Here is a 114,028-nt window from a genome sequence, read left to right as displayed (position 1 = left end):
GGACGGTTCAGTTCAGCAGTCCGGCTTGTCGTGCGATCTTCCACAGGCCGCGTTCGGTGGCTTGCGCCGCGATATCGATGCGGGTCAGTCCGTACAGGTTCAGGGCGGTGCGGTAGCGCGCGCACAATTTGTCGTCGCCGATCAGGATGATGTACGGCTCGGCGGTGCCGCCGGCGTCGGCGCGCGTCGCTTTGAGCGCCGCGATTTCATGGCCGATCAGCAGGCCGGAGAGATAGTCCGGCTGACCGGTTGCGCCGAGCTGGCCGACCAGTCCCAGCGTGCGGCTGCTGAAAATGTTCGACAGCATGCCGGCGCGGCCGTCTTCCGAAGACGCAACACGCAGGCCGCGCTCGAAGGCTGCTGGGTCGCTTTGTTCGCGGTGTTCCATGGTGCGGCCGAGGATGGTGTGCTGGCTCAGCGCGGCATAGACTTCGCCGGTCATGAAGGTATCGAAATGGGTGATGGTGCGGTTTTGCACGCGTACCCATTTCGAGTGCGTGCCGGGCAAGCCGATCAGTACATCGTCGCCGCCTTGCCAGGTGTCGAGCGCGCCGACCACTTGCGTTTCCTCGCCGCGGATCACGTTCGGCAACGCTGCGCGCTGCAGCAGTCCGGGCACGATGTGCAGCGTGCGGCCGGCGCCGAGGTCGACGCGGGTCAGTTGCTTGCCGATGTCGGCTACGGCGAGCGGAATCTCGACGTAGCTGGCTTCGCGCCAGCCCTGCGCGCTGCCGACCATGCCGGCGGCGATCAATGGTGTCGCAGGATTGCTTTGCAGCCAGTCGCCGCAGGCTTCGTCGAAGGCCTTGGCGAAACCGGCTGCGCGGCTGAAGTCGCCCTCGACCACCGGCAGGTTCATGATGCCCCACGGCAGGCCGCGCTTGTCCAGCACGGCGCCATCCTCACCGAGACGGTAGGCGCGCAGCGACGTGGTGCCCCAGTCGAGCGCGATGAGCCGGGTTGCAGTGGCGCTCATGACGTTCCCGATTTAACGCGGCACCGGCGTCAGCAACGGCTTGCCGCTGAAATGCGCCTGCAGGTTGTCGAATGCCAGGTCGGCCATGGCGGTGCGGGTGATGACGGTGCCGCTGGCCATGTGCGGCGTCAGCGTGAGGTTCGGCAGCTTGGCCAGCGCTTCCGGCACGTTGGGTTCCGCTTCGAACACGTCGAGGCCGGCGCCGGCGATCTTGCCTTCCTGCAGCGCCTTGATCAGGGCCGTCTCATCGATCACCGAACCGCGCGCGACGTTGATCAGGAAACCCTTGGGGCCGAGCGCGTCGAGCACTTCAGCATTGACCAGCGCACGCGTGCCGGCGCCGCCCGGCATCGACAGCACCAGGAAGTCGACTTCGGCAGCCAGCGTCTTGAGGTCAGCCACGTAGCGGTAGGGCACGTCGCTTTGCGGCGAACGGTTGTGATACGAAATTTCCATGTCGAAGGCGGCGGCACGCTTGGCGATGGCCTTGCCGATGCGGCCCAGGCCGACGATGCCCAGGCGCGAGCCGGTGACCTTGGTGGTCAGCGCGAACGGACCTTTTTTCCATTCGCCGCTGCGGGCGAAACGGTCGGCGTCCACCACGCGGCGTGCAGTCGACAGCAGCAAGGTCATGGCGAAGTCGGCGACGTCGTCGGTCAGCACGTCGGGTGTATTGGTCACTTCGATGCCGCGCTCGCGTGCGGCGACGGCGTCGACGCCGTCATAGCCGACGCCGAAGACGGAGATGATTTCCAGTGCCGGGAAGCGGGCGATGTACTCGCGCGAGACCTTGGTTTCACCCTTGGAGGCGATGCCGCGGATGGACGGCGCGACGGCGGCCAGGGCGGCTTCGCTCAACGTGGTGGCATCGTGGCAGGTGAAATGGTCTTGCAGGCGTCGCATCAGGTGCGGCGGCAGTGCTGCGGCGATGAGGATGTCGGGACGGGCGGAAGTGGAAGTCATGGATTGGGTTTGATCGGTGGAGTGGATGAAGGACGGTTGGGAAGCAGGCGCGCAAGAGAGGGCCTGCGCGCCGGTTCGGAGAATGATTAAAAAACGGGTGAAAAAATGAATAAATCAGGCAGCGCACCAGCCGCCGCCGAGGTCTTGCAGGCCGCTGGTGATCGGCACGCTGTCGCCGGGGGCCAGCGGAGGGAGTTCGCGCGGCTTGCGGTTTTCGTCGGTGGCGACGTAGGTCAGGGTTGCTTCGGTGACTTTAACGACTTCAGCCTGCAGGCGGTTGCGCTCGGCGTAAACCTCGACGTTGACGGTGATCGAGGTTTTGCCGACTTTGACGATATCGGCGTAAAACGACAGCAGATCGCCGACGAAGACAGGATGTTTGAACAGGAACGAGTTGACGGCGATGGTCGCCACGCGGCCGTTGGCGCGCTTGGTGGCGGGCAGCGAACCGGCAATATCGACCTGGGCCATGATCCAGCCGCCGAAGACGTCGCCGTACACATTGGCGTCGGATGGCATGGGCATCACACGCAGATGCGGCATTTTGCCGACGGGCAGCGAAGTATTGTGCTGACTTGTCATTACGTTTCCTTTTGAAAGCGTGAAGTCCTGCGGACTCTTATAATGCGGAAGATCAGGGATAACCTCCTAGTTTATAGGAGTCGCGGGATCTGCGTGGCTCCTCCGCAAAACAAAAGCACAAATTTTTCCGGGCAATTTTTTCATGCGTCGATATCCTCCGTCCGCCGCGCCGCAAGCCGCGCGCACACCGTCCGTTCCCGCTCACAGCGACTGGCAAACGCTGGGCACCTTGCTGCCTTATCTGTGGACCTACAAATGGCGCGTGCTGCTGGCGCTGGCTTTCCTGGTTGGCGCCAAGCTGACCAACATCGGCGTGCCCTTGTTGCTTAAACAACTGGTCGATCGCATGACAATCGGTCCGAACAACCCGCAGGCGCTGCTGGTGCTGCCATTGTCGTTGCTGGTGGCGTATGGCGCGTTGCGGCTGGCGACGACGGTGTTCACCGAACTGCGCGAATTCATCTTCGCCAAAGTGACGCAGCGCGCGGTGCGCACGATTGCGTTGCAAGTGTTCCGCCATTTGCATGCGCTGTCGCTGCGCTTCCACCTGAACCGGCAGACCGGCGGCATGACGCGCGACATCGAGCGCGGCACCCGCGGGGTGTCGTCGCTGGTGTCGTATGCGCTGTTCAGCATCCTGCCGACGCTGATCGAAATCGCCCTGGTGCTGGTCTACCTGGTGTTGCACTACGAGATCTGGTTCACCGTGATCACGGCCGGCGCGCTGGCGCTGTACATCGTGTTCACGATCACCGTGACCGAATGGCGCACGCACTTCCGCCGGACCATGAACGACCTCGATTCGCGCGCCAATTCCAAGGCCATTGATTCGCTGCTCAACTATGAAACCGTGAAGTATTTCAGCAATGAAGACTTCGAAGCGCGCCGTTACGACGAAGGCCTGCAGCGCTACGAGGCGGCGGCGGTCAAGTCGCAATCCTCGCTGTCGCTGCTCAATTCGGGACAGTCGGCCATCATCGCCATCGCGGTCACGCTGATCCTGTGGCGCGCCACGCAAGGCGTGATCAGCGGCAAGATGAGTCTGGGCGACCTGGTGCTGGTCAACGCGTTCATGATCCAGCTGTACATCCCGCTCAATTTCCTCGGCGTGATCTATCGCGAAATCAAGCAGAGCCTGGCCGACATGGAACGCCTGTTTTCGCTGCTGGAACAGAACAAGGAAATCGCCGACGCGCCCGACGCGAAGCCGCTGGCGACGAACGGTGCGGCGCTGCGTTTCTCGCATATCGATTTCAGTTACGAGAGCAAACGCCAGATCCTGTTCGACGTCGATTTTGAAGTCGCCGCAGGCACCACCACGGCGGTGGTCGGCCACAGCGGCTCGGGCAAGTCGACGCTGTCGCGCTTGCTGTATCGCTTCTACGATATCGACGCCGGCGCCATCACCATCGACGGCCAGGATCTGCGCAACGTCACCCAGGCCTCGCTGCGCAAGGCCATCGGCATCGTGCCGCAGGACACCGTGCTGTTCAACGACACCATCGGCTACAACATCGGCTACGGCAAGCCCGGCAGCAGCCAGGAAGAAATCGTTGCCGCCGCCAAGGCGGCCTATGTGCATGACTTCATCGAGTCGCTGCCGGACGGATACGAGACCACCGTCGGTGAGCGCGGCCTGAAGCTGTCCGGCGGCGAAAAGCAGCGCGTGGCGATTGCGCGCACCTTGCTGAAGAACCCGGCCGTGCTGATCTTCGACGAAGCCACTTCAGCGCTCGATTCCAAGGCCGAGCAGGCGATTCAGGAGCAATTGAGCGAGATCGCCGAAAGCCGCACCACGCTGATCATCGCGCATCGCCTGTCGACCATCGTCGATGCGCATCAGATCCTGGTGCTGGAACATGGGCGTATCATCGAGCGCGGCACGCATACGCAATTGCTCGCGGCCGATGGCGCCTACGCGCAGATGTGGGCGCGCCAGCAGGCGCGTGAGGATGATGAGGGTGAGGAAAGCGGTGAAGGCACCGAGCCGCCGTCGCCATCGCTGCAACTGGCGTAAGCGAAGAACCATAATAACGACAACGCGAGCGGCTCCATCGTCGAGCCCTCCGGAGGGATGGAAAGCATGGAAACCAAGTGGCTGGAAGATTTCATTTCCCTGGCTGAAACGCGCAGTTTCAGCCGCTCCGCCGAATTGCGCCACGTGACGCAGCCGGCGTTTTCGCGCCGCATCCAGTCGCTCGAAGCCTGGCTCGGCTCCGACCTGATCGATCGCACGTCCTATCCGACGCGGCTGACGGCGGCGGGGGAGGTGTTCTACGAGCAGGCGGTGGAAATGCTGGGCCAGATCAACAACACGCGTGCGCTGCTGCGCGGTAAGCGGCCGGCGGCGCAGACCACCGTCGACTTCGCGGTGCCGCATACCTTGTCGCTGACTTATTTCCCGAAATGGCTCAGCTCGCTGGAGTCCGGTTTCGGCGCCCTCAATACGCGCCTGATTGCGCTTAACGTGCATGACGCCGTGATGACCATCGTCGAAGGCGGCTGTGATCTGCTGCTGTGTTACCACCACCCGCGCCAGCCGGTGCAGCTCGATTCCAGCCGCTACGACATGCTCAGCATGGGCAAGGAAAGCGTGCGTCCGTATTCGCGCTGCGATCGCACCGGCAAGCCGGATTACGTGTTCCCGGGCAGTTCGAAGGCGCCGTTGCCGTTCCTGTCCTACACGCCCAATGCCTATCTCGGCCGCATGGTGGAGCTGATCATGACCGATGCCAAGAAACCCTTGCACCTCGAAAAGCACTACGAAACCGACATGTCCGAAAGTCTCAAGATGATGGCGCTGGAAGGACACGGCGTGGCCTTCCTGCCGGAATCCTCGGTCACGCGCGAGGTGCGCAACAAGCAGCTCGCCCGTGCCGACGGCGCCCAGGGAGAGTGGGAAGTCGAGATGGAGATCCGTTTGTACCGCGAACGCCCGACCGCGCAGCGCAGCGGCAAGGTCGTGGTGGCGCGCCTGTGGGATTACCTGCTGGAGCTCGAAGAAGGGCGAAACGCTTCGGTCGTGCGAACAAAAAAGGCCTCGAAAGCCGCATAAAACAAGGCTCGACGCATAACTATGCATGGAACGCATAGTTGCATGCGCACAAAGCATTAGCTTTGCTGCATCGCATTGACCTACGATGGCGTCGCTGTCGATGGCGTGCCTGGATGTCAAGTTTGCGCGATGGTTTTGTGCAGGCGCATCCGCACTTCCGGCCGGGTTTTTCACCCGGCGGCGGCTGAAAAATTAAGCAACATTGCGCAACAATGCGGACGCTACCGGAGTAGGATGGCGTTAGCTTGAATTCCGTTGAATTTCCATTGTTTTCCGCGAGTTTGATTAATTTTGCAGCAGCCTCGGCCAGCATGGCTTAAGCGTGGCAACATCAAGGAGCGATTGCATCATGTCGAACGAACCACTCAAGCAGCACGAAGTCCCCTCATACGTAACCCCGCATGGCATCGGCCCATGGGGCGATTATCTCGAACAAATCGACCGCGTCACCCCTCACCTCGGCTCGCTGGCGCGCTGGGTTGAAACCCTGAAGCGTCCCAAGCGCATCCTGATCGTCGACGTGCCCATTGAGCGCGACGACGGCACCATCGCCCACTTCGAAGGCTACCGCGTGCAGCACAATACGTCGCGTGGTCCGGGCAAGGGCGGCGTGCGTTTCCACCAGGACGTCACACTGTCCGAAGTGATGGCGCTGTCGGCCTGGATGACCGTCAAGAATGCTGCAGTCAACGTGCCGTACGGCGGCGCCAAGGGCGGCATCCGCGTTGACCCGAAAACATTGTCGCGTGGTGAACTGCAGCGCATGACGCGCCGCTACACCAGCGAAATCGGCATCATCATCGGTCCGAACAAGGATATTCCTGCACCTGACGTCAACACCGATTCGCAGATCATGGCGTGGATGATGGATACCTATTCCATGAACCAGGGCAGCACTGCATCGGGCGTCGTTACCGGCAAACCGATTTCGCTCGGCGGCAGCCTGGGTCGCCATGAAGCGACCGGCCGCGGCGTGTTTGTGGTCGGCTGCGAAGCCGCTGCAAAACGCGGTCTCGACATCAAGGATGCACGCGTTGCGGTGCAGGGTTTCGGCAACGTCGGCGGCATCGCCGCACGTCTGTTTGCGGAAGCCGGCTCCAAGGTGGTGGCGGTGCAGGATCACATCACGACAGTCGTGCGCGACAGCGGTCTGGATGTGCCCGCATTGCAGGCGTATGTAGCTGAACACGGCAGCGTCCAAGGCTTCCCGGGCGCTGACGAAGTGAAGGATCGCGCCCTGTTTTGGGCGACCGATTGCGACATTCTGGTGCCTGCCGCTCTCGAGCAGCAAATCACCGTAGCCAATGCGTCGATGATCCGCGCCAAGATCATTCTCGAAGGCGCGAACGGTCCGACCACACCGGCGGCCGATGACATTCTGCACGACAAGGGTGTGCTGATCGTGCCTGACGTGATCGCCAATGCCGGCGGTGTGACGGTGAGTTATTTTGAATGGGTGCAGGATTTCTCGAGCTTCTTCTGGACCGAGGACGAGATCAACCTGCGCCTGACCCGCATCATGCGCGAAGCATTCGCGGCGGTGTGGCAGCTGGCGGACGAAAAGAAGATATCGTTGCGCACGGCGGCCTTTATCGTCGCTTGTACCCGCGTGCTGCAGGCGCGCGAGATGCGCGGTCTGTATCCTTGATGGATGCACGACAGCGGATCAACGCAATAAAGCAATGACGCGACAGCACGGCAAACGGAAGAACTACAAGACCAATATCTCCGCTTGCCGTGTGCAGTAAAAAAGATAAATCGGCGGCACGTTTTTGCAGTCGGGAATGGCGAGAAACGCAGCTGCGTTTGATCGCATTTTTTCCGTGGTTGCAAACAAGCGATGCCGCGTGCGAAGGAGGAGACGTCCACGCCAAACACAAGCCATCCACGCCGACATCCGTCATGCCGTTGATGCGCACCTTTCGTGCGCATTCTCGTGCACGGGCGCATGCTTAGCGCGATATGCAGGCAGGCTTTATCTCCTCTTTGATGATTTCGCCGTATGCGCCTGCCGGCGCGGCTTTGGGCTGTACTGCACATGGCCTGCCAGGCGGCCAAATGAGGCAATAAGGGCTTGAATTGCCGCGCTGATCTCGCGATTGGGGACTTGATTTTCTGGCATGATACTTGCTCATTCTAAATCTCCGATGCAGTACGTCGGCAAGAGGGCGCGCGATGATGACTCGATATGCCAGCCAGGCGACGACGCGGTGGATCATCAACGCGATACTCCTTGGTTTATGCATAGCTTTGCCGATGCAGGCGCGATCGGAAGGGACGCTGGAAAAAATCCGGCGCACCAACGCGGTGGTGATCGCCTACCTGAACGGCACGACGCCGTTTGCGTTTCTCGGCGACGACAAGCAGGTAACGGGTTACACGATCGAGCTGTGCAGGAACATCGCGGAAGGCCTGCGCAAAGAATTGAAGTTGCCGCTCATGCAGGTGCAGTTCATGGAAGTCGACACGGTGACGCGCTTCATCGCGCTGGATCAGGGCAAGGCGGATCTGGAGTGCAGCACTTCCACGAACAACGCCGAGCGGCGCAAGATTGCGGCGTTCACGGTGCCGCATTTTTTTGCGGCGGTGCGCATGCTGGTGAAGAAGGATTCCGGCATTCGCAACTGGGAGGATTTGCGCGGCAAGACAGTCGTTGTGCCGCGCAACACGCCGATGGTGAAGCTGCTGGAGCAGCGCAGCAAGATTCGCTCGCTGGATGTCAAGGTGGTGGAAGTCGCCTATAACGAAGATGCTTTCGACAGCGTCGAAAAGGGCAAGGCGGACGCCTTCGTGATGGAAGATGTATTGTTGCGGCGCTACCTGCTGTCGGCGCCGCAGCCGAAAAATTACCTGGTCGTGGGCGACGCGCTGTCACTGGAGCCCTACGGCATCATGATGCGCAAGGGCGATCCGGAGTTCAAGAAATTCGTGGATCTGCAGATGGTGCGGATTGTGCGGTCAGGCGAGATTTTCAGGATTTACGATCGCTGGTTCGTGCAGCCGATCAGTGCGAAAGTGCCGTCGATGGATATGCCGATGGGCTTCATTTTGCGCGATACTTTGCGGTATCCCACGGACAAGGTCGGCGACGACTGAACATTGCGCCGTTTTTGCTGCGATCGCGCATTTTGAGCGGCGAGCGGCGAGCGGGGCGGTTTTTGCAAGCTACGCTGAATTGAGAGCAAAATAGCCTCTTTTCAAGAATGAAGACTATTTTTGAAGAATGGCTTTTGGTACACTACGTAAAAATTTTTCCAGGAGGTCACATGAAGTTATTAAAGTTCGCAGGGGTGTTGGTTGGGGCAAGTGTTTTGATGGGCTCGGTCCATGCTGAAGAGTTCACCGGTCGTCTGAAAAAAATCAAGGAAACCGGCACGCTGACGCTGGGTGTTCGTGATGCATCGATTCCTTTCTCCTACCTGGACGACAAGCAATCGTATCAAGGCTACTCGATCGATCTGTGCCTGAAAGCGGCAACTGCGATCCAGAAGAAGCTGGGCCTGACTTCGCTGAACGTGAAGATGGTTCCTGTGACTTCGGCAACCCGTATTCCACTGATCGCCAACGGCACCACTGATATCTCGTGCGATTCCGCGACCAACAACATGGAACGTCAGAAGCAAGTTGCTTTCGCCGTCACCGAGTTCGTTACCGCGAACCGTTTCCTGACCAAGAAGGCCGCCAACCTGAAGACGCTGGATGACCTGAAGGGCAAGACCGTCGTGTCGACTTCCGGCACATCGAACCTGAAGCAGATCACCACGCTGAATACCGAACGCAACCTGGGCATGAACATCCTGGCTGCCAAGGATCACGCCGAAGCGTTCCTGATGGTTGAAACCGGCCGTGCAGTGGCGTTCGTCATGGACGACATCCTGCTGTCCTCGCTGGCTGCCAACTCCAAGGCGCCTGGCGACTACGTTGTGTCGAGCGAAGCGCTGTCGGTTGAGCCGTACGGCCTGATCCTGCCGCTGGGCGATACCGCCTTCAAGAAGGTTGTGGATGACGCGATGATCAACGTCTACAAGGGCGACGACATCAAGAAGATCTACGCCAAGTGGTTCCAATCGCCGATCCCACCGAAGGGTGTCAACCTGAACGTGCCGATGAGCCCGCAACTGCAAGCCGTGTTCGCCAAGCCAACTGATTCCGGCGAACCATCTGCTTACGCAGCCGTGCCTGAAGCGCAAAAGCAATCTTCGAAGAAGAAGTAAGTCGGAGAGACGCTTGAAAGCGCGGCATTTGCTTGCCGCGCAGCATGAAAAACGAAACGGGGGAGTTGTCCCCCGTTTTGTTTAAGTTGGCGAAGAAAAGCAAGACCTGCTCAGAAGTCGTCTTTCAGCTCAGATGAAAGCCGGCGCAGGCAGCCGAAGAGCGCCATGCAAATGGAGTTCTTGATCGCAAACGAGTCGAGACGAGAAGACGAGGGCATTTATGCATTACAACTGGAACTGGGGCATATTCTGGGAGCAATCTCCCGACGGCATCCCCTACATCGATACATTACTGATCGGCCTGAAATGGACCATCGCCACGGCCGTACTGGCCTGGATCATGGCGCTCATTCTCGGCACGGTCATCGGCACCATCCGCACGACCCAGAAACCCTGGGCCGTCAAGATCGCCAACGGCTACGTTGAACTGTTCCGCAATATTCCATTGCTGGTCCAGATGTTCCTCTGGTACTTCGTGATGCCGGAACTGGTTCCTGCTGCGCTGGGCGACTGGCTCAAGAGCCTGCCGCAGGCATCGTTCGTCACTGCCTTCCTGGCGCTCGGTTTCTTCACGTCCTCGCGCGTCGCCGTGCAGGTCAGTACCGGCATCAACGCCTTGCCGCGCGGTCAACGCATGGCCGGCGCCGCACTCGGTCTGACGCCTGTGCAGACTTACCGCTACGTGCTGCTGCCGATGGCGTTCCGCATCATCATCCCGGCGTTGACCAACGAATTTGCGGCGATCATCAAGAACAGCTCGGTGGCGCTGACTATCGGCCTGGTGGAGCTGACTGCAGCGACTTACTCGATGCGCGAATTCACGTTCCAGACCTTCGAATCGCTCACCGGCGCCACTGTTATCTACATCATCATTTCCGTCATCGCGCTGATGCTGGCACGCTTCCTTGAGCGCGTCACCGCCGTGCCCGGTTACATCACGACCGGCAGCTCCAGCTCGGGAGGACATTAAACTATGTTTTCTAATTTCGATTTCGATATTATCCAGCGTTCGTGGTTCTACCTGATCACGACCGGCCTCAAGTTCACCCTGGTGCTGACGGTGTCGGCCATGGTGGGCGGCGTCATCCTGGGCACCCTGCTGGCGATGATGCGCCTGTCCAGCAACAAGCCGCTGTCGTTCGCCGCCACCACCTACGTCAACCTGATCCGCTCGGTGCCGCTGGTGCTGGTGATTTTCTGGTTCTACTTCCTGGTGCCGTTCATCGGGGCGTGGATCATTGGCGCCAACGAACCGATCCAGGTCGGCGCGTTCCAGTCGGCGCTGATCACCTTCATCCTGTTTGAAGCTGCGTATTACTGCGAAATCATGCGCTCGGGCATTCAGTCGATTCCGCGCGGCCAGGTGTTTGCCGGCTACGCGATCGGCATGAACTACTGGCAGATGATGGGCAACGTGGTGCTGCCGCAAGCTTTCCGCAATGTCACGCCGATCCTGCTGACCCAGACCATCGTGCTGTTCCAGGACGTGTCGCTGGTCTACGTGCTGGGCTCGGTGCCGGATTTCGTCACCAGCGCATCGAAGATCGCTCAGCGTGACGGCCGTCTGGTGGAAATGTACCTGTTTGTCGCCGTGGTCTACTTTGTGCTCAGCTTCGTGCTGTCGCAAACCGTCAAGCGCTTCCAGCACAAGATCGCCATCATTCGCTAACCAATGCTAACGACTCTCGCCGGCGCAGCATGCGCCTGACGCCGGCGGACATACCGTATTCAGGAATTAGGAGAAATAAATGATTGAACTCAACAACGTCAGCAAGTGGTACGGCAGCTTCCAGGTTTTGACCGATTGCACCACCAGCGTGGCCAAGGGCGACGTCGTCGTGGTCTGCGGTCCGTCGGGCTCGGGCAAGTCGACGCTGATCAAGACTGTCAACGGCCTGGAGCCTTTCCAGAAGGGCACAATCACCGTTGACGGCGTGTCCGTCGGCGATCCGAAGACCAACCTGTCGAAACTGCGCGCGCGCATCGGCATGGTGTTCCAGAACTTCGAACTGTTCCCGCATCTGTCGATCCGCGAAAACCTGACCATCGGTCAAGTCAAGGTGCTGGGTCGCAGCGTCACCGAAGCTACCGAAAAGGGTCTGAAGTACCTCGACCGCGTCGGCCTGATCGCGCAAAAAGACAAGTTCCCGGGCCAGCTGTCCGGCGGCCAGCAGCAACGCGTGGCGATTGCCCGTGCACTGTCGATGGACCCGATCGCGATGCTGTTCGATGAGCCGACGTCGGCGCTCGATCCGGAAATGATCAATGAAGTGCTGGACGTGATGGTCGGCCTGGCGCAAGAAGGCATGACCATGATGGTCGTGACCCACGAAATGGGCTTCGCACGCAAGGTCGCCAACCGCGTGATCTTCATGGACAAGGGTTTGATCGTGGAAGACTGCAAGAAGGAAGACTTCTTCGGTTCACCGCGCTCGGATCGCGCCCGCGACTTCCTGGCCAAGATCATTACGCACTGATCGATCGCGCTGGATGTGCGTGCGGACGCTGTCGTGTCCGCCGGCGCAAGCAAAAAACCGCTCCGGCCCCGGCCGCAGCGGTTTTTTGCATTTTGGGCAGGGTGCGGCTTGATGTGGAGCAACCGGCGCGCGCCACCCCTTGCGGTAAAATAGCGGGATTTCGTGCTCGGACAGACAAAGCCATTTCGACGTCCCGGCACGGTGGCTAAACATCAGCAACAGAACAATCAGGGAAGAGAGCAGCGATGAGCGACGTAGTGACCATTACCCGTCCGGATGACTGGCATTTGCATTTGCGCGACGGCGCAACCATGGCAAGCGTGTTGCCGCACACGGTTCATCAGTTCGCGCGCGCGATCGTCATGCCCAACCTGAAACCGCCGGTCACTACCGTGGCGCTGGCTTCGGCCTATCGCGACCGCATCCTGGCGGCGCTGCCGGCCGGTTCGGACTTCGAACCGCTGATGGTGCTGTACCTGACCGACAACACGCCGCCGGAAGAAATCCGCAAGGCCAAGGACAGCGGCTTCGTGCATGCCGTCAAGCTGTATCCGGCCGGCGCGACCACCAACTCCGACGCCGGCGTGACCGACCTGCGCAACTGCTACAAGACGCTGGAAGTGCTGCAGGAAACCGGCATGCCTTTCCTGGTCCACGGTGAAGTGACCGATCCGGCCATCGACATTTTCGACCGCGAGGCGGTCTTCATCGATCGCGTGATGACGCCGCTGCGCCGCGACATGCCCGAACTCAAGGTGGTGTTCGAACACATCACCACCAAGGACGCCGCCGATTACGTGATGTCGTCCGACGGTCCGACCGCCGCGACCATCACCGCGCATCACCTGCTGTACAACCGCAACGAGATATTCAAGGGCGGCATCCGCCCGCATTACTACTGCCTGCCGGTGCTCAAGCGCGAAACCCATCGCCAGGCGCTGGTTGCAGCGGCGATTTCCGGCAGCGACAAGTTCTTCCTCGGCACCGATTCGGCGCCGCACGCCAAGGGTCTGAAAGAGCACGCCTGCGGTTGCGCCGGCTGCTACACCGCGCTGCACGCGCTGGAACTGTACGCCCAGGCATTCGATCAGGCCGGTGCACTGGACAAGCTGGAGGCATTCGCCAGCTTCAACGGCCCGGATTTCTACAACTTGCCGCGCAATCAGGGCAGTGTCACGCTGCGTCGCGAAAACTGGACCATTCCGGCTGAACTGCCGATGGGCGACACCAGTGTGGTGCCGCTCAATGGTGGTGAAACCATCGCCTGGAAGATGGCCTGAAGCACCATTGAGCATCATTGAGCATCGTTGCATCCGATAATTCCTGAATGAGACTGCGCCTATGTTATTTGCCGACAAACTGATACATGACCTGGACAAGGCCTTGCGCGTGGTCAGTGGCGTGGTGGCGTCATCGCGTCCGAATCCGGCCGCGCAGATCAGCGACGCCGCCATGAGCGATGCTGAAAAGCGGCATAGCGCCGGCCTCATGCGCGTCAACCATGTCGGTGAAGTGTGCGCGCAGGCGCTGTACGATGCGCAGGGGCGGTTTTCCCGGACACAGGCGCTCAAGCAGCAATTTGCGCATGCGGGAATAGAGGAGGAGGATCACCTGGCGTGGACCGCCGAGCGCCTGCGCGAACTCGGTTCGCACACCAGCCTGCTCAATCCCCTTTGGTACGCCGGTTCTTACGTGCTGGGTTCGATCGCGGCGCGTTTGGGCGATGCGCGCAATCTCGGTTTCGTCGCCGAAACGGAGCGCCAGGTCGAATTGCACCTGATCAGCCATCTGGAAGAATTGCCGGCGCAGGACGCCAAGTCGCGCGCCATCGTCGACCAGATGCGCAAGGATGAAGTCGAGCACGGCGAGGCCGCCAAGGCCCTCGGCGCGGCAGAGATGCCGGCGGCCATTCGCGGCGCAATGAAGATGATGTCGAAGGTCATGACCACGGTCGCATACCGCGTCTGAACGCAAGGTTCAGGGGCCCGGCCGTCGCGGCCGGGCGTGCGCGGTCAAGCGGCCAGCAGTTTTATTGCTGCTGCAGTTGCTGCGGCGGATCGGTGAGGTCGTCGATGATCTCAAACGAGTGCGTTATTTCCGCCGTCTTTTCCAGCATGATCGAGGCCGAGCAATACTTGTCGTGCGACAGCTTGATCGCGCGCTCCACCACGTTCGGCTTGAGGTTGCGGCCGCGTACGGTGAAATGGAAGTGGATCTTGGTAAACACTTTCGGATCCTGTTCGGCGCGCTCCGACTTGAGCGTCACTTCGCAGCCGCGGATGTCCTGGCCGCTTTTGCGCAAAATCACCACCACATCGTAGGCCGTGCAACCGCCCGTGCCGAGCAGCACCACTTCCATCGGGCGCGGCGCCAGGTTGCGGCCGCCGCCGTCGGGTGCGCCATCCATGGCGACGACGTGGCCGGAGCCGGTTTCAGCGAGGAAGGTCATGCCTGAGGAGAGACCGGTCCAGCGTACTGTGCATTCCATATGCGTTCTCATTCGATAAATAAGGGGAGGCGGCTATTGTAGCTTTTCCCGCAAACCGGGTCTGGCCGTGATCACGCGGTGGCAGCGAAAATAGGCAAAAAAATGCATATTGCAGGGCAGCAAAAATCATTGCTTTCGGGTTATTTCAAATTGCGCCACATAGTACAAATTAAATCTTGCAGCGCACAATTTCGTTTGCTATATTGAATTCACTGATTGAGGTTTTCGACGCAATCAACCCTGTCTCCTCCACCCTCCTCCTTTGGTGTGGATTTAAACCCGGAACCCTCGTTTCGGGTTTTTTTTGTCCCCGCCGCCCGGCGTGGCTTCATAGACAAATGTGCCGGAAAGGCCACTGCGCGCGGCCCGGGGAATAAAGGGTTTGACGCTAAGTCCTTGAAAAGGCTATAATTCTCGGCTTTCCGTTCGCTCTGGGAAAGATAACAAGGAAGAGTCTGCGTTTGGTATCACGAGGCAGCAATTGCAGCACGCCGCTTCGATAGTCGCAGAACCGCCAAATTGAGCGTTTATTTTTAATATTAGGAAGTCATCATGAAAACCTTTTCCGCTAAAGCCCATGAGGTAAAGCGCGAGTGGTTGGTGATTGACGCGACGGACAAAGTCCTCGGACGTGTTGCCAGCGAAGTGGCACTCCGACTGCGCGGCAAACACAAGCCAGAATTTACTCCTCACGTCGACACCGGCGATTTCATCGTCGTGATCAACGCAGGCAAGCTGCGTGTCACTGGCACCAAAGCAACTGAAAAGACGTACTACCGTCACAGCGGCTATCCAGGCGGCATCTACGAAACGAATTTCCTGAAAATGCAACAGCGTTTTCCAGGTCGCGCGCTGGAAAAAGCGGTCAAGGGCATGCTGCCTAAGGGCCCGCTCGGCTACGCGATGATCAAGAAGCTGAAGGTTTATGCAGATGGCAACCATCCGCACGCTGCTCAGCAACCCAAAGCACTCGAACTCTAAGGAATAGACATGATCGGTAACTACAATTACGGAACCGGCCGTCGCAAGAGTGCAGTGGCGCGTGTTTTCATCAAGTCCGGCTCGGGCAAGATCGTCGTCAACGGCAAGCCAGCGAATGAATACTTTTCGCGCGAAACCGGTCTGATGGTGATTCGTCAACCTCTGGAACTGACCAGCAATGTCGAGCGTTTCGACATCATGGTCAACGTCCACGGCGGCGGTGAATCCGGCCAGGCTGGTGCTGTTCGTCACGGCATCACCCGCGCTCTGATCGACTACGATGCAACACTGAAGCCGGAACTGTCCAAGGCAGGTTTCGTTACACGTGATGCACGTGAAGTCGAACGTAAGAAGGTTGGTCTGCGCAAAGCTCGTCGCGCAAAGCAATTCTCGAAGCGTTAATATCGACGCGTGCTTTTCAGCACAACGAAAAGCCGCCGGCGCAAGCCTGGCGGCTTTTTGCATTCTGGGGCGGATTTTTCGCCCTTATTTGCGCTTTGAATCGGTGCGGCCTAGGGTAATGTGACAGAAATATTCTCCTGTTAAAATCAAAGGCTCCCGGGAAAGCCCGTTCAGCAAGGAAAAAACATGATCAAGGTTGGTATCGTCGGCGGCACAGGTTACACGGGCGTGGAGTTGCTGCGCCTGTTCGCCGCGCATCCGGAAGTGCGGTTGCAGGCAGTGACATCGCGCAAGGAAGATGGCATGCCGGTGGCGGAAATGTATCCGTCGCTGCGCGGCCGCGTGGATATCGCCTTCTCCTCGCCCGACAAAGCCAAACTGACCGACTGCGATGTTGTCTTCTTCGCCACGCCGCATGGCGTCGCCATGGCGCAAGCGCCGGAATTGCTGGCCGCCGGCGTCAAGGTGATCGATCTGGCGGCGGATTTCCGCCTGCAGGATATCGCCGCGTTCGAGAAGTGGTACAAGATGCCGCACAGCTGCCCTGAACTGCTCAAGGAAGCCGCCTACGGTCTGGTCGAGCTGAACCGCGACGCCATCCGCAAGGCGCGCCTGGTCGGCAATCCGGGCTGCTATCCGACCACCATGCAGTTGGGCTTTGCACCGCTGCTCAAGGCCGGCGTTATCGATGCGTCGCACCTGATCGCCGACTGCAAGTCGGGCGTCTCCGGCGCCGGTCGCAAGGCCGAGATCGCCACGCTGTTTTCGGAAGCCTCCGACAATTTCAAGGCCTACGGCGTGTCCGGTCACCGCCACTCGCCGGAAACCGTCGAGCGTCTCAGCACATTGACCGGCGACAAGGTCGGCCTGCTGTTCACGCCGCATCTGGTGCCGATGATCCGTGGCATGCATTCGACGCTGTACGCGCGCCTGACCAAGGACATCGACAACGCCGCGTTGCAGGCGTTGTTTGAAGACGCCTACAAGGGCGAACCGTTCATTGACGTGATGCCGTTCGGCGCTCATCCGGAAACCCGCACCACGCGCGCGTCCAACATGCTGCGCATTGCGTTGCATCGTCCGGACAACGGCGACACCGTGGTGGTGCTGGTGGTGCAGGACAATCTGGTCAAGGGCGCGTCCGGCCAAGCCGTGCAATGCATGAACCTGATGTTCGGCCTGGAGGAAACCACCGGCCTGCTGCACGTGCCGGTCCTGCCGTGAAATATAAGCTATGGGTCCGGCGCATGTCGATTTCGGCGCCGAAGATGACCATCAAGCGCCACATGCCCTGGCCGCTGCGCGCGGTGTTTCTGGCAGTGGTGGTTGGTCTCGGCGGCGCGATGGCGATGTGGGCCTACGACCTCGGGCGCAATAACTTTGCCGGCCTGAATCCGGACGGCATGCGCGACCAGGTGGTCGAACTGAAAGAGCAGGTCAAGAAGCTCAGCGCCGAGCGCGAGCAATTGTCGACCAGCGCCAACGCAGCTGAAAGTCAGCTCAATATCGAGCGTTCGGCGCAGGCGCAACTGGCAGGGCAGATCAAGACGCTGGTGACGGAGAACAACAAGCTCAAGGAAGATCTGTCGTTTTTTGAAAGCTTGCTGCCGACCAACGTCGGCGTCGACGGCATTACCATCCAGCGCCTGAAGGCGGAAGTGGTGGTGCCGAATCAGGTGCGTTATCAATTGCTCGCAATTCAGGGCGAAAAAGGGCGTCAGTTTGTGGGTAACCTGCAACTCGCGGTGACAGTGTTGCAGGGCGGCAAAAGTGTTACTATCAACTTCCCCGAACAAAACGCTGCAGATCCGGCGCGCTACAAGCTCGCATTCAAGTACTATCAGCGGGTGGAAGGCGTATTGACCCTGCCCGAGGGTGCAACCATCAAGGCGATTCAGGCTCGCGTACTCGAAAGAGGCCAGATGCGCGCCCAGCAATCCGTGAATTTGTGAGGTGAATCATGTTGGGACGTAAATCCAAAAGCACGATCGACAGTCTGATCGGCATTTCCACAAGCATCCATGGCGACGTCCATTTCAAGGGCGGTTTGCGCATTGACGGCCATATCAAGGGCAACATCAACGCCGAGGACGGCCAGCCGAGCGTGCTGGTGATCTCAGAGCATGCCAAGATCGTCGGCGAAATCCGCGCGGTGCACCTGATCGTCAATGGCGAAATCATCGGCGACGTTCATTCGGTCGAGCTACTTGAATTACAGCCGAAAGCCCGCATAACTGGAGATGTGTATTACAAAGCTCTGGAAATGCACGGCGGCGCGCTGGTATCCGGCAAGCTCAGCCATGGCCAGACCGAAGAGGCGCCGGTACTCAAGCTGGCGGCTTCGGCCGGCGGCGATGCATGATTCTTCCAGACGCCTTATAATGTCCTCATTGTCCGCAGACGCAGGAGCCTGATATGAATGCCGTAGCCGAAATCCCCGAAACATCGATGCCAGCCCCGATGGTCTTTTCCGACAGCGCCGCCGCCAAGGTTGCACAACTGATCGAAGAAGAAGGCAACCCAGACCTGAAGTTGCGCGTGTTCGTGCAGGGTGGCGGTTGCTCCGGCTTCCAGTACGGTTTCACGTTCGATGAAATCGTCAACGAAGACGACACAACCATGACCAAGAACGGCGTCCAGCTGTTGATCGACTCGATGAGCTACCAATATCTGGTCGGCGCAGAGATCGACTACAAGGATGACCTGGAAGGCGCGCAGTTCGTGATCAAGAATCCGAACGCCACCACCACTTGCGGTTGCGGTTCGTCGTTCTCGGCTTAAGTTGTGAGATAAATCGCCGGATCGGTCTTCCAAGACGTAAAAAAGGACGCGCAAGCGTCCTTTTTTGTTTTGTGCCGCTGATCTGCTGGTGTTTGCAATCGACGGAAGATTGCAAGCATCAGCGACTCATCTGCCAATCAACGCCAATCAAGGCTGATTCAGCTGGCGAGCTCAGCGAAAGCTGTGCGTGCCGCCACCAGGGTTTCCGCAATCAAGGCGTCATCATGCTGCGCCGACACGAAGCCGGCTTCGAACGCCGACGGCGCCAGGTACACGCCCTGGTCAAGCATGGCGTGGAAGAACACGTTGAAGCGTTCCTTGTTGCCTTGCATGACTTCGGCATAGCTGGTCGGCACCGCGGCCGAAAAGTACAGGCCGAACATGCCGCCCAGCGTATCGGCGGAGAACGTCACGCCCGCATCGCGCGCAGCTTCGCTGAGGCCGTCGGTCAGCTTGCGCGTCTGCGCCGACAGTTGTTCGTAGAAACCGGCTTCCTGAATGATCTTCAGCGTGGTCAGGCCTGCCGCTACCGCCACAGGATTGCCCGACAGCGTGCCGGCCTGGTACACGCCGCCCAGCGGCGCCAGGTGCTTCATGATGTCGGCGCGGCCGCCGAACGCGGCGACCGGCAAGCCGCCGCCGATGACCTTGCCCAAGGCGGTGAGGTCGGGCGTAATGCCGTACAGCGACTGCGCTCCGCCCAATGCCACGCGGAAACCCGACATCACTTCATCGAAAATCAGGATGGCGCCGTATTCGGTGCACAGGCGGCGCATGGTCTGCAGGAATTCGGCCGTGGCCGGCACCAGGTTCATGTTGCCCGCGACCGGCTCGACGATCACGCAGGCGATCTCGTTGCCGGCAGCCTTGAACGCTTCTTCCAGCTGTTGCGTGTTGTTGTAGTCGAGCACCAGCGTGTGCTTTACGAAATCTTCCGGCACGCCCGACGAGGTCGGGTTGCCGAATGTCAGCAAGCCGCTGCCGGCCTTGACCAGCAAGGAGTCGGCGTGGCCATGGTAGCAGCCTTCGAATTTGACGATCTTGTCGCGCTTGGTAGCGCCGCGCGCCAGTCGCAAGGCGCTCATGGTCGCTTCCGTGCCGCTCGAGACCAGGCGCACCTGCTCGATGGAAGGCACCAGCTTGCAGATCTCTTCGGCCATGTCGATCTCGCCTTCGGTTGGCGCGCCGAAGCTCAGGCCGCGCGCGGCCGCTTCCTGCACTGCCTGCACTACCTTCGGGTGGGCGTGGCCGACGATGGCCGGGCCCCAGGAGCCGATGTAGTCGATGTAGCGGCGCTCTTCGGCATCCCAGAAATACGGGCCTTGCGCCCGGGTGATGAAGCGCGGCGTGCCGCCGACCGAGCGGAAGGCGCGCACCGGCGAGTTGACGCCGCCGGGCGTGGTCTTCTGGGCGCGGGCGAACAGGGATTCGTTGGTATTGCGTGGGCTGTGTGCGTTCATACGGAATGGAAAAGGATTAATTGGGTGCGTCGTTTTCACGCGCCCAGAAATAGCGGTCGGGGATCAGCTTGCCCATGCCCAGACGCTGTGCGTGGGCCAGGGCGGCCAAGGTGAATTCCTGTGCTTCGGACACGGCTTCGGGAATTTCCAGGCCATTGGCCAGCATGGCGCAGATGGCCGCCGACAAGGTCGAGCCGGCGCCGGTAAACGAGCCCGGCAGGCGCTGCCAGCTGTCGCGGCGGATCACGCCGGATTCATCGAACAGCGCATTGACGACTTCATGCGAGTCGCCGCCCGGCATGCCGGTGACGAACAGGTATTCGCAACCCATCTCGACGATGCGCATGGCATCCAGCTGCAGCGCGTCGCTGGGCACCGGTTCGCGCCAGGTTTCAGCGAGGCGGTTCAGTTCGACGGCGGAAGCCAGCATCAGCGTGGTCTGTGGGATCAGCAATTCACGGATCGCGATCAGGTTGTCATCGTCGTCGCCTTCCTGGCTGGGCATGGCGGTGATGAAGGGATCGAGGATCAGCGGGATATCCGGGTAGTCGGAAACAATTTCGGCGATCGCCGAAATATTTTCGATGCTGCCTACGGCGCCGACCTTGAAAGCCGCTACCGGCATGTCTTCCAGAATGACACGGGCCTGGTCGGCCATCCAGTCGACGTCAATGACCTGGATGTCTTCGATACGCGCGGTATCGCCTACCAGGATCGAGGTGATGATGGACAAGCCATGGCAGCCCATGGCGGCAAAGGTGGCCAGATCGGCCTGGATGCCGGTCGCGCCGACCGGGTCGGCTGCGCCAAAGGTTAATATCAGTGGAGATGTTTGGTTTTGCACGACGAGTAGATTAAGATATCTGGTTTACCATTTTACTTTAGATTGAATTGAGGGAAGTCAGCCGTGAGCGATAGCAAAACAGAATACAAGACCTGGATGTGCCTGATCTGTGGTTGGGTCTACGATGAAGAAGCCGGCCTGCCGGACGAAGACATTGCTCCCGGCACGCGCTGGGAAGACGTCCCCATCAACTGGACCTGTCCGGAATGCGGCGCCCGCAAGGAAGATTTTGAAATGGTCGCGCTCTGATCCGCTGATCGGGAGGGTCTCGCGCCCGCGAAGTTTCCGCCAGGAACTGCCCGCAAGCCTGTCTTTGCTCCCAAATGAGGGGGCAAAGCGGGCTTGTTCCGTTTATGCGCGCGCAGCCGCTTTGCTATAGTCGGCTAAAGGGCCCGGCGGCGTTGAACAATACAGGCGAAGCCAGAGCCTTTTCACCGCCCGCCGCAACGATTCCCGGGAGTACCGATGACTGATGCGCAAGTCCGCCACAGCTTCACTATCCTCGTTGTAGACGATAGCGCCACCATCCGGCGCTCCGCTGCGTTGTTTCTGGGGCAGGCCGGTCATCAGGTCGTCTTGGCCGAAGACGGCTTTCACGCACTCTCCCAACTTGTCGATTGCACCCCCGATCTGATTTTCTGCGACGTCCTGATGCCTAGGCTGGACGGCTACCAGACTTGTGCAATAGTTAAAAAAAATACAAGATTTCATGCAACTCCCGTAGTCATGTTGTCGTCCAAGGACGGGTTGTTCGACCGGGCGCGCGGCGCCATCGTCGGCGCCGCAGCGTTCATGACCAAGCCATTCACGGAAGACGGCATGTTGCAGGCCGTCAGGACATACGCCGGGGGGCAGGCCGCAGCCGCGCATTTATAGCAAAAAGCACTTCTCAGGTACGGAGCAACAGTGCAATGGGGATCAAGAAAATTCTCGTCGTCGATGATTCGCCGACTGACCGCTATCTCCTGACCGAGATCCTGAGCAAGCACGGATTTGAAGTCGATACCGCCGACGACGGCGAAGAGGCGCTGGGGAAGATTCAGCGCAACCGGCCGGAACTGGTGTTGATGGACGTCGTCATGCCCGGCAAGAACGGTTTCCAGATCACGCGCCAGATGACGCGTGATCCAGGCCTGAAGGACATCCCGATCATGATGTGTAGCATCAAGGATCAGGAAACTGATCGCATCTGGGCCCTGAGCCAGGGTGCGTGCGACTATGTCGTCAAACCGGTGGACGCGCAGGAATTGTTGTCCAAGATCGCGGCGCTCGGCTGAGTGCGCACCGGCGCATGTCCGGGATGTGTTTGGCCAAAACAGAAGAGGTGAGGGTGGATACAGTTCCCGACCAATGGAGATACGGCCGGCTGCATGAATTCCAGGCACGCCTGCTGGAACGCATGGAAGCCGCGCGCGACGGCTCCGGCATGCGCGACAGCCGCCTCGGCGTCATGATCGGCGACAGGCGCTGCCTGGTCGATCTGCGCGAAGCAGGCGAAATCGTCAATCTGATCGCCGTCACCAAAGTGCCGTTGGCGCGGGACTGGTATCTCGGACTGTCCAATGTCCGTGGCAGCCTGATCGGCGTGGTCGATCTCGATCGCTTCCTGGGCGGACCGTCGCAGACGATCGGCAAGGAAAGCCGCGTGCTGGTGGTTTCCGGCGCTTTGTCGGGCAATACCGGTTTCCTGCTGTCGCGCGTTCTGGGATTGCGGCACATCCAGGAAATGACCGAGCAGCAGAGCGGTGACTGCGGACGCAGATGTTATCTCGACGGCGACCTGAACGAATGGGTGGAAATCAGCCTCGCCGAGATTGTGGAAGATCCACGGTTCTTGCAAGTCGGAATATAAAAGCTGTCGCACTGAGTGCCGCGGTTGAAAGCAAATTTCACCGCAACCGCGCAACGACCTCGTAACAAGGAGCCTTAGCCATGGCATTCAAGCTGCCGCATCTCATAAAAAATAAAATCGCCGCTTCCGCGGGAGCACAGGCAAGCCAGCCATCGGCCATCAGTGCCAAAGCCGACAAGTACATGCAACGTTACCAGCACACGCGTCTGCCGTTCATTGGCCGCCAGTCGCTGCGCGCACAGACGCGCATCCTTCTGTTGCTGCTGATCCTGGCGTTGCTGTCGATGTTCTTCTTCCTGTGGCTCGGTTCCAAACACTACATTCACGCCAGCCTGCAAGCGCACATCACCAGCGACCTGGTCATGCACTCGCAGCGCATCGGCAAGGCTGTGCCCAATGCCATCCAGGGCAATCGCGAAGCCTTCAGCCAGCTCACCGAAAGCCGCAAGGAATTCAATCAGGGACTCAACGTCCTGATGCTGGGGGGCGAATATCAAGGCTACGCCATCCGCAAGCCGGAACCCGAAATGCGCACCGTGCTGACAGACGTGCAAAAGATCTGGGACCACACCGACAAGGCCGCTTCCACCATCCTCAAGCTGCAGCCGGAACTGACTGGCTTCGGCGTCACTTTGGCGCGATTGCGGCTGCTGTCGCCCAATTTGCTGGACCTGAGCGAACAGATTTCGATGCTGCAATCGCAGGGCGGCAATTCTCCGCGCGAAGTCGCCGCCGCCGCGCAACTGGTTTTGCTGACCTTGCGTCTGGGCCGCAGCGCCAATGAATTTCTCACCTCCGAAGGCGTCAATCCGGAAACCGCCTTCCTGCTCGGCAAGGACGTCAACACCTTCCGCGACATCATCGACGGCTTCCTCAACGGCAGCGAAATCCTCGGCATCAACGCAGTGCGCGACAAGGACGTGCGCGACAAGCTCAACGAGCTGGAAAAAGTCTTCGGCGAGTACCAGCCGCTGGTCGCCAACATCCTCGGCAACCTGCAAAACTTCATCGCCGCCAAGCAATCCGAGCAACTGGTGTTCCTCGAGAACGAAACGCTCAAGCAGCATCTGACCGTGCTGCAAAACGACTACCGGCAGGCGCAGGAAACCCGTTCCTGGACCTTCTGGATCATGTTGCTGTCGATGGCGCTTGCGTTGGTCTGCGGCGTCGGCATCTCCTGGGTGCAATTGCAAAGCAGTCGCCGCAACGCCGAAGAAGCCGAGCTGCGCCGCCAGGAAGCCGAGGCGCAACGGCTGCACGCGCAACAGCAGGAAGAGCGCGCGATGCGCACCAACGCCATCAACCAGGCGGCGATTTTACGGCTCATGAACGAGTTGCAGAAAGTAGCGGACGGCGACCTCACGGTGCACACCACGGTCTCCGAAGACATCACCGGCGCCATCGCCGACTCGGTCAATTACACGGTCGAGGCATTGCGCGGATTGGTCGGCCAGGTCACGCATACCGCCTCGCAAGTCGCCGCTGCCTCCAACCAGGTGCGCGACAATGCGCAGGAGCTGACCAGCGCCGGTCAGATCCAGGCACGTCGCATCCATGACACCGGGCAGTCGATGCTCGAGATGTCGATACAGATTACCGACGTGTCGATCTCCGCCAACAAGTCGGCCGACGTTGCGCGCCATTCGGTGGTGGTGGCCGAGCGCGGCGCCAAGGCGGTGGAAGACGCCGTCAAGGGCATGAACGAGATTCGCGAGCAGATCCAGGAAACCTCCAAGCGCATCAAGCGACTGGGCGAGTCGTCGCAGGAGATCGGCGAAATCACCGAGCTGATTTCCGACATCACCGAACAGACCAACGTGCTGGCGCTCAACGCCGCCATCCAGGCCGCGTCGGCCGGTGAAGCGGGACGCGGCTTCTCGGTCGTGGCGGAGGAAGTGCAACGTCTGGCGGAACGTTCCAGCGCGGCGACACGGCAGATTGGCGCATTGGTGCGCATGATTCAGGCCGACACGCACGACGCCGTGGCGGCGATGGAAAAATCCACCGCCGGCGTGGTCGACGGCGCCAAGCTGTCCGATGCCGCCGGCGCGTCGTTGTCGGACATACGCCGCGTGTCGAACCAGCTGGCCGAACTGATCCAGGACATCTCTTCCTCCACCGGGCATCAGGCGACCTCCGCCAACAGCGTGGCGCACGACATCCAGAACATCCTCAGCGAAAACGAAATCATCGAGCAGCGCCGTGAACAGGTGTTGTCCCTGTTTAACGAACTGCATGATCTTGCCGAATTGCTCAAGAACTCGGTGTCGCGCTTCCGCGTCACGATTTCATGATGATTGCGATACACGTGATACGCGTGATGCGTCCGGGTCCGTCCAACCTGCAGAGCGCCCATGGCTTCCGATCTCACGCCTGAGCCAATGTCGGCGGATCCGTCCGCGTTGGCGGCGCTGGCGCCTGGATTGATCACGACCGTCGATCAGGCCGTGCGACTGCTCGACGACGGCGGTGCGCAAGCGGTGCAACAGGCTCATGTGCTGCTGCGCCAGGGCGCCGATACGCTGGCATTCATCGGCGCTGCCTCGCTGGAACGGAGCGTGGCCCGGCTGGCCGCGTTGCTCGACTCAGCTGAAGCAGGACAAGACGTTGCCGGCGATGTTGCCGGATCCGTGCAGCATGCCTGTACGGATTTGCGCGCCTGCCTTGTCGGGATTGAGGCAGGCATGGAGTCGCAGCCGGCGGCTGTGCAGAATGAGGCCGCGCGTCAACGTCCGGCGCTGAAAGCCGCCATCGCGCAACTGACGACCGACCTCGGTCGCCTGGAAAATTTGCTCGACGCTTACCTGCAAGGCCGCACCACTCCCGACGCATTGGATGAGGCAAAGCTGTTGGCGCAGCAACTGGCGACGGTGGGGCAAGCGCTGGAGTTGACGGCCGCTTGCGAAGTTTTGCAATTGTGCGTGGTCGATATCGGCCGTCTTCCGTCTTCGCTTCCACTTGCCGCCACGGAGAACATGACTGCGGCCGAAGCCGCAAGCCTGGCGCGCCTGGTGCACAACGTGGCGGCGCTGAGCCTGTCGATGCCGCTGATGCACAACGCGCCGCAATCGATGACTTATCCCGGCAAGTTCGACGCGGAAACCGTCGCCGCTGCACCGGAGTCGGCGTCGATGACGGCAGAGAAGATGGTTCAGCCTGCGTCGCAACAGCCAGATGAAATCGACGCCGAGCTGCGGGAAGTCTTCCTGCTCGAAGCGAATGAGGTGCTGGGCAGCATACGCAGCGCGCTGGCGGCATCCCGTGCGACGCCGCAAGACATGGCGCCGGTGGTCGTGTTGCGGCGGGGTTTTCATACGCTCAAGGGCAGTGGTCGGATGGTCGGTCTCAACGCGCTGGGCCGGGGCGCGATGGCGCTGGAGGAGTTCGCCACCGCGTGGTCCGCCGCAGGCCGGCCCGGCACGGCGGGCGACTACACTTTGTTGGACTATGCCGTGCTGGAGCTGGGCGCCTGGATAGACGAGATCAGCGTCAACGGCAACTCGCTGCGCAGCCCTGACGGCTTGCTGGCCGCCGTCGCCCGTCGTGCCCGCGACGAATTGTCGCCGACGCAAAAAGAAACCGCCGATCATATTGAGACAGTCGATCACAACGAAACCTGCCAGGTCGGCGACCTCATCTTGCCGGTCAGGCTGCATCAGATCTACAGCGAGGAGTCGGCCAACCTGCTCGACATTCTCGCCAGGCAGATCGCACAATGGCAAACCACGACACCCGATGTGATCGCGGCGGAAGCCCTGCGCGCGACCCATTCGCTCAAGAGCAGCGCGGCGTCGGTGCGGTTCGTGCCACTGCTGGCGCTGGCGCGCCCGCTCGATGACCTCATGCAGTTCCTGGAAAACTATCCGGGTTTGCTCGACGCCGCCATTTGCGCCGAGCTGATGCAGGTGGTGCACGACCTGCAAGCCATGCAGCAGCAATTTGCCGCGCGCGTCATGCCGTCGGCGCATCCCGCCGTGCAACAACAGTTGCGCACCTTGCTGACGACGCTGGAAGCGCGCCGGCGTCAGAGCCATGATGGCGGCAAGACCACCGTCACCCTGGCGGAAAACGTGCAAGCGGTAGGCGCCAAGTCGCCCGAGCCGGGCGGCGACGTCATTGATCCGGAGTTGCTGGACATCTTCTTGGAAGAGGGGCGCGATCTGCTGCCGCAGGTCGGCGAGAGTCTGTACAAACTGCAAAAGGCGCCGGGCGACACGGCGTTGATCCAGTACCTGCTGCGACCGCTGCACACCATCAAGGGCAGCGCGCGCATGGCCGGCGCCATGCGTCTCGGCCAGCACATGCACGATCTGGAGAGCCGCATCGGCGAAATGATGCGCGACGGCGAACCGTCGGCGGCGATGATCGATGACTTGCTGGCGCGCTACGACCAGGGTTTGCAATTGTTCGATGCCTTGCAATTGCCGGTTGCCGCCGCGCCGGTTCCCGATGTCATTCCGGTGGTCGCGCCGCAAGCCGAGGTCGCTGCGACCGTGGTTGCACCGGCTACCGCTGCAGCGGCGCCGACCTCGACCCCACCCGCTACGACTGCGCCGCTGGTACGCATCCGCGCCGGCATTCTGGACAGCGTGCTCAACCAGGCGGGAGAAATTTCGATCTCGCGTTCCGGACTGGAATCCGAAGTCAACATCCTGCGCCAGCATCTGACCGATCTCGGCAGCAATGTGGCGCGACTGAGTACGCAGTTGCGCGAGGTAGAGATCCAGGCCGAAATCCAGATCGCCGCATCGAACCAGAAGCAGCCGCAAAACCAGCATTTCGACCCGCTTGAGTTCGATCGATTCACGCACTTGCAGGAGCTGACCCGCATGCTGGCCGAAAGCGTCAACGACGTCGCTTCGCTGCAGAAGAATCTGCTCGACACGGTAGAGCGCACGCAAAACGGTCTGGTGCACCAGGCCCGGTTGACGCGCGACATGCAGCGTGAGCTGATGCACGCGCGCATGGTGCAGTTCAAAGGCATCGAAGAACGCCTGCACCGGCTGGTGCGGCAAATGGCGAAGGAAACCGGCAAGGAACTTGCGCTCGACATCGTCGGCGGTGCGGTCGAGCTCGATCGCAGCATCCTGGAAAAAATGGTCGGCCCCTTCGAGCATCTGCTGCGCAATGCCGCTGCGCATGGCATCGAAGGCGCAGCACAACGACTGGCGGCCGGCAAGGACGCGGTGGGCCAACTGCTGCTGGAAATCCGGCAAGAGGGCAACGAGGCGATGATCCGGCTATCCGATGACGGCCAGGGGCTGGATCTTGCGCGCATTCATGAAAAGGCTCTGCATCTGGGGCTGATCGATCCGCACCATCGCCTCTCGGACGCCGAGCTCACCAGCATCATTTTCCATCCCGGATTTTCGACCAGCAGCAACGTCACGGCAATTGCCGGGCGCGGCGTCGGCATGGACGTGGTGCGTTCGGAAGTGGCCTCGCTGGGCGGACGCATCAGCATCGCCACGGTGGCCGGCAAAGGCGCGCAATTCATCATTCACCTGCCGCTGTCGCTGGCGGTGGCGCAAGTGGTGTTGCTTGAACTGGATCAGCAAAGCTACGCGATACCTTCGCTGCTGGTGGAGCAGGTGCTGCAACTCAAGCGCGCCGACCAGGAGCGCGTGTTCCGTGAAGGCTTGCTGGAATGGCAGGGACGCAGCTTGCCCTTGCACTATCTTTCGGCGCTGCTGGGCGACGAGCGCAATATCCCGCAGCAGCAGGCCTTGCCGGTGCTGGTGATCAAGAGCGGCCATGATTTCCTGGCGATTCTGGTGGATCGCATCGTCGGCAATCGTGAAGTCGTCACCAAGAGCATTGGTCCGCAGCTGGCCGGCATGACCGGCGTGGTCGGCGCCACGGTGCTGGGCAGCGGCAGTATCGTGCTGATCCTCAATCCGATCCAGCTGGCGCAGCGTCAGGGCTATCAGCGCATTTTGCGGCGCGAGCAGCCACAAGGCGCCGATGGCGACGGCGGTCGCAAGATGGTGCTGGTGGTCGACGATTCGCTGACGGTGCGCCGTGTCATGCATCGCCTGCTTACACGCGAGGGCTATCAGGTGGTGCTGGCCACCGACGGCGTCGACGCCTTGCATCAGATGCAGGCCGTGCGTCCCGACATCGTGCTGCTGGACATCGAAATGCCGCGCATGGACGGCTTCGACCTGACCCGCAACATCCGCGACATGGCCGCCACCGCAACCTTGCCGATCATCATGATCACCTCGCGCACCGCCGCCAAACACCGCGAACGCGCCATGGAACTGGGCGTCAATGCCTATCTCGGCAAGCCTTATCAGGACGATGTGCTGCTCAACCTGGTCCACGGACTGATCGAAAACAATGGCGTGCGGCCTGAGTTCCGGGTCGATGAAGTGCTGTTTTGGCATGAGCCTGAGCAGGCGAACGGGAACGAAGGCGGCGAAAACGCGCCTTTGTAGACCTTATTTGCCGAAAAAAACCAGCTATGGTCTAATCTGCCACTTCCTGAGACTGTTCCTGACGATTGGGGCTCGACATTAATTCCACTCTGCTTTCCATCCTGCTGGCCACGACGATCGCCGGCGTGTTCAGTATCACCGCGGCCGCGATCTTCTCATTCGCGCTGCTGTCGAAGATGGTCGAGCGCCTGGTCAGCCTGTCGGTCGGCATCATGCTGTCGACCTCGCTGCTGCACGCCTTGCCGGAAGCCTTCGAATCCTCGGCCGAGCCGCACAAGCTGTTTGCCGTGCTGCTGGGCGGACTGCTGGCGTTTTTCCTGCTGGAAAAGTTGTCCATCCTGCGCCATTCCCATCATCATGAAGACGACGGTCACGGCCATCACCACGGCCACGACAAGCACGAGGCGGGCAAGGCCGGCTGGATGATCCTGGTCGGCGACGGCATGCACAACTTCACCGACGGCATCCTGATCGCCGCCGCCTTCCTGGCCGACCCGCATCTGGGACTGGTGACCGGTCTGGCCATCATCGCGCACGAGATCCCGCAGGAAATCGGCGACTTCATCATCCTGCTCAACGCCGGCTTTTCGCGCACGCGCGCCTACGTCTACAACCTGATCTGCAGCCTGATGGCGGTGCTGGGCGGTGTGCTCGGCTACTTCATGCTGGAGCGCGGCATGGAATGGATTCCCTACGTATTGGTGTTCGCCTCGTCAGGCTTCATCTACATCGCCGTCAGCGACCTGATGCCGCAAATGCAACGCCGCGCCACGCTGCGCGAGACGATCCCGCAAGTGATCCTGATCGGCCTGGGTGTGGTCATCGTGCTGGTGCTGACCAGCCATGCGCACGCGCATTGAGCGCATCGTCGCATTGATGCATTGAAATTCAGTCGCCCCTGCGGCGGTCACGGGCGGAGGACTTGCCCGGCAGGCACATCAGCTTGATCACGACGCTGAGCAGCAGCCCGGCGAAGCCGAGCAGGACAAGGAATGTTTCCGACACGATAAGCCCCTTCGCATTGCCGATGATGCACGGACTGTAGCGCCATAACCGGTGCGGCCGCCAATATCAAATGCGCCGTCCGATTATCGCAAAACGGCATGGCGGCGGCAGCGCGATGGCGGCACAATACAGCGACACAACAGGCGCTCATGATTTCCATCAAACAGCTCAAATACTTTGTCGAGATCGTCGCCGCCGGCAGCTACACGCGCGCATCCGAGCGCCTGTACATTGCCCAGTCGGCGCTGAGCCGCCAGATCAAGGAGCTGGAAAACGACATTGATGTCGTTTTGCTAAGACGTGACGCCAAGCAGGTCGAACTGACGCTGGCGGGCAAGGATTTCTACGACCGCGCGCGCAAGATCCTCGACGACATGGACCAGGCCATCGTGCAGGCGCGCCACATCGACAAGGGCGAACGCGGCGCCATCCGCCTGCTGCATTCGAGCTCGGTGCCGCTGTCGCTGCCGCTGGGGCCCTGTCTCAACGCGGTGCTGCAGGCGTTCCCCGGCGTCACACTCGAAATTTCCCAGGCCTCCTCCGAGCATCAGGCGCTCGACGTCGAAGAAGGGCGCGCCGACCTCGGCCTGGCGCGTACGCCGATCCTGCGCAAGCATCCCCATCTGGAAACCATCACGCTGTATCAGGAGAAGCTGGTGGTCGCGGTATCGCTGCAGCATCCGCTGGCGCAGCGCGAGGTGGTCGACATCGCCGAGCTGCGCGACGAGCTGTTCGTGTCCATGCCGCATCGCGAGCGCGGCGGCCTCAGCTACCTGGTGGCCGAGCGTTGCATCGCGCACGGCTTCTTTCCCAAGCCGGCGCGCGCAACCTCGCGCAAGGCCTCTTTGCTGAGTCTGGTCACGGCCAATTTCGGCATCGCCATCGTGCCCGACAGCATGCGTGCAATCGCCGTTGCGGGCGTGCATTTCATCGACATACGGGAGTCCGACTTCCAGTCGGCGGTGGTGCTGATGATGCGGCGCGATGCGCCGGTGATGGTGGGACAGTTCGTGCAGGCCTTCATGCAAGCCTTGCAGATGCCGGCGGCCTGAGCGCCGCCGGACTTGTTCTCTGCTTACGGCTGTGCGCCGGTCGCCACCGGACGCGACGAATCCGAACTCCATTCGCTCCATGATCCCGGATACAGGCGTGCGCCCGGCAAGCCGGCCACTTCCAGCGCGAGCAAGTTATGGCAAGCGGTCACGCCCGAACCGCACTGCATGACGGCCGCCTGCGGGCTGTCGATCAGCGCATTCCATTCGGCGCGCAAGGCGTCGGCCGATTTGAAGCGGCCATCGGCGCCGAGATTGTCCTTGAAGAAACGATTCTTCGCGCCCGGGATGTGGCCGCCGACAGCGTCCATCGTTTCGTTCTCGCCGCGATAGCGATCTGCCGCGCGCGCGTCGATGACGGTCAGCGCCTTGCTGTCGAGGTTGGCAACGACATCGCCGACATCGACCGTGGTCACCAGCGGCGCCTGCTCCTGCAAGTCGCCGCGCACCGGCGCCGGCGTCTCGGTCGACAACTGTCCTCCCTGCGCCTGCCATGCCGGCAAGCCGCCGTCGAGTACCGCCACCTGCACATGGCCGACCCAGCGCAGCAGCCACCACAGGCGCGCGGCGAACATGCCGCCGTGGGCGTCGTAGGCGATGACTTGGGTACCCTTGCCGACGCCCAGCTCTTGCATGGCGTCGATGAAGGCCTGGCGCTCCGGCAGCGGATGGCGTCCCTTGAACTTGCCGTCGGCGCCGTTCTTGGTGCCGGACAGTATCTTGTCGAGATGGGCGAAGCGCGCCTGCGGAATATGCCCGGCGGCGTAGGCTTGTGCGCCGGCGTCGGGATTGGCGAGGTCGTGGCGGCAGTCGATCACCAGCCAGTTGGCATCGTCTAGATGGGCTGCCAGGTCGGCTGCGGAAATCAGGGTGGCGTAGGTCATGGTTATTCCTCTTCCTAAACTTCGGTGGCGATCGGATCGCTCGCCGGCAGATTGCTCGATTGTCGGGATTGTTGCTGGGAACGCTGATTGTAAAACGTCGAGACTACACCGCTCATCAGAATGATGCCGATGCCGGCCCAGCCCATCCAGCCCGGCGCGTCGTTCCAGATGAACAGGCCCCACAGGCTGGCGAACACGATGCCGGTGTATTGCAGGTTGGCCGTGACCAGCGTATTGCCGAGCCGGTAGGCGCGCGTCATGGCGATCTGCGCCAGCGTCGCGGTCAGGCCAATGGTGACGAGCAGCGCCAGGCCCTTGGCCGAATGTGCGTGCCAGAACGGGATACGGCCGATCACCACGCTGCCGACCAGGCCTGCCAGCAAGCCTGTGAAGGAGAAGTAGAACACCACGCGGTACTCCGGCTCGCCCAGCAGGCCGAGCTTGCGCACCTGCAGGTAGACCAGCGCCGACAGCACGCCGGAAAACAACGCGATCAGCCCGCCCACCAACTGGTCGGAGTCGATCGACGGCCGCAGCAGCATCGCCACGCCGACGAAGCTCAGCAGCACCGTGCCGGCCAGGCCCCATTCAAAACGCTTCTTGCCCTGCCACCAGGCGACGCCGAACAGCATCGCGGCGATCCAGATCGACGACATGTAGTTGAGCGTGGTGGCGGTCGCTACCGGCAGCAGGCCGAACGAATAGAACCACAGCCACAGCGAAATCACGCCGACGCCGCCGCGAATGATGTGGTCGCGCGGGTAGGGCGTCCTGAGCGTGCCGCCGCGGATCTTGATCAGACCATAGATGAAGATGACGCCGACTATCCCGCGGCACAGCACCACTTCAGCGGTGGAATAGTAGTCGGACGACAGCTTGACGCACACGCCCATGATGGAAAACAGGAAGGAGGCAACAAGCATCCAGAGGGATTGCATGGCGATACTCTATTCGAAAGCGAGGGCAAAAAAACAGGCAGCGCGAGCTGGAGCCGGCGCTGCCTTCGGATCGTACGTTAATCGGAGGTGCTGCAGAATTGGTCTGGCGTTGCAGATGCTGTCGGACTACATCGTGAGCATCGCATCATCGGCGCTTTCTGCATGCTTTCCTCAAAAAAGAAGAGACTGAAATTCAGACTGAAATTCCGTTTTCCTGCACCGCAATCTGCGACCGGTACCATTCATGGAAGTGCTGCATGCCGTCTTCCATCGGCGACTGGTACGGACCGACTTCGCTGGTGCCGCGATCCATGAGTATACGCCGCCCGGCATCCATGCGCAGGGCGATCTCGTCATCCTCGATGCAGGTCTCCATGTACGCGGCGCGTTCGGCCTCGACCATCTCGCGTTCGAACAGGGCGATTTCTTCAGGGTAGTAGAACTCGACCACGTTGGTGGTCTTTTGCGGACCGTTGGGCCACAGCGTCGACACCACCAGCACGTGCGGATACCACTCGACCATGATGTTGGGATACAGCGTCAGCCAGATCGCGCCGTACTTCGGCGGCTGGCCGTTGCCGAAGCGCAGCACCTGCTCCTGCCATTTCTTGTAAGTCGGCGAACCCGATTTGGCCAGGCCGTGATTGACGCCCACGGTCTGCACGCTGTAGTTCTTGCCGAATTCCCATTTCAGGTCGTCGCAGCTGACGAAGCTGCCCAGGCCCGGATGGAAGGGCTCGACGTGATAGTCCTCCAGATAGACCTCGATGAAGGTCTTCCAGTTGTAGTCGCACTCGTGCACTTCGACGTGATCGAACAGGTAGCCGGAAAAATCCAGGTCGCGCGTCACGCCCAGCTGCTTCAATTGCGCAGCGACGTCGTTGCCGTCCTTGCCGTTGTTCTCGAACAGCAGGCCGTTCCAGTTTTGCAAAGGTGTCTTGGACAGGTTCAGGCACGGCGTCTCGCCGAAATGCGGCGCGCCGATCAGGTCGCCCTTGAGATCGTAGGTCCAGCGATGCAACGGGCAGACGATATTGCGCGCGTTGCCGCGGCCGTCGAGCATCTTGGCCTGGCGATGACGGCAGACGTTGGACATCAGTTCGATGCCCTGCGCGTTGCGCACCAGCATGCGACCTTCGTTTTCCCATGGCAGCGTCGCGTAGTCGCCGACATTGGGCACCATCAGTTCATGGCCGGCGTAACGAGGCCCCTGTTGAAATAACTGGTGAATTTCGCGCTTGAAAAGCGCATCGTCAAAATAGACGTCAACTGGTAGTTGCGCGTTTGAGCGCGCCAGTTTGGCAAAAGTAGCAAGATCGGACATCTCCGCCCCCAAATTAATTTGCACCAACCTAAGAGAGAAAGAATCCGCAAAAACCTGGGTTCAAATAATATGAAGAGGAAATTTTGGACAGAACTGCGGATTATGCCATAAATCCCGTTATTCAGGGCGGATTGCGCGGTTGAATCGCCTGAAAATACGCGCTCGGCCGCCTATCTGTGGCGGATTGCACTAAAATGACGGGCTATATCTGAAATCAGCCACTATGCCAAAGAATCCCGTCAAAGCCAGCCAGCCCGCCTCGTTCGAAGAGGCCATGGAAGAGCTCGAACAACTGGTCATCCAGATGGAAGCCGGCGAACTCCCGCTGGAAGCCTCTGTCGCCGCCTACAAGCGCGGCGCTGAACTGGTCAAGTTCTGCTCGGTGCAACTCGACAAGGTCGACAGCCAGGTCAAGGTGCTTGAAGGCGACATGCTCAAGCCACTGGCCGGCACCGGCGCCGGTGAGTCCGAAGAGGACGAGGAATGAACGCGCGGATCGACACAGACAACAACGCCGACGCCTCGTTCATTGACTGGATGCAACAGGTCCAGGCCGGCATGGAAGGCACGCTCGACGCGTATCTGCCGGCGGTTACCGAAATCCCTGCGCGCCTGCACCAGGCCATGCGCTACACCGCGCTGGACGGTGGCAAGCGCGTGCGGCCCTTGCTGGTGTACGCGGCCGGCGAGCTGTTCGATGCGCCGGCGCAATTGCTGGATCGCGCCGCCGCCGCCGTCGAAATGATCCACGTCTATTCGCTGGTGCACGATGACATGCCGTGCATGGACGACGATGCCTTGCGCCGCGGCAAGCCGACCGTGCACGTCAAGTACGACGAGCCGACCGCCTTGCTGGTGGGCGACGCGTTGCAGGCGCAGGCGTTCGCCGTGCTGTCCGACAACGTTGAAGAACAGTACGCCGCGCGCCAGCTGAAGATGCTGAACCTGCTGGCGCAGGCGGCCGGCTCGACCGGCATGTGCGGCGGCCAGGCCATCGATCTGGCCAGCGTCGGCATGACTTTGTCGCTGGCGGAACTGGAACAGATGCACAGGCTCAAAACAGGAGCGCTGCTGCGTGCCGCCATTTTGCTTGGCGCCTGCAGCGGCAAGAACCTGACGGTGGCTGAACAGGCTGCGCTGGAAGCGTATTCGTGCCCGATCAGCCTGGCGTTCCAGGTGGTCGACGACATTCTCGATGCGACGGCGGATTCCGCCACGCTCGGCAAGACCGCCGGCAAGGACGCCGCCGACAACAAACCGACTTACGTCTCCATCCTCGGCCTGAGCGAATCGCAGGCGCTGGCCGAAAAGCTGCGCAACGACGCCCACAAGGCGCTGGAACAGTTTGGCGACAGGGCCCGGCGCCTGCATGAACTGGCCGACCTGATCGTGCAACGCAAGGCATAAGCGATTGCGGCGGTATTTTCCGCACGCTCGCAGAAAACCAATTAACGGTGACAAGACCCAGCATGCTTACTACGATAAACAGCCCCGCCGATTTGCGGCAACTCCCGCGCACTCAGTTGAAGCCACTGGCCGACGAGTTGCGCGCCTTCATCCTCGATTCGGTATCGAAGACCGGCGGGCATCTTTCGTCCAATCTCGGCACGGTCGAACTGACCATCGCGCTGCATTACGTCTTCAACACGCCGGAAGACCGCATCGTCTGGGACGTCGGCCACCAGACTTATCCGCACAAGATCCTCACCGGCCGGCGCGACCAGATGTCGACGCTGCGCCAGCTCGACGGCATTTCCGGCTTCCCGCGCCGCGCTGAAAGCCAGTACGACACCTTCGGCACCGCGCATTCGTCGACCTCGATTTCCGCTGCGCTCGGTATGGCGCTGGCCGCCAAGACCAAGGGCGAAGATCGTCACGCGATCGCCGTCATCGGCGACGGTGCAATGACCGCCGGCATGGCTTTCGAAGCGATGAACAACGCCGGCATCAGTGAAGACGTCAATCTGCTGGTGATCCTCAACGACAACGACATGTCGATTTCGCCGCCTGTCGGTGCACTCAATCGTTACCTGGCGCGCCTGATGTCCGGGCAGTTCTACGCCAAGGCCAAGAACGTCGGCAAGTCGATGCTGCCGGGACCGATGCTGGAACTGGCCAAGCGCTTCGAAGAACATGCCAAGGGCATGATCGTGCCGGCCACCATGTTCGAAGAATTCGGCTTCAACTACATCGGCCCGATCGACGGTCACGACCTCGATTCGCTGATCCCTACACTGCAAAACCTGAAGAACCTCAAGGGACCGCAGTTCCTCCACGTGGTCACCAAGAAAGGCCAGGGCTACAAGCTGGCCGAAGCCGATCCGGTGCTGTACCACGGTCCCGGCAAGTTCAATCCGGCCGAAGGCATCAAGCCGGCCGCCGCCAGCAAGCAGACGTACACGCAAGTCTTCGGCGAATGGCTGTGCGACATGGCTGCGCAAGACAAGACCCTGGTCGGCATCACGCCCGCCATGCGCGAAGGTTCGGGCATGGTCAAGTTCGAGCAGAAATTCCCCGATCGTTACTACGACGTCGGCATCGCCGAGCAGCACGCCGTCACCTTCGCCGCCGGCATGGCCTGCGAAGGACTGAAGCCGGTCGTGGCGATTTACTCGACCTTCATGCAACGCGCCTACGATCAGTTGATCCACGATGTCGCCTTGCAAAACCTCGATGTGACGTTCGCGCTCGATCGCGCCGGACTGGTCGGCGCCGATGGCGCCACGCATGCGGGCAATTACGATCTGGCCTTCCTGCGCTGTATTCCGAACATGGTCGTCATGGCCGCCTCGGATGAAAACGAATGCCGCCAGATGCTGTCGACCGCCTTCGCCTACAAAGGCCCGGCATCGGTGCGTTACCCGCGCGGTTCCGGCAGCGGCGTGGCGGTGGAAAAGACCTTGAGCACGATCCCGCTGGGCAAGGGCGAAGTGCGCCGCGAAGGCAAGGGCATCGCGATCCTGGCGTTCGGCACCATGGTGGCGCCGGCGCTGGCGGCGGGCGACAAGCTCAACGCTACGGTCGCCAACATGCGTTTCATCAAGCCGCTCGACGTCGAACTGGTCAAGCAACTTGCCGCCAGCCATGACGCGCTGGTAACCGTGGAAGAAGGCTGCATCATGGGTGGCGCCGGCGCTGCGGTATCCGAAGCGCTGGCCGAAGCCGGCATCGTCAAACCTATCTTGCACCTGGGTTTGCCGGACCGTTTCATCGACCATGGCGACGCCGGTCAGTTGCTGGCCAAATGCGGCCTCGACAGCGACGGCATCGCGGCCTCCATCGTGCAACGCTTCGGCAAGGACCAGCCGCGTCTGGTGGTCAACAACGGCTGAACTTAACGTAATGACGACGACAATAAAAAAGCGGCTCAGGCCGCTTTTTTATTGTCTTCAGGTTTCCTTGTTCTGATCTTTATTCCTGTCCTTGTGCCACAGCACATCGCCGCCGCCGGCATGCCGATTGAGCACGCGCGCCAGCACGAAGCACAGGTCCGACAGCCGGTTCAGGTATTGGCGCGGCTGCGGATTGACCGCGGCGTCTTCTGATTGCGCCAATGTCACCACGGCGCGTTCGGCGCGGCGGCAGACGGTGCGGCAGACATGCATCTGCGCTGCCGCGCGCGAGCCGCCGGGCAGGATGAATTCCTTGAGCGGGGGCAAATCGGCGTTGTGCTTTTCCAGCAGCGCGTCCAACTGCGCCACCTGCGCATCGGCGATCACGCTGTAACCGGGAATGCACAGCTCGCCGCCCAGGTCGAACAGGTCATGCTGGATCGCCAGCAATTCCTCGCGCACGCCGGCCGGCAGGTCTTCGCACAGCAGCAGGCCGAGCTGCGAATTGAGTTCGTCGACTTCGCCCAGTGCGTGAATGCGCGGCGCGTCCTTGGCGATGCGGCTGCCGTCGCCGAGTCCGGTGCTGCCGTCGTCGCCGGTGCGGGTTGCGATTTTGGAAAGTCGATTGCCCATGTTGTTCCCTGTTCCCTGTTCTCTATTCGTTGTTCGCTGCAAATCAAAAGCCAAGCATAGCTAAAAAATCGGCGCCCAGAGCTGAAGTTGTCAGACAAATATAAAATATGTCTGCGGCAAGAGAGTAAAATCCCACAGAGGTTTTGACGACAGGGCAGGCCGCTGCATGGCAGTTTCCGTGTTTTTCCGGCATGCAGGAATATTCCCTGGCGTCACTATTCCAACAGACAGAGAGACAGACAATGAACCATATCGTTGATGCGCAGAAACTGCGCAAGCCCGTTCCCGAAGCGTTGCTCACAAGCTTGCAGACACTCCTTGGCAATCGCTTTTCGACCACGCAGGCGATGCGCGAGCATCACGGCCGCGATGAGTCGTCCTACGATCCGATGCTGCCCGACGCCGTGGCGTTCGCCCACACCACGGAAGAAGTCGCCGCCATCATCAAGGCCTGCAGCGAACATCGCATTCCCGTCATTCCCTACGGCACCGGTACTTCGCTGGAAGGCCACGTGCTGGCGCTGCAAGGCGGCATCACGATTGACCTGTCGCAGATGAGCCAGGTGCTGGCGGTCAACGGCGAAGACCTCACCGCCACCGTGCAGGCCGGCGTCACGCGCAAGCAGCTCAATCTGGAAATCAAGGACAGCGGCCTGTTCTTCCCGATCGATCCGGGCGCCGACGCCTCCATCGGCGGCATGGCATCGACGCGTGCGTCCGGCACCAACGCCGTGCGTTACGGCACCATGCGCGAAAACACCCTGGCGCTGACCGTGGTCACCGCCGACGGCAACATCATCAAGACCGGCACCCGCGCCAAGAAGTCCTCGGCAGGTTACGACCTCACCCGCGTCTACGTCGGCAGCGAAGGCACGCTGGGCATCATCACCGAGGTCACCGTGCGCCTGTACCCGCAACCGGAAGCCGTGTCCGCCGCGATCTGTTCTTTTCCGAGCGTGGCCGATGCGGTCAACACCGTGATCCAGGCGATCCAGGTCGGCGTGCCGCTGGCGCGCGTCGAGCTGCTCGACGAAAACGGCGTCAAGGCGATCAACGCCCACGACAAGATGACACTGCCCGAAAATCCCTTGTTGCTGTTTGAATTCCACGGCAGCGAAAACGGCGTCAAGGAACAAGCCGAGGTCGTGCAGGAACTGGCCAACGACAACAACGCGCTGGGCTTCGAATGGGCCACGCGTCCTGAAGACCGCACGCGTTTGTGGACCGCGCGTCACAACGCCTATTTCGCACTGCTGCAGATGCGCCCGGGTGGACGCGCGATTTCCACCGATTGCTGCGTGCCGATTTCGCGCCTGGCCGAATGCGTGCTGGAGACCAAGGCCGATTGCGAATCGCAGGGACTGATCCACGCCATCATCGGCCACGTCGGCGACGGCAATTTTCACGTGCAGATGATGGTCGATCCCAACGATCCGGCCGACATCGCCCGCGCCGAAGGGGTCAACGAACGCATGGTCACGCGCGCCCTCGAAATGGACGGCACCTGCACCGGCGAGCACGGTGTCGGTTTGCACAAGATGGATTTCCTGGTGCAGGAACACGGCGCCGGCGCCATTGACGTGATGCGCGCGATCAAACATGCGCTCGATCCGAAGAACATCATGAATCCGGGCAAGATCGTACGCTGGTAATCATCTGATTCCGCATCCAATAGCAAGCAGCACCCCGGGACGCGCCGTGCAACGGCCGTCCCGCAACAACAGCAGGTAGAACAAGACATGGCAACACGCCTTCCTCCCGTCCATGCCCTTTCCGCGTTTGAAGCGGCGGCGCGTCACAATTCATTCGCCGTGGCGGCGGAAGAGCTCTGCATCACGCCCTCGGCGTTGTCGCACCGTATCCGTTTGCTGGAAGAGTTCGTCGGCGAGCGCCTGTTCTTTCGCGACGGTCGCTCGATCGGCCTGTCCGAATTTGGTCGCCGCTATCTCGACGTGGTGCGCTCCGCGCTGCGCACGCTGACCGATTTCCCGATGCCGCATCGCAACGCCACGGTGCAGCCCAAGGTCAAGATCATGCTGCCGCCGACCTTCGCGCGCCACTTGCTGGTGCCGCGCATCGCCGAGTTCACGCAGCGTTATCCCGACATCACCGTCGAGATGTACCTGTCGGTGCCGCTGTACGACCTGAGCCTGTCGGAGAGCGATGTCGAAATCCGTTTCGGCGCCGGCAACTATCCCAATTTTGTCACCGAAAAATTATTCGAAGAGCCGGCCTTCGCCGTCGCCAGCCCGGCCTACCTGAAGACCATCCCGCCGCTCAAGGGGCCGCAAGACCTGCAGCACGCGATCCTGCTGCGCTCGGCGCTGGAGCCGTGGCAGCCTTGGTTTGAAGCGGCCGGCCTCAAGGATTGGCCGGAGCCGTCGACCGGCCTGCGCGTCGACGATCTCGGCCTGCTGCTGGAATCGGTACGCCACGGCTACGGCGTCGGCCTCACGCGCCAGCATTTCGCCGAAGAACTGCTGGCACGCGGCGAAATCGTCGAACTCTTCGACGTGCGCCTGCGCACGCCGCCGCACGCCTATTACGTGGTCTACGAAAAGCAGATCCGCGACCGGCCCGAAGTCGATGCTTTCATCGACTGGCTGCAAAACGCCTTCAAGAACATCTGAGGCGCGAATAAGCCGCCGCTGGCTGCGTTGCAACGCCTTGCCGTGCCAGCGCACTGTCTGCGTCGATGCGCCTTGCCAGCGGCGCCTTCTTCGCGCCTCAAGAGGTTCGAGTCCCTGAAAGTTATTCACAGCGCGTCGTGAATTCTTTTCAGTGCGCCCTGACCACGCTTTTCGCTTTCCCCGGCTGAAATTCGCTACACTTCAGGCATTGCGAAGACAATAGCGAGACAAGCATTCCAAACCGGCGCCATAAGCCGGAAACAATAATTCATCTGTCATCGCCGCGTCCCAGCCCAAAGCCAAACGAGGTCACGCATGAACGCCCCAGTCGCTCCCTTATTTTCTCCCGCCCGCCAGCGCGAGGTGGTTGCCGCATTGAAAGCGGTGGTGCCGCCGCATTGCGTGCTGTTCGACGAAGAAGACACCCGCCCTTACGAGTGCGATGGCCTGGCCGCCTATCGCCAGTTGCCGATGGTCGTGGTTTTGCCCGAGAACGAAGCGCAGGTCATCGCCATCCTCACCACCTGCAACGACCTGAAAGTCCAGATCGTCCCGCGCGGCGCCGGCACCGGTTTGTCGGGCGGCGCCATGCCGATCGCCGACGGCGTGGTGGTGTCGACCGCCAAGTTCAACAAGATCGTCAGCATGGACAAGTATTCGCGTACCGCCGTGGTCCAGCCCGGCGTGCGCAACCTGGCGATCTCCGAAGCAGCGGCGCCTTATGGTCTCTACTACGCACCCGATCCATCGTCGCAGATCGCCTGCACCATCGGCGGCAACGTCGCCGAAAACTCCGGCGGCGTGCACTGCCTCAAATACGGCCTGACTGTGCACAACGTCCTGCGCGTGCGCATGGTCACCATCGAAGGCGACGTCGTCGAGCTCGGCAACGCCGGCCTCGATGCGCCCGGCCTCGATCTGCTGGCGGTCTTCATCGGCTCCGAAGGCATGCTCGGCATCGTCACCGAAGTTACCGTCAAGCTGGTGCCCAAGCCGCAGCAGGCGCGCGTGATCATGGCCTCGTTTGACGACGTGGTGAAGGGCGGCAATGCCGTCGCCAACGTGATCGCCGCCGGCATCATCCCGGCCGGCCTGGAGATGATGGACAAGACCAGCTCGCGCATGGTCGAGCCCTTCGTCAAGGCCGGCTATGACGTCGACGCCGAAGCGATCCTGCTGTGCGAATCCGACGGCACTACTGAAGAAGTCGAAGAAGAAATCGGCCGCATGAGCGAAGTGCTCAACGCCAGCGGCGCCACCGCCATCGCCGTATCGCAGTCCGAAGCCGAGCGCCTGCGCTTCTGGTCCGGCCGCAAGAACGCCTTCCCCGCAGCCGGCCGCATCTCGCCCGATTATTACTGCATGGACGGCACCATCCCGCGCAAGCGACTGGCCGAAGTCCTGCTCGGCATCGCCAAAATGGAAGGCAAGTATGGCCTGCGCTGCGCCAACGTGTTCCATGCCGGCGACGGCAATCTACATCCGCTGATTTTGTTCGACGCCAACCAGGCGGATGAATTTCACCGCGCCGAATTGTTCGGCGCCGAGATCCTCGAGCTGTGCGTCGAAGTCGGCGGCACCATCACCGGCGAGCACGGCGTCGGCATCGAGAAGATCAACTCCATGTGCGTGCAGTATTCGCCGGAAGAGCGCGAAGCCTTCTTCAAGGTCAAGCGCGCCTTCGACACGGCCTTCCTGCTCAACCCCGACAAGGCCATTCCGTCACTGCATCGCTGCGCCGAGTACGGCAAGATGCACGTGCAGCGCGGCGCCATCAAATTTCCCGATTTGCCAAGGTTTTAACGCATGGAACAGACACTGCAAGCATTCAAGGAGCGCATCGTCGCGGCCACGGCCGGCGGCGCGCCGCTGCAACTCCGCGGCGGCGGCACCAAGGACTGGTACGGCCAGGAACCGCGCGGCGAAGTGCTCGACACGCGTACCCACAGCGGCATCATCGATTACGAGCCGACCGAGCTGGTGATCACCGCACGTTGCGGCACGCCATTGTCGGAGATCGATGCCGCGCTGGCAGCCAACAATCAGGTGCTGGCGTTCGAACCGCCGCGCTTTGGCGGCTTCTCCACCGTCGGCGGCATGATCGCGACGGGTTTGTCGGGACCGGGCCGCCAGGCCAGCGGATCGGTGCGCGACTTCGTGCTCGGCGCCGATCTCATGGATGCGCAAGGACAGGTCCTGCATTTCGGCGGGCAGGTCATGAAGAACGTCGCCGGCTATGACGTTTCGCGCCTGCTGACCGGTTCACTCGGCACGCTCGGGCTGATCCTGCAGGCCTCGATCAAGGTATTGCCGCAAGCCTTCGCCACCAGTACGCGCGTGTTTGAAGTGGATCAGGCCAATGCCATCCGCCTGCTCAACGAATGGGGCGGGCAGCCTCTGCCGCTGTCGGCCAGCGCCTGGGTCAACGGCGTGCTGACGATTCGTTTGTCGGGCGCGCAGGCTGCGGTCTCTGCCGCAGAGACCAAGCTTGGCGGGTCGGAGCTGACCAACGGCGAAGATTTCTGGCGCGACCTGCGCGAGCAGAACCATGGGTTCTTCGCTGACGTGGATGCGCCGTTGTGGCGGATTTCCTTGCCGTCGGTGGCGCAGCCGCTGGCGCTCAATGGCGCGCAGCTGATCGAATGGGGTGGCGCCCAGCGCTGGTATCGCGGTGATGACGGCGTGGCCGCGATCCGCGCCGCCGCAACTGCAGCCGGCGGTCACGCCAGCCTGTATCGCGGCGGCGACAAGAGCGTGGGCGTGTTCCAGCCACTCGCGCCCGCGGTCGCCAAGATCCATCGCAACCTGAAAGCCTCCTTCGACCCATCCGGCATCTTCAATCCCGGTCGCATGTACAGCGAGTTTTAATCTATGCAAACCAACCTGGCCGATTTCATCCGCGACACTCCCGAAGGCAAGGAAGCCGACGCCATCCTGCGCTCCTGCGTGCATTGCGGATTCTGCACGGCGACTTGCCCGACCTATCAACTGCTGGGCGACGAACTCGACGGTCCGCGTGGTCGCATCTACCTGATCAAGCAGGTGCTCGAAGGCAAGCAGGCCACCGCCGCCACGCAATCGCACCTGGACCGTTGCCTGACCTGCCGCAACTGCGAATCGACCTGTCCGTCCGGCGTGCAGTACGGCCGCCTGGTCGACATCGGCCGCAAGGTGGTCGAAGATCAGGTGCCACGTCCGCTCGGCCAGCGCATCGTGCGCACCACGCTCAAGACGCTGCTGCCGAACAAGTGGTTGTTCAATCCGGCGATGAAGGCCGGTCAATTGGTGCGTCCGCTGTTGCCGCAAAAATTGCAGAACAAGGTGCCGGTCAAACAAGACGCGGGCCAGTGGCCGACGCGCACGCATGCGCGCAAGATGCTGATGCTCGACGGCTGCGTACAGCCGGCCATGTCGCCCAACATCAACAGTTCCACCGCACGCGTGCTGGATGCGCTGGGTGTCGAATTGATCGTGCCGCCCAAGGCCGGCTGCTGCGGCGCGATTCGTTATCACCTGAATGATCAGGATGGCGGGCTCAATGACATGCGCCGCAACATCGATGCGTGGTGGCCGTATGTGGACGGCTCGGCTGGATTTACCGTCGAGGCGATCGTGATGAATGCTTCCGGCTGCGGCGCCACCGTCAAGGAATACGGGCATCTGCTGCAGCACGACGCTGCCTACGCAGCCAAGGCGCATCGCATTTCGCAACTGACGCGCGACATCAGCGAGATTCTGCCGGACTTTGAAGTGGAGTTGGCGGGCAAGCTCAAGGGAAAAATCGGGAAACGCGTGGCTTATCATCCGCCTTGCACTTTGCAGCATGGGCAGAAGATTCGCGGCAAGGTGGAGCAGATTCTTGGTAGCGCCGGTGTTGACGTCAAGCTGTGCGCTGACAGTCATTTATGCTGTGGTTCTGCGGGGACTTATTCGGTGTTGCAGCCGGAGCTGTCTTATCGTTTGCGCGACAACAAGTTGAATAATTTGCAGGCTACTCAGCCTGACATGATTGTTTCGGGGAATATCGGATGCCTGACGCATTTGCAGTCGGGGACTGATACGCCGGTGAAGCATTGGATTGAGTTGTTGGATGCGGCTTTGGTGGGGGCGTAAGCTGGACGGTTTATTGGTAGCTAATTCTGTTTGCTCTTCGGACGACCGTGGTTGCCGGGGGCGGCCCGGCAGCCGCTCACTTTCTTTGCTTCGCCAAAGAAAGTAAGCAAAGAAAGGGTTGGAGCACTGCTCCAACGCAACGATTCGCCGCCCCTTCGGGGTTCCCGTTGGCGCCGCACTCAAATCGGGAAGGGAAACAAACTCGCTGCGCTCAGACAAGTTTCCCTTCTTTATCCGATTTGAGCACGTCACCAACGGCGACTCATAAGCGGAATTCTTTTTCCGGCTCGCTTCGCATTGCCTTGGGGGGCTCGCCTTCGGCATCGTGATTGCCTTCTCTCATCGCTTTTTAGCGATAGCGGAGAACGAGGACCGTCGCTTCACCTCTGTCCCCTGGCGATGCGAAGCGAGCCAGTCTGGAAGTCCGCTTGCGAGTAGCCGGTGGCGGCAGGTGCAAATCGGATAAAGAGGGGAAACTTGTCTGAGCGCAGCGAGTTTGTTTCCCCTCCCGATTTGTGCCTGCCGACGCCGGGGACCCCGAAGGGGCTACGAACCAGCGGTCGCTTCTTTTGCTTACTTTTCTTGGCGAGACAAGAAAAGTGAGTAGCTGCCGGGCTACCCCCGGCTTGGTCGTCCAAAGAAGGAAAAGAATAAACAACCTGAATAGGCTGCTCGAAGATCCCACGCACAAAACAAAAAAGCGGCCTCAAAAAGAGAGCCGCCTTCATCAATCATGCCAACGTAAGCCGGCAACCAAAAATCAAGCGTGCAAAACCTGCTGCGCCTGCTTCGGAATCCATTCCTGCAAGGTAATCTCAATCGTGATGAACGACAGATTCGCCCCTCGCACAAAGCGCCCCGCAAAAATCTTCCCCTCCACATCCGCCACCACCCCCTGCAAAGGATGGGCATGCGGCTTGCCGCCACCAAAACCGATCTCGCCGAAGACGTTGAGAATCTCAACCCCAGGTCCATTGATCTCCATTTCGCGCGACCCGGTAGGTGTCGCGTACTCCAGATGCGCATCGATCAGGCTGCCGATCGCGCCGCGCACGATGGCGGTCTGCATGCCGTATTGGCGACACAGCGCTTCCACGCTTTCGGTAAGGTCCTGGTTGGGTTTGAGGCGCGCCATCACCAGTTTTCCCAGTGTGCCTTCCTCTACCTGAATGTCGTTGTCGTTGGTGTGTGTCTCTGTGTTTTTTATAAGTGTTGATGTCGTCATCATGATTCCATGGGTGTCGGATGCAATAGACTGAATAGCGTCTCTTCATCGCTGTTGACGACGAAAGCGCCCTGGGAAAACAAGCACAGGCGGATGATGAGCGGATCGTCGCCCACTTCCACCGTGTCGAGCAATAAATGCCCGCCGTGTATCGAACCATCGCCGTCAAGGAAACCGGCGTGGCAATGCAATAATACTTTTCCTTCCTGGTTCTGGCCAACCGTGATTGCGCCGGTGACGAAGGTGATCACGCCTTCCAGCACATGCGGCGGGCCGTAGTCATACGGACGGTTGGCGTCGCGCGTGTTCTCTATGCGGTGGTAGTGCAGCTTGCGCGCGGTGCCGCCGCACATGCGGCCGACGCCGCCGCGCTGGCCGTAGCGTAGCAACACCTCACGCAAGGCGGCGCCGACTTTGGTGCCGGGTTGCAGCGTGATGCGCAGTTCTTCCGCCGGATTGGCTTCCAGGTCCAGCGTGCGCGGGTAGCTCTGCTGGCCGGCGTGAAGAAACTTGCGTACCTCGACAAATCCCGGATGGCCTTCGGCGGATTTGTTGGAAATTTTCATAAGCGATAGTCACCTTTCTCCTCGAGCAGACTTTTGATCTGCTTCTTGACGATCTTTCCATAACCGGATTTCGGCATGGTCTCCCAGAACACGAAGCGGCGCGGCCATTTGTATTTGGCGATGCGACTCTCCAGATGCGACAACAGCGCGTCGCCGTCGGCTTGCTGGCCTGACTTGGCGACGATGACGGCGATGCCGCTTTCGCCCCATTTCGGATCCGGCACGCCGAGCACGGCGACTTCGGACACCGACGGATGCGTCAGCAGCGCTTCTTCGATTTCGCGCGGATAGACGTTGGAGCCGCCCGAGATGTACATGTCGGACGAGCGGCCGGTGATGTAGAGGAAGCCGTCTTCGTCCACGTGGCCGAGGTCGCCGGTGTGGAACCAGTCGCCCTTGAAGGCCTTGGCGTTGGCGTCCGGATTGTTGTGATAGCCCATGAACACGGCGGGGCCGCGCACGCAGATTTCGCCGGTTTCAAATGACTTCAGTTTTTTGCAGCTGTCATCGAGGATGGCGATTTCCATGCCGGTGCGCGGCATGCCGCAGGAGCCGACGCGCGCTTTCGGGTGGGCGTCGTCCGCTTCGTGCATGTACGGCGGCAGGAAGGTGATGTTGCCCGTCACTTCGCCGAGGCCGTAGTACTGCACCAGCACCTTGCCGAGCTTCTTCAATGCGTACACCTGGTCGGCGCGGTACATCGGCGCACCGGCATAGATGACATGCTTGAGTGAGCTGTGGTCGTAGCGATCGACCGATTCGTCTTCGGTCAGGATCTTGACGATGGTCGGCACGGTGAACATGTTGTCGACGCGGTGGCGCTGCACCAGTTGCCAGGCTTCTTCCGGCACCAGGCGTTCGGTTGACAACAGGATGCTGGCGGCGCCGCGCGCCGTATTGACGACCGCGTGGATGCCGGCGCCGTGCGACAGCGGCGCCACCACCAGCGAGCGCGACTGATGCGTCAGGCCCGGCAACAGGTCGGCAAGGTGATTGGTGACGACGAAAGCCATCTGACCGTGCGACAGCATGCCTGCCTTGGGATGGCCGGTGGTGCCGGAAGTGTAGAAGAACCACAGCGGATCTTCGTAGTCGACTTCCACTTCATCGAAGGACTGGTGCGGACCCGTCGCGGTGGCCAGCGTTTCGAAATCGAGTTCGCCGGCGCGCGGGTCTTGCAGCGCGATGACGTGTTTCAGTGCGGGGGAGATTTCCTTGACGGCGTCGACGTAGTTGGCGAAGCCGCGGTCGTACAGCATGACGCTGGCGCCGCTGGACTGGCCGAGATAGGCAGCTTCCGGTGGCGTGATGCGCACGTTGGTCGGCACCCAGACCATGCCAAGCTTGAATGCCGCCCAGGCGCTTTCAAAAATCTGCAGGTTGTTGCGGGAGTGGACCAGCATCTTGTCGCCCTTGCTCACGCCCAGCTTTTGCAGAGAGTGGGCGAGGGTGTCGACGCGGTCGTTGATCTGTTTCCAGGTGGCGATCTTGTCGCCTTTGCCGTCCGCGGTGCCGTCGCCGAAAATCAGGCCGGGCTCGTCGGGGAAGCGGCGGGCGACATCGGACAGCAGGCGCCCCAGGTTCATTACTTTGGTTAACATCGTCTCGCTCGTGTGTATTTTTGTGTGGGTCTTTACTTCAGTTGCTGCTGCCGTGGTCCCGGGCAAGGCCGGGACCACGGAAAAAACTCAATGCACGCGTTCCAGAATACTCACGTAGTTCGCCACCGCAGCGCCACCCATGTTGAACACGCCGGCATAGCGCGCGTTCGGGATCTGCATGTCGCCGGCATCATGGCTGGCTTGCATCGCCGCCATCACGTGCATCGACACGCCGGTGGCGCCGACCGGATGGCCCTTGGACTTCAGGCCGCCGGATGGATTGATCGGCAGGCGGCCGTTCTTGGCGGTAACGCCGTCGAGGATGGCGCGCGCGCCCTGGCCCGGCTCGGCCAGGCCCATCGCTTCATATTCCAGCAACTCGGCGATGGTGAAGCAGTCGTGGGTTTCCACCAGCGACAGGTCGAGCAATTTCAGGTCGGCCTGTTTCAATGCCTGTTGCCATGCCAGCGTGCCGGCTTCGAAGCGGGTCGGGTCGCGGCGCGACAGCGGCAGGAAATCATTGACGTGCACGGCGGCGCGGAAGGTCACGGCGCGTTGCATGGTCTTGGCGACGTCGGCGGCGCTCAGGATCAGCGCGGCGGCGCCGTCGGAGATCAGCGAGCAGTCGGTGCGTTTCAAAGGACCGGCGACGAAGGGATTCTTTTCCGACACGTTGCGGCAGAAGTCAAAACCGAAATCCTTGCGCATATGGGCGTAGGGATTGCTCATGCCGTTCTTGTGATTCTTGGCAGCAATGGCGGCCAGCGCATCCGACTGGTCGCCGTAGCGGTCGAAGTAGGCTTGCGCGATCTTGCCGAACACGCCGGCGAAGCCGCCGGGGATACCGGCTTCTTCCTTGGCATAGCAGCACTTGAGCAGCACTTCGCCGACTTGCGGCGTGGCCAGCTCGGTCATTTTTTCAAAGCCGATCACCAGTGCATGCTTGGCCTGGCCGGACAGGATCGATTGCATGCCCGAGTGGATCGCGGCAGAGCCGGTGGCGCAGGCGTTTTCGACGCGTACGGCCGGTGTGAAGCGCAGCTCCGGCAAGGTATTGAACACCAGCGACGACGGGAAGTCCTGATACAGGAAGCCGCCGTTGAAGGTGCCGATGTGGATCGAGCCGATGTCTTCCGGCGTCAGGCCGGCGTGTTCGATGGCGGCTTTGGCGACCTGGCCGATCAGCGCTTCCGGATCGATGCCGTCGAGCTTGCCGAATTGGGAGTGATTCCAGCCGGTGATGCAGGGGGAGGATGCAGTCATGTGCGCAGTCATGTGTGTTCCTGAAAAGAGTATGTTGGGACAGCAATATGCAAAAACGATGCCACGAATTTTTCAGGCCGGCGCAGCATTGCCGCAGTGCTTGTTGTTATGGCGGCAGCGCCCCTAGGGCTGCGTCGGCGGGCCGTGATGGCGGTAAACATAGCACGTTGCGCGCGACCACGAATTTGCTGCACTGCAGGATAAAACTGGGATGAAAACCGCATACAGGTGTCAATCAAGTGTTCAGGCAATGCGACAGGTGTCGCATCAAAATAAACACCTGATTGGCCCTCACATCGCTTGTCGAAGCAGGCGTTTATCGAAGAGAATGTGCTTGCAATGCCGACTTCAGGGAGGGAAGCCCAGGTCCGTGGAAACACTTTCGCGACTTGGCATCCAAATTGCTCTAGAACGCATAAGCAGTGCTGAATTAGTCGTTACTAGTATCGGCAACATAAATTAACCAAAACTAAAATCAGGAGACAAACAGATGGGTAACCCAACTGCCAGCATCACTCGCCGTCGTTTTTTGAAGACTGTTTCCGTCGCTTCGGCCGCTGCCGCCACCGGCATGATGTCGACCCAGGCATTTGCCGCCGCTGAATTCACGCTGAAGTACGCCAACAACCTGCCGGCTACGCATCCGATGAATGTGCGCGCCAAGGAAATGGCCGCCAAGATCGCGACCGAATCCAAGGGCCGTATCGACTTCCAGGTTTATCCGAACAACCAGCTCGGCAATGACACCGACACGCTGGGCCAGGTGCGCGCGGGCGCGGTCGACTTCTTTACATTGTCGCCGTTGATCCTCGGCACGCTGGTGCCGGCTGCGCAGATCAGCGGCGTCGGTTTCGCGTTCAAGGATTACAACCAGGTGTGGGCAGCGCTGGACGGCGAACTGGGCGCACACGTGCGCAAGCAGATCGAGGCCAAGTCGTCCGTCTTTGCATTTGAAAAGATCTGGGACAACGGCTACCGCCAGATCACCAACAGCACCCGCGCGATCAACAAGCCGGAAGACCTCAAGGGCATGAAGCTGCGCGTGCCGCCGAGCCCGTTGTGGACATCGATGTTCCGCGCCTTCGATGCGGCGCCGGCCAGCATCAACTTCGCCGAAGTGTATTCCGCGTTGCAGACCAAGATCGTCGAAGGCCAGGAAAACCCGATGGCGATCATTTCGACAGCCAAGCTGTACGAAGTGCAAAAGTACTGCTCGATGACCAACCACATGTGGGATGGTTTCTGGTTCCTCGCCAACAAGAAGTCGTTCGAGCGTCTGCCGAAGGACCTGCAGGAAATCGTCACACGCAACGTCAATGAAGCCGGCATCAAGCAACGCGCCGACGTCAAGGCGTTGAACGATTCCCTGGCGACCGAAATGAAGGGCAAGGGCCTGGCCTTCAACGACACCGACAACGAAGCCTTCCGCGCCAAGCTGCGCAGCGCAGGTTTCTACGCCGAGTGGCACAAGAAGTTCGGTGACGAACCTTGGGCGCTGTTGGAGAAATACACCGGGAAGTTGGCGTAAATGGAAGCGGCGATGACCGAAGTGAGACTGCCTTCTGCATCGGCGCCGACCAACCCGCTGGCGCGTTTGCTGGCGGGCGTCAATCGCGGCGTCATGCACGTTGTCGCCGCGGTTGCTGCGGCGCTGGTGGTGGTGGAAACCGGCGTGCTGCTGGCCGGCGTGATCTACCGCTATGCGCTGCACGATCCGCTGATCTGGTCCGATGAACTGGCTTCGACGCTGTTCATCTGGCTGTCGATGCTGGGTGCAGTGCTGGCGCTGGACCGGGGCGAGCACATGCGCCTGACCGCCATCGTCAACAAGCTCTCCGACAAATGGCGCGTCTGGCTGGAAACGGTGGCCGCGCTGATCGTCTGCATCTTCGTGTTGATGATCATCCATCCCGCGGTCGACCATGCGTCGGAGCAGATGGCGATCACTACGCCTGCATTGGAAATCCCCGATGGCCTGCGCGCAGCTGCTTTGCCGGTCGGCGCGATCCTGATGTTCCTGGCGGCGATTGCCCGCATGGCGAGCCGCTCCAGCATCAAGCAGGTGCTGTCCGCTGTTGCTGTCGTGGCAGTAATCGGCGCCGTGCTGTGGATCAGCAAGCCGGCCTTGCTGGCGATGGGCAACTACAACCTGATCGTGTTCTTCGTGGTGCTGATCGGCGCTTGCGTGGCTGGTGGCATTCCGATTGCGTTCGCCTTCGGTACGGCGACCATGGCCTACCTGACGATCGCCACCGGCGCGCCGATGATGATCGTGGTCAGCCGCATGGATGAGGGCATGTCCAGCCTGATCCTGTTGTCGGTGCCATTGTTCGTGTTGCTCGGTTCGCTGCTGGAAATCAGTGGCCTTGCCAGAACGCTCATCGATTTCATGGCGGCCTTGCTGGGTCACGTACGCGGTGGCCTGCAATACGTGCTGCTGGGCGCGATGTTCCTGGTGTCCGGTATCTCCGGTTCCAAAGCAGCCGACATGGCCGCGATTGCGCCGGCGCTGTTCCCGGAAATGAAGAAGCGCGGTTCCAAGCCGGAAGAACTGGTGGCCTTGCTGTCGTCCTCCGGCGCCATGACCGAGACGATTCCGCCTAGCCTGGTGCTGATCACCATCGGTGCAGTCTGCAGCGTGTCGATTACGGCCTTGTTCATCGGTGGCCTGATGCCGGCCGTGATCGCAACAATTGCGATCGGCATCGTCTGCTGGTTCCGCGCTCGCCGCGAACCGATGCCGGATGTGAAGCGCGCCACCATCGGCGTGATCGGCAAGACCCTGATTGCGGCGATTCCTGCGCTGGCCTTGCCGATGCTGATTCGCGTGGCCGTGATCGAAGGCGTCGCCACCGCAACTGAAGTCGCCACCATCGGTGTCGCCTACACCATCGTGGTCGGCCTGGTCATGCATGCCTTCATGAAGCATATCGACTTCAAGCGCATCTATCCGATGCTGGTGGAAGCGGCGACCTTGTCGGGCGCGATCCTGCTGATCATCGGCATGGCCACCTCGATGGCCTGGGCGCTGACGCAGTCGGGCTTCTCGGCCAAGCTGGTGTCGCTGATGCAGGGCGTGCCGGGCGGTGGCTTCGGTTTCCTGCTGATCACGATCGTGATCTTCATCGTGCTGGGCAGCATCCTGGAAGGCATCCCGGCGATCGTGCTGTTCGGACCGCTGCTGTTCCCGGTGGCGCGTTCGCTGGGCATCCATGACGTGCACTACGCCATGGTGGTGATCCTGGCGATGGGCATTGGTCTCTTCGCACCACCGTTCGGCGTCGGCTTCTATGCCGCCTGCGCGATCGGCAAGGTGTCGCCGGACAAGGTCTTCAATCGCGTGTGGGGCTATCTGGCTGCGCTGGTGGTGGCCTTGCTGGTGGTGGCTGCGGTGCCGTGGATTTCGATCGGCTTCCTGGAACACTGATCAACAAAATTAACAAAAACAATATCTGAAAACGGCGGCTTGCATCTTTCCCTCGCAAGCCGCCATCCTCACGGAGACAACATGAACCAAAATGACAGCGGCGCCCGCGTGGCGCTCGTGACGGGCGGAGCCATGGGTATCGGCGCCGCAATCTCCCAGCGTCTGGCGCGCGACGGCTACACCGTACTGGTCTCGGACATCAATCTGGAAGCGGCCAAGGCCACCGCCGACAAGATCAACGCCGACGGCGGTAAAGCTGCGCCGCTGGCGATGGATGTCAGCAAGCCCGAGTCCATCGAAAAGGCCTTTGCCGACGTCGAAAAGGACTACGGCCGCTGCGACGTGCTGGTCAACAACGCCGGCGTCGCCAAGACCTTCCCCTTCCTCGATTACCCGCTCGACAACTGGCTGCTGACGATGAACATCAACGTCACCGGCGTGATGCTGTGCGGCCAGCATGCCGCGCGCATGATGGTGCGTCGCAAGTGGGGCCGCATCGTCAATATTTCGTCCATCTCGGGCATCCGCGCCGGCTCCGGCCGCACCGCCTACGGCACGTCCAAGGCGGCAGTGATCGGCCTGACGCGCCAGATGGCGATCGAGCTGGCCGAACACGGCGTCACCGTCAACAGCGTCGCGCCCGGTCCGGTCGATACGCCGCTGACGCAAGCCGTGCATTCGCCGGAGACCCGCAAGAGCTTCACCGCCGGCGTGCCCATGCACCGCTACGGCAGCACTGATGAAATCGCCGCGGCAGTATCCTTCCTGGCGGCTGACGATTCGTCCTACATCACCGGTCACGTGGTGCCGGTGGATGGCGGCTTTGTTGCTGCCGGCATCCTCGACATCTGATCGGAGGCATTCATGGCACGCGCAATGGAAGACAAGGTCGTCATCGTCAGCGGCGCAGGTTCGGTCGGCGAGGGCTGGGGCAACGGCAAGGCGGCGGCGGTGCTGTATGCGCGCGAAGGTGCGCGCGTGCTGGCGGTCGACCGCAACCTGCAGGCTGCGCAGGAAACCTGCGACCTGATCCGCAGCGAAGGCGGGACCTGTGAGGTGGTTGCCGCCGATGTGTCGAAAACGCCGGACATCGAATCCATGGTGCAGGCCGCGCTCGATCATTTCGGCCGCATCGACGTCCTGCACAACAATGTCGGCATCGCCGAAACCGGCGGCCCGGTCGAGGCCAGCGAAGAGAGCTGGAACCGCGTCATCGCGATCAACCAGACCAGCGTCTTCATGACCTGCAAGCATGTGCTGCCGGTGATGGAAAAGCAGAAGAAGGGCGCCATCGTGAACATCTCGTCGCTGGCGGCGATCCGCTGGGTGGGCTTTCCGTATGTCGCCTATTCTGCGTCCAAGGCGGCGATGCTGGCGCTGACCAAGAACATCGCCATGCAATACGCACCGCTGGGCATCCGCGCCAACTGCGTGCTGCCGGGACTGATGGACACGCCGATGATCCGCGAGCCGCTCAAGGCATCCTATGGCGGCGACATCGAAGAGATGCGCCGCAAACGTCACGAACAATGTCCGATGGGGCACATGGGCGACGCCTGGGATGTGGCGCATGCGGCCTTGTTTCTGGCGTCGGATGCCGCGCGCTATGTCACCGGCGTGGATCTCATCGTGGACGGCGGCCTTAGCCTGAAGTGTGTGTGAAAATTTTGTCACGCCGATATCATCGGCATAGGTGTGACGAAAGGTAAATTGCAGGGCATCGGCAGGGAGAATGGGGTGTAATGTTTTTCATCCCTTTTCCTTCCCGGTGACTGCATGCCAGATCAGCACGTTTTTCGTCGTCCTTTTGTCCATCTTCTCGCGCTGCTGTGCCTGCTCATTGCAGCGCCGTTCGCCTCCTCGCAATCCTTATGGCCGTCGTCGCAACAGTGGGAGCAGCTACGTCGTGATCCCAAGTTCAAACAGGCAATGACCGCCCAGCATCGCATCGCCGACGAGGCGCTTGCGGCCGAGCCGCAACCGATTGCCACGCTGTCCAGCGGCGGTCGCCTGCAGGGAGATGCGGTCAAGGGAAAGACCGCCGCCAGCATCAAGGACATGGACAAGATCCAGGCGCTCGCCGTGACCTACAAAATGACGGGAGATGCTCGCTACGCAGCGCGCGCCGGCGCATTCCTCGACGCCTGGGCCGCACGCAATCAGCCCACCGGTCAGCCCATCGACGAAACCGGACTGGAGCCGGGCATCTTCGGCTATCGCATCGTGCGCACCGATCTGCCGGTCGCCGCGCGTGAACGCATCGACACATGGATGCGCAATATCGCGCAGGCCGAGATCGATTCGCGTGTTCTGAAACGACCGACCGCGACCAATAACTGGCACAGCCATCGCCTGAAAATTGTGGGCCTGATCGGCTATGCGATCGGTGACGCCAAACTGATTATCTATGCGAAGAATGGCTTCCGCGCCCAGATCAATGACAACCTGCGCCCCGGCGGCGAGAGCATCGATTTCATCGAGCGCGATGCCTTGTCGTATCACGTCTACGATTTGCGGCCGCTGGTCACGCTGGCGCTGGCGTTTGCCGAAGATGGCGAGGACCTGTATCACTGGCAGGCGCCAAATGGCGCTTCGGTAGCGCGCAGCGTGACATGGCTGTTGCCGTATGTGCGCGGAGAAAAGACCCACGCCGAGTTCGCCGGCAGCCAGGTGCCGTTCGACAAGGCGCGTTCGGACAATCATGAAAAGGGCCATGAAATCGGCACGCCCTACGATCCCAAAAACGCCCAGCCGCTGATGGACCTGGCTGCAGCGTACGACCCAGCTTGCGCAGAGTTGGCGCGCAGTCTCGGCAGCGGCAACAACGCGCGCCTGCGGCTGGCGCTCAGTTCTTTGAAAAACGGCTGAGCGCGGGTCGCCGGGTCCGGCCCGATGCCGGCGGTGAAGGTAGCGAAGGTAGCGACACTGGCTGGGTATTCTTGAGGCCGCTCCAGACTTCTTCCGCCGTCTGCACAAAGGTCTGGATGCAGGGATTGCGGTTGTCCTTGTTCCAGATCACCGCGACTTCCACCACAGGCGCATCGACCAGCGGTTTGAAGACAGTGGTTTCCAGATGCATGGCCTGCATCGAGTTCGGCACCATCGCCACGCCCAGGCCTTCACCGACCAGGTTGACGATGGTCTGCTGCAGGTTGGCTTCCAGCTTGATGCGCGGACGGAAACCCGCCGCCAGGCAGCAATTGACGATCAGGTCGTAGACCACCGGCGCAATCGCGCGCGGGATGCTGACGAAGGGATCGTCGGCCAGATCCTTGGCTGAAATTTTTTCACGTGTCGCCAGGCGGTGGTTTTTCGGCAGCACCGCCACCAGCGGTTCGGAAAAGATCGTGCGGCTGTCCAGCCCGCTGCAATCCTCGGGGCGATACATCATGCCCACGTCGCGTTTACCCTCCCTGATATCGACCGCCAGCAGGTTCGGCACGTGCTCGGTCAGCCGCATGTCGACCTCGGGATAAGCGGCCGAATAGTGGCGCGTCACCGACGGCAGGATGTTATAGGCGGTCGACATCATGAAGCCCACCAGCAGCGCGCCGCTGTTGCCGGCCCCGGTGCTGACGGCATTGCGGCGGGCACGCTCCAGTGCATGAAAAATTTCAGCAGTGTCCCGGTAGAAATGTTTGCCCGCTTCGGTCAGCTGCACGTTGCGTTTGCTGCGGTCGAACAACTGCACGCCCAGTTCCTTCTCCAGCGCCGCAATCTGGCGCGTGAGCGGCGGTTGCGAGATATGCAACAGCTCGGCCGCGCGGCCGAAATGGAGGGTTTCTGCTACGGTGCGGAAATAAGTCAGGTGGCGCAGTTCAATCATTTGATACCTTTAAGGTATTAATTGTGTGCCTATATTGTATTGGAAGTTATCAAACAAGCTGGCTATTCTTTGCCGCAGAGTCAGCTTACTTGCGACTGACTCCCAGGCAGGACCAGGCAAAACCGGCCACGAGCCGACGACGAGCCGGAACCGCCGCCACATAAAAAAAAGCAGTTCATAGACAGGAGACAAATCATGCCGACATCCACGGTAGACCTCGCTACGGCGCGCAGATATGTCAGCAGCGCACGCTATCGCTCACTCGATGAACTCTGTGGCGGCGATCCGCAGATGCAAGACCTGATCGCGCGCGGCAAGCGCCTGATCGACCGCAACATCCCGATTCTGATCCTCGGCGAAACCGGCACCGGCAAGGAATACCTGTCGCGCGCGCTGCACGCCTACAGCGAACGCCGCGCCGCCAACTGGGTGGCGGTCAACTGCGCGTCGATTCCCGAGAGCCTGGCCGAGAGCGAACTGTTCGGCTATTGCAAGGGCGCGTTTTCCGGCGCGCTGCCGGGCGGCATGAAGGGCAAGGTGCAGCAGGCGGACGGCGGCACGCTGTTCCTCGACGAGATCGGCGACATGCCGTTCGCATTGCAGACGCGCCTGTTGCGCGTGCTGTCCGAACGCGAAGTGATTCCGCTGGGCGCGGCGCATCCGGTGCCGGTCGACGTGCACCTGATCTGCGCCACGCACCAGGATCTGAAAACGCTGGTGGCGCAAGGGCGCTTCCGCGAAGATTTGTATTACCGCATCGCCGGCGGCGTGCTGCGTTTGCCGTCGCTGCGCAGCCGCACCGATCGCCGCGCTTTGATCATGCAAATGATCGCCGACGAAATGCCGGGGCAAGATGGTGGCAACTGCGTCGACGACGGCATCATCGCGCCGGCCGCCTTGCAACAGATGCTGGCCTATGCCTGGCCCGGTAACCTGCGCCAGATGCACGCCGTGATCCGCTATTGCTGTGCCGTCATGAACGGCGACCGCATCGAGGTCGGCGATCTGCCGGAAGAACTGATGGAGACGTTCGCGCCATCAACTCCCCTGTCCATTCACTACGAGGGGCCGGCTATTTCTCCGGCCTCCAACGTCCGCAGCATCGTGCCACAAGCCGGTGCTGCCGATATCCTCCCGCGCCCATCAGGCGGCCCGCTCGGGGACGAGCGCACGCGCGTTATCGATGCGCTGGTCGGCAGTCGCTGGAACATCTCAGCCGCTTCGCGGCAACTGGGAATGTGCCGCGCCTCGCTGTATCGCAAATTGCGCCAGCTGGATATTCCGCACGTGCGCGACCAGGCCATGCCGACGCATTTCGCGTCGTACGCGGCCTGATCGAAAACCATCGCGCCGCTTCACTGCGGTGCCCACACGACAAAACAGAAGAGCTCCGCTCACCTTGAGGAATTTAGGAAGACCATGAAAGTTTTTTACGACAAAGACGCAGACCTGTCCCTGATCAAGAACAAGAACGTGACCATCATCGGTTACGGTTCGCAAGGCCACGCGCACGCGCAAAACCTGAATGACTCCGGCTGTAAGGTCACCGTTGCACTGCGCAAGGATGGCGCTTCGTGGAACAAGGCCAAGAATGCCGGCCTGAACGTTGCCGAAGTCAACGAAGCGGTCAAGGGCGCCGACGTCATCATGATCCTGCTGCCGGATGAAAACATCGGCCAGGTCTATGCAGAAAACGTCGCACCGCACGCCAAGCAAGGGGCGACAGTCGCCTTCGCCCACGGCTTCAACATCCATTACGGTCAAGTCGTGCCGCGCGCCGATCTGGACATCATCATGATCGCGCCGAAGGCGCCAGGCCACACCGTGCGTTCGACCTACACCCAAGGTGGCGGCGTGCCCCACCTGATCGCGGTCTATCAAGACAAGTCCGGCACTGCCCGTGACGTCGCGCTGTCGTACGCTACCGCCAACGGCGGCGGCCGTGCCGGCATCATCGAAACCAACTTCCGCGAAGAAACCGAAACCGACCTGTTCGGCGAACAAGCGGTTCTGTGCGGCGGCGCCGTCGAACTGATCAAGGCTGGTTTCGAAACGCTGGTGGAAGCCGGCTACGCGCCTGAAATGGCGTACTTCGAATGCCTGCACGAACTGAAACTGATCGTCGACCTGATCTACGAAGGCGGCATCGCCAACATGAACTACTCGATCTCGAACAATGCGGAATACGGCGAATACGTCACCGGCCCACGCATCATCAACGAAGAGAGCAAGAAGGTCATGAAGCAAGTGCTGAACGACATCCAGACCGGCGAATACGCCAAGAGCTTCATCCTGGAAAACAAGGCCGGCGCACCGACCTTGCTGTCGCGTCGTCGCATCAACGCTGAACACCAGATCGAAATCGTCGGCGAGAAGCTGCGTGCGATGATGCCTTGGATTAAAGCCAACAAACTGGTGGACCAGTCGAAGAACTAATACGACCACGGACCGCGATCGTGGGCATCATCTCAGGACACGCAAGCATGCGTGCCCTGGGCAGGACGGCGCAAAGCATTGCTTTGCGAAACCCCGTCCAGCCTGCCGTGGATCAAGGCTAACAAACTGGTTGATCAAACCAAAAACTAATCGACTATTTGTCGATGAGAAAAAGGACGCTCCGGCGTCCTTTTTTATTTCGCGGTATGTTTACGTCCCGAGACTTCACACCCGCCATTTCGCCCATCAAGGAGAACCAAGTGCAACTCATCGGCATGCTCGATTCGCCCTATGTCCGCCGCGCCGCCATTTCCCTGCAATTGCTCGGCCTGCCGTTTGAACATCAATCGATTTCGGTGTTCAGCGCCTACGATCGTTTCCGCGAAATCAATCCGCTGGTCAAGGCGCCGTCACTGATCTGCGATGACGGTACGGTGTTGATGGATTCGATCCTGATTACCCAATACGCCGAGGCGTTTCCGCAAAAGAAGCGCAGCCTGCTGCCGACCGACCTGGGCGAGTTGCAGCGCATGTTGCGCATCATCGGGTTGGCGATGACGGCCTGTGAGAAGAGTGTGCAAATCGTCTACGAGCACAAGCTGCGCCCTGCCGAAAAGCTGCATGAACCGTGGCTGGTGCGTGTGACAGGCCAGCTGGAGGAGGCTTACAAGGCCTTGGAGGATGAGTTCGTGAAGCGGCCGCGCGCAGTGACCAGCGCAACCATCGATCAGGCCACGCTGACTACGGCCGTGGCCTGGTACTTCAGCCGGCAACTGGTGGCCGACGTGGTGCCGGCGGATCGTTATCCGGCGTTGGCGGCCTTGTCGGCAGCAGCCGAGAAGTTGCCGGAGTTCGCCGCCGCACCGTATGGCGATGGCATTTGCCAAGCGCACTAAACCTGCTTACTCCGCCAGCAATTTCTCGATGTCGGCCACCATGTCTTCCGGCTTGGTGGCCGGTGCGTAACGCTTGAACACGCTGCCGTTCTTGCGCACCAGGAATTTGGTGAAATTCCATTTGATCGCCTTGCTGCCGAGCAGGCCGGGTGCTTCCGCCTTGATGTAGGTGAACAGCGGATCGGCCTGGTCGCCGTTGACGTCGATCTTGGCGAACAGCGGGAAGCTGACGCCGTAATTCTTTTCGCAGAAGGCGCCGATCTCTTCCGCCGTGCCGGGCTCCTGGCCGCCGAACTGGTTGCAGGGGAAGCCGAGCACTTCCACGCCCTTGTCCTTGAACTCGCGATAAATCTTTTCCAGCCCCTGGTACTGCGGCGTGAAGCCGCATTTGCTGGCGGTGTTGACGATCAGGACGACTTTGCCGCGGTGTTGGTCCAGCGCCGCCGGTGTGTTATCGGGCAGGGTGGGATGGAAGTCGTAGATGCTGGGCATGGGGGCCTCATCGAAGTGAATGGGAATGCTGTCCATGATAGCCCATGGCCCGTGCACCGGCTTCAGGCGAACTGGCCGGGCGTCCGGGAGGCCGCGCGTGCAGTCTCCGGCGTGATCAGGTCCCTGCGCAGCAAGTCGCCCAGGCAATGGTCCAGTGTCTGCATGCCGGCGCCGGCCGAGGTCTGCATGATCGAAGCCATCTGCGCCACTTTTCCTTCGCGGATCAGGTTGCGGATGGCGGGCGTGCCGAGCATGATTTCGTGGGCGGCGATGCGCTCGTCGCCGGCTTTGGTCTTCAGCAGGATTTGCGAGACCACCGCGCTGAGCGACTCCGACAGCATGCTGCGCACCATGTCCTTCTCGTCGCCGGGGAACACGTCGACGATGCGGTCGACGCTTTTGGCGGCGGAGGACGTATGCAGCGTGGCCAGCACCAGGTGACCGGTTTCCGCTGCGGTCAGCGCCAGGCGGATGGTGTCGAGGTCGCGCAGTTCGCCGATCAGGATGACGTCCGGGTCCTCGCGCAGCGCCGAGCGCAATGCATTGGCGAACGAGTGGGTATGGGCGCCGACGGCGCGCTGGCTGATCAGGCTCTTGTCCGGTGTGTGGATGAATTCGATGGGATCTTCGACGGTCAGAATGTGGGCCGGGCGCTGTTCGTTGATGTGCCGGATCATGGCCGCCAGCGTGGTCGACTTGCCCGAGCCGGTGGGGCCGGTGACCAGGACCAGGCCTTGTCGGCGCAATGCCAGGTCACTCAGTATCGGCGGCGCATCAAGTTCAGCCAGACTCTTTACCGCATGGGGAATCGTGCGGATGACTGCCGCCGGGCCGCGCGACTGGTGGAAGGCATTGATGCGGAAGCGGGCCAACCCGGCGATGTCGACCGCGAAGTCGCATTCAAGATCGCGCCGATACGTCTCCGCCTGGGCAGGATCCATGATCGCGTCGAGCATGTCGTTGACATCTTGCGCCTGCAATACCGGCAGGTTGACGCGCCGCATATCGCCGCGCAGGCGCAGCATGGGCGGCAAACCGGTGGAAAGATGCAGGTCGGAAGCCCGGTTCTTGACGGAAAAGGCGAGCAGGTCGGGAATGTCCATTTATAATCTCTGACTGAAAAACAGCGTTGTCCCTCCCTGAACCAAAGAATTATGTCGTCAATCGCAAAACAGTTGCAAGTTGTTAACGCTCGCATTGCCGCCGCTGCGCAAGCCGCCGGCCGCAATCCGCAAGACGTCCTGCTGCTGGCGGTGTCGAAGTTCTTTGATGCCGGGTCCGTACTGGAAGCCGTGCGCGCAGGGCAGACCGCCTTTGGCGAAAACTACGTCCAGGAAGCGCTCGACAAGATCGCCGCGCTCAAGCTGGCGGCGCCCGAAGTCCGGGTCGCCTGGCATTTCATCGGACCCATACAGAGCAACAAGACGCGCCAGATTGCGGAAAACTTCGACTGGGTGCATTCGGTCGATCGCGAAAAGATCGCCCGCCGCCTGGCCGAACAACGTCCGCCCGGACTGCCGCCGCTGAACATTTGCCTGCAAGTCAATATCAGCGACGAAGACAGCAAGAGCGGCTTGTCGCCCGACGAATTGCTGCCGGTGGCGCGCGCGGTGGCCGCCATGCCCGGCCTGTGCCTGCGCGGACTGATGGCGATTCCGGCGCCGACCGAAGTGGAGGCAGAACAGCGCGCCGCGTTCCGGCGCCTGCGCGAACTGGCGGCGCGGCTGATCGAGGACGGCATCGCCTGCGACACCTTGTCGATGGGCATGTCGGCCGACATGGACGCTGCCATCGCCGAGGGGGCCACCATCGTGCGCGTCGGCACGGCCATTTTTGGGCAACGCCAGACTCACTAGAATTATTCGCAGCTATCCGTAGTCATCCACAGGAAGAAAACATATGTTGAAGATAGGTTTCATCGGCGGCGGCAACATGGCTGCGGCACTGATCGGCGGTCTGGCAGGCAAGCTCACCGACGGCAAGAACATCCACGTGGTTGATCTCAACCCCGAGTCGCTGGAAAAGCTGAACCAGCGTTTCGGCGTCACCACCGCGCTGCAAGTCGACGACATGCTCGCCAAGGTCGACGTCATCGTGCTGGCGGTCAAGCCGCAGCAGATGCGCCAGGTGGCCGACAGCCTCAAGCCGTTCATCGGCACGCAACTGGTGTTGTCGATCGCCGCCGGCATCCGCAGCGCCGACCTGTCGCGCTGGCTCGGCAACCATCCGTCCATCGTACGCTCGATGCCGAATACGCCGGCGCTGATCGGCAAGGGTATCTCCGGCGTGGTGGCGTTGGACGGTGTGAGCGCCGAGCAGCGCGCCGCCGCCGATGCCATCCTGCGCGCCGTCGGCACGACCGTGTGGCTGGACAGCGAAGACCTGATCGATCCGGTCACGGCAGTGTCGGGCAGCGGCCCGGCCTACGTGTTCTATTTCATGGAAGCCATGCAGAAAGCCGCCGTCGAGCTGGGGCTGAGCCCCGAACAAGGCGTCGAGCTGGCCAAGGCAACCTTCGCGGGCGCAGTCGAACTGGCGATCCGTTCGCCGGAACCGCTGTCGCTGTTGCGTGAGCGCGTGACATCGAAGGGCGGAACCACTTATGCCGCATTGACGTCAATGCAAGGCGCCGGCGTGGCCGAACATATCGTGACGGCGGTCAAGGCCGCCGCCGCAAGAGGGAAAGAATTGGGGGAGGAGTTTGGGAAGGATTAGTTTGAACGTGCTTCGTTATATTTCGATTGTCGCAGGTGTCGTGATTGTCGCTGCGCTCACTGCGTGCGCGAGCGCGCCGTATCAGGGCGATTCGTATACGGTGAAGAGGGGTGACACGCTGATGAGCATTTCCCGCACCGTCGGGAAAGATCATCACGACATCGCTGCGTGGAACAAGATTTCCGATGCGAACGAAATCTATCCGGGAGACGTGCTGCGGTTGAAGCCACCGGCGACCGTGGCGGCTGCTCCTGTCTCGCGTGCAAAGCCGGCAGCAGCTACAACTGCGGCGCATGAACGCAAGGCGGAACCGAAGAAGGAAGTTCAATCCGCAGCGCCGGCGGCGCCATCTGCTGCCGAAGCCGAACGTCTGGACTGGATGTGGCCGGCGCAGGGCAAGCTCACCGCCACCACCGACCGCAACCTGAAGGGCATCGATATCACCGGTACCCCGGGCCAGCCGGTGTGGGCGGCTGAATCAGGCAAGGTGACGTACGCCGGGCGCGGCATCCGCGGCTACGGCAACATGATCATCGTCAAGCACAGCCGCACGCTGCTGTCGGTCTATGCGCACAACAAGTCGATCATGGTCAAGGAAGGGCAGACCGTGAACCGCGGCCAGCAAATCGCCGAGATGGGCGACACCGACAGCCGCACGGTCAAGCTGTACTTTGAAATCCGCAGCAACGGCAAGGCGCTCAACCCGGTGCCGCTGCTACCGAAGCCGAGCAGCTAAAGTCTAGCGCAGCGCGTAATCCACCGCGACGCCTGCAAACATCAGCGCGCCCAGCCAGTTGTTGTGCACGAACGCCTTGAAGCATCCGGCACGGTCGCGGGTGCGGATCAGGGTGTAGTGATACACCGCGCAGCCGGCTGCGGCCAGCATGCCCAGCGTGAACCAGGTGCGCAGGCCGAAGTGCCAGCCCACCGCCCAGAATATCCCCAGCGCCGCGACGTAGCACAGCATGATCGCCAGCACGTCGAAGCGGCCGAAGGTGATCGCCGAGGTCTTCATGCCGAGCTTGAGGTCGTCGTCGCGATCAACCATCGCGTAGGCGGTATCGTAGGCCACCGACCAGAAGACATTCCCCAGCAGCATCAGCCACGCCACCAGCGGTACCTGGCCTTGCACAGCCGCAAAACTCATCGGGATGCCGAAGCCGAAAGCGATACCCAGGTAGGCCTGCGGAATCGCGAAGAAGCGCTTGAAGTACGGATAGCTGGCTGCCACGATCAGCGCCGGCACCGACATCTGCCTGGTCAGCGTATTGAGCGGCAGGATCAGCAGGAACGACGCCAGCGCCAGCACTCCCGCCACCATCAGCGCTTCCCAGGCGTGGATCTTGCCGGCCGTGAGCGGACGGTCGACGGTGCGTTTGACGTGCTTGTCGAAATCGCGGTCGGCGTAATCGTTGATCGCGCAACCTGCCGAGCGCATCAGCACCGTACCCAGCGTGAAGATCGCCACCATATGCCAGCCCGGCCGGCCGTCGGCGGCAAACCACAGCGCCATCAGCGTCGGCCACAGCAACAGCTGGATGCCGATCGGTTTGTGCAGGCGCACAAGACGGAAATAGAGGTTCAGGCGATTCATGTCAGGTGGACAAAAAAGGAAAGCGCCATTATAAAGGCGCGCTAAAAAAAGTCGCCGAGGGGCGCAAAACGGGAGATTTTTGACGAAATTGGGAGGCTTTTTCGTGGAAATTTTTTTCACGTAATTGGGGTCTCCGTGAACAGATGTAACATGGCTCGTGAATTTTTGCTCAAAAAGGCGAAATTATTTGCCGTGGCGGGCATTAGACGCTAATGTACGACCGGTGTAACGAGACAGTCACAATGACTTGATAACATCGGTCACCTTTTTGGGAGGATTTGCCTAATGAAATACCCTGTGAAAACCTTTGCCGCTGCGGCTTTGCTGGCGACAATGACAACTTCCGCCTTCGCGGTTACCGACATCGCCTGGTGGCATTCGATGACCGGCGCCCTGGGCGAACGCGTCAACACCATGGCTGACGAATTCAACAAAAGCCAATCCGATTACAAAGTGACGCCGGTCTACAAGGGCACTTACGACGAATCGATGGCCGCTGCGATTGCCGCCTACCGTGCAGGCAACGCACCCAACATTTTGCAGATTTTTGAAGTCGGCACAGCGACCATGGTTTACTCCAAGGGCGCGATCAAGCCGGTCTACGAAGTGATGCAGCAAGCCGGCGAGAAGTTCGACCAGAACGCGTATGTGCCGGCAGTCTCCGGTTATTACTCGACCGCGAAGGGCATGATGTCCTTCCCGTTCAACAGCTCGACCACGATCATGTTCTATAACAAGGACCTGTTCGCCAAGGCCGGCCTGGATCCGAACAAGCCGCCGGCAACCTGGCAGGACTTCGTCGGCATGGCCGCCAAGATGAAGGCCAGCGGCATCACCTGTCCTTACACCACCACCTGGCAATCGTGGGTGCATCTGGAATCGTTCTCGGCCTGGCACAACACCGAGACTGCATCCAAGAGCAACGGCTTCGGCGGTCTGGATGCGCGCCTGAAGATCAATGGCCCGCTGCAAGTGCGCCATATCGAAAACATGTCCAACTGGGCCAAGCAAGGCTATTTCATCTATGCCGGCCGCAAGGATGAAGCCAACGCCAAGTTCAATGCAGGCGAGTGCGCGATCATCACCGGCTCCTCGTCCGCTTACGCTGATATCCGCAAGAACGCCAAGTTCAAGTTCGGCGTGGCACCGCTGCCTTACTACAGCGACGTGCAGGGCGCACCGCAAAACACCGTGATCGGCGGCGCTTCGCTGTGGGTCATGGGCGGCAAGAAGGCTGACGAATACAAGGGCGTGGCGAAGTTCTTCACTTACCTGTCCAAGCCTGAAGTGCAAGCCAAGTGGCACCAGGAAACCGGCTACCTGCCAGTGACCAAGGCTGCGTATGAAATCACCCAGAAGTCGGGTTTCTATGAGCGCAATCCAGGCACCGACGTCGCCGTCAAGCAGATGATCGTCAAGACCACTGACAAGTCGCGCGGCATCCGTCTGGGCAACTACGCACAGATCCGCACGGTGATCGACGAAGAACTGGAAAACGTCTGGACCGGCAAGAAGGCGCCGAAAGAAGCGCTCGACAGCGCCGTGAAACGTGGCGACGAACTGTTGGCCCGCTTCGAAAAAGCAAACAAATAAGAAGTCTGCTGAACGCAGCGCGGCAATGCAAATTCGCCGCGCTGCCGCTTCAGAAAAGACCTACGCAAGACACTTAGCCCCGGTTCGCCGGGGCGATGTATTTTTCAGCTGCTCGGAAAACTTACCGGTGCCGGATGTAATCGTTATCACACATCCTCTTCAATCACCGCTTTTAGGGACATAAGCTATCGTGGAAAAACGCGCTCGCTTCACTTCATCATGGCTGCCGTATGCGCTGGTCGCACCGCAGATCCTGATCACGATATTGTTTTTCTTCTGGCCTGCCGTACAGGCCCTGTACCAGTCCGTGCTGCTGCAGGACGCCTTCGGCGGCTATTCGGAATTCGTCTGGTTCGACAACTTTGCCGCCTTGTTCGGCGACCCGAGCTATCTGGCGGCGTTTGGCACCACAGCCATCTTCTCGGTGCTGGTGGCGGTCGGCGGCATGGTGCTGTCGCTGATCCTGGCGGTGTTCGCCGATCGCGTCGTCAAGGGCGCGGCGATCTACAAGACCTTCCTGATCTGGCCGTACGCCGTGTCGCCGGTGGTGGTCGGCGTGCTGTGGATGTTCCTGCTGAGTCCTTCGCTGGGTCTGCTGTCGCACGTGCTGGCCTGGCTCGGCATCAACTGGAACTACATGGTCAACGGCAACCAGGCCATGACACTGATCGTGATTGCGGCGATCTGGAAGCAGATCAGCTACAACTTCCTGTTCTTCCTGGCCGGTTTGCAATCGATTCCCAAATCATTGGTCGAAGCGGCTGCCATCGACGGCGCCGGTCCGGTCAAGCGCTTCTTCACCATCATCTTCCCGATGATCTCGCCGACGACGTTCTTCCTGATGGTGGTCAACATCGTGTACGCGTTCTTCGACACGTTTGCGATCGTGGAAGCGACCACCCACGGCGGCCCCGGCAAGGACACCGAAATCCTGGTCTACAAGGTCTTCAGCGACGGCTTCAAGGGCGGCGATCTCGGCAGCGCCGCAGCGCAGTCGGTGGTGCTGATGGTGATCGTGATTCTGCTGACCGTGGTTCAGTTCAAGTACGTCGAAAAGAAGGTGCAATATGCTTAACTCGCACAAGTCTTCATCAATGCAGAAGGGAGCGCCGGCATGATTGAACGTCGCCCCATTCTCGACGCCGTCAGCCATCTGGTGCTGATCATCGGCGCGCTCATCGTGATCTTTCCGTTGTACGTCGCGTTCATTGCCAGCACCCAGACCGCCGAGCAATCGGCCATGTCGCCGCTGTCGCTGATGCCCGGCACGGAACTGGTCACCAACTACAAGACCGTCCTGACCCAGGGCGCCTCCGGCAACGTCTCGTCGCCGCCGGTGTCGCGCATGCTGTGGGTCAGCCTGGTGACGGCGCTGGTGATCGCGATCGGCAAGATCTCGATCTCCATGCTGTCGGCGTTCGCGATGGTGTACTTCCGCTTCCGCGCACGCAATCTGTTCTTCTGGATGATCTTCGTCACGCTGATGTTGCCGGTGGAGGTGCGCATCACGCCGACCTATCAGGTGGTATCCGACTTCGGCATGCTCAATACCTACGCCGGCCTGACGGTGCCGCTGATCGCGTCAGCCACGGCGACCTTCCTGTTCCGGCAATTCTTCCTGACGGTGCCCGACGAGCTTGCTGAAGCGGCGCGCATCGACGGCGCCGGGCCATTGCGCTTCCTCAAGGATGTGCTGTGGCCGCTGTCGCGCACCAACGTGATTGCGTTGTTCGTGATCATGTTCATCTACGGCTGGAATCAGTATCTGTGGCCGCTGATGATCGCCACCGAGCAAACCATGTACCCGATCGGCATCGGCATCAAGACGCTGATTTCGGGTGGTGACTCGGCGGTGGAATGGAATATGGTGATGGCAACGATGATCCTGGCAATGTTGCCGCCGGGGCTGGTGGTCGTGGTCATGCAAAAATGGTTTGTTAAAGGTCTGGTCGATTCCGAGAAATAACATGGCAAAAATTCATCTCAAGCAAGTCAAGAAGACCTACGGCAAAGCGCCGAAAGCAGTCGACGTCATCCACGGCATCGACATCGACATCGCCGACGGCGAGTTCATCGTCATGGTCGGTCCGTCCGGCTGCGGCAAGTCGACATTGCTGCGCATGGTGGCGGGACTGGAAGAAATCAGTTCCGGCGACATCATGATCGGCGACCGCGTGGTCAACAACCTGGAGCCGAAAGAGCGCGACATCGCGATGGTGTTCCAGAACTATGCGCTGTATCCGCACATGAGCGTGTACGAAAACATGGCCTACGGCCTCAAGATCCAGGGCTTGCCGAAAGCCGAGATCGACACCCGCGTACAGCGCGCGGCCGAGATCCTGGAACTGGGCGCGTTGCTGGACCGTACCCCGCGTCAATTGTCCGGCGGCCAGCGCCAGCGTGTGGCGATGGGCCGCGCGATCGTGCGCAAGCCGGCGGTGTTTCTGTTCGACGAACCGCTGTCGAACCTCGACGCCAAGCTGCGCGTGCAGATGCGTCTGGAAATCCAGAAGCTGCACGCCTCGCTGCGCACCACCAGCCTGTACGTGACGCATGACCAGGTCGAAGCGATGACCCTGGGCCAGCGCATGATCGTGATGAACAAGGGCCGCGCCGAACAGATCGGCACACCCGCGGAAGTCTACGGCAAGCCGGCCACTACCTTCGTCGCCAGCTTCATCGGCTCGCCGCCGATGAACCTGCTCAACGGCAAGCTCAGCGACGACGGCGCGCGTTTCACTTTCGACGACGGTTCCACCTTCGATCTGTCGACGCCGGCCCAAATCGGCGGCGGCGCGCGCATCCTCGGCATTCGTCCGGAACATCTGCACCTGGGACGTCCCGGCCTGAACATGGAGGTCGAACTGGTGGAAGCGCTGGGCGCTGAATTGCTGGTGCACACGCGTTGCGGCGGCCAGTCGATGGTGATCCGCTGCGCCGCCGGCACTGAAGTGGCGATGGGCCAGCAGGTCACGGCCGGTGTCGATGCGAACCTGCTGCATTGGTTCGATCCGCAGACTACACACCGCATCGACTGATATTGATTGATATCGATCGCTACGTTGCAAATAAAAACAGCCGGCACTCATCTGCCGGCTGTTTTTTTGTCCGCAGAGTTCAACTCTCCAGCGCCACCACGATATCCAGCTCGACCGCCGCATTGCGCGGCAATTGCGCGACGCCGACGCTGGTGCGCGCGTGGCGGCCCTGTTCCGGTCCGAACAATTCATAGATCAAGGCCGACGCACCGTCGGCCACCGCACTCTGCTGGCTGAAGTCTTCGGTGCTGTTGACGTAGACGTTCAGGCGCAGGATCTTGTCGATGCGTTTGAGATCGCCAACGGTGTCGCGCAACGCCGCCAATGCGCGGATCAAGGCGGCACGGGCGCCCATCTTGGCATCCTCGATCGAGACTTCGCGGCCCAGCTTTCCCGACACCAGCACGCGGTCGCCGTCGCGCGGCAACTGGCCGGCGATCCAGGCCAGGCCCTGATGCACGACGCCTGGTGCGTATTGCGCACCGGGTGCGGCGGAGGCGGGCAGTACGATGGACAGTTCGGTCAGGCGCTGGTCGAGATTCATGGAGTTTCCTTGTTGTAGTCGGGCAAAGCTGCCGGGGATGGGGTCTATAATAAATTCACGCCCGCCTGTGCGGCAAAGCATCTTTTCTCAGGCCAGCCCCAGTATTTCTCAACCCGTTTTCAACCCGCTCCTCAACCCGCTCCTCATACCGCCATGACCGCTCGCACACTCCCGTCGCTCAACGCCCTGCGCGCCTTCGAGGTGGCCGCGCGGCACCAGAGTTTTACTCTGGCCGCGCAGGAGCTGCACGTCACCCAAGGCGCTGTCAGCCATCAGGTCAAGGCGCTGGAGGAGGAGCTCGGCACGCCCTTGTTCGAACGGCTGTCCAATCAGCTGCGCCTGACTACGGCAGGGCAGCGCTACCTGGTTGTCGTCGGCGAAGCATTCGATCGCATCGAAAGCGGCACCCGCCAATTGCTGGAGCGGCCGCAGCGCGAGCGCCTGACTATTTCCATCTCACCCAATTTCAACGCCAAATGGCTGGCGCCGCGTCTGGGCGGATTTTCTGCGCGCCATGCGGACCTCGACCTGCACGTCGAACAGAGCGAGCGCCAGGTTAATTTTTTGCGCGAGAACATCGACGTGGCGATTCGCTACGGCGACGGTCCGTGGCCGGATTTTTCGTGCACGCGGCTGGGTGATGAATTCCTGTTGCCGGTGTGCGCGCCGGCGCTGGATGTCGACAGCATCGTGGCGCTGAGCACCGCGCCGCTGCTGCATAGCCATGACCGGCAATCCTGGCGCGACTGGTTTGCGATGCACGGACTGTCGCTGGACGACCGTCCCGGCATCGTTTTCAATCAGGAAAGCGCCGCCGTCGATGCCGCGCTGGCCGGACAAGGCGTGGCGCTGGCGCGTTCGTCGCTGGTGGTGCGCGAATTGCAGCAAGGCCGTCTGGTCGCACCGGTGTCCCTAAGCCTGCCGCTTGCGCAGGCCTATTGGCTGGTCTATCCACAGGAAGGGGAAAACGACGGCAAGATCGCCGCCTTCTCCAACTGGCTGCTGCAGGAATGCGAAGCGGACCGGCAATTCTGGAGCGGCCTCATCGCCTGAATTGGCGAGATCAGCGTCCGCTGGCAGAAATTATTGTTGTATCGTCAACACAGCGTATTTTTACCGGCGTCTTGCACCTCGGCAAATCCACTCTTGACGTACATCGCAAAGCCTTGCTGAGCATGGAATGCAACGGCCGCGAGACGCGCCGTTTCAGCAGGCCATAGGGTATTCCCTTATATCGCGATCTGTCCGGCTTCTCTAAAATCGTTTCAACATACCGGAGAAGATGTGATCATGAGATTGCGGTCGGTAATGTTGGCCCCCACGCCAGAAACGGACAAAAACAATGAGCCAGAATATCGAGCAGTTTGCATCCCACGTATATCATGACCGCAACTTCAATTGCGATACGGCAAAAATTCTTCCCGGCGAGTATTACCACACGCATCACGACATGATGATCGTCACGGTACTGGGATCGTGTGTATCTGCCTGCATCCGCGACCGTGTCAGCGGTATCGGCGGGATGAACCATTTCATGCTGCCTGACGGCGGCAACGATGACAGCCCGATTTCTTCATCGGCGCGCTATGGCACCTACGCCATGGAAATCCTGATCAATGAGATATTGAAAGCTGGCGCCAAGCGCGAAAATCTGGAGTCGAAAGTGTTCGGCGGCGGCGCTGTGCTGCGCGGCTTCAATGCCATCAACGTGGGTGAACGCAACGCCGCCTTCGTCAGGAGCTATCTGCGCACCGAAGGAATCCGCGTGGTGGCTGAAGACCTCAACGACATCTGGCCGCGCAAGGTGCATTACTTCCCGCGCTCGGGCAAGGTACTGGTCAAGAAGCTGAAATCGACCGACGCAGCAACCGAAATGAAGGAACGCGATTACGCCGTCAAGCTTGCCAAAAAGCCGGTGGGCGGCGAAATCGACTTATTTTGACTGATTGAGTTTCAATATTTTTCTTCTACGCGCGGCAGGCGTTGCGCCGGGTCGTAGAAGAAAGTCTCTTCGGCGATGCGTTCGCCTTCCCAACGCTGGTATGCCAGCTCTTCCATGTTCGTGACGGTGCCGTCCAGCCATTCGAAACGAAAAATCCAGCGCACCACCACCTTGTCGCCTTCGACGAATACGGGGCGCACGCATTTCGATTTCAGCGCCTTCACGCGCGCCATGACCTTGCGTTCATTGGCGACGTGGGTGTCACGGCCGAAGCGCGGCGGCTCGGTGTTTTCCTGCATGGTCGAATCTTCGGTATAAAACTCTTCCACGGCCTCAATGTGCGCGTTGGCTTCGACGCGGGCGATGAATTTTTCCAGGGTTTCCTTGGTGGGCATGGCTGTCTCCTCAGTGTGTTCGGTGGGTACTGCTTGATGCCTATTTTGCCTGCACTGGCGGCACGCAGCGCGCGCGGATCTCATTATTTTTATCTTGCTGCCACCAGCTGTCGGCCTGTTCCTGTCCGGCCTGGCGTAACGCCACGCGGACCGGCGCGGCCGGTTGCAGGTTCAGGCGCATGCCGTGCTCGGTCATGCGCGCATAGTTGTCCTGGATACGGCTCTTGACCGTGGCCCAGCTGGCCTCGTTGGTCTGTTTTGCCGCTTGCGTCAGCGCGCTCTGCTGCGCCGGCGTCAGCTTGTTCCACGCTTCGTTGTTGATGACGGTGTAGCTCAGCGGAATCGCGTAGCTGATTGCGGTGAAATTGGGCAAATAATCCCACAGGCGATTGCCGGCACCGCCATCGCCCGACGACAGCACGGCGTTGAGTTCGCCCGAGGTCAGCTTGGCGCCGACGGCCGAGAACGGCAGGTTGACGCTCTGCGCGCCGACCCGTTGGAAGACGCCGCGGCTGTTGTCGTCATAGGTGCGGATGCTGAGCGCCTTGATGTCGGCGACGTCGGTCACCGGTTTGGCCGACCAGATGCCTGACGGCGGCCATGGCGTGGCGTACAGCAGGCGCATGTTGAGCGCCGCCAGATGGCGTTCCAGCTCGGGCCGGGTACAGGTGAACAGGTTTTGCGCCTGGTCGAAATCATCAACCACAAACGGTAGCGACGACAGCAGGAAGAACGAATCGGCGCCGCCCAGGATGCCGGCGAACAGCGTGCCGATCTCGGCCTTGCCGTCGCGCACGGCGCTGACCTGGTCCTTGCCCTTGTAGGGATTGGCGGCTTCCTGCAAGGTCGCCACGGCGATGTCGCCATTGGACAGCTTGTTCACGGCGGCGGCGAATTGCAGGTCGGCGCTGGCGGTGATCGAGGTCGCGGGGTATTCATTGATCAGACGCAGCGAGGCGGTTTGCGCGAAGGTCGGCGCAGCGACCAGCAGCGTTGCTGCGATGGCGGTGACTACGGCACGGCGGCGGGTGAAAAATCCTGCGATGGTCATGGCGTTCCCTGTGATGTTGTTATGTTGTTGACGCAAGTCGGTGCCGGCTCAGCCTGCGGCCGCTTGCTGCAAGGCCAGCCATTGCTGCGTCGACGGCCGTTGCCATTGACGCGCGGCGTAGTCCGACAGTTTGGACGGCAGGGCGTCGCCGTGCAGCGCAAGGCGGTTGAGCATGACGGCAAGGTCGAGGTCGGCGATGCTCCAGGTGCCGAACAGGTGGTCGGCTCCCTCGCTCAACCATAGGTCGGCGGCGGTGATCAGCTTGTTGGCGGCGAACTGGCCGGCCGATGACAGCGGTGCGCGCTTTTCACCGAAAAACACGACTTCGGTCGGGCGCTCCTGGCGAATCGGCATCAGGTCGCTGCGCAGCCACGCCTGGATTTCGCGCGCCTTGGCCTTGTGCTGCAGTACGGCCGGATACAGCGCGGTGTGGCCGGGAGCGGGGAAGCGTTCTTCCAGATATTCGGCAATCGCTGACGACTCCGATAAATGGAAGTCGCCGTCACCGAGGGTCGGCACGCGGCGCGTCTGCGAACACTGCGCGTATTGCGGCAGATGATTGTGCTGCAGGGTCAGGTCGACGGTGTGCAGCGCGAAGGGGAGCTGCTTCTCGGTCAGCGCAACGAACGCCGACATGGCGTAAGGACTGATGAATTGTGCGTCAACGTACAGCGCGAAGGGCGACTGGCTCAAACGGATTCTCCTGCGGTGGTTTATTACGTGTCCATCTGCTGGCAAAAGCGCAGCCGGTTGCCGAACGGATCGGCGATCTGCATTTCCCGTCCCCAGGGGACGCTGTCGACGCCGGGGCGGGCGTAGGGATAATTCTTGGCGAGCAATTCCTGATGAAGTTCGTCGATGCCGTGCACGCGTGCAAACACGCTCATGCCCGGTGTGGCGTCGCCGTAATGTTCGCTCAGGTGCAGGATCAGGTCGCCGCGGCGGATCTGGAGATACAGCGGCGCGGTTGGCTCGAAGCGGTGCTCCCAGTCAACCGTGAAGCCGAGGAAATCGAGATAGAACTCGCGTGCTTTGTCTTCGGAAAAAATGCGAAGGATGGGGATGGCAGGCAGCAGCTCCACTGCGGACTCCTTGCTTGGCGTGGTGGTTGAATGTTGGTGCTTAGCCTTCGGACACTTCGGCTTCATGCAGCATGTCGACACCTGGCAAGGCGCACGACAGCACTGCCTTGCGCACCGCATCGATGGCGGTATGGCGCGTGAAGCTCTTGCGCCAGGCGATCACCACGCGGCGCGACGGCACCGGTTTGGTGAACGGCACGTAGCGCACCGTACCATCCTTGGTATGCATGTCGGTCACCGAGGCGCGCGGCAGCACGGTGATGCCGATGCCGGAGGCGACCATGTGGCGGATGGTTTCCAGCGACGAGCCTTCGAAGGTGCGCGCGATGCCGTCGCCGGCGGTCGAGAAACGCGACATTTCGGGACAGACTTCCAGCACCTGGTCGCGGAAGCAATGGCCGTTGCCGAGCAGCAGCATGTTTTCGGTTTTCAGATCCTGGGCGGTGATTTCCTTGCGCTCGGCCCACTTGTGCTGCTTGGGCAGCGCGATGACGAATTCCTCGTCGTACAGCGGCTGCACGATCAGGCCGTGCTCGGGGAACGGCAGCGCCATGATGGCGGCATCCAGTTCGCCCTGGCGCAGCAGCTCGATCAGGCGCGTGGTGAAATTCTCTTGCAGGATCAGCGGCATCTGCGGCACGGTCTCGATCATGGTCTTGACCAGAGAAGGCAGCAGATAGGGACCGATGGTGTAGATGATGCCCAGGCGCAGCGGACCGGACAGCGGGTCCTTGTTCTGGCTGGCGATTTCCTTGATGGCGGCGGTCTGTTCCAGCACGCGTTCAGCCTGGGCCACAATCTGCGCACCGAGCGGCGTGACGGACACTTCGGTGCCGCCGCGTTCGAAGATGACCACGCCGAGCTCATCTTCCAGTTTCTTGATGGCGACCGACAAGGTCGGCTGCGCCACGAAACAGGCTTCGGCGGCATGACCGAAATGCTTTTGCCGGGCGACGGCGACGATGTATTTGAGTTCGGTGAGTGTCATACGATTTCTGCGAGCTGGTATCCGCAGACTATAGCTCATTTGCGGGCCGCATGCAGGGTGGGCGCCGCGTGCTAAAGTTGCCGCCAATGACAGGGGCAATCACGGGATTTGCAGGGATGAAATCAGGTAAAAAGACAGGCAGGGCAGCCTTGCCGGCATTGCTGGCAACGAGTGTCTGGATGGCAGGCCTCTCCGGAGCTGCCCATGCCGCTGGTGACGTTGCCGCCGGCAAGGCCGCCTTTGCCAAATGCGCCAGTTGCCATCAGATCGGACCATCGGCGCGCGCCGGCTTCGGGCCCCAACTCAACGGTATCGTCGGCCGCCCGGCGGCGGCGACCAAGGACTATCGCTATTCGGCGGCAATGCAGAATTCTCGCATTGTCTGGACCGAGGACAAGCTGCGCGCTTTCATGAAATCCCCGGGCGACGTGGTGCCGGGGACCAAGATGCGTTTCTGGGGCATCAGCAACCAGCAGGATCTGAACAACCTGCTGGCATACATGAAGACCTTCCCCTGACGCCTATTTTTTGAGTTCGTCCGGCGCACATTTCGTCACCGTCTGCTCGACCTGCATGCGCAGGTGCACGCCATTGATGTCGATGTCGCGCTGCAGCGGCGGCTGCCAGTTCAAGGCGCCGCGCTCCGCCGTTTTCTTCAGTTCCTCAATGCAGGAAGGCGTCGCCATCAGCTTGCCGGCCAGTCGCCAAGGGTCGGCACCGGCACCGGATGATGCGAACAGGGCAGGCATGCTGTTGCCATCGAACACCAGCACCTGTTCCGCACCGGCCGGATCCGGCTTGACCAGGTAAGCATCGCACTGGCGGTCGCCGCGCGTCATGCAGGACGGCAGGCTCCATCGTTGCTTGTCGTTGCGCCAGTCCTGCGCGACGAATTCCTTCGGCAATTTTCCGCCCACAGGATGCACCCGGATGTTCTTTGCCGCGTCGGGCGCGATCTCGTCGAGTTCCTCCCTGTTCCAGCGGTTGTTGCTGGCCAGCGCCTGGCGGGCCTTCTGTTCCACCGCAGCGGGATAGGCACCGTTCTTCTGTTCGCTCAGGCGCTTCAGTTCCTGCACGCCGAAACGGGCGCCGTCGAAACGCAAGAAATCGAAACGCTCCGGCACAGTTTTACCAGCGGCCAGGCGATGCAGCTGATCGGCCACGGCGATGCGCGCCGGATCGGCCAGCGGCGACAGCAGCGCCAGAAACACAATCAGGATGGCGAAGCTCGCCAGTACATTGGTCGACGCGATGCGCTGCAGCTTGTCGCGCCTGCTCAGGGCCGCAAGTGCATAGCCGGCCGCATACATGGCGGCCACCAACGCGCACGTTGCCGCCGCCACACGGCTGACGGTCCAGCCGTATTCGGCTATGCGCAATCCCAGCGAATACACCGCCAGCAAGACCAGCGGCGCCGGTAGCAGGCAGGCGACGCGCAGGCACGCCGTGAAGAAGCGATGCGTGTGCTCCGTCAGGTGGTTGCCGTCCTGGTAGACCGTGTTGATCAGCACCACCAGCAGCGCGGCGGCGCCAAGCAGCACGTGCGTGGCGCGCCGGGTTTGCCATAGCGGCTCCAGGCCAGTGGCAAGGATACTCAGCAGGAAGGCGCCGATCACGACGGTCGCCATCGGCAGCAGCCACGACAGCAAGGTCAGCAGCAGCTTGCGGATACCGGCAACGATCTGCGGGCGCACGTCGCTCAGGTGCAGCGCCGACGAGAAAGCCAGCGTGGTGACGGGGATGTGGAACCAGCTCTTTTCCAGCAGCTTGTCGAGGAAATCGAGCTTGATCAGCGAAAACAGCGCATTGCCGGTTTCCAGCACCAGCCAGAACAGGCCGGTGAAGAGCGTGGCGAACAGCAGCTGCACCAGCAGCTTCCACGCCATTTCAAAATAGCTGCGATAGCTCGCGATGCGCCTGCCGTCGGCGTCGCCTGCCAGCATCATGGCTTGTGCGATGAACAGTCCGGCCACGGCGAGCAGGAACAACGTGGCGGAAGGCAGAATCTCAGGATGGCCGTTCATGTCAGCATCACAGCAGGCTTTCCCGGCGGATGTCAGCAGTGACGACAGGTCGGCGCGCCAGGCATCGTAGACGCCCAGGCCGGACAGGATGACGGCCAGCGCGGCCAACCAGATCAACAGATTGCGTCGCGACAGATGGCCGATGCCGGACACCGCGACGATCGGCAGGAACGCCGCCAGCATCAGCGCCGGAACGAACAGCAGCGGCTGCATCGCCAGGCCGCTCTTGGCGTTCCAGCTTGAATACAGTGCATACAGCAGCACGCCTTGCAGCACGCCCAGCGCGATGCGCAGGCGGCCGGACAGGATGCTGACCGGCGAATGCAGGGCGTCGTTATCATCTGGCGGGGCATTGTTGGGCAGGGCAGTGGACATGATGGCTCCGTTGGAAAACGCTAATGTCGTTGAAGTCGACCGGCTTGTAAATGCGTCGGCGGAGAGCCCGGTAGAAAAACGCCTGATATCGTCAGACTTTGAGGAAATCTTCCTTGCCGCCCAGCCAGCGCTGCAAATGCGCATCGACAATGGCGTCGTCATTTTGCAGCAGCGTCTGCGCCAGGTTGCGGGCCTTTTCCACCAGCCACTGATCGGTGGCGAGATCGGCAAAGCGCAGCAGCGCTTCGCCCGACTGGCGTGCGCCGAGGAATTCGCCGGGGCCGCGGATTTCGAGGTCGCGGCGGGCGATTTCAAAACCGTCGGAGGTTTCGCGCATGGTCATCAGGCGTTGCTTGGCGGTGCCGCCTAGCGGGCTCTGGTACAGCAGGATGCAGGCGCTGGCGGCGGCGCCGCGACCGACGCGGCCGCGCAGCTGGTGCAACTGCGACAGGCCGAAACGTTCGGCGTGTTCGATCACCATCAGCGAGGCGTTCGGCACGTCGACGCCGACTTCGATCACGGTGGTGGCGACCAGCACGTGGATTTCGCCACGGCTGAAGGCGTCCATGACGTCCTGCTTTTCGGCTTGCTTGAGACGGCCGTGGACCAGACCGATGCGCAGGTCGGGCAGCGCTTCGGCCAGCATCGCATAGGTATCGGTGGCGGTCTGCAGTTGCAGGGCTTCGGATTCTTCGATCAGCGGACAGACCCAGTAGACCTGGCGGCCTTCCAGGGCGTTGGCGTGCACGCGCGCGATCACTTCTTCGCGGCGATTCTGGTCGATGGTGCGCGTGACGATCGGCGTGCGGCCGGGCGGCAGTTCGTCGATTACCGAGACTTCCAGATCGGCGTAGTAGGTCATCGCCAGCGTACGCGGGATCGGCGTGGCTGACATCATCAGCTGATGCGGCACGGTTTGCAGCGGGGCGTTGATGTCCGCATCGCCTTCCCGCGCCTTGTTGCGCAGCGCCAGCCGCTGGCCGACGCCGAAGCGATGTTGTTCGTCGACGATCACCAGGCCGAGTTTCCGGAACTGCACGTTGTCCTGGATCAGCGCATGCGTGCCGATGACCAGGCGCGCTTCGCCGGATTCGATGAGCGCGTTGGCTTCGGCTTTTTCTTTTTTCTTGAGGCTGCCGGTGAGCCAGGCGACCTTGACGCCGAGCGGCTCCATCCACGCGGCGATCTTGCGGAAATGCTGGTCGGCCAGGATTTCGGTCGGCGCCATCAGCACCGCCTGGAAGCCGCTGTCGATGGCTTGCGCGGCGGCGACCGCAGCGACCACGGTCTTGCCGCTGCCGACGTCGCCCTGCAGCAGCCGTTGCATCGGGAAGGATTCCTGCAGGTCGTGGCGGATCTCTTCCAGCACGCGTTGCTGGGCGCCGGTCAGCTTGAACGGCAACTGCTTGATGAAGGCCTTGGAAATCTTGCCGATGGTCGGCAGCGCGCTGGCGTTGCGCGCACGCCGCGCCGCCTGGGCGCGCTTGAGCGACAACTGCTGCGCCAGCAGTTCGTCGAACTTCATGCGGATCCAGGCCGGGTGCGAGCGTTCTTCGAGCGCGTATTCGTCGACGTCGGTGGGCGGATTGTGCAGCTGGCGCACCGAAGCTTCGAAGCCGTCCAGCTTGAGTTCGGCCAGCAGCGCCGGCGGCAGCGTGTCGCGCCAGTCGATGCGCGACAGCGCGCCGCCGATGGCCTTGCGCAGGTAGGCTTGCGACAGGCCTTCGCCGGCCGGGTAAACCGGCGTCAATGAGGTCGGCAACGGCGCACCTTCCAACACGACTTTATAGGTGGGATGGACCATCTCGGCGCCGAAGAAACCATGGCGCAATTCGCCGCGCACCCGCACGCGCACGCCTTCGGCCAGTTGCGTAGCCTGGCTGCCGTAGAAGTTGAGGAAGCGCATCACCAGCGGGCCGCTGTCGTCGGCAATCGTGACCACCAATTGGCGGCGTGGACGGAACTGGACGTCGCTCTTGGTGACCACACCTTCGACCTGCACCATCTGCGTGCCGCGCAGGCTGGCGTCGTGGATGCTCATGACCTGGGTTTCGTCCTCGTAGCGCAGCGGCAGGTGCAGCGCCAGGTCCATGTCGCTGCGCAGCCCCAGCTTGGCCAGCTTGTTGAGGGTTTTCTGGGCGTTGCTCAACGGCGGGGCGCTCTTGGCGGCCTTGACCGCAGTCGCCGTCTTCGTGCTGTCGGCAGAAGCTTTCTTCTTCGGTGCTGGCATGCAGAGGGGTTTCTATGTCGAGAAAGCGTAAAATAGAGGGTTCGGCGCTATTTTACTGCGCTTTTACTGTGCTTATTTACAGTATTTATTACAGTATTTGCTGCTTTTCCGCTTTCATTGCCTATTTTCATGTATTCACTTTCCGATTTCGATTTCGACTTGCCGCCTGAGTTGATCGCGCAGCTGCCGCTGGCTGAGCGCAGCGCCTCGCGCCTGCTGCAGGTTGATGGCACGAGCCTGACCGACCGCCGTTTCTCCGACGTGGTCGACTTGCTGTCGCCGGGCGATTTGCTTGTCTTCAACAATACCCGCGTGCTCAAGGCGCGCTTCTTCGGCGTCAAGGAAACCGGCGGCAAGGTCGAGGTGCTGGTCGAGCGCGTGCTCGACAACCGCAGCGTGCATGCGCAGGTGCGCGCTTCCAAGTCGCCGCCGCCGGGCACAAGCATTCGCCTGGCCGAGGCCTTCGACGTGATCGTTGGCGAACGTTACGGCGAGTTCTACACGCTGCAGTTTCCGTCCGACGTGTTCGAGCTGCTGGAGCAATACGGCAGCCTGCCGTTGCCGCCCTACATTGAGCATGCCGCCGACGAGTTCGACGAGACGCGTTATCAGACCGTCTACGCCAAGGAGCCGGGTGCGGTTGCCGCGCCGACCGCAGGCCTGCATTTTGATGAAGCCTTGCTGGCGCAATTGAAGGCAAAGGGCATCGACACCGCCTTCGTCACGCTGCACGTCGGCGCCGGCACCTTCCAGCCGGTGCGCGTGGAGGATTTGTCCGAACACAAGATGCACAGCGAGTGGTACACCATCGCGCAAGAGACGGTGGACAAGGTGCGCGCGGTGAAGGCGGCGGGCGGCAAGATCGTTGCCGTCGGCACCACCAGCATGCGCGCGCTGGAGTCGGCGTCGCAATCCGGCACGCTGGAAGCCGGCAGCGCCGACACGAAGTTGTTCATCACGCCAGGTTATACCTTCAAGACCGTGGATCGCCTGATCACAAACTTCCACCTGCCCAAGTCGACATTGTTGATGCTAGTCTCGGCCTTCGCCGGCTACGACAATATCCGTGCCGCTTACGCGCACGCCATCGCGCAGCAATATCGTTTCTTCAGCTATGGCGACGCCATGCTCTTAACTTGTGACGCTTTTAACGCCTAACTATGCTTGAATTTACCCTGCTCAAAACCGACGGCAACGCTCGTCGCGGTCGCGTCAAACTGAACCACGGCGTGGTCGAGACACCGATCTTCATGCCGGTCGGCACCTACGGTTCGGTCAAGGCGATGTCGCCGCTGGAACTCAAAGAGATCGACTCCCACATCATTCTCGGCAACACCTTCCACCTGTGGCTGCGCCCGGGCCTCGAGGTGATGGCAAAGTTCGGTGGCTTGCATGGTTTCATGGGCTGGGACAAACCGATCCTGACCGACTCGGGCGGTTTCCAGGTGTTCTCGCTGGGCGCCATGCGCAAGATTACCGAAGAGGGCGTGCACTTCGCTTCGCCGATCAACGGCGACAAGCTGTTCCTGTCGCCGGAAGTGTCGATGCAGATCCAGCGCGTGCTGAACTCCGACATCGTCATGCAGTTCGACGAATGCACACCGTATGAGATCGACGGCCGTCCCGCCACGCAAGTGGAAGCGGCGCAATCGATGCGCATGTCGCTGCGCTGGGCCAAGCGTTCGCGCGATGAATTCCAGAAGGGCGAGAATCCCAACGCGCTGTTCGGGATCGTCCAGGGCGGCATGTTCGAAACCCTGCGCGACGAATCGCTGGCGGGTCTGAACGAACTCGATTTCGACGGCATCGCCATCGGCGGCCTGTCGGTCGGCGAGCCGAAGGAAGACATGATGCGCGTGCTGGAACACATCGGCCCGCGCCTGCCGGCCGACAAGCCGCATTACTTGATGGGCGTCGGTACGCCGGAAGATCTGGTCGCGGGTGTGGCCAGCGGCGTCGACATGTTCGACTGCGTGATGCCGACCCGTAATGCGCGCAACGGCTGGCTGTTCACGCGCTTCGGCGACATCAAGATCAAGAATGCACGCTACAAGGAAGACACCAAGCCGCTCGATGAAACCTGCGATTGCTATGCCTGCAAGAACTTCTCGCGCGCCTACCTGCATCACCTGCACCGCACCGGCGAAATCCTCGGCGCGCGCCTGAACACGATACACAACCTGCATTACTACCTGCAGATCATGAAAGAAATCCGCGCCGCCATCGACGACGGACAGTTCCAGCAGTTTGTCGCCAAGTTCAAGGAAGACCGCGCGCGCGGCGCCTGATCAGAACGGCGGCATTGCTTCCGGCGGCATGATCGCGCCGGGATGCATCACTACGCTGGCCGCCAGTGCGCAGCCGGCCTCGGCTGCCGCGATGGTGGAAGCGCCTTGGCGTCGCGCCGCCAGATAAGCGGCGTTGAAGGAATCCCCGGCCGCGGTCGTATCGATCGCCGCCACTTTTTGTGTCGCCACCGCTTGCGCCGCCTCCATGCCGGCCGCGTGCACCAGGCAACCTTGCTCCCCCAACTTCACCACCACTTCCCCGACGCCGGCGGCGCGCGTGCGCTGCAGGCAGGCTTGCGCGTCAACGTCGCCGTGCAGGGCGCTTTCATCATCGAGCGTGACCAGTGCGTGGCTGGCCTGCGCCAGCGCCAGTCGAGTCCAGTGCAAGGCTTCGTCGCGCGACTGCCACAGGCGCGGACGGTAGTTGCTGTCGAACGCCACCCAGCCGCCGTGTGCCCGCACCGCATGCGCCAGATCGAGCAGGCGACTGCGACGCGCATGGTCGAGGATGGCCAGTGTGATACCGGAGAAATACAACAAGCCGCATTGCGCCGCCTGCTGCATCAGTGCCTCGGCATGGGCCTCGTCAAGCATGTGGCGCGCCGCCGATTGCTGGCGCCAGTAAAGGAAGGAGCGTTCGCCGGCGGCGTTGGTTTCGATCCAGTACAAGCCGGGCAGGGCGTCCGGATGGACTGCCATCAGGCCGGTGCCGATGCCTTGCCGTGTTACCTCGTCGCGCAACGATGTGCTGATGCTGTCGCTGCCTGCGGCCGAAATGAACTGACTCCCGACTTGTGTACTGCGGCGACGGAAATACACGGCCGTGTTGTAGACATCCCCGGAAAACGATTGCGCCATCGCGCGCGGCAGGTGTTGAGCATCATGCAGCGGCTGCAGGGGGTGAGTGGGGCGCAGTTCGATCATGCATTCGCCGATGAACCAGGCTTGCGGTGTCGTCATGGGATTTCTCATGCGTCTTTCAGGGCAATAAAAATGCCGCACGGCGTGCGGCATTGCAGGGAGCGAACCGTCCTTACCAGTTCCACACCGTGCCGTCGCGCAGGCGGCAGGTTGGCAGATAGGCGCGTTCATACGGGAATTTGAGCGCAGCCGATTCGTCGATGTCGACACCCAGTCCCGGCGCATCCGGCAGCACCAGGTAACCCTTGTCGAAGTAGTAGCCGTGCGGGAAGACCGCGTCGGTTTCCGGCGTATGACGCATGTATTCCTGGATACCGAAATTCGGCACCCACATATTGAAGTTGAGCGCCGCCGCCATGCTCACCGGCGACAGGTCGGTGGCGCCGTGGCAGCCGGTGTGCACCTGGTACAGCGAGGCGAGATCGGCGATGCGGCGCAGGTGCGTGATGCCGCCGGCATGGACCACGGTGGTGCGGATGTAGTCGATCAGCTGGTTCTGGATCAGGTCCTTGCAGTCCCAGATCGAGCTCATGATCTCGCCCACGGCCAGCGGCGTGGTGGTGTGTTGGCGGATCAGCTTGAAAGCTTCCTGATTCTCGGCCGGGGTGGCGTCCTCCATCCAGAACAGCTTGAACTGCTCCAGCGATTTGCCCAGCTGCGCCGCTTCGATAGGCTTGAGGCGGTGATGGCAATCGTGTAGCAGGTGATGATCGCTGCCATATTTGACGCGGACTTTTTCGAACAGGTCGGGCGTGTGGCGCAGGTACAGCGGCGTGTCCCAGATTTCTTCGTCCGGCAGGCCCTTGTCGGCCGGTTCGTAGTACATGTTGCCCTTGCCGACGCCGTAGGCCTTGTCCAGTCCCGGTACGCCCGACTGCACGCGGATGGCCTTGTAACCCATGTCGATGTAGTGACCGACGGCGTCCAGCGCCTCGGCATGGTCGCGGCCGTTGGCGTGGCCGTAGACCATCACGGCGTCGCGGCTCTTGCCGCCCAGCAGTTGATACACCGGCAGGTTGGCGGCCTTGCCCTTGATGTCCCACAGCGCCATGTCGACGGCGGCGATCGCGGTCATGGTGACCGGGCCGCGACGCCAGTAGCCGCCGCGATACAGGTATTGCCAGGTGTCTTCGATGCGCGAGGCGTCGCGGCCGATCAGGCAGGGAATGATGTGGTCTTCAAGATAGGATTTGACCGCGAGTTCGCGTCCATTGAGGGTGGCGTCGCCAATACCGTAAATGCCCTGGTCGGTTTCTATCTTGAGTGTGACGAAGTTGCGGCCCGGGCAGGTCACGATGACCTTGGCGCTGAGGATCTTCATGGATGCGATTTCCTTGTCTCGGTGCCGGACGGTCCGGATTACGTTGCCGGGCGTCCCGCTGTTCTGGGTGAAAAATAAATTTGGTCTAACCAATATTTATTATGGCATTCCAATTTGCTTGTTGCAACTCCGGTATCAGCGGGATCGCTTGCTGGCGTTTGTTTTTAAGCCACAGATTGGTCTGCATAATCGTTGACATGGTTAGACCAAAATGAGAGTATCGCTGAAATTGGTAAGCCACTGTTTGCTTTGAACGCTGCTTTTCTATACAGTGGATAGACCAATTTAAAGTAAAAAAGAGGGTGTTTATGGCAGATCGTCAGAGTCGATCATCAGCCGCAAATGTGGACCAGGCAGTAAATAAAGCAGTCAGAAAAGCAGCACGTTCAGAATTGTTGGAACCAGTTTCAGCGCCGGAGCGCTCGTATCAGCGGCTGGCGGAGCAGATTGCAGATCTGATTCTGCAGGGCGAGTTCAAGGTCGGCGAACGCCTGCCTTCCGAACGCAGCCTGGCGGAGCGGTTTGAAATCAGCCGCACCTCGGTGCGCGAAGCGATCATCGCGCTCGAAGTGCAGGGACTGGTGGAAGTGCGCGGCGGTTCGGGGATCTATGTGTGCGACGCGGCGACCAAGCCGGTCGGCTTCATTCCCGATGGCGGCGCCGGCCCGTTCGAATTGTTGCGGGCGCGCTGGGTGATCGAATCGGAAGTGGCGGCATTGGCGGCGCAGAACCGCAGCGACGCCGACATCGACAAGATCTATGCGCAGCTGGCGGCGATGGGGCGCAACTTCAACGACAAGCTGGCCAACGAAGCGGATGACCGGTTGTTCCACATCCGCATCGCTGAAGCCAGCGGCAACAGCGTGATGGCGCAAGTCGTCACGGCATTGTGGGATCAGTTGCGCGGCGTGTTGTGGAAGAAGCTGGAAGAACATTTCCACACCCCGCAATTGCGCGAAGCCTCGCTCGAAGAGCACCAGAAAGTGTTCGATGCGCTGGTGGCGCGCGATCCGGTGGCCGCGCGTGATGCGATGCGCGAGCACCTGGAACGGGTGATGAACGAATTCAAGAAAGCATGGCGATAGAACCTGTTTCTTCGCCATGTTGACGCAGCGTCCCGCAGAGGACGTCACACATGACGGAGACAGCGATGAAAACAATCAGCATCTGCACATCCTTGTGCGCATTCCCGCCCTTCACATAGGACGCGGCCTGAACTGATCAGCGCCGCGCCAGCGGCGTTCCCCTTTGACTACGTAAGCATTGCAGCAGGCTCAACCTTGCCGCAAGGGGGAGTTTTTGCGTCTGCGATCGACGTCTGTGGGCCAATGGCAGGCAGCCGGGCCGCGCAACAGTTTTGAATCCGGTCTCGCCCCGCAGGACCGGAATCAATTTAGGGCGGAGCAATACCGCAATCATCCAAGAAGAGGAGAGGAAATGAAATTACGACGCAGTTGGGTAATGGGAGGACTGGCCATCGCCGCCGCCGGCGCATCGGTGCAGGCATCCGCACAGAGCAGCGTGACGATTTACGGTGCGCTCGACAACGCGCTGGTCTACACCAACAATCAGGGCGGGCTGCACAATCTGTACCTGCGCACCGGCAACCTGGCGGCCAGCAAGATCGGCTTCAAGGGTGCTGAGGACCTGGGTGGCGGATCGCAGGCGATCTTCACGCTGGAAAATGGTTTCGACATCAACACCGGCGCCATGAGTTCTGCCAATACGCTGTTCAACCGCCAGTCCTTCGTCGGGCTGACCAATAGCAGCTACGGCACCGTCACCACCGGTCGCCAATACACGCCTTACTTCCTGTACGTCGGCGCGATCGGCCCGACCAGCGTGCTGACCGGCGCCACCGGCGCTCACCCGGGCGACGTTGATGGTCTTGACACTACAGTGCGCATCAGCAATTCGGTGACCTACTCGACGCCGGTGTTCGGCGGCGCGCAAGTCAGCGCCTTGTACGGTTTCGGCGAAACCGCCGGCAGCACCTCGACCGGCAATACCTACAGCCTTGCAGCCAAATACGACGTCGGCGCCTGGAACTTCGCCTTGGGCTATCAACGCCTGAAGAACGGTTCCGGTCCTGCCAACGCGTGGAACTCCACGGCATCCGGCAGCTTCTCGACTTCGGCGATCAACAACGGCTATGTGTCTTCGGACAACGTGCAGATGATCGCCGGTGCGATGCGCTACACGATCGACAAATGGATGTTCGGCGCCAACTACGCCAACGCGCAATACAAGCCGGGTAACGGATCGTTGTTTACGCAAAAGGCGACCTTTCAGACGCTGGGCCTGATCACGACTTACCAACTGACGCCGCAAGTGGCTCTGGCGGGTGGTTACAGCTACACCTTCGAGAAGTCCGCCAACGGCATCAGCAATGCGGCGAAATATCACCAGGTCGCGCTGGAGCAAACCTATTCGTTCTCCAAGCGTTCGGCGATTTACCTGCTGGAGGCGTATCAGCTGGCACGCGGCCAGACCTTGGGTAAGACCGCCGGCAGCATTGTCGACGCCGTGGCCGTGGTCGGCGATTCACAAAACGGTTCGCCATCATCGGGACGCAATCAGACTGTGCTGATGGTCGGTTTCCGTCACCTGTTCTAAATGGAGTTGCTGTAGATTTTTTGTAAGTCGACATCCCCTGTAGCTTGAGGTTGACATCCGGTCGGGCAGTGCCCGCCCGGATGTTTTTTTTAGACCTCGGACCGGTTCATGCCGCGTCGCCAAGCTTGCGCCATTCCCCCACCATCGCGCGCAACTCCCGCCGGATCACTTTGCCGGTGGTCGTCATCGGCAACTCATCAACGAAGAAAACTTCCCTCGGATATTCGTGTGCGGCCAGCTTCACCTTGACGTGATCCTGGATCTCGCGCTTGAGCTTGTCGTCGCCCGTGAAGCCATCGTTGAGCACGATCACGGCCACCACGATTTCGGTGCGCTGCGGATCGGGTGAGCCGATCACCGCGACCATCTTGACGGCAGCGTGCTGCAGAATGTTGTCTTCGATTTCGCCGGGGCCGATGCGGTAACCGGCCGAAGTGATGACATCGTCGTCGCGGCCGACGAAACGGATATAACCCTCGTCATCCATGCAACCGGTGTCGCCCGTCAGAAGCCAGTCGCCGACGAACTTGTCGGCGGTGGCTTGCGGGTTGTTCCAGTACTGCAGAAACATCACCGGGTCGGGACGCTGCACCGCGATGTTGCCGTCGCTGCCGTGCGGCAGAGCTTTACCGTCGGCGTCGACGATGGCCAGCGTGTGTCCGGGTGCGGCGCGGCCGATGGCGCCCGGGCGGCAGGCCATGACGGCGGCGTTGGACGAGATCGTCATGTTGCATTCGGTCTGGCCGTAGAACTCGTTGATGGTGAGGCCGAAGGTCTTGCGGCCCCAGTCCAGCAACTCGGCGCCGAGCGATTCGCCGCCGCTGGCGACCGAGCGCAACTGGAAGCGCCAGCGTGTTTCCGGATCGGCGACGGTGCGCATCATCTTCAGCGCAGTCGGCGGCAGGAAGGTGTTGCGCACGCCCTGATCCTGCAGCAGCTGGAAGGCCGCTTCGCCGGTGAATTTTTCAAAGCGATGCGCCACCACGGCGACGCCGTGATGCCAGGCCGGCAGCAGCACGTCGAGCAGGCCGCCGATCCAGGCCCAGTCGGCCGGTGTCCAGATGCGGTCGCCTTCCATGGGGAACAAATTGTGCGACATCTCTACGCCCGGCAGATGACCCAGCAACACCCGGTGCGCATGCAGCGCGCCCTTGGGCTGGCCGGTGGTGCCGGAGGTATAGATGATGACGGCCGGGTCTTCGGCTTTGGTCAGCACCGGCGTCAGATCGCTGCTCGCGTGTTTCAGCGCCTGATGCAGGTCAACCGTGCCGTCGAAGGCGCCGTCAATCGTGAAGACGGTTTTCAGCGCCGGCAAGCGGTCGCGGATGCCGGCCAGCTTGGCCGCGCCGACGGCGTTGGTCACCACCACGCGTGTGCCGCTGTTGTGCAGTCGGTATTCGAGCGCTTCGGCGCCGAACAGCGCGAACAGCGGAATCGCAATCGCGCCGATCTTGTAGGCGGCGACGTGCGCCATGGCGGTTTCGGGGGCTTGCGGCAACAGGATGCCGATGCGGTCGCCGACACCGGCACCGGCCGACAGCAGCAGGTTGGCGAGGCGGTCCGAGCTTTCCTTGATTTCGCCGAAGCTGTAATTGCGGCTGGCGCCATCGGCGCCGACGTGAATCAGCGCCAGCCTGCCGGGTTCGCGCAGCGCCCATTTGTCGCAGACGTCGATGCCGATGTTGTAGTGCTCGGGAATATCCCAGCGGAAGGCGTTGCAGATGTCCTGATAGGGACGCGGAGTGATGGGCAGCATGGTATGAGGAAGTCTCCTGATTTTTTGTAAGTTTGCTTGTTAATGTAACGCCACGCCCCCATGTTGGCGATGCCGTTATGGCAATTTTTTCCTTGCGGCAAGCCTATTTCTCCCTGTTAAAGGCGCTTTCACCTGTTTCGGCCGCTACGGAATGGGGGATGCGCCCGGCGCAATGCTAAAATGCGGGGCTATTTTTTAAACAACCATTTGGAGCGCCACGTGTTTATTACCGATGCAATTGCACAAACTACTGCTGCAGGCCCAGGCGGCCTGATGGGCAATCTGACCAGCTTCCTGCCTATCATCCTGATGTTCGTGGTGCTGTACTTCCTGATGATCCGTCCTCAGATGAAGCGTCAAAAAGAACAGAAGTCCATGATGGAAGCACTCGCCAAGGGTGACGAAGTCGTGACCTCCGGCGGCCTGCTGGGCAAGATCGTCAAGGTCAGCGATGCCTACATCACTGTTGAAGTCTCCGAAGGCAATGAAGTTGTCGTGCAAAAAGCTGCGATCACCACGCTGCTGCCTAAGGGCACCCTCAAGGGTCTGTAAGCCGGTAATACGGCCCTACGGCTGACAGGGCGCATTCGCCGCATTTTCCGCGTGCGGATGCGCCCTTGTTTTGAACCTGTCCATCCGGACGTTCATCATCAACGCTGAATCACTATGAATCGTTATCCTCTCTGGAAGTACGTCTTAATCGTCATCGCCCTGCTGTTCGGCACGCTCTATACGCTGCCCAACTTCTTCGGTGAATCGCCTGCCGTGCAGATCAGCAGCGCCAAGTCCACCATCAAGGTCGACAGCGCCGTCGCCGAGCGCGTGCAACAGATCCTGCAACAGGGCAGCCTTGCGCCAGAGAGCGTCGCATTCGACAACAGCAGCGCGCCATCCGTGCGCGCCCGGTTCGCCAATACCGACACCCAGTTCAAGGCCAAGGCCCTGCTGGAAAAAGGCCTGAACACCGATCCCGCCGATCCGACTTACATCGTCGCCTTCAACCTGCTGCCGAACACGCCGCAATGGTTGCAAAGCCTGCACGCCTTCCCGATGTACCTGGGCCTGGACTTGCGCGGCGGCGTGCACTTCCTGATGCAGGTTGACGTCAAGGCAGTGCTGAACAAGCGCCTGCAAGGCTTGCAATCGAGCGTGCGCAGCGTGCTGCGCGACAAGAACATTCGCCACAACGGCATCAACCGCAACGGCGACCGCATCGAGATCCTGTTCCGCGACGCCGACACCCGCGACAAGGCCAAGAGCGCCCTGGCTGCTGATGTGTCCGAACTGGCGCTGGCCGACAGCGGCAGCGGCGACGACCTCAAGGTGACCGCCACCCTGCGTCCGGAAGCACTCAAGCAGACCCAGGAAGACGGCGTCAAGCAAAACATCTCGACCCTGTCCAAGCGCGTCAATGAACTCGGCGTGGCCGAACCGATCATCCAGCGCCAGGGCGCCGACCGCATCGTGGTCCAGCTGCCGGGCGTGCAAGACGTCTCGCGCGCCAAGGACATCATCGGCCGTACCGCCACGCTGGAAGTGCGCATGGTCGACGACTCGGTTGCCCGCGGCACCGAAGAAACCGCCGCCGTGCCGTTCGGCTCCGAACTGTTCAAGATCGGCAAGGGCGCGCCCGTGGTGTTGTACAAGGAACCGGTCCTGACAGGCGACTACATCTCCAACGCCTCGGCCAGCTTTGACGAAAACCACCAGCCATCGGTCAGCATCGACCTGAACGGCGACGGCGGCCGCAAGATGCGCGACGCTACCCGTGAAAAAGTCGGCAAGGCCATGGCTATCGTGCTGTTCGAAAAAGGCAAGGGCGAAGTCCTGACGGTAGCGACCATCCGCTCCGAGCTCGGCTCGCGCTTCCAGATCACCGGCATGGGTTCGGCTGAATCGTCGAGCGACCTGGCGCTGCTGTTGCGCGCCGGTTCGCTGGCCGCGCCGATGGACATCATCGAAGAACGCACCATCGGCCCGCAACTCGGCGCCGAAAACATCCGCAAGGGCTTCGACGCGACGCTGTACGGTTTCGCCGCGATGGCCATCTTCATGATCGTGTACTACCAGTTGTTCGGTCTGTTCAGCGCATTGGCGCTGTCGGTCAACGTGCTGCTGCTGGTCGCGGTGCTGTCGACGCTGCAAGCCACGCTGACCTTGCCCGGTATCGCCGCGATTGCGCTGGCGCTGGGTATGGCGATCGACTCCAACGTGCTGATCAACGAGCGTATCCGCGAAGAACTGCGCAACGGCAATTCGCCGCAGGCGGCGATTTCGATCGGTTTCGACCGCGCATGGGCGACCATCCTCGACTCCAACGTGACGACGCTGATCGCCGGTCTGGCGCTGCTGATTTTCGGTTCCGGCGCGATCCGCGGTTTCGCGGTGGTCCACTGCCTGGGTATCCTGACGTCAATGTTCTCGGCCGTGTTCTTCTCGCGCGGCCTGGCCAACCTGTGGTACGGCCGCAAGAAAAAGCTGACCAGCCTGGCCATCGGCCAGATCTGGAAGCCGCAAGGCGATACGGTCAGCAAGACCGACAGCAAAGCGGTTGACGCCAAATAAGCGCAGCAGAACCAACAAGAGCGATCGACATGATCCAATGCGCCTTGACCGGATGACCGGACAAGGCGCAGAACTGAAAGGTATGTGATGGAATTTTTCCGCATCAAAAAAGATATCCCCTTCATGCGCCATGCGCTGATATTCAACGTCATCTCGGCGCTGACATTCGTGCTGGCGGTGTTCTTCCTGCTGTCGCGCGGACTGCATTTCTCGATCGAATTCACCGGCGGCACGGTGATGGAAGTCGCCTATCCGAAGGCCGCCAACATCGAAAACATCCGCAAGTCGGTTGAGGGTCTAGGCTTCACCGATACGCAGGTGCAGAGTTTCGGCACTGCGCAGGACGTGATGATCCGCCTGCCGGCGCAACACGGCGTCAACTCGGCCCAGCAAAGTGAGAAGGTGATCTCCGCGCTCAAGGCGCAGGACCCCGACGTTCAATTGCAGCGTGTTGAATTCGTCGGCCCGCAAGTCGGCGACGAACTCGCGCATGACGGCCTGATGGCCTTGGGCATGGTGGTGATCGGTATCGTGATCTACCTGGCTTTCCGCTTCGAATGGAAATTCGCGGTCGCCGCCGTCATCGCTAACTTGCATGACGTGGTGATCATCCTCGGCTTCTTCGCCTTCTTCCAGTGGGAGTTCTCGCTCACGGTGCTGGCGGCGGTGCTCGCGGTGCTGGGCTATTCGGTCAATGAATCGGTGGTGGTGTTCGACCGGGTGCGCGAAGCATTCCGCGACCGCCGCTACGGCAAGCTGAGCGCGCCGGAAGTCTTGAACCATGCGATCACGAGCACCATTTCGCGCACCATCATCACCCACGGCAGCACTGAAATGATGGTCTTGTCGATGCTGATCTTCGGCGGTCCGACACTGCATTACTTTGCCGTCGCGCTGACCATCGGTATCTTGTTCGGTATCTATTCGTCGGTGTTCGTCGCCGCCGCCATCGCCATGTGGCTGGGCGTCAAGCGCGAAGACCTGATCAAGCCGGCCAAGCCGAAAGACGAAACCGACGGCGCCGTGGTCTAAGAACCAGCTCATGATCTTACTGCGAGGCCGTGATCCGGCGTCGGGCGGTGCTCGGAATCCTCATGTACTGAAGTACATTCCGGTTCCTGCGCTCCGTCCGCCACCGGCTGACGGCCTCTCGCTACAGATCCTGAGCAGATTCTAGGTCAGTAGAATATTTTTTGCAGGCTGTTTCTCAGGAAACAGCCTGTTTTACTTTGTTACTCCGGATAACCATCATGTCCAATGTTGAACCTGTTGTTGCTGTCAACGACGCCGATATCGATTTCGACCGCCGTTTCGGCGGCATTGCCCGCCTGTACGGTGCACAAGGTCTGGCGCGTTTTCGCGCGGCGCATGTCTGCGTGGTCGGCGTCGGCGGCGTCGGCTCCTGGATCGTCGAAGCGTTGGCGCGCAGCGCCATCGGCAAGATCACGATGATCGATCTCGACAACCTGGCCGAGTCCAACGTCAACCGCCAGATCCACGCGCTGACCGACACGCTGGGCAAGGCCAAAGTCACCGCGCTGCACGAGCGCATCATGCAGATCAATCCGTATTGCCAGGTCACCGAGATCGAAGATTTCCTGACGCCCGACAATGTGGCTGAAATGATAGGCGAGGGCCGTTTCGACTACGTCGTCGACGCCATCGACAACGTGCGCGCCAAGGTGGCGTTGATCGCCTATTGCCGCGAGCACAAGGTGCCCTTGCTGACCAGCGGCGGCGCCGGCGGTCAGATTGATCCGACCAAAATCGAGATCCGCGATCTGTGCCGCACCGAGCAGGAGCCCTTGCTCGCCAAAGTACGCAAGCGCCTGCGCGCGTGGCACAAGTTTCCGCGCGGGACCAAGAACAAGTTCGGCATTGACGCGGTGTTTTCCACCGAGCCGTTGCGTTTTCCTGAGGGGGAAGTGTGCGAGGTCGATACGGACGATGCTGCGGATGGACTGGACACCGTTGATGCCGATGGCCGTCGTCAGGAGGCCGGCGTGACCGGGCTTAATTGCGCGGGGTTTGGGTCGGCGATGGTGGTGACGGCTTCGTTTGGACTGGTGGCGGCGGGTTTTGTGTTGCGGAAGATCGTGGAGCGGCCTGAGGCCGACGCCCAATAAGCAACGGCGACAAATCCTGAGGGAATCTGCCTGTTGAGCAACATGGAAGCCGGAATAGAGGAAGAGTCGTGGATGTTGATAATTTCATGCTATATTTAATTATTCATATATCTATTCAAGTATCTATTCAAATCCATGGCGGATCACACTGATCAAGTCCGGCTCCAGCTGGCTCAAGGTGTTAAAAATGCTCGGCAACTCATTGAAAATATTGAGATTAGCCAGCCGACACTGTCTCGTGTCATCTCTGCAATGGGCAATGAAATCATACGCCTTGGTGCCGCAAGATCTATTCAATATGCCTTGCGAGACGGGCGACGTGGATTGGGCGATGTTCCCGTATATCGTGTTGGCGCAGACGGCAAAATAAGGGATTTGGGAATACTCGCCCCGGTTTGCCCGGATGGATTCGTGATGCGTCAGGCGGATGGCGTCACGCTGCACAGCGATAGCCTGCCCTGGTGGTTGCTGGACATGCGTCCGCAAGGATTCATCGGACGCGCCTATGCCGCCAGGTATGCCACTACGTTGGGCTTGCCTGCCCAGCTTGCCGAGTGGAGCGACACTGATGTATTGCGGGCGCTGATGGCGCATGGCCATGATGCCGTGGGCAATCTGTTGCTTGGCGACGCAGCGCGTGATCGCTTCATGGAAGCTTCGGCTCCCGAGCCGGTTGCGATGCATGCCAAAAGCGCTGCCTACGCGCGGCTGGCGCAAGATGCCGCAAGAGGAGATGTTCCCGGCTCCTCTGCCGGCGGCGAACAGCCAAAATTCCTCACCTTCGCTGAAACACCGGACGGTCCGCGCCATGTTCTGGTCAAGTTCTCGCTGCCGGACATCAATCCCGTGACCGCCCGTTGGCGCGATTTGCTGCTGGCCGAGCATCACGCCCTCAATACACTTGCGGCAGCGGGAGTCGACGCCGCAGGCTCGTCCGTCATCGACCATGGCGGGCAGCGCTTCCTTGAAGTCGAGCGGTTCGATCGCGTTGGTGCACTGGGTCGACGCGGCATGCTCTCTCTGACGGCAGTCGAGGCCGAGTTCGTCGGTGATGCAAGCTCTCCATGGCCGGTGATCGCCACGCGACTGGCAGCCGACGGACACATCACACGCGAGGCTGCCGACGGCGCCGCGCTGCTGTATGCGTTCGGGACGTTGATTGGCAACACCGATATGCATAACGGCAATCTGTCCTTTACCAGCGAGCATGGTCGTCCTTACGGCTTGGCGCCGGCATACGACATGTTACCGATGGCTTTTGCGCCGCGTTCCGGGGGCGGTTTGCCGGATATGCTGGCGCCGGCCAATCTGCGCGCTTGCGTGGACGCTGAGACCTGGGATCGTGCATTGGAGCTCGCCGACGATTTTCTTGATCGCATCCGGCACGAACCAGGATTCTCCAATGATTTCCTCGCTTGCATCGACGCATTGATGGCGCATGTCAACGGCGCGCGCGACAAGATGCAGCGCCTCGGCTGACATCGCACGTATAGATGGCTATCCCATCGTTCCGGATCCAGCAATGAAAAAGGCCAATGCATTTGCATTGGCCTTTTCTTTTATCTTGCGCGATGAATCGCTGCTAACCGCGCATCAGAATCCCAGCGTACGTCCATCCGGATTACGCGGATCCGAATACCCGTAGAACATGCCGTCCTTGATCTGAATGGTCTGCGTGCGTCCCATCGAAGGCTGCACGCTGATCTTCTGACCCTTGTCCTGCAGGATCTTGATGGTATCGGCGCTGATGCCCTTTTCGATGCGCAGCTGGTCCGGCGCCCATTGATGATGGATGCGCGGTGTGACGGTTGCTTCGGCGACGTTCATGTCATGCTCGATCACGTTCAGGATGGTCTGCATCGTGGTCGTGATGATACGGCTGCCGCCCGGGCTGCCGGTCACCAGGAACGGCTTGCCGTCCTTCAGCACGAAGGTCGGCGACATCGAGCTCAGCGGACGCTTGGCCGGACCGACCGCATTGGCTTCGCCGCCCACCAGGCCGAAGGCGTTCGGCACGCCCGGCTTGGCCGAGAAGTCGTCCATCTCGTTGTTGAGCGTGATGCCGGTGCCGGTGGCCACGATGCCGCTGCCGAAGTTCAGGTTCAGCGTGTAGGTCGTGGCGATCAGGTTGCCCTTGTTGTCGGCGACCGAGAAGTGCGTGGTCTGGTCGCTTTCGTAAGGCTGCGGTTTGCCCGGCTTGATTTCAGCGGACGGCGTGGCGCGATCAGGATTGATCTTCTTGGCCAGCTCGTCGGCATAGGCGCGCGAGGTCAGGCCCTTGACCGGCACCTTGTTGAAATCCGGATCACCCAGATATTCGGCACGGTCGGCATACGCCAGCTTCATCGCTTCGGCCATCAGATGAATCGTCTGTGCGCTGTCGGCGCCGTATTGCTTCAGCGGATAGCGTTCCAGGATGTTCATCATCTGGATGATGTGGATGCCGCCCGAGCTTGGTGGCGGCATCGACATGACTTGATAACCGCGATAGTTGCCGACCACCGGTTCACGTTCGACGACCTTGTAGTTCTTCAGGTCAGCGGCGGTGATCAGGCCGTTATGCTTGTCCATTTCGGCGACGATCTTCTTGCCGATCTCGCCTTCATAAAATACCGAAGGGCCTTTCTTGCCGATCAGCTTGAGCGATTTGGCGAGGTCTTTCTGCACCAGCTTTTCGCCGGCCTGGAGCGGGCGGCCATCCTTGAAGAAGATCGCCTTGCTCGAATCCCACTGGCCCAGATGGTCGCGTTCCGCAGCCAGGATCAGCGCCAGGCTGGGGCTGACTTCATAGCCTTTTTCAGCCAGCTTGACGGCGGGCGCAATGACGTCGGACAGCTTCATCGTGCCGTATTTTTGCAGCGCATGCGTCAGGCCCGCAACGGTGCCTGGCACGCCGATGGCCAGGTGGGTATACAGCGAGCGGCCCGGCGCGACATTGCCCTTGTCGTCCAGGTACATGTCGCGGCTGGCCTTGGCCGGCGCCATTTCACGGAAGTCCAGCGCCACGTTCTTGCCGGTCTTGGCATCGTGGATCATCATGAAGCCGCCGCCGCCGATGTTGCCTGCATTCGGCAGCACTACCGCCAGCGCGAAGCCGACTGCGACGCCGGCGTCAACCGCATTGCCGCCGCGTTTCAGGATATCGAGGCCGACTTGCGTCGCCAGTTCCTGCTCGGACGCGACCATGCCGTTCTTGGCTTGCACCGGGCTGATGATGTCGTAGGTCAGGTCGTATTTGACTACCGGCGCAGCAGCAGGTGTAGCTGCAGGTGCGGCAGTTTGTGCGTGGGCAGGAAGGAAGGCGAGGGAAGTGCAGAGCGGCAGTAATGCCATGGAAGCCGGCTTGAGCAAGCCGTTGATTTTCCGCATGGGGATTCTCCTGAGGTTGTCTGTAATTATGGTGAAACGCATGCTTTCGCATCAGACGATTGTAGCCCTTGGAAGTTCGATGTCCATAGAAAAATCAAGAAATCTGCGCCCTGATTTCAGATCGGCGCGCGGGGCGTCGAGGCCGTCTCATCAATCGCTGCACACGAAGGTGTATTGGTGAAATGCGCTGTACTGCTGCGGCTTTGGCGCCGGTCAGGTGCTCTCGCGCACCGCCAGCTCGAAGCCCAGATCGAGCCGCGCTTTCTCCACGGGTTCGCCCTTGAGTTGACGAATCAACATCTCCGCCGCCTTGTAGCCGATGTCGTAACGCGGCGTGACGATAGTGGTGATTGAGGGGGTGGCGCAGGCCGCCCAAGACAGGTCGTTGAAGCCGGCGATCGCCATCTGCTGCGGCACCTTGATGCCGCGCCGCTGGCATTCGAACAAGGCGCCCAGCGCGAGATCGTCGTTGCAGCAAAACACGGCGTCGCAATCGGGCGCAATCTCCAGCACGCGCGCCAGCAGTTGGGCGCCCATGTCGACCGTGGTCGGCGCCGGCAGCAGCACTTCCACATCCGGATCGAGACCGGCTTCGCTGAGTCCCTTGCGGAAGCCTTCGCGCCGTTTCATCATGCGCGGATCGAGCTGCGCCGCCAGGAAAGCAGGGCGGCGATAACCACGCTCGATCAGATGGCGCGCCGCCGCGTAGCCGGCCTTGGTCTGCGAAAAGCCGACCGACATGTCGCTGTTGCTCTTGCCCAGATCGAACATGCGCACGGCCGGGATATTCGACGCCGCCAGTTGGCGCCGCAGGATGTCGTGCTGGTCCGAGCTCGACAGCAGGAAACCGTCGGGCGCATGCGCCAGGTAGGTGGAAATCAGCCGGCTTTCCTTCTCCTTCGAATAACCGGTTTCACCGATCAGGAACTGGTAGCCGGCCTGCGACAGGTAGTCGCGGATGCCGCTCAGGGTTTCGATGAACACCGCATTGGTCAGCGACGGCACCAGCACGCCGATCACCTGCGAGCGCGCCGACGCCAGGGTGCTGGCAGCCTGATTGGGTACGTAGCCGAGCTTGCGGATGGCCGCCGCAATGCGGTCGCGCGCCTCTTGCTGGACCAGCTCCGGCGACTTCAATGCACGCGATACGGTCATCGGGCTGACGCGTGCTTCGGCGGCAACGTCGACGATGGTGACGCGGCCGGTGGCGCGGCTTCCCTTGACGGCTCTCGTTGGCTTGGCGGTTTTTTCGGCGGCGGCGTTTTTGCTCATGGCGGGACGGAAATTTCGATTGCCGACATCATACCCTTAGCGTCCGGACAATCACCCATGTAAAACCATGCTGCGCCGCCGCATCGGCCTTTCCGGGACGTTTCCTCCCTCCAGATATTCATACAAATGATTTGACACATAAATTTTGGTAGCGTTATCATCGCTGCCGATGTTAACGCTAACATTTTGGCGTAAAACAAAAAATTCCCTTTCATAAACACTACGCAGATAGTGGGCACGGCAGTCCCGATGTTTGTTTGCAATGCATGCACCCGGGACGCCCTCGTCGAGACAATGTAAAGACTCCGCATCGGATGGCAGGCATGGTATTGACGGCGCGACAATGCGGTTTTCCGCATGTGCGCGTGTAGCGGCCGTGTGCACTATCGCCCCTGGAGACATCCACATGTTCGGATTGAGTAACGAAGCAAGCCTGTTGTTGAACGCCTTCCTGGCGATCGTGGTGCTGATCGGCATGATCACGCGCCTGCGCATCCACCCCTTCATCGCACTGATCATCACCTCGGGCTTCCTCGGCCTGATCTCCGGCATGCCGCTGGCCAAAATCGTCAAATCATTCCAGGATGGTTTCGGCGGCGTGCTCGGCTTCGTCGGCATCGTCCTGGGCCTGGGCACCATGCTCGGCAAGATGATGGCCGAATCGGGCGGTGCCGACCAGATCGCGCAGACGCTGGTGCGCGCCTTCGGCAAGCAGCGCGTGCACTGGGCCATGATGATCGGCGCCTTCCTGGTCGGCATCCCGCTGTTCTTCGAAATCGGCTTCGTGCTGCTGATCCCGCTGGTGTTCATCGTCTCGCGCCGCTCGGGCGTGCCGCTGTTCAAGATCGGCATGCCGATGCTGGCCAGCCTGTCCGTCATGCACGGCCTGGTGCCGCCGCATCCGGGCCCGCTGCTGGCGATCGGCATCTTCGGCGCCGACATCGGCAAGACCATTTTCTACGGCCTCGTGGTCGGCTTGCCGACGGTGATCATCGCCGGCCCGATGTTCGGCGCCTTCATCGCCAAGTATGTCGACATCAAGCCGTCCGACGAGCTGATGGAGCAACTGGCGCGCGAACCGCAAACCAAGGACCTGCCGGGCTTTGCGATCACGCTGGTCACGGTGCTGTCGCCAGTGTTCCTGATGTTGCTGAAAACCTTCGTCGACGTCACCCTGCCGGAAGGCAACGCCATGCGCGACCTGATGGACTTCATCGGCAACCCGATCGTGGCCTTGCTGGCGGCGCTGCTGCTGTCGCTGTACACTTTTGGCGTGGCGCGCGGTTTCACGCGCCAGCAAGTGTTGAAGTTCGTTGACCAAAGCCTGGCGCCGACTGCGGCCATCGTGCTGATCATCGGCGCCGGCGGCGGCTTCAAGCAGATGCTGGTCAACAGCGGCGTCGGCACCGCGATCGGCCAACTGGCGGTGCATGCGCAGATTTCGCCGTTGCTGCTGGCCTGGTTCGTGGCGGGCGTGATTCGCGTGGCAACCGGCTCGGCGACGGTAGCGACAATTACCGGCGCCGGCATCGTGGCGCCGCTGGTGACGCTGATCCCCGGCACCAACCGCGAGCTGCTGGTGCTGGCGACCGGCGCCGGATCGCTGATCCTGTCGCACGTCAATGACGCCGGCTTCTGGCTGGTCAAGGAATACTTCAACATGAGCGTCGGCGAAACATTCAAGACCTGGACGGCGATGGAAACCATCATCTCGGTGGTAGCGCTGATCTTCATCATGTTGCTTAACCTGGTCGTCTAAACGCAACGGCGTTTTACACGGCAGCAGTAAAGGAAATACTCATGTCGCACTTCATGCTCGGCGTCGATATCGGCACCACCAGCACCAAGACCGTGGTGTTCACGCTGGACGGCCAGGTGGTGGCCCAGAACGCCGTCGAATATCCGGTGCTGTGCACCGAGCCGGGCATGTCCGAGCAGGATCCGCTGCAGATGTTCGACGCGGTGCTGGGCTCGATCGCCGGCGCCGTCGCGGCCGCCAAGGCTGCGCCCGGCGAGATCGAGCTGGTCTCCTTCAGCGCCGCCATGCACAGCCTGATCGCGCTCGACGGTCACAACAACCTGCTCAGCAACAGCATCACCTGGGGCGACATCCGCGCCAGCGTCTGGGCTGAACGCATCAAGAACGAGTTCGACGGCCAGGCCATCTACCGCCGCACCGGCACGCCCATCCATCCGATGTCGCCGCTGTGCAAGCTGATGTGGATGCGCCACGAAAAATCCGACATCTTCAAGCAGGCTGCGCGCTTTGTCGGCATCAAGGAATACGTATTGTTCCGCCTGTTCGGCGAATGGCTGGTGGATTATTCGATCGCCTCCGCCACCGGCATGTTCAACCTCGAACAACTGGACTGGGACGAAGGCGCACTGGCATTGCTGCAAGTCGATGCGCGCCAGTTGCCCAAGCCGGTACCGACTACGCATCAATTGCAGGGACTTGACGCAGCAGTTGCCGAGCAGCTCGGCTTGCGCGCCGATACGCCGTTCGTCATCGGCGCCAACGACGGCGTGCTGTCCAACCTCGGCGTCAACGCCATCCATCCGGGCCAGGTGGCGGTCACCATCGGCACTTCCGGCGCCATGCGCACGGTGGTCGAACGGCCGGTGACCGATGCCTCCGGACGCACCTTTTGCTACGCGTTGACGGAGCAGCATTGGGTGGTCGGCGGGCCGGTCAACAACGGCGGCAATATCTTCCGCTGGGTGCGCGACGAGCTCGCCACCGCCGAAGCGGAGCAGGCGCGCAAGGATGGCGTCGATCCCTACGACGCCTTGACCCGTATCGCCGAACACATCGCGCCGGGCGCAGAAGGCCTGCTGTTCCATCCGTATCTCTCGGGCGAACGCGCACCGCTGTGGAATGCCGACCTGCGCGGTTCCTTCTTCGGCCTGGCGCTGCATCACCGCAAGGAACACATGATCCGCGCCGCGCTCGAAGGCGTGATCTTCAACCTCTACTCCATCCTGCCCGCGGTCGAAGACCTGATCGGCCCGACCAAACGAATGATGGCGACCGGCGGCTTTGCGCGCTCGGCCCTATGGCGCCAGATGATGGCCGACATCTTCAATCGTGAAGTTGTGGTGCCGCAAAGCGTCGAATCATCCTGTCTGGGCGCCGCCGTGCTTGGTTTACTCGCGCTCGGCAAGATCAAGTCGCTCGACGTCATTTCCGACATGGTCGGTTCGACCAACCGTCATCTGCCGATTCCGGAAAACGTCGCCATCTACGATCGCCTGCGGCCGATCTTCATGGCGATCCCGCACAAGCTGGCCGACGAATACCGGGCGCTGGCGGCGTTCCAGCGGCTCGACATCAAATAATTCCAACCTCATTCCACACATAACAAGCAAGGAGACAGAATGACCGCAACATTACCCGCAGGCCTGCAGAGTTTTTCGCTAAGCGGCCGGCTCGCGCTGATCACCGGTTCCAGCGGCGGCATCGGCCTGGCGCTGGCGCGCGGCCTGGCTGCCGCCGGCGCCTCCATCGTGCTCAACGGCCGCGACGCCGCCAAGCTCGCCGTCGTGGCGGCGAAGCTGCGCGAAGAGGGCTACACGATTCACGAGTCCTCCTTCGACGCGACCTCGTCGGCTTCGGTGGAAGCCGCGGTAGCGAAGATCGAGGCCGACATCGGCCCCATCGAGATTCTGTTCAACAACGCCGGCATCCAGCGCCGCGCGCCGCTGGAAGACTTCAAGGAGTCCGACTGGAACGACCTGATCAGCACCAACCTGAACAGCGTGTTCTTCACCGCCAAGGCCGTCGCGCAAGGCATGATCAAACGCGGCCGCGGCAAGATCATCAACGTCTGTTCGGTGCAGAGCGAACTCGGTCGTCCCAACATCGCGCCGTACACGGCGACCAAGGGTGCGGTGAAGATGTTTACCAAGGGCATGGCGATCGACTGGGGCAAGTACGGCCTGCAGGTCAACGGCCTCGGCCCGGGCTATTTCAAGACCGAGATGAACATGGCGCTGGTCGCCGATGAAAAATTCTCCGAGTGGCTGATCGGCCGCACGCCTTCACGTCGCTGGGGCGACGTCGAGGACCTGGTCGGCGCGGCGGTGTTCCTGTCCAGCGACGCATCGAAATTCGTCAACGGCCACATCCTCTATGTCGATGGCGGCGTTACCGCTACTCTATAAAAACCAAGGACAACATCATGCAACAAGGCATCGTCATCCACGCGCCGCACGACCTGCGCGTCCAGGAATTGCAGACCGCAGAACTGCAGCCGCATCAACTCAAGGTGAAGGTCAAAGCCGGCGGCATCTGCGGCTCCGACCTGCACTACTATCACAACGGCGGCTTCGGCACCGTGCGCATCAAGGAGCCGATGGTGCTCGGCCATGAAGTCTCCGGCATGATCGCCGAGACCGGTTCCGCCATCACCGACATCAAGGCCGGCACCCGCATTTCCATCAGCCCGAGCAATCCCTGCGGCCTGTGCAAGTACTGCCAGGAAGGCAAGCAGAACCACTGTCTCGACATGCGCTTCTACGGCAGCGCGATGCGCATGCCACACGTGCAGGGCGCCTTCCGCCAGGAAATCATCATCGAGCGCGCACAGGCGCACGTCGTCGCCGACCACGTCAGCGACGGCGAAGCGGCGATGGCTGAACCTTTGTCGGTGGCGTTGCATGCAGTGCGCCGCGCCGGTCCGCTGTTCGGCAAGCGTGTGCTGGTCACCGGCTGTGGTCCGATCGGCGCGCTCACCGTGATCGCCGCACGTCGCGCCGGCGCCTTGCAGATCGTCGTCACCGACGTGGCAAAAATGCCGTTGGAAAGCGCCTTGAAAGTCGGTGCCGATCAGGCCATCAACGTCGCGCAGGACGCCGAAGTGCTCAAGGCATTCACGCAGGACAAGGGCACCTTCGACGTGCTGTTCGAAGCCAGCGGCAACGAGCAGGCCTTGCGCGGCGCGCTCGACACGCTGCGTCCGGGGGCCGTGATCGTGCAGGTCGGCCTGGGCGGCGATATCAACTTTCCGGCCAACCTGCTGGTCGGCAAAGAGTTGGAATGGCGCGGCGCCTTCCGTTTCCATGAAGAGTTCGCGCTGGCGGTGGAATTGATGAACAAGAAGCTGGTCGACGTGAAGCCGCTGATTTCAGCGACCTATCCGTTCGAGAAGTCGGTCGAGGCCTTTGAGATTGCCGGTGATCGTTCGAAGATGATGAAGGTGCAACTGAGCTTCGATTAATTTTTTACCGCTAGCAATACTTTCCGAAGCCGCTCATGAGAGCGGCTTTTTTTACGTCTTTTTTTACGTAGTTTTTGCTACGCAGCAGAAATGAAACATACCCACAAGCTTGTTGTAATCGCACATCTACGGGTTTTCCGCTATACACCGCTGGATAGCACGTAAATATAATCCGGCATGTTCGATACAGGGCTGCACACCCACCATCCGCTGCAGCACCTTCCATACGCAGATCGTCACCACACGATACCGCAGGCGTTCGTCCGAACGACAATAAAAAAATCGAACATACACCTACCTATTCCACAATCTGACTCAGGGATTTTCATGAAGAAAAGCGTATTCGCCCTGGCGGCTCTGTCCGCCGTGGCCGCCACTTCCACATTCACCACACTGACCGCGCACGCGCAAAGCAGCGTCACCGTCTACGGCATCATCGACACCAGCCTGACCTACACCAGCAAAGTCGGCGCCAACAACAGCAGCCGTTTCAGCATCGACTCGGGCGACATGGCGACGTCGCGCATCGGCTTCAAAGGCGTCGAAGACCTCGGCGGCGGCCTGTCGGCGATCTTCAATCTGGAAAACGGCTTCAATGCCGACACCGGCGGCCTCGGCACAGCCAATACCTTGTTCGACCGCAAATCGGTGGTCGGCCTGAGCGGCGGGTTCGGCACCGTGACCATTGGCCGCCAGACTGATTACCTGGAAGACATCGGCTCCAAATACACCTCGGTGCAGACCTTCGGCGCCAATGGCGTCAAGGGCGGCCACTTCAATAATCTGGACCGTGTTGCCGGCGGCGCGCGTACCGACAACTCGGTGCGCTACGACACGGCCAACCTGAGCGGCTTCACCGGCAGCCTGTTCTACGGCTTCGGCGAAGTGGCGGGCAAGACTTCCGCGGGCCAGGCATTCGGCTTTGCCGGCAACTACAGCAACGGTCCGTTCGGCATCGGCGCCGGTTACTACCAAAGCAAACTGGCGGCGGACGCCTTGCCGGCCCGCGCGGGCGACACCAATCTGAAAACCTTCACCATCGGCACGAGTTATCAGGCAGGTCCGGCCAAGTTGTATGCGGCGTGGTCGCAATCCAAACAGCCGGCTGCCGCAGCCGTTGCGGCGACCGGCCTGGTGCAGATCGTCACCGCGACCAAAGCCAACATCTTCGACGTCGGCGTCGACTATGCGCTCACCGGCAATCTGCATCTGCTGGGCAGCGTGATCTATGACCGCGCCAACATCAACCGCGTGACGACAGGCGCCACCAAGGTCTCGTCGACGCAGCTCAACGTCGGCGTGGATTATTACCTGTCCAAGCGCACCGATATTTATGCGCTGTACACCAACCAACGCGCCAAGGACGCCATCAATCCCGGCGTCGTCAATGCCGCGTACTCGTCGTCGCCTGCCGACGACAGCTCGCAGAATGTGGTGCGCCTGGGTCTGCGTCACCGGTTCTGACGGCATGAAGTCTTGAGGTTATAAAAAAGTAATCAGCAATAATTGAGAATGGCAGGCGCCGCTGATTCGGTTCCTGCCATTTTTTTCACCTGCTGAGTTGCCACTACTTGCCGACGGTAATCCACTTGCCGTACTTCACCACCTGCGCCTCGTCGAAGTTGAAGCCGAGTCCCGGCGTCTGATGCAGGATCACGTTGCCGTTGCGATGTTCCAGCTGGCGATCGATCAGGCGACGGAAGTTCAGCACCTGGTCGTCCCAGAAGAATTCCACATAACGCGCATTCGGCGTCGCCGCCACCAGCGGGGCATGCACGTCATGGAACCAGTGCGGGCACATGATCTTGCCGTAGCTGGCCGCGGTTGCCGCAATGCGGCGCCATTCGGTGATGCCGCCGCAGACCACGGCATCGGTCTGCAAAATCGCTGCGGCGTCCTTGTCCAGCAACTCCTTGTGATACCAGCGGCCGTAACCGATTTCGCCGGTGGCGATCGGCACGCGCGTGAGCCTGGCCAGCTTGGCGTGGCTGTCGATGTCGTCCGGCGAGAACGGTTCTTCGATGAAGTAGGGGTCGTATTGCTCGATGCGATTCACGTGTTGCAAGGCCTGCGTGACATCGCCCCAGCCGTTGTTGATGTCCAGCATCAGTTCGATGTCCGGGCCGATGGCTTCGCGTGCGGCGCGCACACGGGCTTCCTCTTCCTTGGGCGAGAGGCGGCCGGATTTCATCTTCACCGCCTTGAAACCTTTGTCGACATAGCTGGCCATTTCATCGCCCAGCATCTGCGGCGTCTTGCCGTCGAGGTAATAACCGCCGCTGGCGTAAGCCGGCACTTCATCGAGATGCACTGCGCCCAAGTATTTGTGCAGCGGCAGTTGATGCGTGCGCGCATTGAGATCCCAGATCGCCGTGTCGAGAATGCTCAGGGCGCGCATGACGGTGCCGGCGCGACCTTGCAGCAAGGCTTCCTGATACATCGCCTGCCACAGACCTTCGACGGCGTAAGAATCCTTGCCGATCAGCACCGGCGCCAGCAATTGTTCGACTGCCGCCGTCAGGATCGCGCCGCCGGTGCTGCCGACGTAGCAAAAGCCGATGCCTTCGACGCCGTCGGTCGAGCGCACCTTGACCAGGCCGTAGTGGCGCGACGAGACGGTGCGCGTGGCAAATGAGGTGACGCGGTCGAGCGGCACTTCGGCGAAGCAGACTGAAATGGATTGAATAATGGGCATGTCTTGTTTCCTCCTGATTGAAATGAGCGCGCTGCACGTGTCGCCTATGTCGCCTATGTCGGATATGTCGTTTGGTGCAGCGTCGAGCACATTCTGATTGACGCCAATCGATGAAAACAGTACGTTCCGATATCTTGAAAAGATAATTATTCTATTGATCAGGCGAAGACCTGACGTTTGCTTGACCCAAGGGAGGGACACCATGGATTCACGTTTTCTGCAGAGCTTCATCCACGTGGCCGAACTCGGCTCCATCGCCGAAGCCGCGCGCCGGCTCGATCTCACGCCCGCCGCCGTAGCGCAGCGCGTCAAGATGCTGGAGGAGGAAATGGGCATGAGCCTGATCCGCCGCTCCGGCCGTACGGTGGCGCCGACCGAGGCGGGCGCGCGCATCCTTGAGCGCGGCCGCAAGGTCTTGCGCGACATCCGCGATCTGCGCGACGACCTCAACGACAGTTCGGATTTATCAGGACAATTGCGTCTCGGCGCTGCACCGACCATGATGCTGGCGGTGTTGCCGGACCTGGTGTCGCAGTTCCTGAGCCGGCATCCCCAAGTCGATACTTATCTGGAGCCGGGCACCTCCGCCACGCTGTTTCGCAAAGTGGTGGATGGCGACCTGGATGCGGCGCTGTTGATCCAGCCGCTGTTCGAATTGCCCAAGAGTTGCGGCTGGCACACCATGCGCGAAGAGCCGCTGGTCTTGCTCACGCCCGCATCGATGAAGGTCACCGACGTGCATGCCACACTGGAGAGCGAGCCCTTCCTGCGCTATGACCGCGGCACCGTGGGCGGCCAGTTCGCCGACGCCTATCTGCGCCAATACGGCATCCGCACGCGTCAGCGTTGCGAGCTCGACGGCCTTGATTCGATTGCGGCGCTGGTCGACAAGGGGATCGGCGTGTCGCTGGTGCCGGCTTGGTTGGCGGCGCGCGGCAACAATCTCGAACTGAAACGCTGGCCGCTGCCGCATCGCTCATCCAAACGCGTGGTTGGCATGATCTGGACGCGCACCTCGGCGCGCACGCGGCTGGTGAGCTCGTTCCTGGAACTGGTCAAGAAGTGGAAAGAGGGCAAATAAGAGCGTCTATCTTTCCCGTCAGGAAGATAAAAATTCTATTGATTGACGTAACAAGAGCATAACTATTCTCCTGAGCTGATCGCGCAATACTGGCGTCCACAGCGATACCCAAGGAGACCAAGCTCATGTCCGTTTCACTTATTCCCAAATTGCGCGGCGTGCTGTCGCCGGTGCTCACGCCTTTCGAGGCGGACGGTTCGCCGTCGGTGCCGCGCTTCATCGAACACTGCCGCACCTTGCTCAACCACGACGTCGGCCTGGCGATCTTCGGCACCAATTCCGAGGCGACCTCGATGAGCGTGAAAGAAAAGCGCGCCTTGCTCGACGCCGTCCTCGCCGCCGGCATGCCGGCCGCACGCATGATGCCCGGCGTCGGCGCCTGCAATCTGGACGACACCGCCGAACTGGCGCGTCATGCCGTCACCGCCGGTTGCGGCGGCGTGCTGGTGTTGCCGCCGTTCTTTTACAAGGGCGTGAGCGAAGAAGGTTTGTTCCGCTCCTTCGCCGGCATGATTGACGCCGTCGGCGATGCCCGCTTGCGTGTCTACCTGTATCACATCCCGCCGGTGACGCAGGTCGGCATCAGCCTGCAGCTGATCGAGCGCTTGCTGAAAGCCTTCCCCGGCGTCATCGCCGGCGTCAAGGACAGCTCGGGCGACTGGGACAACACGGCGGCCATGCTGAAGGAGTTCGGCAAGGATGGCTTCGACGTGTTTGCCGGCAGTGAAATCGCCTTGGTCGACACCATGCGCCACGGCGGCGCAGGCGTGATTTCAGCCACGGCCAACGTCAATCCGGGAGGTATCGCGGGCCTGCTGCGCGATTGGAAAAATGACGATGCGGCGGCGCGGCAAGCTGCGTTGAATCAGGTGCGCGCGGCCTTCGGCCAATTCCCGATCATCGCCGCGATGAAGGCGGCGATGGCCTCGGGCCTCAAGGATCCGGCGTGGAACAAGTTGCGTGCACCGCTGGTGGAGCTGGACCGGATCCAGCGCGAGAGCTTGCTGCGGCAACTCGACGCGCTCGGCTTCCAGCTCTATCGTGGTCAGGTGGAGGAAGCTGAGGCGCATTGAATCGAGGGATCACACGACAATATTCATACGACATAAAAAGAGCGACGGCGCGACTGCAAGAGCAGTAACGCCGACGCCGACAAGACAACAGGAGACACCATGCAACCCAACACCACGCTGGCTTCGGCCGCGCACAATTTATCCGCGACGTCGCAGGATGCCGCCAACGCTGTTTTTAAACGCGCCGCCTGGCGCTTCATCCCGCTGCTGTTCGTCAGCTACGTGGTGGCTTATCTCGACCGCGTCAACATCGGTTTCGCCAAGCTGCAGATGCTCAACGATCTGCAATTCAGCGATGCCGTGTACGGCCTCGGCGCAGGATTATTCTTCCTCGGTTATTTCCTGTTCGAAGTGCCGAGCAATCTGCTGCTGCACAAGCTCGGCGCGCGGCGCTGGATCGCGCGCATCATGATCACCTGGGGCGTGCTGTCGGCGGCCACGGCATGGGTCGATTCACCGACCACGTTCTACGTGATTCGCTTCTTGCTCGGCGTGGCGGAGGCGGGCTTCTTCCCCGGCGTGATCCTGTACCTGACGTACTGGTTTCCGTCGCACCGGCGCGGCCGCATGACGGCCATGTTCATGGCCGGCAATCCGGTCTCGGGCATTGTCGGCGCGCCGCTGTCGGGCTACATCATGTACGCTTTCGCCGGCACCATGGGCATGTCGGGCTGGCAGTGGCTGTTTATCCTCGAAGCGATTCCGGCGGTGATCCTGAGCGTGGTGATTTATTGCTATCTCGACGATCGCGTGGCCGACGTCACCTGGCTCAATGCGGAAGAAAAGAATCTCATCAAGAACGAAATCGATCAGGACGCCCAGGTGCGCACGCATAGCTCCGTCAAGAGCGTCATGCTGTCGCCGCGCGTCTGGCTGCTGTGCCTGATCCTGTTCGGCGTGATCATGGGATCGTATGCGATCGGCTTCTGGCTGCCGAGCATCATCCGCAGCGCCGGCATCGCCGATCCCTTCCACATCGGCCTGCTGGCGATGATTCCTTACACCGCTGCGCTGATCTCCATGCTGCTGGCCAGCCGCAGCGCCGACCATTTCCGTGAGCGCCGCTGGCACGTCATCGTGCCGGTGCTGGTGGCGGCGACCGGCTTTTGCATCTGCGCCATGAGTGAGAACCAGATCACGCCGGCAATCTTCGGCCTGAGCCTGGGCGCCATGGGAGTGGTGACTGCGGTGGCGATGTTCTGGGCATTGCCGACCGCCTTCCTGGGCGGCGCTGGTGCAGCGGCGGGGATTGCGCTGATCAACTGCACCGGCAACCTGGCAGGCTTTGTCAGCCCGTCGGTAATCGGCTGGCTGAAGACGCAGACGCATTCGGTGTCGTCGGGTCTGTTTTTCGTGGCGGCGATGCTGGCCTTATCGGCGTTGCTGGTGCTGAGCTTCATCCCGGCCAAGGTAGTCAATCGCTGACCAGCGGCGCAGCAACGGCTGAATGCGCTGTTGCACCGGGCGCATCAGGCGTTGAGTCTTCCGCGCCTTCCCAGGTAATCGGCTGGATGCGCTTGCGATTGACGACCAGATCGAATACGTCGAAGCGATTGTAGTAACCGACCACGTCGTGGAACTGTTTGGGTTCGACGCATGCCGACAAATCGAAGGTGGCATAGGCGATGCCTTCGTCGGCTTGCAGTGAATCGCCGATCTGCGTGCCGGTCGGTGTGACGAACTGGGTAGCGGCTTTCGGCGTGCGTTCCAGCAGGTCGGCTACGGATTTGTCTTCCGCCGTCAGCATGTCGAAGGCGCTTTGGTCCAGGCAGCTTCCGCACAGGATGCCGTAGGCCTTGGCTTCAAACGAATGGGCGCTGGCGCGGATGCGGTTTGCCGTCACGTTGTCGAAGTTCTCGCCGCTGCCCGGCTTCTTGGTCGGCCAGATCGGCGGCCAGCTGGAGATATGGATCTGTTCGCCCTGGGCAATGAGCGAGTAACGCGCCAGCGGGTTGGTGTTCTCGCCGCAAATGAGGCCGCCGATCTTGCCGATGCGCGTCGCCGCGACGTGCAGCCCGGCGCCGTCGCCGGGCGCCCAGACCATCTTTTCGTAGAAGGTCGGCACCAGCTTGCGATGATGATTGAGCAGGCTGCCGTCATCGCCGATCAGGACGTTGGAGTTCCAGATGCAGCCGACGCTGACCGGCGTCGCTTCACTGAATCCCATCGAGACAAAGACCTTGTGACGCGCGGCGGTAGCGCGCAGTTCAGTTATCTCGGGGCCGTCGATAAGCAAGCTGTTGGCGCACATCTTCTTGAACCATTCGTGGTTGTAGATGGGCGCCCACAGCGCGGCCCAGACCGGAAAGCCGGGGATGAAAGATTCAGGGAAGACGATCAGCTCGGCGCCGTGGGAGGCCGCTTCGGCGATCAGGGACAAGGCCTTTTGCAATGTCGCAGCACTGTCCATATACACCGGTGCGACGTGCATCGCGGCGACTTTGACGGTAGGGAAATTCATGATGGGATCCTTTTGTTGAACAAAGAAAAATGTTTCAGTGGGCGACGGCCTGTTCCACGCCGATGCCGGTTTCGCGGCGCACCGCGAGTTCTTCCCAGCGCGCTATCGCCCGTTTGTCGGTGATCAGCAGCGAGAAAATGAAGACCAGCAAAAATCCGACCGGAATGGAAATGATGCCGGGGTTGCGCAAGGAGATCAGCGGCGCCTTCAAGCCCACCAGGCTGGTGGCGTCGTCGGCAATGGCTGCCGCCTGTGCTGCAGCAATAGCGCTTTCCTTTCGCAATTTGTCGCGCGCTTCCGCTGTCACGCCGGAAGAATTTTTCTCGGCATCGACAATGCGCAGGTCCAATGCGGCGACGGTGGCGAGGGCGGCTGTTTTTTGTTGCAGCGGATAGGTCATGTTGGGCGACACCAGCACCAGCACGATGGACAGCGTAGTGCCGCCGATCACGCCTGCCAGCACGCCGGCGGTGCTGCAGCGTTTCCAGTACAGGGTCATCAGCAGCGCCGGCAAGTTGGCGGACGCCGCCACCGCATAGCCGAGTCCGACCAGGTGGGCGACGTTCTGGCCCTTGGCGAGTATCCCGCAGACCACACAGATCACCGCCATCATCAACGTCGCCACACGGGCGGCACGGACCTGTTCCTGCTCGGTCGCACGGCCGTTGCGGATGGCGCCGACGTAGACGTCGTGCGCCAACGCAGATGCCGCCGCCAGCGTCAGTCCCGCCACCACGGCCACGATGGTGGCAAACGCCACGGCAGCGACGAACGCCAGCATGAAATTGCCCGCCAGGCTGTCGGCGCCGCCACCCAGGAACTGGGCCAGCATCGGTGCGGCAAGGTTGCCGCCTTTGTCGAGTACGACAATGGCCTTGGCGCCGACATAGTGGGCGGCGGCAAAACCGATGAACACGATCAGCAGATGGCATACGCCGATGGCCAGCATCGCCCAGAGTACGGAGCTGCGCGCCGTCTTGGCGTCGGGCACGGTGAAGAAACGCATCAGGATATGCGGCATGGCGGCAGTGCCGAGCACCAGCGCCAGCCCCAGCGACAATTGTTCCAGTGGATTTTTCAGATACAGGCCCGACTCAAGGAAGCGTTGTCCGGCTTCCTGCATGCCCAGCGCCTGGGAGCCCTTGAGCAAGGTCTCGCTGACATACGATTGCAGCATCGGATTGCGGGTCAGCGACACAAAGAACTCGGACACATTGAAGCCGAATGGCGCCCACGACAGGATCACCAGCACGAAGCACGAGGAGATCAGCAGGATGGCCTTGATGACTTGCACCGAGGTGGTTGCGCGCATGCCGCCGAACACGACATAGGTCAGCATCAGGATGCCGACCGCCAGCACGGAGATCTCGTAGGGAATGCCGATCAGGGCGCGCAGGATGACGGCGCCGCCGACGATCTGCGGCACCATGTAAAACACCGCCACGATGATGCTGGACACTGCGGCCGCCACCTTGGTGCTGCGAAAGCTGTTGCGGTAGGCCAGCACATCGCCGAGCGTGTAGCGGCCGAGATTGCGGCAGGGCTCGGCCACCAGCAGGAGCACCGGGATGAAGGCCACGAAGAAACCGATGAGGTAGGCAATGCCGTCATAGCCGTACAGGGCGATCAATCCGGAAACGCCGAGGAAGGCGGCGGCGGACAGATAATCGCCGGCAATCGCGAGACCGTTGCGAATGGGGCCGATGCCGCCGCCGGCCGTGTAGTAGTCAGTCGCGGTGCGGTTGCGTTTGGCGGCAAGGTAAGTGATGAACAGGGTCGCGCCGAAGAAGATCGCGAAGATCGCCATGGTCATTCCCTGGAAGTCGTCGCCGACCAGGACCTTGGTCTGGGCGCAGGCGGCGCCGGAGACCAGAAACAGCGTCATGGCCGACGGCAGTGCCAACGCCGGAGCAGGCAAGCGTTTGATGTTCAGCAAGGAAGTCATGCCAATTCCTTTCGGGGTTGAGGTAAAGGTAGGGCTGCCATCCGGGCCACTTCCAGGTCCAGCTTGCGCATGTTGATGGCGTAGATATAGGCGATCAGACCACCGATGGGATATTGCAGCAGGCCGTAAGCCAGGCCGACGTTGACCACGCCGAACAGCCGGGCGTGGAAGATCGACGGAAAAAAGGTCGTGACGGCGGGGATGGAGAAATAGAACAGCGTGCCGACGATGAAGAGCGTCAGGACCACTCTTCTGCGCTGGCGGGAAACTGCATGGAATTGCGGATTGCGATACATGGTTGACCATGTGTCGGACAGGTTGTCGTTCTGCATGTAGCCCCCTGAAAGGTTGAGCAAACGGAAAAAGCCAAACCGGCGCTTGCCCGGACTGTTGCAGCAGCATCATCAGCGGCACCGGCGGACTCACTTGGCGAACGAAGGTTAGCAGTCTGTTTTGGGGAAGAAAACTGGCGATTGCGCAATCGTCATTGCAAATTTGCAATGGGTATTTTTTACTATTTCGGTGCGTAAATTGCTGCGAATGCACATTTATCGTGCTCGATATGAGGCTCGATGCGGAGGATTTCTGCTG

The 114,028-nt window shown here is 61.0% G+C and carries 103 protein-coding genes and 1 other RNA gene; 69 read left to right on the top strand and 35 right to left on the bottom strand.

Annotated elements, in window-relative coordinates; all coding sequences use genetic code 11:
* Window positions 1–7 precede the first annotated feature (7 nt).
* The 3 genes from E4P32_RS16795 to E4P32_RS16785 form a co-directional block, all read right to left on the bottom strand.
* Window positions 8–976, bottom strand: coding sequence for a 2-dehydro-3-deoxygalactonokinase (locus E4P32_RS16795; RefSeq protein WP_116434700.1), 969 nt, complete (start codon window positions 974–976; stop codon window positions 8–10).
* Window positions 977–988: 12 nt separating this feature from the next.
* A complete protein-coding gene (locus E4P32_RS16790) occupies window positions 989–1,939 on the bottom strand; it encodes a 2-hydroxyacid dehydrogenase (RefSeq protein ID WP_116434701.1) in 951 nt (316 codons plus the stop codon).
* A gap of 114 nt (window positions 1,940–2,053) precedes the next feature.
* A complete protein-coding gene (locus tag E4P32_RS16785) occupies window positions 2,054–2,521 on the bottom strand; it encodes an acyl-CoA thioesterase (RefSeq protein WP_016832814.1) in 468 nt (155 codons plus the stop codon).
* A 142-nt stretch (window positions 2,522–2,663) separates the two neighbouring features.
* Between E4P32_RS16785 and E4P32_RS16780 the strand changes: the two genes are divergently transcribed.
* The 10 genes from E4P32_RS16780 to coq7 all read left to right on the top strand — a co-directional run bounded on the left by E4P32_RS16780 (window position 2,664) and on the right by coq7 (window position 14,235).
* Window positions 2,664–4,538 carry an ABC transporter ATP-binding protein/permease gene (locus E4P32_RS16780; protein WP_116434702.1) on the top strand — a complete coding sequence of 625 codons (1,875 nt, stop codon included), beginning with the start codon at window positions 2,664–2,666 and terminating at the stop codon, window positions 4,536–4,538.
* Between the two features lie 66 nt (window positions 4,539–4,604).
* Window positions 4,605–5,576, top strand: coding sequence for a LysR family transcriptional regulator (locus E4P32_RS16775; RefSeq protein WP_116435292.1), 972 nt, complete (start codon window positions 4,605–4,607; stop codon window positions 5,574–5,576).
* 349 nt (window positions 5,577–5,925) lie between these two features.
* Window positions 5,926–7,224, top strand: coding sequence for a Glu/Leu/Phe/Val dehydrogenase (locus E4P32_RS16770; protein WP_116434703.1), 1,299 nt, complete (start codon window positions 5,926–5,928; stop codon window positions 7,222–7,224).
* 608 nt (window positions 7,225–7,832) lie between these two features.
* Window positions 7,833–8,672, top strand: a complete 840-nt coding sequence (locus tag E4P32_RS16765; RefSeq protein WP_245191888.1) for an amino acid ABC transporter substrate-binding protein — start codon at window positions 7,833–7,835, stop codon at window positions 8,670–8,672.
* A 170-nt stretch (window positions 8,673–8,842) separates the two neighbouring features.
* Window positions 8,843–9,790 carry an amino acid ABC transporter substrate-binding protein gene (locus E4P32_RS16760; protein ID WP_116434704.1) on the top strand — a complete coding sequence of 316 codons (948 nt, stop codon included), beginning with the start codon at window positions 8,843–8,845 and terminating at the stop codon, window positions 9,788–9,790.
* A 220-nt stretch (window positions 9,791–10,010) separates the two neighbouring features.
* Window positions 10,011–10,760, top strand: coding sequence for an amino acid ABC transporter permease (locus E4P32_RS16755; protein WP_116434705.1), 750 nt, complete (start codon window positions 10,011–10,013; stop codon window positions 10,758–10,760).
* Window positions 10,761–10,763: 3 nt separating this feature from the next.
* Entirely contained in the window at window positions 10,764–11,459 is a 696-nt protein-coding gene (locus E4P32_RS16750) for an amino acid ABC transporter permease (protein WP_116434707.1), read from the top strand.
* Between the two features lie 79 nt (window positions 11,460–11,538).
* A complete protein-coding gene (locus E4P32_RS16745; protein ID WP_116434709.1) occupies window positions 11,539–12,267 on the top strand; it encodes an amino acid ABC transporter ATP-binding protein in 729 nt (242 codons plus the stop codon).
* Window positions 12,268–12,512: 245 nt separating this feature from the next.
* Window positions 12,513–13,547: a dihydroorotase gene (gene pyrC / locus E4P32_RS16740; protein WP_116434711.1), complete on the top strand. Its 1,035-nt coding sequence runs from the start codon at window positions 12,513–12,515 to the stop codon at window positions 13,545–13,547.
* Between the two features lie 61 nt (window positions 13,548–13,608).
* Window positions 13,609–14,235 (top strand): 2-polyprenyl-3-methyl-6-methoxy-1,4-benzoquinone monooxygenase, encoded by a 627-nt coding sequence (gene coq7, locus E4P32_RS16735; RefSeq protein WP_116434712.1) that lies wholly within the window; start codon window positions 13,609–13,611, stop codon window positions 14,233–14,235.
* 61 nt (window positions 14,236–14,296) lie between these two features.
* On the opposite strand, the gene E4P32_RS16730 is transcribed toward coq7, so the two are convergent.
* Window positions 14,297–14,755 (bottom strand): OsmC family protein, encoded by a 459-nt coding sequence (locus E4P32_RS16730; RefSeq protein ID WP_116434713.1) that lies wholly within the window; start codon window positions 14,753–14,755, stop codon window positions 14,297–14,299.
* Between the two features lie 552 nt (window positions 14,756–15,307).
* On the opposite strand from E4P32_RS16730, the gene rplM reads away from it, so the two are divergent.
* From rplM to erpA, 6 genes are all read left to right on the top strand, one after another.
* Window positions 15,308–15,736: a 50S ribosomal protein L13 gene (gene rplM / locus E4P32_RS16725; RefSeq protein ID WP_016832801.1), complete on the top strand. Its 429-nt coding sequence runs from the start codon at window positions 15,308–15,310 to the stop codon at window positions 15,734–15,736.
* Window positions 15,737–15,745: 9 nt separating this feature from the next.
* A complete protein-coding gene (rpsI, locus tag E4P32_RS16720; protein WP_016832800.1) occupies window positions 15,746–16,138 on the top strand; it encodes a 30S ribosomal protein S9 in 393 nt (130 codons plus the stop codon).
* Window positions 16,139–16,324: 186 nt separating this feature from the next.
* Entirely contained in the window at window positions 16,325–17,362 is a 1,038-nt protein-coding gene (gene argC / locus E4P32_RS16715; RefSeq protein ID WP_116434715.1) for an N-acetyl-gamma-glutamyl-phosphate reductase, read from the top strand.
* Window positions 17,363–17,385: 23 nt separating this feature from the next.
* A complete protein-coding gene (locus E4P32_RS16710) occupies window positions 17,386–18,090 on the top strand; it encodes a DUF6776 family protein (RefSeq protein WP_116434716.1) in 705 nt (234 codons plus the stop codon).
* Window positions 18,091–18,098: 8 nt separating this feature from the next.
* The gene (locus tag E4P32_RS16705; protein ID WP_116434717.1) at window positions 18,099–18,500 is read left to right on the top strand and encodes a polymer-forming cytoskeletal protein; all 402 of its coding nucleotides are present in this window, start codon (window positions 18,099–18,101) and stop codon (window positions 18,498–18,500) included.
* Window positions 18,501–18,553: 53 nt separating this feature from the next.
* On the top strand, window positions 18,554–18,919 hold the full coding sequence (gene erpA, locus E4P32_RS16700; protein WP_016832796.1) for an iron-sulfur cluster insertion protein ErpA: 366 nt from the start codon (window positions 18,554–18,556) through the stop codon (window positions 18,917–18,919).
* A 158-nt stretch (window positions 18,920–19,077) separates the two neighbouring features.
* On the opposite strand, the gene hemL is transcribed toward erpA, so the two are convergent.
* Both hemL and E4P32_RS16690 read right to left on the bottom strand, forming a co-directional pair.
* Window positions 19,078–20,379 carry a glutamate-1-semialdehyde 2,1-aminomutase gene (gene hemL, locus E4P32_RS16695; protein WP_116434719.1) on the bottom strand — a complete coding sequence of 434 codons (1,302 nt, stop codon included), beginning with the start codon at window positions 20,377–20,379 and terminating at the stop codon, window positions 19,078–19,080.
* A 16-nt stretch (window positions 20,380–20,395) separates the two neighbouring features.
* Window positions 20,396–21,223, bottom strand: a complete 828-nt coding sequence (locus tag E4P32_RS16690; protein WP_116434720.1) for a hydroxymethylpyrimidine/phosphomethylpyrimidine kinase — start codon at window positions 21,221–21,223, stop codon at window positions 20,396–20,398.
* 96 nt (window positions 21,224–21,319) lie between these two features.
* Here E4P32_RS16690 and E4P32_RS16685 point away from each other — a divergent pair, with 96 nt between their 5' ends.
* The 8 genes from E4P32_RS16685 (at window position 21,320) to E4P32_RS16650 (ending at window position 31,572) form a co-directional block, all read left to right on the top strand.
* Window positions 21,320–21,472, top strand: coding sequence for a rubredoxin (locus E4P32_RS16685; RefSeq protein WP_040503154.1), 153 nt, complete (start codon window positions 21,320–21,322; stop codon window positions 21,470–21,472).
* A 216-nt stretch (window positions 21,473–21,688) separates the two neighbouring features.
* On the top strand, window positions 21,689–22,099 hold the full coding sequence (locus E4P32_RS16680) for a response regulator (RefSeq protein ID WP_116434722.1): 411 nt from the start codon (window positions 21,689–21,691) through the stop codon (window positions 22,097–22,099).
* A gap of 35 nt (window positions 22,100–22,134) precedes the next feature.
* Entirely contained in the window at window positions 22,135–22,500 is a 366-nt protein-coding gene (locus E4P32_RS16675) for a response regulator (protein WP_116434723.1), read from the top strand.
* 53 nt (window positions 22,501–22,553) lie between these two features.
* The gene (locus tag E4P32_RS16670) at window positions 22,554–23,075 is read left to right on the top strand and encodes a chemotaxis protein CheW (RefSeq protein WP_233526662.1); all 522 of its coding nucleotides are present in this window, start codon (window positions 22,554–22,556) and stop codon (window positions 23,073–23,075) included.
* Window positions 23,076–23,155: 80 nt separating this feature from the next.
* A complete protein-coding gene (locus E4P32_RS16665; protein ID WP_116434725.1) occupies window positions 23,156–25,369 on the top strand; it encodes a methyl-accepting chemotaxis protein in 2,214 nt (737 codons plus the stop codon).
* Window positions 25,370–25,429: 60 nt separating this feature from the next.
* Window positions 25,430–29,515, top strand: coding sequence for a response regulator (locus E4P32_RS16660; protein ID WP_116434727.1), 4,086 nt, complete (start codon window positions 25,430–25,432; stop codon window positions 29,513–29,515).
* 65 nt (window positions 29,516–29,580) lie between these two features.
* Window positions 29,581–30,375, top strand: coding sequence for a ZIP family metal transporter (locus tag E4P32_RS16655; RefSeq protein WP_116434729.1), 795 nt, complete (start codon window positions 29,581–29,583; stop codon window positions 30,373–30,375).
* A 294-nt stretch (window positions 30,376–30,669) separates the two neighbouring features.
* On the top strand, window positions 30,670–31,572 hold the full coding sequence (locus tag E4P32_RS16650; protein ID WP_116435295.1) for a LysR family transcriptional regulator: 903 nt from the start codon (window positions 30,670–30,672) through the stop codon (window positions 31,570–31,572).
* 23 nt (window positions 31,573–31,595) lie between these two features.
* Here the strand turns inward: E4P32_RS16650 and E4P32_RS16645 are convergent, their stop codons facing one another.
* From E4P32_RS16645 to E4P32_RS16635, 3 genes are all read right to left on the bottom strand, one after another.
* Entirely contained in the window at window positions 31,596–32,456 is an 861-nt protein-coding gene (locus tag E4P32_RS16645) for a sulfurtransferase (RefSeq protein WP_116434730.1), read from the bottom strand.
* A gap of 14 nt (window positions 32,457–32,470) precedes the next feature.
* Window positions 32,471–33,394 (bottom strand): DMT family transporter, encoded by a 924-nt coding sequence (locus tag E4P32_RS16640; RefSeq protein WP_116434732.1) that lies wholly within the window; start codon window positions 33,392–33,394, stop codon window positions 32,471–32,473.
* Window positions 33,395–33,587: 193 nt separating this feature from the next.
* Window positions 33,588–34,718 (bottom strand): aromatic ring-hydroxylating dioxygenase subunit alpha, encoded by a 1,131-nt coding sequence (locus E4P32_RS16635; RefSeq protein WP_116434734.1) that lies wholly within the window; start codon window positions 34,716–34,718, stop codon window positions 33,588–33,590.
* Between the two features lie 223 nt (window positions 34,719–34,941).
* Here E4P32_RS16635 and E4P32_RS16630 point away from each other — a divergent pair, with 223 nt between their 5' ends.
* The 3 genes from E4P32_RS16630 to dxs all read left to right on the top strand — a co-directional run bounded on the left by E4P32_RS16630 (window position 34,942) and on the right by dxs (window position 38,050).
* Window positions 34,942–35,205 carry an exodeoxyribonuclease VII small subunit gene (locus E4P32_RS16630; protein WP_116434736.1) on the top strand — a complete coding sequence of 88 codons (264 nt, stop codon included), beginning with the start codon at window positions 34,942–34,944 and terminating at the stop codon, window positions 35,203–35,205.
* A complete protein-coding gene (locus E4P32_RS16625; RefSeq protein WP_116434738.1) occupies window positions 35,202–36,125 on the top strand; it encodes a polyprenyl synthetase family protein in 924 nt (307 codons plus the stop codon). The genes E4P32_RS16630 and E4P32_RS16625 overlap by 4 nt, the downstream gene beginning before the upstream one ends.
* A 62-nt stretch (window positions 36,126–36,187) precedes the next feature.
* Window positions 36,188–38,050 carry a 1-deoxy-D-xylulose-5-phosphate synthase gene (dxs, locus tag E4P32_RS16620; RefSeq protein ID WP_116434740.1) on the top strand — a complete coding sequence of 621 codons (1,863 nt, stop codon included), beginning with the start codon at window positions 36,188–36,190 and terminating at the stop codon, window positions 38,048–38,050.
* 57 nt (window positions 38,051–38,107) lie between these two features.
* On the opposite strand, the gene E4P32_RS16615 is transcribed toward dxs, so the two are convergent.
* Window positions 38,108–38,683 carry a cob(I)yrinic acid a,c-diamide adenosyltransferase gene (locus tag E4P32_RS16615; RefSeq protein ID WP_116434742.1) on the bottom strand — a complete coding sequence of 192 codons (576 nt, stop codon included), beginning with the start codon at window positions 38,681–38,683 and terminating at the stop codon, window positions 38,108–38,110.
* A 242-nt stretch (window positions 38,684–38,925) separates the two neighbouring features.
* On the opposite strand from E4P32_RS16615, the gene E4P32_RS16610 reads away from it, so the two are divergent.
* The 5 genes from E4P32_RS16610 (at window position 38,926) to glcF (ending at window position 45,426) form a co-directional block, all read left to right on the top strand.
* Window positions 38,926–40,335, top strand: a complete 1,410-nt coding sequence (locus tag E4P32_RS16610) for an FAD-linked oxidase C-terminal domain-containing protein (RefSeq protein WP_116434744.1) — start codon at window positions 38,926–38,928, stop codon at window positions 40,333–40,335.
* A gap of 87 nt (window positions 40,336–40,422) precedes the next feature.
* On the top strand, window positions 40,423–41,313 hold the full coding sequence (locus E4P32_RS16605) for a LysR substrate-binding domain-containing protein (RefSeq protein ID WP_116434745.1): 891 nt from the start codon (window positions 40,423–40,425) through the stop codon (window positions 41,311–41,313).
* A 315-nt stretch (window positions 41,314–41,628) separates the two neighbouring features.
* Window positions 41,629–43,116 (top strand): FAD-linked oxidase C-terminal domain-containing protein, encoded by a 1,488-nt coding sequence (locus tag E4P32_RS16600; RefSeq protein WP_116434747.1) that lies wholly within the window; start codon window positions 41,629–41,631, stop codon window positions 43,114–43,116.
* 3 nt (window positions 43,117–43,119) lie between these two features.
* Entirely contained in the window at window positions 43,120–44,181 is a 1,062-nt protein-coding gene (gene glcE, locus E4P32_RS16595) for a glycolate oxidase subunit GlcE (protein ID WP_116434748.1), read from the top strand.
* Window positions 44,182–44,184: 3 nt separating this feature from the next.
* The gene (glcF, locus tag E4P32_RS16590; protein ID WP_116434750.1) at window positions 44,185–45,426 is read left to right on the top strand and encodes a glycolate oxidase subunit GlcF; all 1,242 of its coding nucleotides are present in this window, start codon (window positions 44,185–44,187) and stop codon (window positions 45,424–45,426) included.
* A gap of 760 nt (window positions 45,427–46,186) precedes the next feature.
* Here glcF and E4P32_RS16585 read toward each other — a convergent pair.
* From E4P32_RS16585 to E4P32_RS16570, 4 genes are all read right to left on the bottom strand, one after another.
* Entirely contained in the window at window positions 46,187–46,651 is a 465-nt protein-coding gene (locus E4P32_RS16585) for a PPC domain-containing DNA-binding protein (RefSeq protein WP_116434754.1), read from the bottom strand.
* Complete coding sequence (locus tag E4P32_RS16580; protein WP_116434755.1) at window positions 46,651–47,217, bottom strand: DUF296 domain-containing protein; 567 nt, start codon at window positions 47,215–47,217, stop codon at window positions 46,651–46,653. The genes E4P32_RS16585 and E4P32_RS16580 overlap by 1 nt, the downstream gene beginning before the upstream one ends.
* A complete protein-coding gene (locus E4P32_RS16575; RefSeq protein WP_255419429.1) occupies window positions 47,214–48,836 on the bottom strand; it encodes an acyl-CoA synthetase in 1,623 nt (540 codons plus the stop codon). Before E4P32_RS16575 ends, E4P32_RS16580 begins: the two co-directional genes overlap by 4 nt.
* A 69-nt stretch (window positions 48,837–48,905) precedes the next feature.
* Window positions 48,906–50,093 (bottom strand): acetyl-CoA acetyltransferase, encoded by a 1,188-nt coding sequence (locus tag E4P32_RS16570; RefSeq protein WP_199525643.1) that lies wholly within the window; start codon window positions 50,091–50,093, stop codon window positions 48,906–48,908.
* Window positions 50,094–50,571: 478 nt separating this feature from the next.
* Here E4P32_RS16570 and E4P32_RS16565 point away from each other — a divergent pair, with 478 nt between their 5' ends.
* The 5 genes from E4P32_RS16565 (at window position 50,572) to E4P32_RS16545 (ending at window position 56,376) form a co-directional block, all read left to right on the top strand.
* Entirely contained in the window at window positions 50,572–51,609 is a 1,038-nt protein-coding gene (locus tag E4P32_RS16565; protein WP_116434757.1) for a TRAP transporter substrate-binding protein, read from the top strand.
* Between the two features lie 12 nt (window positions 51,610–51,621).
* The gene (locus E4P32_RS16560; RefSeq protein ID WP_116435298.1) at window positions 51,622–53,508 is read left to right on the top strand and encodes a TRAP transporter large permease subunit; all 1,887 of its coding nucleotides are present in this window, start codon (window positions 51,622–51,624) and stop codon (window positions 53,506–53,508) included.
* Between the two features lie 81 nt (window positions 53,509–53,589).
* Window positions 53,590–54,360, top strand: a complete 771-nt coding sequence (locus E4P32_RS16555) for an SDR family NAD(P)-dependent oxidoreductase (RefSeq protein ID WP_116434758.1) — start codon at window positions 53,590–53,592, stop codon at window positions 54,358–54,360.
* A gap of 12 nt (window positions 54,361–54,372) precedes the next feature.
* A complete protein-coding gene (locus E4P32_RS16550) occupies window positions 54,373–55,170 on the top strand; it encodes a glucose 1-dehydrogenase (RefSeq protein ID WP_116434760.1) in 798 nt (265 codons plus the stop codon).
* A 114-nt stretch (window positions 55,171–55,284) separates the two neighbouring features.
* Window positions 55,285–56,376 (top strand): alginate lyase family protein, encoded by a 1,092-nt coding sequence (locus tag E4P32_RS16545; protein ID WP_116434762.1) that lies wholly within the window; start codon window positions 55,285–55,287, stop codon window positions 56,374–56,376.
* Here the strand turns inward: E4P32_RS16545 and E4P32_RS16540 are convergent.
* Window positions 56,354–57,334, bottom strand: a complete 981-nt coding sequence (locus E4P32_RS16540) for a LysR family transcriptional regulator (RefSeq protein ID WP_233526664.1) — start codon at window positions 57,332–57,334, stop codon at window positions 56,354–56,356. The genes E4P32_RS16545 and E4P32_RS16540 overlap by 23 nt on opposite strands.
* A gap of 195 nt (window positions 57,335–57,529) precedes the next feature.
* Here E4P32_RS16540 and E4P32_RS16535 point away from each other — a divergent pair, with 195 nt between their 5' ends.
* From E4P32_RS16535 to E4P32_RS16525, 3 genes are all read left to right on the top strand, one after another.
* Entirely contained in the window at window positions 57,530–58,669 is a 1,140-nt protein-coding gene (locus E4P32_RS16535; RefSeq protein WP_116434763.1) for a sigma 54-interacting transcriptional regulator, read from the top strand.
* 84 nt (window positions 58,670–58,753) lie between these two features.
* A complete protein-coding gene (gene ilvC / locus E4P32_RS16530) occupies window positions 58,754–59,770 on the top strand; it encodes a ketol-acid reductoisomerase (RefSeq protein WP_016832337.1) in 1,017 nt (338 codons plus the stop codon).
* 260 nt (window positions 59,771–60,030) lie between these two features.
* Window positions 60,031–60,666 (top strand): glutathione S-transferase, encoded by a 636-nt coding sequence (locus E4P32_RS16525; RefSeq protein WP_116434764.1) that lies wholly within the window; start codon window positions 60,031–60,033, stop codon window positions 60,664–60,666.
* A 6-nt stretch (window positions 60,667–60,672) separates the two neighbouring features.
* Here E4P32_RS16525 and E4P32_RS16520 read toward each other — a convergent pair whose 3' ends face one another.
* Together E4P32_RS16520 and E4P32_RS16515 are read right to left on the bottom strand one after the other, a co-directional pair.
* Window positions 60,673–61,158, bottom strand: a complete 486-nt coding sequence (locus E4P32_RS16520) for a glutathione peroxidase (protein ID WP_116434765.1) — start codon at window positions 61,156–61,158, stop codon at window positions 60,673–60,675.
* A gap of 62 nt (window positions 61,159–61,220) precedes the next feature.
* Window positions 61,221–62,261 carry a type IV pilus twitching motility protein PilT gene (locus E4P32_RS16515; RefSeq protein ID WP_116434766.1) on the bottom strand — a complete coding sequence of 347 codons (1,041 nt, stop codon included), beginning with the start codon at window positions 62,259–62,261 and terminating at the stop codon, window positions 61,221–61,223.
* 51 nt (window positions 62,262–62,312) lie between these two features.
* On the opposite strand from E4P32_RS16515, the gene E4P32_RS16510 reads away from it, so the two are divergent.
* From E4P32_RS16510 to E4P32_RS16500, 3 genes are read left to right on the top strand one after another with little or no spacing between them, the layout of a single operon-like run.
* Window positions 62,313–63,014, top strand: coding sequence for a YggS family pyridoxal phosphate-dependent enzyme (locus tag E4P32_RS16510; protein WP_116434767.1), 702 nt, complete (start codon window positions 62,313–62,315; stop codon window positions 63,012–63,014).
* 43 nt (window positions 63,015–63,057) lie between these two features.
* Window positions 63,058–63,873 (top strand): pyrroline-5-carboxylate reductase, encoded by an 816-nt coding sequence (proC, locus tag E4P32_RS16505; RefSeq protein ID WP_116434768.1) that lies wholly within the window; start codon window positions 63,058–63,060, stop codon window positions 63,871–63,873.
* A 7-nt stretch (window positions 63,874–63,880) separates the two neighbouring features.
* On the top strand, window positions 63,881–64,609 hold the full coding sequence (locus E4P32_RS16500; protein WP_233526665.1) for a peptidoglycan DD-metalloendopeptidase family protein: 729 nt from the start codon (window positions 63,881–63,883) through the stop codon (window positions 64,607–64,609).
* Window positions 64,610–64,612: 3 nt separating this feature from the next.
* On the opposite strand, the gene ubiA is transcribed toward E4P32_RS16500, so the two are convergent.
* Window positions 64,613–65,467, bottom strand: coding sequence for a 4-hydroxybenzoate octaprenyltransferase (ubiA, locus tag E4P32_RS16495; protein WP_116434770.1), 855 nt, complete (start codon window positions 65,465–65,467; stop codon window positions 64,613–64,615).
* A 285-nt stretch (window positions 65,468–65,752) separates the two neighbouring features.
* Between ubiA and ugpB the strand changes: the two genes are divergently transcribed.
* From ugpB to E4P32_RS16475, 4 genes are all read left to right on the top strand, one after another.
* Complete coding sequence (ugpB, locus tag E4P32_RS16490) at window positions 65,753–67,060, top strand: sn-glycerol-3-phosphate ABC transporter substrate-binding protein UgpB (protein WP_116434771.1); 1,308 nt, start codon at window positions 65,753–65,755, stop codon at window positions 67,058–67,060.
* Between the two features lie 190 nt (window positions 67,061–67,250).
* Window positions 67,251–68,135, top strand: a complete 885-nt coding sequence (gene ugpA, locus E4P32_RS16485; protein ID WP_053195767.1) for a sn-glycerol-3-phosphate ABC transporter permease UgpA — start codon at window positions 67,251–67,253, stop codon at window positions 68,133–68,135.
* Window positions 68,136–68,174: 39 nt separating this feature from the next.
* Window positions 68,175–69,026 (top strand): sn-glycerol-3-phosphate ABC transporter permease UgpE, encoded by an 852-nt coding sequence (gene ugpE / locus E4P32_RS16480; protein ID WP_116434772.1) that lies wholly within the window; start codon window positions 68,175–68,177, stop codon window positions 69,024–69,026.
* A gap of 1 nt (window position 69,027) precedes the next feature.
* Entirely contained in the window at window positions 69,028–70,098 is a 1,071-nt protein-coding gene (locus tag E4P32_RS16475; protein ID WP_116434773.1) for a sn-glycerol-3-phosphate import ATP-binding protein UgpC, read from the top strand.
* A gap of 79 nt (window positions 70,099–70,177) precedes the next feature.
* On the opposite strand, the gene E4P32_RS16470 is transcribed toward E4P32_RS16475, so the two are convergent.
* Window positions 70,178–70,642: a RidA family protein gene (locus E4P32_RS16470; RefSeq protein WP_116434774.1), complete on the bottom strand. Its 465-nt coding sequence runs from the start codon at window positions 70,640–70,642 to the stop codon at window positions 70,178–70,180.
* A 153-nt stretch (window positions 70,643–70,795) separates the two neighbouring features.
* Between E4P32_RS16470 and gcvA the strand changes: the two genes are divergently transcribed.
* Both gcvA and cheD read left to right on the top strand, forming a co-directional pair.
* Complete coding sequence (gene gcvA, locus E4P32_RS16465) at window positions 70,796–71,695, top strand: transcriptional regulator GcvA (protein ID WP_116434775.1); 900 nt, start codon at window positions 70,796–70,798, stop codon at window positions 71,693–71,695.
* Between the two features lie 289 nt (window positions 71,696–71,984).
* Window positions 71,985–72,584: a chemoreceptor glutamine deamidase CheD gene (gene cheD, locus E4P32_RS16460; protein WP_116434776.1), complete on the top strand. Its 600-nt coding sequence runs from the start codon at window positions 71,985–71,987 to the stop codon at window positions 72,582–72,584.
* Window positions 72,585–72,595: 11 nt separating this feature from the next.
* Here cheD and E4P32_RS16455 read toward each other — a convergent pair whose 3' ends face one another.
* Genes E4P32_RS16455 through E4P32_RS16435 form a run of 5 tightly spaced genes read right to left on the bottom strand, consistent with a single transcriptional unit; the run spans window position 72,596 to window position 76,100 of the window.
* Entirely contained in the window at window positions 72,596–72,979 is a 384-nt protein-coding gene (locus E4P32_RS16455) for a nuclear transport factor 2 family protein (protein WP_116434777.1), read from the bottom strand.
* Window positions 72,980–73,019: 40 nt separating this feature from the next.
* Complete coding sequence (locus E4P32_RS16450) at window positions 73,020–74,030, bottom strand: TRAP transporter substrate-binding protein (protein ID WP_116434778.1); 1,011 nt, start codon at window positions 74,028–74,030, stop codon at window positions 73,020–73,022.
* A gap of 48 nt (window positions 74,031–74,078) precedes the next feature.
* Window positions 74,079–74,723, bottom strand: a complete 645-nt coding sequence (gene yfcF, locus E4P32_RS16445) for a glutathione transferase (protein ID WP_116434779.1) — start codon at window positions 74,721–74,723, stop codon at window positions 74,079–74,081.
* 23 nt (window positions 74,724–74,746) lie between these two features.
* On the bottom strand, window positions 74,747–75,112 hold the full coding sequence (locus tag E4P32_RS16440; RefSeq protein WP_116434780.1) for a glyoxalase superfamily protein: 366 nt from the start codon (window positions 75,110–75,112) through the stop codon (window positions 74,747–74,749).
* A gap of 40 nt (window positions 75,113–75,152) precedes the next feature.
* Window positions 75,153–76,100, bottom strand: coding sequence for a LysR substrate-binding domain-containing protein (locus tag E4P32_RS16435; protein WP_116434781.1), 948 nt, complete (start codon window positions 76,098–76,100; stop codon window positions 75,153–75,155).
* A gap of 179 nt (window positions 76,101–76,279) precedes the next feature.
* Between E4P32_RS16435 and E4P32_RS16430 the strand changes: the two genes are divergently transcribed.
* Entirely contained in the window at window positions 76,280–76,618 is a 339-nt protein-coding gene (locus E4P32_RS16430) for a cytochrome c family protein (protein WP_199525644.1), read from the top strand.
* Window positions 76,619–76,621: 3 nt separating this feature from the next.
* Here the strand turns inward: E4P32_RS16430 and E4P32_RS16425 are convergent, their stop codons facing one another.
* Both E4P32_RS16425 and recG read right to left on the bottom strand, forming a co-directional pair.
* On the bottom strand, window positions 76,622–78,499 hold the full coding sequence (locus E4P32_RS16425; RefSeq protein ID WP_116434783.1) for a DUF4153 domain-containing protein: 1,878 nt from the start codon (window positions 78,497–78,499) through the stop codon (window positions 76,622–76,624).
* Between the two features lie 91 nt (window positions 78,500–78,590).
* Window positions 78,591–80,729: an ATP-dependent DNA helicase RecG gene (recG, locus tag E4P32_RS16420; RefSeq protein WP_116434784.1), complete on the bottom strand. Its 2,139-nt coding sequence runs from the start codon at window positions 80,727–80,729 to the stop codon at window positions 78,591–78,593.
* A 129-nt stretch (window positions 80,730–80,858) separates the two neighbouring features.
* Between recG and queA the strand changes: the two genes are divergently transcribed.
* Together queA and tgt are read left to right on the top strand one after the other, a co-directional pair.
* Window positions 80,859–81,887 carry a tRNA preQ1(34) S-adenosylmethionine ribosyltransferase-isomerase QueA gene (gene queA / locus E4P32_RS16415; RefSeq protein WP_116434785.1) on the top strand — a complete coding sequence of 343 codons (1,029 nt, stop codon included), beginning with the start codon at window positions 80,859–80,861 and terminating at the stop codon, window positions 81,885–81,887.
* Between the two features lie 2 nt (window positions 81,888–81,889).
* Complete coding sequence (tgt, locus tag E4P32_RS16410; RefSeq protein ID WP_116434786.1) at window positions 81,890–83,017, top strand: tRNA guanosine(34) transglycosylase Tgt; 1,128 nt, start codon at window positions 81,890–81,892, stop codon at window positions 83,015–83,017.
* On the opposite strand, the gene E4P32_RS16405 is transcribed toward tgt, so the two are convergent.
* Both E4P32_RS16405 and manD read right to left on the bottom strand, forming a co-directional pair.
* Window positions 83,018–83,977, bottom strand: a complete 960-nt coding sequence (locus E4P32_RS16405) for a sugar kinase (RefSeq protein WP_158559727.1) — start codon at window positions 83,975–83,977, stop codon at window positions 83,018–83,020. It lies immediately after the preceding gene.
* Between the two features lie 73 nt (window positions 83,978–84,050).
* Entirely contained in the window at window positions 84,051–85,259 is a 1,209-nt protein-coding gene (manD, locus tag E4P32_RS16400) for a D-mannonate dehydratase ManD (protein ID WP_116434788.1), read from the bottom strand.
* Between manD and E4P32_RS24220 the strand changes: the two genes are divergently transcribed.
* From E4P32_RS24220 to E4P32_RS16385, 3 genes are all read left to right on the top strand, one after another.
* Window positions 85,258–85,455, top strand: coding sequence for a hypothetical protein (locus E4P32_RS24220; protein ID WP_135008756.1), 198 nt, complete (start codon window positions 85,258–85,260; stop codon window positions 85,453–85,455). The genes manD and E4P32_RS24220 overlap by 2 nt on opposite strands.
* A 112-nt stretch (window positions 85,456–85,567) precedes the next feature.
* On the top strand, window positions 85,568–86,344 hold the full coding sequence (locus E4P32_RS16390; protein ID WP_233526666.1) for a FadR/GntR family transcriptional regulator: 777 nt from the start codon (window positions 85,568–85,570) through the stop codon (window positions 86,342–86,344).
* 352 nt (window positions 86,345–86,696) lie between these two features.
* A complete protein-coding gene (locus E4P32_RS16385) occupies window positions 86,697–87,875 on the top strand; it encodes a porin (RefSeq protein WP_167747556.1) in 1,179 nt (392 codons plus the stop codon).
* 106 nt (window positions 87,876–87,981) lie between these two features.
* Here E4P32_RS16385 and E4P32_RS16380 read toward each other — a convergent pair whose 3' ends face one another.
* Window positions 87,982–89,631 (bottom strand): acyl-CoA synthetase, encoded by a 1,650-nt coding sequence (locus E4P32_RS16380; protein ID WP_116434791.1) that lies wholly within the window; start codon window positions 89,629–89,631, stop codon window positions 87,982–87,984.
* Window positions 89,632–89,850: 219 nt separating this feature from the next.
* Between E4P32_RS16380 and yajC the strand changes: the two genes are divergently transcribed.
* The 6 genes from yajC (at window position 89,851) to yjjJ (ending at window position 95,801) form a co-directional block, all read left to right on the top strand.
* Window positions 89,851–90,183, top strand: a complete 333-nt coding sequence (gene yajC, locus E4P32_RS16375; protein WP_116435299.1) for a preprotein translocase subunit YajC — start codon at window positions 89,851–89,853, stop codon at window positions 90,181–90,183.
* A 114-nt stretch (window positions 90,184–90,297) separates the two neighbouring features.
* The gene (secD, locus tag E4P32_RS16370; RefSeq protein ID WP_116434792.1) at window positions 90,298–92,196 is read left to right on the top strand and encodes a protein translocase subunit SecD; all 1,899 of its coding nucleotides are present in this window, start codon (window positions 90,298–90,300) and stop codon (window positions 92,194–92,196) included.
* 87 nt (window positions 92,197–92,283) lie between these two features.
* On the top strand, window positions 92,284–93,228 hold the full coding sequence (gene secF / locus E4P32_RS16365; RefSeq protein WP_016836679.1) for a protein translocase subunit SecF: 945 nt from the start codon (window positions 92,284–92,286) through the stop codon (window positions 93,226–93,228).
* A gap of 62 nt (window positions 93,229–93,290) precedes the next feature.
* Window positions 93,291–93,365, top strand: a non-coding RNA gene (locus E4P32_RS16360) — sX9 sRNA.
* Between the two features lie 81 nt (window positions 93,366–93,446).
* Complete coding sequence (gene tcdA, locus E4P32_RS16355; RefSeq protein WP_116434793.1) at window positions 93,447–94,322, top strand: tRNA cyclic N6-threonylcarbamoyladenosine(37) synthase TcdA; 876 nt, start codon at window positions 93,447–93,449, stop codon at window positions 94,320–94,322.
* 135 nt (window positions 94,323–94,457) lie between these two features.
* Complete coding sequence (gene yjjJ, locus E4P32_RS16350) at window positions 94,458–95,801, top strand: type II toxin-antitoxin system HipA family toxin YjjJ (RefSeq protein ID WP_116434794.1); 1,344 nt, start codon at window positions 94,458–94,460, stop codon at window positions 95,799–95,801.
* Between the two features lie 114 nt (window positions 95,802–95,915).
* Here yjjJ and ggt read toward each other — a convergent pair whose 3' ends face one another.
* Together ggt and E4P32_RS16340 are read right to left on the bottom strand one after the other, a co-directional pair.
* Window positions 95,916–97,691, bottom strand: a complete 1,776-nt coding sequence (gene ggt, locus E4P32_RS16345) for a gamma-glutamyltransferase (protein ID WP_116434795.1) — start codon at window positions 97,689–97,691, stop codon at window positions 95,916–95,918.
* Between the two features lie 213 nt (window positions 97,692–97,904).
* Window positions 97,905–98,963, bottom strand: a complete 1,059-nt coding sequence (locus tag E4P32_RS16340) for a LacI family DNA-binding transcriptional regulator (protein ID WP_116434796.1) — start codon at window positions 98,961–98,963, stop codon at window positions 97,905–97,907.
* Between the two features lie 406 nt (window positions 98,964–99,369).
* On the opposite strand from E4P32_RS16340, the gene E4P32_RS16335 reads away from it, so the two are divergent.
* From E4P32_RS16335 to E4P32_RS16315, 5 genes are all read left to right on the top strand, one after another.
* Entirely contained in the window at window positions 99,370–100,722 is a 1,353-nt protein-coding gene (locus E4P32_RS16335; RefSeq protein WP_116434798.1) for a GntP family permease, read from the top strand.
* Window positions 100,723–100,763: 41 nt separating this feature from the next.
* Window positions 100,764–102,302, top strand: a complete 1,539-nt coding sequence (gene gntK, locus E4P32_RS16330; RefSeq protein ID WP_116434799.1) for a gluconokinase — start codon at window positions 100,764–100,766, stop codon at window positions 102,300–102,302.
* Between the two features lie 39 nt (window positions 102,303–102,341).
* Window positions 102,342–103,127, top strand: a complete 786-nt coding sequence (locus E4P32_RS16325) for an SDR family NAD(P)-dependent oxidoreductase (RefSeq protein ID WP_116434800.1) — start codon at window positions 102,342–102,344, stop codon at window positions 103,125–103,127.
* A 17-nt stretch (window positions 103,128–103,144) separates the two neighbouring features.
* Complete coding sequence (locus tag E4P32_RS16320) at window positions 103,145–104,182, top strand: L-idonate 5-dehydrogenase (protein WP_116434801.1); 1,038 nt, start codon at window positions 103,145–103,147, stop codon at window positions 104,180–104,182.
* 327 nt (window positions 104,183–104,509) lie between these two features.
* The gene (locus E4P32_RS16315) at window positions 104,510–105,646 is read left to right on the top strand and encodes a porin (RefSeq protein ID WP_116434802.1); all 1,137 of its coding nucleotides are present in this window, start codon (window positions 104,510–104,512) and stop codon (window positions 105,644–105,646) included.
* A gap of 103 nt (window positions 105,647–105,749) precedes the next feature.
* Here E4P32_RS16315 and E4P32_RS16310 read toward each other — a convergent pair whose 3' ends face one another.
* On the bottom strand, window positions 105,750–106,877 hold the full coding sequence (locus tag E4P32_RS16310) for a mandelate racemase/muconate lactonizing enzyme family protein (protein ID WP_116434803.1): 1,128 nt from the start codon (window positions 106,875–106,877) through the stop codon (window positions 105,750–105,752).
* A gap of 202 nt (window positions 106,878–107,079) precedes the next feature.
* On the opposite strand from E4P32_RS16310, the gene E4P32_RS16305 reads away from it, so the two are divergent.
* The 3 genes from E4P32_RS16305 to E4P32_RS16295 all read left to right on the top strand — a co-directional run bounded on the left by E4P32_RS16305 (window position 107,080) and on the right by E4P32_RS16295 (window position 110,456).
* On the top strand, window positions 107,080–107,958 hold the full coding sequence (locus E4P32_RS16305; protein WP_116434804.1) for a LysR family transcriptional regulator: 879 nt from the start codon (window positions 107,080–107,082) through the stop codon (window positions 107,956–107,958).
* Window positions 107,959–108,083: 125 nt separating this feature from the next.
* On the top strand, window positions 108,084–109,031 hold the full coding sequence (locus tag E4P32_RS16300; protein WP_116434805.1) for a dihydrodipicolinate synthase family protein: 948 nt from the start codon (window positions 108,084–108,086) through the stop codon (window positions 109,029–109,031).
* Window positions 109,032–109,130: 99 nt separating this feature from the next.
* Window positions 109,131–110,456, top strand: coding sequence for an MFS transporter (locus E4P32_RS16295; RefSeq protein WP_116434806.1), 1,326 nt, complete (start codon window positions 109,131–109,133; stop codon window positions 110,454–110,456).
* Here E4P32_RS16295 and E4P32_RS16290 read toward each other — a convergent pair.
* The 3 genes from E4P32_RS16290 to E4P32_RS16280 are packed head-to-tail and all read right to left on the bottom strand — an operon-like array spanning window position 110,446 to window position 113,769.
* Window positions 110,446–111,492, bottom strand: coding sequence for a carbon-nitrogen hydrolase family protein (locus E4P32_RS16290; RefSeq protein ID WP_116434807.1), 1,047 nt, complete (start codon window positions 111,490–111,492; stop codon window positions 110,446–110,448). The two genes, E4P32_RS16295 and E4P32_RS16290, sit on opposite strands and share 11 nt — an antisense overlap.
* A 34-nt stretch (window positions 111,493–111,526) precedes the next feature.
* Complete coding sequence (locus E4P32_RS16285) at window positions 111,527–113,437, bottom strand: cation acetate symporter (protein WP_116434808.1); 1,911 nt, start codon at window positions 113,435–113,437, stop codon at window positions 111,527–111,529.
* On the bottom strand, window positions 113,434–113,769 hold the full coding sequence (locus E4P32_RS16280; protein WP_116434809.1) for a DUF485 domain-containing protein: 336 nt from the start codon (window positions 113,767–113,769) through the stop codon (window positions 113,434–113,436). The genes E4P32_RS16285 and E4P32_RS16280 overlap by 4 nt, the downstream gene beginning before the upstream one ends.
* Window positions 113,770–114,028 lie beyond the last annotated feature (259 nt).

Origin of the sequence: Herbaspirillum sp. 3R11 (assembly GCF_004563925.1) — a bacterium.
Classification (GTDB): domain Bacteria; phylum Pseudomonadota; class Gammaproteobacteria; order Burkholderiales; family Burkholderiaceae_D; genus Herbaspirillum.
Note: the sequence above shows the minus strand (reverse complement) of the source record. Positions and strands in the feature narration are given on the sequence as shown.

What these genes read in the sequence shown, in the direction of transcription:
- E4P32_RS16795 (WP_116434700.1), bottom strand. Translation starts at nt 976, where the DNA reads ATGAGCGCCACTGCAACCCGGCTCATCGCGCTCGACTGGGGCACCACG.
- E4P32_RS16790 (WP_116434701.1), bottom strand. Translation starts at nt 1,939, where the DNA reads ATGACTTCCACTTCCGCCCGTCCCGACATCCTCATCGCCGCAGCACTG.
- E4P32_RS16785 (WP_016832814.1), bottom strand. Translation starts at nt 2,521, where the DNA reads ATGACAAGTCAGCACAATACTTCGCTGCCCGTCGGCAAAATGCCGCAT.
- E4P32_RS16780 (WP_116434702.1), top strand. Translation starts at nt 2,664, where the DNA reads ATGCGTCGATATCCTCCGTCCGCCGCGCCGCAAGCCGCGCGCACACCG.
- E4P32_RS16775 (WP_116435292.1), top strand. Translation starts at nt 4,605, where the DNA reads ATGGAAACCAAGTGGCTGGAAGATTTCATTTCCCTGGCTGAAACGCGC.
- E4P32_RS16770 (WP_116434703.1), top strand. Translation starts at nt 5,926, where the DNA reads ATGTCGAACGAACCACTCAAGCAGCACGAAGTCCCCTCATACGTAACC.
- E4P32_RS16765 (WP_245191888.1), top strand. Translation starts at nt 7,833, where the DNA reads ATGCAGGCGCGATCGGAAGGGACGCTGGAAAAAATCCGGCGCACCAAC.
- E4P32_RS16760 (WP_116434704.1), top strand. Translation starts at nt 8,843, where the DNA reads ATGAAGTTATTAAAGTTCGCAGGGGTGTTGGTTGGGGCAAGTGTTTTG.
- E4P32_RS16755 (WP_116434705.1), top strand. Translation starts at nt 10,011, where the DNA reads ATGCATTACAACTGGAACTGGGGCATATTCTGGGAGCAATCTCCCGAC.
- E4P32_RS16750 (WP_116434707.1), top strand. Translation starts at nt 10,764, where the DNA reads ATGTTTTCTAATTTCGATTTCGATATTATCCAGCGTTCGTGGTTCTAC.
- E4P32_RS16745 (WP_116434709.1), top strand. Translation starts at nt 11,539, where the DNA reads ATGATTGAACTCAACAACGTCAGCAAGTGGTACGGCAGCTTCCAGGTT.
- pyrC (WP_116434711.1), top strand. Translation starts at nt 12,513, where the DNA reads ATGAGCGACGTAGTGACCATTACCCGTCCGGATGACTGGCATTTGCAT.
- coq7 (WP_116434712.1), top strand. Translation starts at nt 13,609, where the DNA reads ATGTTATTTGCCGACAAACTGATACATGACCTGGACAAGGCCTTGCGC.
- E4P32_RS16730 (WP_116434713.1), bottom strand. Translation starts at nt 14,755, where the DNA reads ATGGAATGCACAGTACGCTGGACCGGTCTCTCCTCAGGCATGACCTTC.
- rplM (WP_016832801.1), top strand. Translation starts at nt 15,308, where the DNA reads ATGAAAACCTTTTCCGCTAAAGCCCATGAGGTAAAGCGCGAGTGGTTG.
- rpsI (WP_016832800.1), top strand. Translation starts at nt 15,746, where the DNA reads ATGATCGGTAACTACAATTACGGAACCGGCCGTCGCAAGAGTGCAGTG.
- argC (WP_116434715.1), top strand. Translation starts at nt 16,325, where the DNA reads ATGATCAAGGTTGGTATCGTCGGCGGCACAGGTTACACGGGCGTGGAG.
- E4P32_RS16710 (WP_116434716.1), top strand. Translation starts at nt 17,386, where the DNA reads ATGTCGATTTCGGCGCCGAAGATGACCATCAAGCGCCACATGCCCTGG.
- E4P32_RS16705 (WP_116434717.1), top strand. Translation starts at nt 18,099, where the DNA reads ATGTTGGGACGTAAATCCAAAAGCACGATCGACAGTCTGATCGGCATT.
- erpA (WP_016832796.1), top strand. Translation starts at nt 18,554, where the DNA reads ATGAATGCCGTAGCCGAAATCCCCGAAACATCGATGCCAGCCCCGATG.
- hemL (WP_116434719.1), bottom strand. Translation starts at nt 20,379, where the DNA reads ATGAACGCACACAGCCCACGCAATACCAACGAATCCCTGTTCGCCCGC.
- E4P32_RS16685 (WP_040503154.1), top strand. Translation starts at nt 21,320, where the DNA reads ATGTGCCTGATCTGTGGTTGGGTCTACGATGAAGAAGCCGGCCTGCCG.
- E4P32_RS16680 (WP_116434722.1), top strand. Translation starts at nt 21,689, where the DNA reads ATGACTGATGCGCAAGTCCGCCACAGCTTCACTATCCTCGTTGTAGAC.
- E4P32_RS16675 (WP_116434723.1), top strand. Translation starts at nt 22,135, where the DNA reads ATGGGGATCAAGAAAATTCTCGTCGTCGATGATTCGCCGACTGACCGC.
- E4P32_RS16665 (WP_116434725.1), top strand. Translation starts at nt 23,156, where the DNA reads ATGGCATTCAAGCTGCCGCATCTCATAAAAAATAAAATCGCCGCTTCC.
- E4P32_RS16660 (WP_116434727.1), top strand. Translation starts at nt 25,430, where the DNA reads ATGGCTTCCGATCTCACGCCTGAGCCAATGTCGGCGGATCCGTCCGCG.
- E4P32_RS16650 (WP_116435295.1), top strand. Translation starts at nt 30,670, where the DNA reads ATGATTTCCATCAAACAGCTCAAATACTTTGTCGAGATCGTCGCCGCC.
- E4P32_RS16645 (WP_116434730.1), bottom strand. Translation starts at nt 32,456, where the DNA reads ATGACCTACGCCACCCTGATTTCCGCAGCCGACCTGGCAGCCCATCTA.
- E4P32_RS16640 (WP_116434732.1), bottom strand. Translation starts at nt 33,394, where the DNA reads ATGCAATCCCTCTGGATGCTTGTTGCCTCCTTCCTGTTTTCCATCATG.
- E4P32_RS16635 (WP_116434734.1), bottom strand. Translation starts at nt 34,718, where the DNA reads ATGTCCGATCTTGCTACTTTTGCCAAACTGGCGCGCTCAAACGCGCAA.
- E4P32_RS16630 (WP_116434736.1), top strand. Translation starts at nt 34,942, where the DNA reads ATGCCAAAGAATCCCGTCAAAGCCAGCCAGCCCGCCTCGTTCGAAGAG.
- E4P32_RS16625 (WP_116434738.1), top strand. Translation starts at nt 35,202, where the DNA reads ATGAACGCGCGGATCGACACAGACAACAACGCCGACGCCTCGTTCATT.
- dxs (WP_116434740.1), top strand. Translation starts at nt 36,188, where the DNA reads ATGCTTACTACGATAAACAGCCCCGCCGATTTGCGGCAACTCCCGCGC.
- E4P32_RS16615 (WP_116434742.1), bottom strand. Translation starts at nt 38,683, where the DNA reads ATGGGCAATCGACTTTCCAAAATCGCAACCCGCACCGGCGACGACGGC.
- E4P32_RS16610 (WP_116434744.1), top strand. Translation starts at nt 38,926, where the DNA reads ATGAACCATATCGTTGATGCGCAGAAACTGCGCAAGCCCGTTCCCGAA.
- E4P32_RS16605 (WP_116434745.1), top strand. Translation starts at nt 40,423, where the DNA reads ATGGCAACACGCCTTCCTCCCGTCCATGCCCTTTCCGCGTTTGAAGCG.
- E4P32_RS16600 (WP_116434747.1), top strand. Translation starts at nt 41,629, where the DNA reads ATGAACGCCCCAGTCGCTCCCTTATTTTCTCCCGCCCGCCAGCGCGAG.
- glcE (WP_116434748.1), top strand. Translation starts at nt 43,120, where the DNA reads ATGGAACAGACACTGCAAGCATTCAAGGAGCGCATCGTCGCGGCCACG.
- glcF (WP_116434750.1), top strand. Translation starts at nt 44,185, where the DNA reads ATGCAAACCAACCTGGCCGATTTCATCCGCGACACTCCCGAAGGCAAG.
- E4P32_RS16585 (WP_116434754.1), bottom strand. Translation starts at nt 46,651, where the DNA reads ATGACGACATCAACACTTATAAAAAACACAGAGACACACACCAACGAC.
- E4P32_RS16580 (WP_116434755.1), bottom strand. Translation starts at nt 47,217, where the DNA reads ATGAAAATTTCCAACAAATCCGCCGAAGGCCATCCGGGATTTGTCGAG.
- E4P32_RS16570 (WP_199525643.1), bottom strand. Translation starts at nt 50,093, where the DNA reads ATGACTGCGCACATGACTGCATCCTCCCCCTGCATCACCGGCTGGAAT.
- E4P32_RS16565 (WP_116434757.1), top strand. Translation starts at nt 50,572, where the DNA reads ATGGGTAACCCAACTGCCAGCATCACTCGCCGTCGTTTTTTGAAGACT.
- E4P32_RS16560 (WP_116435298.1), top strand. Translation starts at nt 51,622, where the DNA reads ATGACCGAAGTGAGACTGCCTTCTGCATCGGCGCCGACCAACCCGCTG.
- E4P32_RS16555 (WP_116434758.1), top strand. Translation starts at nt 53,590, where the DNA reads ATGAACCAAAATGACAGCGGCGCCCGCGTGGCGCTCGTGACGGGCGGA.
- E4P32_RS16550 (WP_116434760.1), top strand. Translation starts at nt 54,373, where the DNA reads ATGGCACGCGCAATGGAAGACAAGGTCGTCATCGTCAGCGGCGCAGGT.
- E4P32_RS16545 (WP_116434762.1), top strand. Translation starts at nt 55,285, where the DNA reads ATGCCAGATCAGCACGTTTTTCGTCGTCCTTTTGTCCATCTTCTCGCG.
- E4P32_RS16540 (WP_233526664.1), bottom strand. Translation starts at nt 57,334, where the DNA reads ATGATTGAACTGCGCCACCTGACTTATTTCCGCACCGTAGCAGAAACC.
- E4P32_RS16535 (WP_116434763.1), top strand. Translation starts at nt 57,530, where the DNA reads ATGCCGACATCCACGGTAGACCTCGCTACGGCGCGCAGATATGTCAGC.
- ilvC (WP_016832337.1), top strand. Translation starts at nt 58,754, where the DNA reads ATGAAAGTTTTTTACGACAAAGACGCAGACCTGTCCCTGATCAAGAAC.
- E4P32_RS16520 (WP_116434765.1), bottom strand. Translation starts at nt 61,158, where the DNA reads ATGCCCAGCATCTACGACTTCCATCCCACCCTGCCCGATAACACACCG.
- E4P32_RS16515 (WP_116434766.1), bottom strand. Translation starts at nt 62,261, where the DNA reads ATGGACATTCCCGACCTGCTCGCCTTTTCCGTCAAGAACCGGGCTTCC.
- E4P32_RS16510 (WP_116434767.1), top strand. Translation starts at nt 62,313, where the DNA reads ATGTCGTCAATCGCAAAACAGTTGCAAGTTGTTAACGCTCGCATTGCC.
- proC (WP_116434768.1), top strand. Translation starts at nt 63,058, where the DNA reads ATGTTGAAGATAGGTTTCATCGGCGGCGGCAACATGGCTGCGGCACTG.
- ubiA (WP_116434770.1), bottom strand. Translation starts at nt 65,467, where the DNA reads ATGAATCGCCTGAACCTCTATTTCCGTCTTGTGCGCCTGCACAAACCG.
- ugpB (WP_116434771.1), top strand. Translation starts at nt 65,753, where the DNA reads ATGAAATACCCTGTGAAAACCTTTGCCGCTGCGGCTTTGCTGGCGACA.
- ugpE (WP_116434772.1), top strand. Translation starts at nt 68,175, where the DNA reads ATGATTGAACGTCGCCCCATTCTCGACGCCGTCAGCCATCTGGTGCTG.
- E4P32_RS16475 (WP_116434773.1), top strand. Translation starts at nt 69,028, where the DNA reads ATGGCAAAAATTCATCTCAAGCAAGTCAAGAAGACCTACGGCAAAGCG.
- E4P32_RS16470 (WP_116434774.1), bottom strand. Translation starts at nt 70,642, where the DNA reads ATGAATCTCGACCAGCGCCTGACCGAACTGTCCATCGTACTGCCCGCC.
- gcvA (WP_116434775.1), top strand. Translation starts at nt 70,796, where the DNA reads ATGACCGCTCGCACACTCCCGTCGCTCAACGCCCTGCGCGCCTTCGAG.
- cheD (WP_116434776.1), top strand. Translation starts at nt 71,985, where the DNA reads ATGAGCCAGAATATCGAGCAGTTTGCATCCCACGTATATCATGACCGC.
- E4P32_RS16455 (WP_116434777.1), bottom strand. Translation starts at nt 72,979, where the DNA reads ATGCCCACCAAGGAAACCCTGGAAAAATTCATCGCCCGCGTCGAAGCC.
- E4P32_RS16450 (WP_116434778.1), bottom strand. Translation starts at nt 74,030, where the DNA reads ATGACCATCGCAGGATTTTTCACCCGCCGCCGTGCCGTAGTCACCGCC.
- E4P32_RS16435 (WP_116434781.1), bottom strand. Translation starts at nt 76,100, where the DNA reads ATGACACTCACCGAACTCAAATACATCGTCGCCGTCGCCCGGCAAAAG.
- E4P32_RS16430 (WP_199525644.1), top strand. Translation starts at nt 76,280, where the DNA reads ATGGCAGGCCTCTCCGGAGCTGCCCATGCCGCTGGTGACGTTGCCGCC.
- E4P32_RS16425 (WP_116434783.1), bottom strand. Translation starts at nt 78,499, where the DNA reads ATGTCCACTGCCCTGCCCAACAATGCCCCGCCAGATGATAACGACGCC.
- recG (WP_116434784.1), bottom strand. Translation starts at nt 80,729, where the DNA reads ATGCCAGCACCGAAGAAGAAAGCTTCTGCCGACAGCACGAAGACGGCG.
- queA (WP_116434785.1), top strand. Translation starts at nt 80,859, where the DNA reads ATGTATTCACTTTCCGATTTCGATTTCGACTTGCCGCCTGAGTTGATC.
- tgt (WP_116434786.1), top strand. Translation starts at nt 81,890, where the DNA reads ATGCTTGAATTTACCCTGCTCAAAACCGACGGCAACGCTCGTCGCGGT.
- E4P32_RS16405 (WP_158559727.1), bottom strand. Translation starts at nt 83,977, where the DNA reads ATGACGACACCGCAAGCCTGGTTCATCGGCGAATGCATGATCGAACTG.
- E4P32_RS24220 (WP_135008756.1), top strand. Translation starts at nt 85,258, where the DNA reads ATGGATGCGATTTCCTTGTCTCGGTGCCGGACGGTCCGGATTACGTTG.
- manD (WP_116434788.1), bottom strand. Translation starts at nt 85,259, where the DNA reads ATGAAGATCCTCAGCGCCAAGGTCATCGTGACCTGCCCGGGCCGCAAC.
- E4P32_RS16390 (WP_233526666.1), top strand. Translation starts at nt 85,568, where the DNA reads ATGGCAGATCGTCAGAGTCGATCATCAGCCGCAAATGTGGACCAGGCA.
- E4P32_RS16385 (WP_167747556.1), top strand. Translation starts at nt 86,697, where the DNA reads ATGAAATTACGACGCAGTTGGGTAATGGGAGGACTGGCCATCGCCGCC.
- E4P32_RS16380 (WP_116434791.1), bottom strand. Translation starts at nt 89,631, where the DNA reads ATGCTGCCCATCACTCCGCGTCCCTATCAGGACATCTGCAACGCCTTC.
- secD (WP_116434792.1), top strand. Translation starts at nt 90,298, where the DNA reads ATGAATCGTTATCCTCTCTGGAAGTACGTCTTAATCGTCATCGCCCTG.
- secF (WP_016836679.1), top strand. Translation starts at nt 92,284, where the DNA reads ATGGAATTTTTCCGCATCAAAAAAGATATCCCCTTCATGCGCCATGCG.
- tcdA (WP_116434793.1), top strand. Translation starts at nt 93,447, where the DNA reads ATGTCCAATGTTGAACCTGTTGTTGCTGTCAACGACGCCGATATCGAT.
- yjjJ (WP_116434794.1), top strand. Translation starts at nt 94,458, where the DNA reads ATGGCGGATCACACTGATCAAGTCCGGCTCCAGCTGGCTCAAGGTGTT.
- ggt (WP_116434795.1), bottom strand. Translation starts at nt 97,691, where the DNA reads ATGCGGAAAATCAACGGCTTGCTCAAGCCGGCTTCCATGGCATTACTG.
- E4P32_RS16340 (WP_116434796.1), bottom strand. Translation starts at nt 98,963, where the DNA reads ATGAGCAAAAACGCCGCCGCCGAAAAAACCGCCAAGCCAACGAGAGCC.
- E4P32_RS16335 (WP_116434798.1), top strand. Translation starts at nt 99,370, where the DNA reads ATGTTCGGATTGAGTAACGAAGCAAGCCTGTTGTTGAACGCCTTCCTG.
- gntK (WP_116434799.1), top strand. Translation starts at nt 100,764, where the DNA reads ATGTCGCACTTCATGCTCGGCGTCGATATCGGCACCACCAGCACCAAG.
- E4P32_RS16325 (WP_116434800.1), top strand. Translation starts at nt 102,342, where the DNA reads ATGACCGCAACATTACCCGCAGGCCTGCAGAGTTTTTCGCTAAGCGGC.
- E4P32_RS16320 (WP_116434801.1), top strand. Translation starts at nt 103,145, where the DNA reads ATGCAACAAGGCATCGTCATCCACGCGCCGCACGACCTGCGCGTCCAG.
- E4P32_RS16315 (WP_116434802.1), top strand. Translation starts at nt 104,510, where the DNA reads ATGAAGAAAAGCGTATTCGCCCTGGCGGCTCTGTCCGCCGTGGCCGCC.
- E4P32_RS16310 (WP_116434803.1), bottom strand. Translation starts at nt 106,877, where the DNA reads ATGCCCATTATTCAATCCATTTCAGTCTGCTTCGCCGAAGTGCCGCTC.
- E4P32_RS16305 (WP_116434804.1), top strand. Translation starts at nt 107,080, where the DNA reads ATGGATTCACGTTTTCTGCAGAGCTTCATCCACGTGGCCGAACTCGGC.
- E4P32_RS16300 (WP_116434805.1), top strand. Translation starts at nt 108,084, where the DNA reads ATGTCCGTTTCACTTATTCCCAAATTGCGCGGCGTGCTGTCGCCGGTG.
- E4P32_RS16295 (WP_116434806.1), top strand. Translation starts at nt 109,131, where the DNA reads ATGCAACCCAACACCACGCTGGCTTCGGCCGCGCACAATTTATCCGCG.
- E4P32_RS16290 (WP_116434807.1), bottom strand. Translation starts at nt 111,492, where the DNA reads ATGAATTTCCCTACCGTCAAAGTCGCCGCGATGCACGTCGCACCGGTG.
- E4P32_RS16285 (WP_116434808.1), bottom strand. Translation starts at nt 113,437, where the DNA reads ATGACTTCCTTGCTGAACATCAAACGCTTGCCTGCTCCGGCGTTGGCA.
- E4P32_RS16280 (WP_116434809.1), bottom strand. Translation starts at nt 113,769, where the DNA reads ATGCAGAACGACAACCTGTCCGACACATGGTCAACCATGTATCGCAAT.